The organism is Paenibacillus sp. 22594, from assembly GCF_052044425.1.
Classification (GTDB): domain Bacteria; phylum Bacillota; class Bacilli; order Paenibacillales; family Paenibacillaceae; genus Paenibacillus_AQ.
Genome location: NZ_JBQENA010000002.1, coordinates 688,729 through 804,071 on the forward strand (window position 1 = coordinate 688,729; position 115,343 = coordinate 804,071).

The following is a 115,343-nucleotide window of genomic DNA, read 5'->3' on the forward strand; positions in this document are numbered from 1 at the left end:
CCAAAAGAATGTGTTACGCCGAGGTTTCGTAGTGCCTCAGCCATATAATCTGCGACTGTTTTCAGAAAATCCACCTACCCAATGTTTTTATTTAGCAAAAATAGAAAACCTGCACTCACGAGAGTACAGGTCGGCTGCAATGAATGACCGTAAAGAACAAGGTTTCCCCAGACCTTCGGTTGTTCAGCAACCTGGCTGTCATGGTCCCAAAAAAATGAGACTGTAGATCCATGGCTTTGCGTCATTCCCTTTCGGAGAATTTTGCCGTTATGATGCATTGAAAAAATGCATATTTTTACTTTACAATATATTTCTAACTCCTCTTTTGTCAATATATTTGTGCTGAAAAGCTCAGTTTTTGACGAAATTAACGAACAATGTTGATTGTAAAAAGACGTGCAGTTTAGAGTGGAAAATAGGGCGAACCCCAAAATATTCTAGTACAAAAAAGTCTTAATAATACAAATTGTGGAGTAATATTGAAACGGAAATCGAATAGGTACATGGAACTATATTTTTATCGGAAAAAGGATTATTTGACCGAAACAATAGGACGGAGCCTTTCTCTATCTGGGTTAATAAGGCTAGTGAACGAAACACCCTTCAGATCCAATCGCATACATTTTATTATTTTCAGTAAAAATAGCGGAGAGAAGTGCAAAAGAAATAACAGTTCTTACTGCTGCGAAAAAACCGGATTAATTGAAAATAACATTGATTATTTTGTGAACAAAAAAAGACCGCTTCATATGAAACGGCCTGAGAAAAAAGAGGTTAAAATTTGAAAATGTGGATCGTTTTCTGGAGTTGGAATACAGCTTGGGTCATTTTCTCTGTTTCTACGGCAACAGACTGAAGGGCATTAATTTGTTCGTTCATTGCTGCTGATACCTCTTGGGTTCCTGCCGCAGTTTCTTCAGTAATAGCAGAGATGTTTTCGATAGCTCCAGAAATTTTCAACGCGCTCTCCAGCATGATGTCACTCTCAGAAGAGAAGGAAGCAATTTGCTCAGTTATGTACTGAACGCTTTGCACAATCTGGGCGAAAATATTCGCTGTTTCAATGATCATTTCATTTTGTACTTGAACGACTTCCTCATTGATGGCAATATTCTCAATCGCTTGCTTGATATCGTTCTCAATACTGCGTACCAGACTGAATACTTCTTTGGTGGAGGCTGTAGATTCCTCGGCAAGCTTGCGCACTTCCTGGGCTACAACAGCGAAACCACGACCATGATCACCGGCACGTGCAGCTTCGATCGATGCATTGAGTGAGAGCAGGTTGGTCTGCTCGGCGATTTCTGTAATGGTTTTGGTGATCATCGTGATCCCCCGGGCATTGTGTGATAGTGCTTCAATCGTGTCGGCGACCTTCTGGGTAGCTTGTATATTCTTGCGCATGCCTTCTGCTTGAGTATCCACGGATTGGCGGCCTTTCTCAACTAATTCTAGCGTATGTATGGAACGTCTGTTCATTTCTTTGGTAGAGCTTGTGTAATTTGAAACCTTGGTTTCAATGTCTTTGATGGATTCGGTCATATCGGCGATGTCCACGGAAATTTCATTTGCGCCTAGAGCCAGTTCATTGGAAGAGGAGGAGACCTGGGCCATTACGATCTTCAGATTCTGATTCTTGTCCTCGATCCCGCGGCTGGCATCCATAACCTGTCGGGTAATCTGCGACGCTTCGGTAAGTATTTTCTTCAGCTTGTCGACCATCGTATTGAAGGAACGGCTGACTTCACCCATGGAACCGTTCTCATCTGCCCGGGTTGTAAAGTCACCCTTGGCAATCGTGTGGGTTACGTTGGAGATGTCATCAAAAGAGGATGTAAGCGTTCTCTCAATGAAGCGTGCAAGAGGGAAGGTCAGTGCAGCCAATACCGCTACCAATATAATGCCGATAATCATCTTGCCCATCACTACAAGTGTGATTAGTACAGGGACAGCGAATAGAGCGGCAACCAAGTAACAACCGGCTACAATTCTCTGTTTTAACGGAAGCTTGTTCATCCAGTCCATCATAAAAAGTTCCCCCTAAAATAATGTTGTGTATTGTAATATTATAGGCGTTTTCAGTGGATCTGGTCTATTGTAAGAATTGACATAAATATGCTCAAATAGGTCTTTCGGGTATGAATTTTATGTGAATCTCTTCATATAATGAGGTGGTTTTGTTCAAAGGGGAAATTTCTACCTACTAGTGCTTCAGACTCAGAAGCTGCGCCATCTGATATAAAAAAACGCTCTTGGAACAGCAGGCGGTTGCCGGCTATCCAAAGAGCGTTTGCTCATGGGTTACTTTTTACAAGATAATTTCTTCCGCGGTATTGATTTCCGGCAGTCCTGCCAGTTTCACCAGAACGGCTTTCGGAACCGCCTTATCGACGGTGAGCAGCATGATCGCAGCACCACCAACGATTTTACGTCCTACCTGCATGGAGGCAATATTGACATCGTTCTCCCCGAGCAGTGTACCGACAGCACCGATAATCCCCGGTTTATCGTTATGCGAAATTACAATCTGATGGCCTTCCGGAGCAATATCGACCGGGAACTTGTTGACCTGCACGATCCGTTCACCGTAGCCCTGCAGCAGCGTTCCCGCAACCAGACGCTCTTCTTCAGGATCCGCCTTTAATGTAACTGTGATAAGGTTGGTAAATCCCTTGGTCTTAGACGCTTTAGTCACAATTACATTCACATCACGGGTTTTGGCCAGATGCATCGAATTGACAATGTTCACATCTGCGCCAAAGTGGCGGGAAAGTACGCCCTTGACGATATACCGGGTCAGTGGCTGTGTATCTACATCGGACAGGTCGCCTGCATATTCCACTTGGATTTCGCTGATCGCGCCATCGGTAAGCTGGGTTGCAAAGCTGCCTAGTTTTTCGCCTAGTGTGAAGTAAGGCTGAAGTTTGTTCATCACGCTTGGAGCAACAGGAGGGATGTTCACAGCGTTAATGAACGGCTCGTTGCGCAGAATGTGCAGCACCTGCTCCGATACATCGATAGCAACGTTCTCCTGGGCTTCTACGGTGGAAGCGCCAAGATGAGGCGTTACGATGATTTTGGGATGGGAGAGGAATGGATGATCGGCTTGCGGCGGCTCCTTCTCGAATACGTCAAAGGCTGCTCCGGCCACAATACCGCTGTCGATGGCTTCTACTAACGCCATTTCATCAATCACACCGCCGCGTGCACAGTTGATGATGCGCATGCCTTTTTTCATGACTCCGAACTGCGGACCAGAGATCATGTGGCGGGTTTCCGGGGTGAGTGGAGTATGCACAGTGATGAAATCCGCGCCGCGTACGATATCGTCTACCGAAGCCAGCTTCACTTCCAGTTTTTCCGCACGGTCAGCGGTCAGGAAGGGGTCATAGGCAAGAATGTTCATGCCAAAGGCTTTGGCACGCTTAGCCACTTCGCTTCCAATCCGGCCCATACCGAGCACACCCAGTGTTTTGCCGCGCAGTTCCACTCCAAGGAATGTTTTCTTATCCCATACTCCGGAAATAGTTTTGGCGTAGGCTTGCGGAATATGGCGGGCCAGAGCCATCATCATAGCAAAAGCATGCTCACAGGTCGTGATTGTATTGCCGTCAGGGGCGTTGATAACAACGACACCGCGCTGTGTGGCTGCCTCCAGCTTGATATTGTCAACGCCGACACCAGCGCGGCCAATGACCTTCAAGTTGGTGCCCGCTGCAATAATCTTCTCAGTTACAGTCGTCTGGCTGCGTACGAGCAGGCCATCATATTCGCCAATGATGGCGATAAGCTCGTCTTCGCTGAGTCCAGTCTTTTTGTCTACAGTCACATCACTTGCGTCCATTAATTGCTGAATGCCCAAATCGCTGATCGGATCCGATACTAGTACTTTAAACATGGTTTCTTGTCCTCCTTAAATTTGGAAAGCTATATATGCCCAAGGATGCCCTGAAGAGGCAGTCCACAGTACCAGAAGCCAAATAACTAGTGAGAAATATGTCAGAGGAACGCGCTGTCGCATAAAAGAAAGAGAGTGCAACAGACCGAAAAATCCAGACAGTGGGCCATTGTACACCCTGGAACTGGGAATTAAATAACAAAAAAACTCCCAACCCCATACTACTGCCGTAGTAAGGGACGAGAGTTGTCGTGGTACCACCCTAATTCACTGCAACGTATGAAGAAGCAGCCTCATTGGCCCGCAAAGGCCACACTGGTAACGGAGATGATCCGATTGTGCCTACTGTAAGGTTCGACACAATATCTCAGGAGCGCTAAAGAGTTCTGTCCGTCACCGGTTTACACCATCCACCGGCTCTCTGAAGACTTGCAGAATCTTTGTTCCATCATCGGTTTTGCTTGATTAATTTTTCATAATGTAACATGGTGATGCCAGATGTGTCAATAGTCTTGTTGAAGAAGAGCCGCCTTGAAGTGGCTTTCATTTTTCGTTATGATGCAATAGCTGGTTCTACTCATAGAAAAAAGGGAGCTGCGGCATGGTTTCCTTGCCGTAATATTGTTCACGCCACTTCATGAAATCTTGTTCCTGTACCGCTCCTGTAGAAATTAAAAGGGTGATGGCGGATTGAATATCCTTTAGATTCAGTGAACTAGCCGTACCGGAATAGATCATATCATCAATTTTGGCTGTAATATCCTGTGGATCATAGCCTGCATAGATGGAACGGTTCAACATCATATCAGCTATGGATGCGTTCTTGAGCAGGAGAGGCATTTTCTTCCACTGGATAAAAGAGAGAGTCTTCAGCTCTGCGGCTTCCGAAGGGATTTTACTATTGTCTTTTGAGCCCCATTTGAGCATGGAGTCATAGAAGTTTTTTTGCCCGAGCAGTCCGAATTTCACAGCACTGGCTGTGAATTTATCACTTTTTAGCACCTTGGCTGTTTCAGCTCCTGATGCACCTGCATTAACTTTACTGGCGGCCTGGGAGAACAAAGTCAGGCTCTTCAAAATATTCAATTGGGATTCATAGAGCAAAGGTGAACTCGTGAAGATCGAATCCTGAGTGACCTTGTCATACTGCTTGTCTGCGAGAATACTCAGATTCTTAAGAGTTGCTGCATTCTCACGCGAATCTGTGCTGCGTGCCAGGTTGTCCAATTCGCTGTTCCAATTGCGCTTGAATTCCCGATAGGGCAAAAATACGTTATGATAGAACGTAACAAGATCCTGCTGCTGGTAGGAGCCGGAGTATTCCTCTGCGGTATCTTTATTATCGAGGTGCTCGTATTTGGCTTCTGTTTTGTCAGCCCCGACCTTCACTCCCGTAAAAAAAGCGGCGAATGCGGATATCAGAAAAAACAGAAAACCTAGTGTGTATAACATTTGAGTGCGGGAGGTACGGCTGTTCATAATTAATGCTCCTTCTTCTAGGGAAATTATCTTATGTAAAAACAATATAGAACAGGCAGGTTACGATGAAAAAATTCAAATTTGGTGAAATCAGGATTAAAAAAGCCGATCCTCAGCAGTTAACCGATAAGCTTCTTTTAATTAATTTGTATATCACTCAGGGCCTTACCTTAATTATCGGTTTGATATGGATATTATTACAGAAAAGAAACCCCATTCACACATTAAATTTTCCGGAAAACGCACAATTTGTGTTTTGGGGGCTTGGACTGGCTGCAATTATGCTGGTTGTAGACTTCTTGCTGACCCATATTGTTCCAGAAGACAGCATGGATGATGGCGGAATTAACGAGCTGCTCTTTGGTAAAAGGCCAGTGTGGCATATCTTTGTCATCGCAGCCATTGTATCGGTTTGCGAGGAGCTGTTGTTCCGTGGAGCAGTTCAGCATTCATTTGGACCATATTGGACAAGCATATTATTTGCTGTTATTCATGTCCGTTATTTGCGTCACTGGATTCCAACAGGGTGGGTATTCCTCAGCAGCTACGGGCTGGGATATATCTACATTCACACAGGAACACTTTGGGCGCCCATTCTATGTCATTTTATCATTGATGTGTTCTCGGGTCTTGTGATCCGTTACCGGAGGGAAACATGAGCGAGGAACTTAGCCGGGTGAAGTCCCGCAAGAAACCAAATAAAGCTGAACAATCTGTTGCTATCAGAAAAAGAACTGGATCGCGGACTTCATCTGCACCGTCCATGGTTAACGATTCTCCTACAGCAGTTGCCGGAACTCTGTCAAGAAAAAGCCGCCACTCCTCAGCTCAACCCGGAAAAAAAGTAAAACGGGAAGTAAGACCAGTGGATGAGGAAAGCTCCACACCTTCACGTGCGGAAAGTTATCCTTCGGAGCGGCTGCGTTTTAGCAAAATGTTCATCAATTCATTAATTGTAATATTTTTGCTTCTTCTGGTTTTCCTTTTGTATTGGGGACTTATTGGAGCTCCGGACTTGAATACATTATGGTAACCTCCTGGCTGCTGGGCATTCTGTCAATCATTATGCTGCTACTTGCAGTGTTTGCAGTTATGATGCTGGTGGCAGCATTCAGAAACCGGATTATTGCCGAGGAAATATTTCTTGAAGCTTTACCAGCGGCTTTTGAAGGCTTCCGTATCCTTTTTATATCAGACATTCACCGGAGGCGCCTTCCGTTAAAGCTGCTGAGTCCAATGAAGGGGAAAGTGGATGCCGTTTTTCTTGGAGGGGACCTGACAGAAAAAGGCGGGTCTATGAACCGTCTCTACGATAATATGACATTGGTTGCTGGACTGGCACCGGTCTACGCTGTGCATGGCAATCATGATTACAGAGCGAATATTTCGCTGGTGGACAACATCATACGTGGGAGCGGGGCTGTTTTGTTGCAGGATGAGAGCGTCACTATTGAAAAAAATGGGGACAGACTGCTACTGACAGGTGTGGACTTTCCGCGGAAGGGTGGTAAAAAGGCGTATCAACCATTAGCACAACTATCGGGTCCGGATGCATCACTCTGCAGAATCATCCTTGTACATGATCCGCTATGGCTGTCGCAGCAACCGGAGATTCCTGCGGATTTGGTGTTGGCCGGGCACACGCACGGAGGCCAGGTAGTGTTGCCTTTTGTCGGCCACCGTCATGTTGATTCTTTTTATCAGGTGTACAACGCTGGTCATTTTGTGCTTCCGAGAAAAAACGGTTCTAAAACCGAAACCAAAATGCTGATTAGTCGTGGCTTTGGCACTGCTCATCTCCCCCTACGCTGGGGTAGTCCATCTGAAATGCATGTTCTCACGCTTCGCGGAGACGCAAGCCGGGAGGCAATGGCCGAAGAGCAGATGAAGCCACGGGTGTAAATGAATTCCAGGTATACTAAAAAAGGTATTCCTTGCGTATAGGCAAGGAATACCTTTTTTGTTGCAGCCAAACTCTCATTCACCATTTAGTAAATAGCTTAACGCATCTTGAGCTCAATGCTGCGTGGGTCGACGAAGCTGTAGCCTTTGCCTTCAAGTGTAGTCAATAGAGTGTCCAGTGCTTCTACAGTCCAAGGAAGCTCGTGCATCAGGATGTTGCTGCCGGAGTGAAGCTGGTCTGTGACGTTCTTGATCAGCTTCGCGGTTTTGCCGGTGTCCTTCTCCTTCATTTCCCAATCGAGAGAGCCTACAGACCAGGTCATATAGAGCAGGCCGTTCTCGGCAGCAATCTTCTTGCCGACATCGCCGCCTGCCCCATGAGGGGGACGGAAAAACTGCGGGGTTTCACCAGTAACTTTTTTGACGATATCCTGGACATCCTCAATTTGCTTTTTCACTTCAGTATAGGATTTATCCTTCAGTACGATATGATCCCAGCTGTGATTGCCGATAATGCCACCCCGGGTTTGAATGAGCTCGAGGAGCTCAGGATGTTCCTTTACCCGGTACCCGTTCACGAAGAAGATGGCTTTGGCATGGTGCTTGTCGAGTGTATCCATCAGAGGATTAATCATTTTTGCATCCTTTGGGCCATCATCGAAAGTCAACAATACAACTTTTTTGCTTATACCTTCCTCGTTCGGAATAATGTCATAATTTTTGTTCATGTGATAGAGCAGCGGGATCTTTGCGGCAGCACCGTCAACTGGTTCTTTACTGGTGTTGGTTCCATTCTCTGCTGACGACTGCGGCGATGTGCTTGCTGCTGGGGCCTCCGAAGGTACCGATTCAGGGGTCACGCTTGCTTCAGCACTGGTGCTTGCCTGCGCAGAAGGTTTTGGTGCCACTTGTGTTGCAGCCGTTGTAGGCTGCTCTGTCGTATCTGGCCCTGCATTACCATTGCCGCCATTGCTGCACGCAGACAGCAGTAGGACGGACAGCAGCAGCGCTGATGTTGCTTTACCCACTTTTTTCATCTCGCTTTCTTGTTGTTTGGCTGTATGAGCTGGATTCATTCCGCGAACACTAAGCATGATTTTACCATACAAGGAGGTTAGAGATATGAATACTTCGTCATTTTTGACCGGAGTGCTGATGGGTGCTGCAATTAGTATGATTATGTCCAAAAAACGCGGAGCCATGATATCCGGTCTGCTTCAGCCGAACGGTCAGATGAATGGGGCTGGTGAAAAAGCAAAGGACAAAATCATGGGAATGGCCATGACTGGTTTCGGCAGCACAGCTGCTGGAAACACAACTGCTGGCAGCCATACTGATAACGCCACACATGTTTCCCATAACAATAACGAGCACAAGGGGGAGTCTGAGGTTAAATCCAAAGAAGCCAATCTCAAGATGCTGAAGGATTTCATCCGCAGTAACCCTGAGGTGAAGCATGAAGTAGAGCAGATTCTTAAGGATACACATACAGCCATACCGGGATTGTAAACGCAAAAAGCTGCTGCAGAATCATTTTGGGGACTAGGCGTCCGCAAAATGATTCTTTTTTTCAAATAAGAATGGTTTAAAACTCTTTATATTTGGGAAGAAATAATTTTTTATTTACGTGCATTTGCTGTGCCAAAATGATAACATACATACATAGTAACCATTTTTGGCTCATTACTCGGGACTCATCATACATTATAATAAATGAGCTTGCAAAAGGAGGATCCTGTCATGAGAATAGAGCGATTAAGTCAAGATAAGATACGGATTTTCCTCACTTTTGACGACCTGAGCGAGCGGGGCATCCAGAAGGAAGATATGTGGCAGGAAGTTCCCAAGGTGCATGACTTGTTTACGGAAATGATGGATCAGGCGTACAGTGAACTCGGTTTTGACGCTACCGGTCCGCTTGCCGTGGAAGTATTCGCATTGCCCGCGCAAGGTATGGTCGTTATAGTGACTAGAGGAAAATATGATCACCATCAGTACGGTGCGTCCGGTGAAGAAGATATGCCCGAAGAGATTTACGAAATGGAAGTTACTCTAGAACAAAGCGACTCCATTGTATATGCATTCCGCGATTTTGAGGCTTTGGTTGAAGCGGCTCATGTGCTCCTCGGAAATATTACTTCTCAAGGAAAGCTGTATTCTTATAATGATATATGGTATCTCTACTTCGATCCGAAGGAATTTGAGGAAACTGCGTTGTCTGGGCTTGTAGGGGTTCTCTCCGAGTTCGGCGATTCATCGCCTGTAACTGAAGCCGTTCTGGCCGAGTACGGCAAAACGGTTATGCCAGAGAATGCGATTGAATTGATCTGCACTCATTTCAAACGCCAGCAATGACGGTGGGGAGGGGAACAAAGTCATCTTTGGCCCTTCCTTGCTTTTACTTATGGTATTCTGTTTATGTAGACATAAAGTCATAGAGCGCAGGGAGGGTAATCGGTGCTTTTGTTATCGGTCATTTCGTCAGCAGTGGCACCTGGACTTGCGCTGCTGACTTTTTTCTATCTAAAGGACAAGTATGATCAAGAGCCGCTTTTTATGGTTCTGAAGGTGTTTTTGCTGGGGATTTTAATTGTTTTTCCAATAATGATCATCCAAAGGGGCCTTGTGCTTGGACTGGACGGCGGGCCCTATGCTGATGCCTTTTTGATCTCCTCCGGCGTGGAGGAATGCCTGAAGTGGTTTGTGCTGTACCATATGATCTACAATCATACCGAATTTGACGAGCCATACGATGGAATACTATATGCCGTAGCGATTTCGCTCGGCTTCGCAACTTTGGAGAATGTAATGTATGCCTGGTACAGCCACGCTTCAATCGGTTCCATGTTTATGCGGGCGCTGCTTCCGGTATCGGGGCATGCTATGTTCGGCGTCATTATGGGCTATCACATGGGCAGGGCCAAGTTCTCAGGCGGTGTCAAAACAAGAGGGATATTGATCATGTCCCTGCTGCTGCCTTGGCTGTGGCACGGTATATATGACTTTATCCTCACTACCATGACCAATACCTGGATCTGGTTTATTGTGCCACTGATGGCTGTATTATGGTATGGAGGTATGGGCAAGGTGGCACGGGCCAACAGCCGTTCTCCGTTCCGGTTCCTGAAACGTGAAGAAGAGATTAATCTTTAATAGAGATGGAGACACTTATACCTGAAAGGTAGTTCCGTAAGCAAGGGATTCCAGAAAGGAGCGAGGTGTCTTTTTTTGCGTGTGAAAATTCGGATTGTGTGTAAGCAGTGCGGTGAAAGCTACATCTTAAGAGGAAACAAAGAGCAGGGAGTTATTCAGACCGGATTCAAACAATGTCTGTGCAACTGCAGCAGCGGTTTTGAAATTGAGGAGCGGGCTTAGCCAGCGTTTCGAAAGAATTCTCTTTTTTGATATCAGATTATTTGGGTGCATAAGACTTCTCAGTTATTGTCAAACTAACGGCAATAAGCAACTGAAAGGAGTCTTGCAGGCCTATGTACAAAAGATTAAGTGCCCTAATGTTCCCGATCACCACACTGCTGCTGATTGGTGCGTTAGTGTGGGGGTACCAGGAGAACCAGGAGAAGAACTCGATTCTAATCAAAGCGGAGAACCAATACCAGCGAGCCTTTCATGACCTCTCCTATCACATGGAACAGCTTCACGGTGAGCTTGGAAATACGCTGGCGGTCAACAATACTTCAAGTGGCATGCACCGCAAGGGGCTTGTGAATGTCTGGAGGCTGACCAGTGAAGCGCAGAATGAGATCAATCAGTTGCCCCTTACCCTGCTTCCATTCAGCGAGACAGAAGAGTTTTTATCCAAAATCTCCAACTTCTCTTACAAGGCGGCCGTGCGTGATTTTACCAAGAAACCTCTTTCAGACAATGAAATGGGCAATTTAAAGGCGCTTTATAAGAACTCGGGTGAAATCTCTAAGGATCTACAGGAGGTTCAGAACAAGGTAATCACGAACAGGCTGCGCTGGATGGATGTTGAATCTGCGCTGGCAACAGAGGACAAGGCTGAGGACAACACGATTATTGATGGATTCAAAACAGTAGACAAACGGGTAGCCGCTTATCCTGAGCTCGATTATGGGCCTTCTGTGGCCAGCATCTATAACAAACGTTCTGTGAAGAAGCTTGGCGGCAAACCGGTTACCGTGGATGACGTGAAGCGTAAAGCCGTCACATTTGCGGACATCGGTGGGAATCCGAATGTGGATGTTAGGGAAAACGGCAAGGGAACCGAATGGGCGTCCTATACCGCTGTAGTAACAAGCAAGGATCATAAAGAGCCGATTAGTATGGATTTTACTGTAGAGGGCGGGCTGCTGATCTCCTACAATGACAATCGGAACGTGGGTTCAGCCAAGGTGTCGATGAAACAGGCTGTCGCCAAAGCGGGGGAATTCCTCAAGAAGAAAGGTTATCCGGATATGACTGCAGTCAGTGCGGACCGTTACGAGAATCTGGGCAACTTAACCTTCGTCACCAGCCGAAACGGCATCCTGATCTACCCGGAAAAAATGACAGTTCGCGTTGGATTGGATACCGGAGAACCGACAGGATTTCAGGCAAGTGACTACGTGCGTGAGCGCCTGGAGAAGAGGGTGATCCACAAGCCGGGTCTAACTTTGGCTGAAGCCAGAAAAATGCTCAATCCGGAATATAAGGAACTGTACAACCGGCTGGCCTGGATTGAGAATGAGGATGCCGAAGAGGTGCTGACCTATGAGTTCGGAGGCAAAATCAACGGTTCACAGTACCGGATTTACTTAAACGCTGAAGACGGTCACGAGGAAGCTGTGGAAGAAGTCAGAAAATCCTCAGGCGCACAGGAAAAATAAAATCTTACAGCTGAAAGGCAATAACATGCCTGATAGGTGCAGTTCCCATGCGGAATGCACCTTTTTGTCATTTGAAAATCAGAATAATTTTTCTCACCGGGCAATAAATCTCCATGCTATAATTAATTTTAGAATAAATACTAATCATGTGGCGGTGACAGGCTTGTATCCCAAAATCAACGAATATCTATACATACAGGTTGCTTCAAGCGATGCTGGAGAAGCAGAAGTAGAATATAGATCGAGAATAGCAGAGACGGAAGACGAGGCTTTTTTGATCGAAATTCCCATTCAGGAAAATAACGGGAGGCTGAAAAAGCTTTTTATCGGGGACGAGCTGTCCGTGTATTTCTTGACGGAGGGCGGTATCAAAAATTACTTTAATACACATGTGGTCGGCTTCAAGGAAGAAGTGATCCGCATGGTACGTATACGAAAGCCGGCAGAAGAATCCATCTTTAAGATCCAGCGCCGAAGCTTCTTACGTGTAAACGCCGAGCTTGAGCTTGCGGTGAAAGACTCGCTGGGCAGCCGCTACCTGGTGCGTACTGAAGATATCGGCGGGGGAGGAACCTCTTTTCTGAGTGATGCCAAGGTTTGCCCTGAGGTGGGAGAGAAGCTGTTCTGCTGGCTGCTTGTTCCTTACCGGAACGGGAGCTCAGAGCATGTGAACTTTGAAGGTGAGATCGTTCGGATTAAGACATTGGAAACAGGGCGTAATCTGTTGATGTTGAAGTTTGCGGCGATTACTGATTCAGAGCGGCAAAAAATTATCCGTTATTGCTTTGAGCGCCAGTTCGATTTCCGCAACCGATGAGCAGGGCGGGAAAAGGCATAAACAAACACTTTTTTCTGTACAAATACCTCAGTGTCATTTTGCACTGGGGGTTAAACTGTGGTATAATTTTATAAGTCGCAGGCAATGCCTGCTTTTTTCTTGATAATATCAGCAAGCTTGTTTTGACTGAAAGAGTGTTTGAGGAGGAATGCCCCGTTGGATAGGCAGGGTACACATACTTACGACAGAATTAACGTCGCCATCGACGGACCTGCCGGGGCAGGCAAGAGCACTGTAGCCCGATTGGTAGCCCAAAAGCTGTCCTACATTTATGTCGATACTGGAGCGATGTACCGGGCGATTACCTGGTATATGATCCGTGAAGGCATTCCGGCAGAAGATGATCATCAGGTGGATCGAAGGGTCCGCGATATGGTAATCGAACTGATCCCGGAGCAGGATGTGCAGAAGGTGCTGATTAATGGGGAGGACGTGACTCCGCATATCCGTAGTCTTCAGGTTAGCGGACAAGTGTCGCAGTATTCGAAAATCGAGGGTGTAAGAACCAGGCTGAGTCATTTGCAGCGCCAGATGGCGCTCCGCAAGGGAGTAGTGATGGACGGCCGCGATATCGGTACGACTGTGCTGCCGGACGCCGAAGTGAAGATTTTTATGACGGCGAGTGTGGAAGAACGGGCTCTACGCCGCTACAAGGAACTGAAAGATGCGGAAACAGTGACGCTCCAGCAGCTTGAACGCGATATTGCCGCGCGGGACCGTCTGGATGAAGGACGGGAGATTTCACCGCTGCGCCGTGCAGAGGATGCTATTCTTCTAGACACGACGCATATGGATATCCATCAAGCCGTGGAAGCAATTGTATCCCACTGCAGATCTTATGTGGACGGGGAGAGAAATCATTTATGATTTATGCCATTTGCGTTGGATTGCTTCGCTTGATTTATGCCATTTTGTTTCCACTTAAGATTATAGGGAAAGAGAATGTGCCGAAGGAAGGCGGAGTTCTGCTGTGCGCCAATCATATCAGCTTGCTGGATCCGATGACTATTGGGATCAAGCTGAACCGTCAGGTTAAGTATATGGCCAAAGCAGAGCTATTTAAGGTTCCTGTGCTAGGCTGGCTCATTAACAAACTAGGTGCTTTTCCTGTCAAACGTGGCGGCGTGAGCAAAGAATCCATCAAAACGGCCCTTAATACGCTTCGCAGCGGAAATGTTATGGGCATCTTTCCGGAGGGGACGCGAAACTCTGACTCCGGTGTGGCTAAAAAGGGCGCAGCGAGTTTTGCGCTTCGCAGCGGTGCAGCGGTTGTTCCTGCCGCTATTATCGGTTCTTACAAGCCTTTTCGCCGGATGACCGTTATTTATGGGGCTCCCATAGATCTCAGTTCATTTGCCGGGGCGGGCAGCGAATCTCTTGAAGAAGTCACCGATGTTATTATGGGACGCATCCATGAGATGGCAAGGTCTGGTAAGCCTACATTGAATTAAGTGCAGGCAGGCGTATGGATGTTCCGCTTATTAGAATAACGGCATAACCGCTAATTTTTGGAACATACTAACGTGAAAGTGTAAGTAATATCATGCATTGCTTGTTTTGAACTCTGCTCTACGCGGGTTTAAATAAATGGGGTTTTGAATCGAGGAGGGTAATCACATGTCTGAAGAAACTAGAAATCAGGAAACTGCGGCTAACGTTGACAACAATGAAGCCGTGGAAGCAACGGAAACTGTGGAAGCCGCAGCAGAAGAGAACAACGGTGCTACAGAAGCAGTTGCCAGCAACGAAGAAGAAGTGACGAGCCAAGAAGGTTTGGAAATCATTTCTCTGAAAAAAGGCGATACCGTGAAAGGAACAATCGTCAAAATCGAAGATAACCAAGCTTATGTAAGCATTGGATATAAATACGACGGCGTTATTCCTATTCGCGAATTGTCTTCCGTACAACTGGACAACGCTGCAGCAGCGGTTGAAGTTGGACAAGAAGTGGAATGCAAGGTTGTCAGCATCAACGACAACAAGGAAAGCCTGGTGCTTTCCAAACGTGCAGTTGACAGCGAAAAATCATGGGAAGATCTCGAAAAGTATTTTGCTTCCCAAGAAGCATTCGAAGTTACTGTAGCTGACGTTGTCAAAGGTGGCCTCGTGGCTGATGTTGGCGCGCGCGGATTTATTCCAGCTTCCATGGTTGAACGTCACTTCGTAGAAGATTTCAGCGACTACAAAGGCCGCACATTGCGTGTGAAAGTGAAAGAACTGGACCGTGAGAACAGCAAGGTTATTCTTTCTGCCAAAGAAGTTCTGGAAGAAGAATTCGAAACCAACAAACAGAAGATTATGTCCGAGCTGTCCGAAGGACAAATCATCGAAGGTACCGTTCAACGTCTGACTCAATTCGGCGCATTTGTTGATGTAGGCGGCGTTGATGGTCTGGTTCACGTATCTGAGATTGCCTGGAACCATGTGGAGAAACCTTCCGACGTTGTATCCGAAGGCGAAAAAGTTAAGGTTAAAGTACTTAAGGTTGACCCTGAAAAAGGAAAAATCAGCCTCAGCATCAAAGCAGCTGCTCCAGGTCCTTGGGATTCTGCAGCTGGCAAAATCAACATTGGTGACGTGGTAACAGGCGAAGTTAAACGCCTTGTGAACTTCGGTGCGTTTGTTGAACTTCTTCCAGGTGTAGAAGGCCTAGTGCACATCTCGCAAATTTCCCACAAGCACATCGGTACTCCGCATGAAGTGCTTAAGGAAGGACAAGAAGTACAGGTGAAAGTTCTGGACTTCAACCCATCTGAGAAGCGTGTAAGCCTCAGCATCAAGGAAACAGAAGAAGCTCCGGCTCCTACTGCTAGACCAGAACGCAGCAACAGCAGAGACAGAGCGCCTAAAGAAGTGCTGAACAACCCTAACGTGTCGCTCAGCAATGAAGGCCTCAGCTTTACTTTGGCTGAACGTTTCGGCGACAAGCTGGACAAATTCAAGGGCAATAACTAGTCCCTTTGTATTTACACATATATATGGGTAAAGTAATCGGCGAACCCTCGATACGGGGGTTCGCCGATTATGTTTTAGAGACCGCTGAAATGGAAAGATTAGCAGTAAGTATGTTAGCCAATTGAAGCGTTTTTTGCTATGATGAGTAGCGTAAGGATGACAGGAGGAATGAATATGGCAAGACCCGTTGTGGCCATTGTTGGGAGGCCTAACGTCGGTAAATCGACGATTTTTAACAGGCTGATTGGCGATAGACTGGCCATTGTAGAAGATAAACCGGGAATCACACGTGACCGGATATATGGCGTTTCCGATTGGAACGGCAAATCCTTCAGCGTCATTGATACCGGAGGAATTGAAATTGACGGTGAGGATGCTATTCTGAAGTCCATCCGCGTTCAAGCGGAACTGGCCATTGAAGAAGCAGATGTCATCGTCTTTATGTGCGAGGCAAAAACCGGTCTAACCAATTCGGATGAAGAGGTAGCACAAATTCTCTTCCGTTCCGGAAAGCCGATTGTCTTAGCTATTAATAAAGTTGACAACATGAAGCGTACAGAGGATATTTATGAATTCTACAGCCTTGGAATTGGCGATCCCATCGGGATCTCAGGCAGCCATGGTACAGGTATCGGGGATCTGCTCGATGCGGTAACCGAGCGTCTGCCAGAGCTGACCGAAGAGGAATATGATGAGGATGTTATTCGTGTAGCTCTCATCGGTCGTCCGAATGTAGGCAAATCCTCTCTCGTAAATGCCATTTTGGGTGAAGAACGTGTAATTGTCAGCGACGTTGCCGGTACGACTAGGGATGCCATTGATACACCATTCGAACGCGATGGGCAGAGATATGTGTTGATTGACACTGCGGGGATGCGCAAACGCGGCAAGGTCTATGAAACAACTGAGAAATACAGTGTGATGCGGGCTATGCGTGCGATTGAGAGAGCTGATGTTGTGCTTGTAGTCATCAACGGTGAGGAAGGCATCATCGACCAGGACAAGCATATTGCAGGTTATGCCCATGATGCAGGCAAGGCTTCGATTTTTGTGGTCAACAAATGGGATGCCGTCGAGAAGGACGACAAGACGATGCAGAACTTTGAGACCAACATCCGCGATCACTTCCTGTTTATGAGCTATGCGCCAGTAGTCTTTTTATCTGCGCTCACGAAACAGCGTCTTCAGAAGCTACTTCCGGTAGTTCAACACGTGGCTCAACAGCATGCGCTGCGAATTACTACGCATCTTGTCAATGATGTGGTGTCCGATGCGGTCGCCATCAATCCTCCGCCAACGGATAAAGGTCGTCGCCTGCGCATCAACTATGTAACCCAGGTAGCTGTGAAGCCGCCGACGATAGTGGTGTTTGTAAATGATCCTTCGCTGATGCACTTCTCCTATGAACGGTATCTGGAGAATAAGATCCGCGCAGCATTCAATTTCGAGGGCACACCAATCCGTCTCTTTACACGGCGCAAATCCGAGAACGAAGGTTAGGGGAGAAAACAGTGGCGTTTGAACTTCTGGTTATCGTAGTAAGCTATTTGCTTGGCTCTGTCAGCTTCAGTGTGCTTTTGGTCCGCCTGCTCAAGGGTGTGGATATCCGGCAATATGGCAGTGGAAATGCCGGTGCTACCAATACATTGCGGGTGATGGGGAAAGGGCCGGCGATTCTTGTTCTGGTACTGGACGTATTGAAAGGAATTGCCGCAGTCTGGCTTGGAACCTGGGCTGGTGGCTGGGGGACTTGGGTCGCTGTTGCCTGTGGGATCGCAGCCATTATTGGACACAACTGGCCCCTATACTTTCATTTTCGTGGGGGAAAAGGCATTGCGACTACCATAGGCGTCATGGCTACGCTTTGTTTTTGGCCTGCACTGATCGCCGGCATAGTTGCTATTGTGGCGATTGTGATTACCAAATATGTATCTCTGGGCTCCCTTCTGTTCGTGGCGCTAACCCCGGTGATGCTTATTTTTACCGATTTTACGGCACCTGAACTGTGGGGAAGTCTAATTATTGCCCTCTTCGCTTTTTGGCGGCACCGGAGTAATATCGTGAAGATCAGCCAGGGGCGGGAGAATAAAATTGGTTCGAAAGTCAAGGAGGGGAACCGGGTTGTCTGATAAAGTAACCGTGCTGGTCGCGGGCAGTTGGGGAACTGCGCTGGCATCTGTGCTGGCGGCTAACCACTCGGAAGTTTATCTGTGGACACGGAAACCTGAACAAGCTGACGAGATCAATCATTCACATACGAACCAGCATTATCTTCCCGAAATTACGCTGCCGATGAATATTATTGCCACTACAGATATGGAAACTGCCGTTAAGGATTCCAGGGCGGTTGTTATTGTTGCGCCTTCCTCTGGAATGCGCCAGGTTGCGCGTGCGCTGAAACCCTTCTGGAAGGAAGAAATGCTCTGCATTCATGCCACCAAGGGTTTTGAGACAGAAACGATGAAACGGATGTCCACGGTAATCTCTGAGGAGCTTAGCTGCAATGAAGGTGAGATTGTGGTTCTCTCAGGACCCAGTCACGCGGAAGAGGTTGTCCGTCTATGTCCGACCACGGTCGTTGTGGCTTCGCCAGATGAAGGTCGCGCAGCCGCTGCACAGGAGCTTTTCATCAACAATGATTTCCGGGTATATACGAACCGGGACCAGGTTGGCGTTGAGTTGGCAGGAGCGTTGAAGAATATTATTGCACTCGGTGCAGGCTTGTCTGACGGTCTGGGCTTCGGAGACAATGCCAAGGCCGCACTGCTTACCCGTGGACTGGCTGAAATCTCACGTGTTGGCGTTGAGCTCGGCGCTAACCCCCTTACGTTCTCCGGCCTGGCAGGGCTCGGCGACCTGGTTGTAACAGCTACGAGCAAGCACAGCCGCAACTGGCGGGCGGGCTCAATGTTGGGTCAGGGTAAACCTCTAGCAGAGGTGCTAGAATCCATGGGTATGGTGGTGGAAGGTATTCGCACTACAGAAGCAGCCTATGCGATTTCGCTTAAGCTTAAAGTGCAAATGCCAATTACGGATCAGATTTACCATGTGTTGTTCAAAGGCAGATCCCCGCGTAGGGCGGTAGAAGCCTTGATGGGCAGGGACCGCAAGACGGAAATGGAAGCTATATCCCAGGAAACGTGGGAGCAATGGCATTCCTGAGGAACGTTCACCTTTTGCCGGAAATTCTCATATGTTGTAATGGGGATTGACGGAGGAGGGATGAAGAATGAGCAGAGATTTTTCCAAGGATGCTTTGAACGCCATTAACAAAAAGGCGGGAAAGAACATTACGGAAGGCGCCGTGAAGAAGCTGGCCAGTACGGTCAAGCCGGGAACAACGCAGAATGAAGCCCAGCTCCGCCAGTTAATCAAGCAGGTGTCATCAATGGCCAAGGTGCCAGTTAGTGAAGCTACTGTGCAGGATATTATCAACGCTGTCAAAAAAGGCGGTGCGAATTCAGGCACAATGGAGTCTTTAATGAAAATGATGATGAAAAAATAGGTTGGCGCTTCAAACCAAAGGGCAGAAGTTCCGGAATCCTCCAGATTCCGTGAATCTCTGCTCTTATTTTGGTTGGAATCATAAGGATATAGCTAAGTTAGCTTGTTATTACCGGTCATTTCTTCTTGCAGAAATGGATAGAGTTTCATGCTATAATATTCGCAATCCAAATTAGCCGAATGGGGGAGCGCTGGATATGGACCCGATGACGAAGATGTGGTTGTCCCTTATCGCAATCCTGATCATGGGATTGTCCGTTTTTCTGATTACTTTTGCCCGCAGTAAGACCAAAGGGCTTTTAAGGGGTATTTTGTCTGTAATCGCTTTTGTCATTATGATCATAGGCTTGCTGGGTGGAATCGCTTCAATTATGTAAGCATTTACATTCAGTTCAAGCTGCGCGACTGCTAGGCTTTTTGCATGGATTCAAACATAACATCACGTGAAGGAAGGAAGCTGCATCATGAAACGGCAAAAGGGATGGACTGTCTTGTTTCAGCCGGAAGGCCGCACAGCCGTTGTTACGCATGGAACTTCTCTGCTGGAGGCATCACGCAAAGCAGGAGTCTCCATTACTACCCGTTGCGGTGGAAAAGCCGGATGTCTGATGTGCAAAGTTAAGGTTACCGAAGAATATACTTCTGGGCTAAGGCCTCCCGGAGATGCCGAACGGCGAAAGCTAGGCGGTCTGCTGGATGAAGGTGTCCGTCTGGCCTGTCAGGCGGCTGTATGGAGCGATTTGACCGTACATACTCCCGAGGACCCGCTCAAAGCAGCTGTAAGGCGCAAACTTGAAGCTGCCCGTCGCGGGGAAGAAGATGAACTCTGGTAATACTGTTGACAACAACCGTAAGAAACGGAGGGATACGGGCATGGTGCGTTGCATAAGGCGGGACAAGAAGTTTAGATCCAATATAAGAGAAGCTCTATTGGCGGTAACCATTCTTTTGGTATGCTCGCTTGCCGGCTGTATGTATCCTGAGAAGGAGAAGACGGGAAGCGGCTATCGTGAAAGCGTACTGCGGATACAGGCAGCAGTGGATGATTACCAGCAAAAAGAAGGATTACTGCCCATTCTTAATGCAGATGAGGCCACACCCAGATACGAGAAATTCATAATAGATTTGGAGAAGCTGCACCAAACGGGGTATCTGGATGAAATTCCGGCAGCAGCCTTTGAAAAGGGTGGCAGTGCCTATTTTCTTATATTGGATGAAGAGAGCGATCCAGCGGTAAAAATGATGGACTTGGTTACTGTTCAAAAGGTGAATGATGTCCAGCGGCAGATCAACCGGTATAAGTCTGCGCATGGCGGAAGCCTCCCGTCAGGAGAGGAAATCTATCCGGATTTGTTCGCCGTTGATGCCCGGAAAGCGGGCACGGATTCGATCACACTGAACAGCATCTATTCCGGCCAGCCGCTGCCATTTTTCATGGATAAAAACGGCACTGTATATGTAGATTATGGTGTCGATATTCAGTCGGCGATACACCAAAATTCAGCTTCCCCCAAAGACCATACGGACCTGCGTCTTCAACTGGAGCAGACTTCTTATTACGTGCCTGTCAAATCTTTACCTTATTTCTGGGTGGACGGTCAGCCCGTACCCCAGTCTCCGTTACTCTAAAGACATTAACAGCTCCTCTCTCAAAAAGAGTTCTACCGCTCTACTTTCCCTCATATGCTAGCTGAGAAGGCTTCCGGGCGTCATGACGCTCTGCAGGCGCAGTGGCTGATTGTACGAAATTCCGATTTAAATTGCGCTGGTAGCGGGTCATAAATCCGTTCTGGATACATATGATGATACTAGTCCAAATGCATGTCCGAGCATTCGGAGTTAAGCGTGGGGCAATGCAGGTTCCGCCCTTAAGTCAGCAGCTAGGCTCCATGGCGGACAATGTCAGTCCGGCGGGTGTCCTGCAAAGGTCAGAAAAGCCGGCGGAACGCGAAGTCGATGCTCTTCAGGCATTTTTTCTTCGGAGTAATATGAGGAGGGGATCTCTTTTGGAAAAAGTGGATATTTTCAAGGACATTGCCGAGCGTACCGGCGGAGACATTTATCTTGGCGTCGTCGGTGCGGTTCGCACGGGGAAATCAACATTCATCAAACGCTTTATGGAAACGATCGTCTTGCCGAACATTACGAATGAGGCGGATCGGGTTAGAGCGGTGGATGAGCTTCCGCAAAGCGCAGCAGGTAAAACAATTATGACAACAGAGCCGAAATTTGTGCCGAACAACGCTGTGCAGATTAAGGTGGCGGAAGGGCTGGAGGTCAATGTCCGGCTGGTAGATTGTGTAGGGTATGCGGTTGAAGGTGCTAAAGGCTATGAGGATGAAAACGGTCCTCGGATGATTTCAACTCCTTGGTTTGAGGAGCCGATTCCTTTTCAGGAAGCAGCGGAAATTGGCACCCGCAAAGTTATTCAGGAGCATTCCACACTGGGTGTAGTGGTGACTACAGATGGTACCATAGCTGAAATTCCGCGCCACTCCTATGTGGATTCTGAAGAGCGTGTAATCGCTGAGCTGAAAGAGGTAGGCAAGCCGTTTGTGCTGGTGATCAACTCGACCCGGCCGCGCAGTGAAGAAGCGCAGCAGCTCCGCAGCGAGCTGGCCGCCAAATATGATATTCCGGTCATGACGCTCAGTGCAGCGAATATGACGGAGGATGATGTAACTGGCGTCCTGCGTGAAGTACTTTATGAATTCCCCGTTCACGAGGTAAATGTGAATCTTCCAAGCTGGGTGATGGTACTCGGCGAGAACCACTGGCTACGCACCAGTTACGAGAATTCTGTCCGCGACACGGTGAAGGATATCCGCCGTTTGCGTGATGTCGACCGGCTGGTAGCACAGTTCACGGAATATGACTTCATTGACAGGGCCGGTCTAAGCGGCATGAATATGGGGCAGGGTGTGGCGGAGATCGACTTGTATGCGCCTGAGGAGCTCTATGACCAGGTTCTGATGGAGATTGTGGGTGTTGAAATCCGCGGGAAGGACCACCTTCTGCAGCTGATGCAGGATTTCTCGCATGCCAAACGTGAATATGACCGCTTCTCGGAAGCGCTGGAAATGGTTAAGACCACAGGCTACGGTATAGCTGCTCCATCGCTCGCCGAAATGGCACTGGATGAGCCGGAACTGATCCGCCAAGGTTCGCGTTTTGGAGTCCGGCTGAAGGCTACAGCCCCATCCATTCATATGATTCGGGTGGATGTTGAATCTGAATTCTCGCCGATTATTGGTACGGAGAAGCAGAGTGAAGAGCTGGTGCGGTATCTGATGCAGGATTTTGAGAACGATCCGATCAAGATATGGGAATCCGATATTTTTGGCCGGTCGCTGCACTCCATCGTGCGTGAAGGTATTCAAGGGAAAATCGCCATGATGCCGGATAACGCCCGTTATAAGCTGCAGGAAACACTGGGCCGGATCATCAATGAAGGCTCTGGTGGACTCATTGCTATCATTCTGTAAAAAATCATAGGGCTTTAAAAGAACAGAGCGGAGAAAATCCTGCTCTGTTTTTTGTGCAAAATGATTAAGAGAACCATGCCTTTATAGAATAAATATGCTACTTTCTTCGCCTTTTTTGACTAACGCCTTGAAATTCTGGGTGGGCTGTATTACTATAAGTTTGTTGCGCTTCTAAGAAGAGTAGCGCCGATATCTAGTCATAACGGGATTATCACGTATATTTTGCGTTGAAACGGAAACAGTGTATGATACCGGAAATTTGCCCAGGGAGGTGAGAAGACATGAACAAATCAGATTTGATCAACGTAGTTACAGAAGCAACTGAACTTCCCAAGAAAGATGCTACTAAAGCGGTAGATGCCGTTTTTGAAGCGATCACAGGAGCTCTGCAGAGCGGAGATAAAGTACAGCTGGTTGGATTCGGAAACTTTGAAGTGCGCGAACGTTCCGCACGTAAAGGCCGTAACCCGCAGACTGGTGAAGAAATCGAAATTCCTTCGAGCAAGGTGCCGGCATTCAAACCGGGTAAAGCTCTTAAAGACGGAATCAAATAGAGATTTCTACATATCTATCCCATAGTCTTTCTGAGTAATAACGATGCCGCCCTCCAAGGCGGCATTTGTTGTTGAGAGGGTATATGCTCACAGAAACTTTTAGGAGGGTTCTACATGACCGAGAAGAATAATGGCGAAAATCCTGCCCCGGCAGGCAGCGATTACATTGTAATTAAAGCCAAAGAGAACGGCGTACAGGTTATTGGGCTTACCCGAGGATTGGATACACGCTTTCATCATACGGAAAAGCTGGACAAGGGCGAAGTGCTCATTGCCCAATTCACGGATCATACCTCAGCCATGAAAATCCGTGGCAAGGCAGAAATATGGAGCAAACACGGACAATTGGAAAGTGAAAGCTGAAAAGCAGGCATAGCCTGCTTTTTTTCAAAATATAACTAAAGATAGCCATGTCTCAATTTTCGATATTCGTTCCAGGAGGCGGCAACTATGAATGATAAGGGGGCTTGTCATGAACAGGAGCTGGCTAATTGGAACAGCAGTGATCCTATCTGCGGTTACTGTGCTTCTTCTCCCACAGCTGGCCTCGCTTGAGCCTTCCTTGCAGCGTAAGTACGGAGCAGTGGAGGTGTTTGGTGAAGAGGGTGTGGTTCTGGGGAGTAATAATCTTGTAGATTTACTTGGGGAGCTTCCTCTTACCCTCTCCATTGACCGGGTGGGTTGGAAGGGAAAAGTTCTTTCTCTAGATTTGAAGGTGACTGGCAATGACTTCGAGCCGCAGGAAATTTATCAGAATATGGCTTTGGCTATTTCTTTTGCCTTTCAGGAGACAGTAAATGTGGATCAGCTGCTGCTTCGGATTGTTGCCGAGGACAAATGGCTTGAGAGCCGTCGTCTGCTGCTCGCAGGAGATATCCGGCGCAGTGAATGGTCACCCGGACTACAGGAAGCTCTCCAGACGGCCGCAAGCCGTCCACTGCCGGAATCCCTTAAGAGCGGGCTGCGTATCAGTGAGAGCGAGCTATGGAAGAGGCAGTTCATTTATCCCTGATCTGGGTAAAATAAACTAGGCGGGCCCACAGTGCGTGACCAAAAAACATGTGATATAATAGACAAGATTGTGAACAAAGATTGTCATAACGTCAATGGCTCCGGAGGCTGAAATGAAACCGTACCGCATACCGCAACTGGCTAAACCTTACACAGACTACGACATGATTCAGCGGCATACGGATTTGCCGCCGTTTTCAGACGGGCGTGGTCATTTGTTATATATTTTTTTAAGTCACGGTTCACCTGCCGATCTGAAGGGTGCAGAGCTGTTTACGCTCGTAACTGGACTGGTTCAGCTGGGACTGGATACCCATGAGTCGATCGACCGTACACAGGAGGAGCCACACAGAGATCTCATGCGATCCCGGCAGCTTAAGGTACTGGCCGGTGATTACTTCAGCAGCTGGTTTTATCATCTGCTGGCCAAGCGTGAGCAGATTGAGATGGTAGGCATTTTAAGTACCGCAGTTGCGGATGTTAACGTGATGAAGGCCAATCTGTACAGCAAGATGAAATCTATGATCCTTTCCGCGGAACAATATTTGCGACACACGGTACAGCTCAATATGCGGCTGTTTCTTTCTTTTACACCGATGATTGAGGAACCGTTTAAAGAGTTGTGGGAGAGACTCCTTGCCGAATTCAGCCAATATGAGACCGTCCTTCTGGAGTTGCGCCGTGGGGATGATACGGTAAATGCTGTGGATGGCTATTGCTACTTGAAGGTATTGGAGTCTGCTGCAGAAGATGAACGGCGGCGGCTACTCGAGAAAGATATAGACCTTAAGGATTGGAAGAAGCTCAAGATGAAATACAAATGTGACTCGTTGCTGACGGACAAGCTGCATGGGTCGATCCAGTCCATTCAGGGGCTGCTGCAGGGTGTCAAGGACGAAAGTCTGTTCAGCGAGCTGAGTGCTGCGCTTGACCGTCTTCTTCTGCATATGAAAATTTCCGGTCAAGCTGCCGTGGAGGGTTAGGGAATGACAATAGAGAAAACGACCACACTCAGTGATCAAGGCACCAAACCCAAGGAGCAGTTTGTGCATTCCGTCTTTGAGAGCATCGCTGGTAAATATGATTTGATGAATGACATATTGAGCTTCCGCAGGCACAAGGCTTGGCGTAAGTTCACCATGCGGAAGATGGGGATGAAGCCCGGAGACTCTGCGGTTGATCTATGCTGCGGCACCTGTGACTGGAGTATCGCGCTTGCTGAAGCCAGCGAAACCGGTTCTGTTATGGGGCTGGATTTCAGTGCGGGGATGCTGGAAGTGGGCCGGCGTAAAGTGGAAGCGCGTCATCTTCAGGATCAGATTTCACTGGTACAGGGCAACGCCATGGAGCTTCCTTTCGGCGATAACTCGTTTGACTATGCAACGATAGGCTTTGGACTCCGCAATGTTCCAGATCCGGTTCAAGTATTGAACGAAATGAAACGTGTGGTAAAGCCGGGAGGCATGGTAGTCTGCCTGGAATTGTCCAAACCGATGAAGCAGCCGTTCAAAGGCATTTATTATTTTTATTTCCAACGTGTTCTTCCACTCCTTGGAAAACTCTTCGCGAAGAGATATGAACAATATAAATGGCTTCCTGAGTCACTCGCCTTGTTCCCGGACAGAAAACAACTAGAAGTGATTTTCCGTGATACCGGACTGCAAAAAGTGGAATCCTTCCCCTTGACCGGAGGCATCGCTGCACTACATATTGGGCTCAAGGAGAATTGTAATGCTTAAGAAAATCGGCATTTTTTTACAAATGATTAAATTTGAACATACCGTTTTTGCTTTACCCTTCGCCTTTATGGGCGCGTTACTTGGTTCGGTAGTGATGTTCGGGGCATTGCCTTCCTGGGGGCAGATCGGCTGGATTGTTATCGCAATGTTCGGCGCACGCAGTGCAGCTATGGGACTGAACCGGTTAATTGACCGCATTAGTGACGCTAAAAACCCCCGTACAGCCGGAAGAGCTATTCCTGCCGGGCTGCTCAAGGTTGGCGAGGTGACCCTGTTTATTGCGTTCTCATTCTTTTTGCTGTTCTGGGCCGCGTTTAAGCTGAATCCTTTGTCGGCTAAGCTGCTGCCGATTGCTGTATTCCTTCTTGTTTTTTATTCATTCACCAAGCGTTTCACCTGGGCATGCCATCTGATTCTAGGTTTGACGATCGCTCTGGCTCCTCTTGGCGGCTGGGTTGCCGTCACAGGTACGGTGGATTGGACTGCCATGGTATTCTATTTCACGATTGTATTCTGGACGGCTGGATTTGATATCATTTACTCCTGTCAGGATGTTGAATTCGATAAGAATGAAGGACTGTACTCTATTCCTGTCCGTTTTGGCGTTCCCAGAGCACTGACCATTGCTAAGGTGTTTCATATTCTTACGGGTGCCGGTTTTGTGTCGCTGCTGTTCATTACCGACTTAAGCTGGTGGTATGTAGCAGGGATGCTTATTGCCTACATTATTCTTTTTTATGAGCATCATATTGTGTCTCCGAGCGACCTTAGCCGGTTGCAGACAGCATTCTTCACCATGAATGGTGTGCTGAGCATCGTAGTATTTTCATTTACTCTGATTGACTTGGTGGTGCAGTTTTACAAATGAATGAGCTTAAAGCGAAAAACTTTGTCGTGGGCATTACGGGAGCGAGCGGCGGCATTTATGGCGTCCAGTTGACCAAAGTCCTGCTTTCGCTGGGGCACTCGGTCCATTTGGTGGTAAGCAACGCCGGGTGGCGTGTTTTTAAGGAAGAGCTCGGCTTTGCCGCCTCAGACCGGGAAGGGTTTCTGAACGAACAGTTCGGAGACTGTCCCGGTTCTCTGCATTATCACCCGATTGCCGATATCGGCGCTTCTATTGCCAGTGGCTCCTTCCGAACCGAAGCCATGATTATTATGCCTTGTTCTATGGGAACACTGTCTGCTGTAGCTCAAGGCAGTTCTGATAATTTGATGACCCGGGCTGCGGATGTCATGCTGAAGGAAGGTCGCCCACTTGTACTCGTCCCCCGGGAAACACCTCTGCATGCGATACATCTGGAGAATATGCTGAAGCTGTCCCGCCTCGGGGTGAAAATGATTCCGGCGATGCCCGCATTTTATTTTGGCCCCACAACCGTAGAAGATCTGATTAACTTTATGGTGGGCAAGGTGCTCGACAGCTTGAACATTGAGCATTCATTATTTCGCAGATGGGGGGATGAAGGATGAGCCATCCGAAACCTACCGTTATCGGTAAAATCAGCTATACGAACTCATGGCCGGTATTTCACAATTTTCACCCATCGAGGTTAAGCTTCCCCGCAAAGATGGTGAGTGAGGTACCAGCCATTCTTAATCAGGGGATGGCCAGCGGAGACATCCAAGTAGGAGCACTCTCTTCCTTCGCGTATGCAGCCGCAAGCGAACGTCTGCTGCTGCTGCCGGATCTGTCCGTAAGTTCTGATGGTCCAGTGAAATCCATCCTGCTGTTCTCACGGGTGCCGATTTCGCAGATTGCTTCTGGGACAATTGCTGTAACAAACACCTCCGCTACATCGATCAATTTGCTTAAAATCCTGCTGCAGAAAGCGATGGGCGGCAAGCCGGAATATATTAGTGCTGCACCCGATCTGGACGTGATGATGGCACAGGCAGATGCCTGCCTGCTTATTGGCGATAATGCAATCAGAGCTTCTTGGCAGGATCAGGGTTATATCGTCACGGATCTTGGCGAGCTGTGGAAGGAATGGACCGGACACGGCATGACCTTTGCCGTCTGGGCTGTCAACCGGGAGGCAGCCAGAATGAGACCGGAGGCGATTGCTGAAATAGCCGAAGCCTTTGTGGAGAGCAAAAAACTCGGCCGGCAGAACCCGGCACCCATTATCCGTGAGGCATGCACAGCTATCGGGGGGACAGCAGCCTATTGGGACAGGTACTTCCGTAATTTAAGTTATGACTTTGGGGAAAGGCAACAGGAGGGTCTGAACCTCTATTTCCGCTACGCTTACGAGCTGGGCTTATTGCCGCGGGAAGTAAGAATGGAGATTTGGAGCCATAATCTGCTGACACGGGTGAAAGAATGAAACGAATGCAAATGTTTGGACTGCTGAACAAAGATATGGATCAGATTGAAAAGGAACTATACCGCAGCGTGCAGGGGGATGATGAGCTGCTGACAGAAACGTCCCTGCATCTGCTGAAGGCGGGCGGCAAAAGGCTGCGTCCTGTCTTTGTGCTGATGGGCGGCAAATTCGGGCAATATGATCTGGAGAAGCTGAAGCGGGTTGCCATTCCTCTGGAGCTGATCCACAGCGCTTCGCTCGTACATGATGATGTGATTGATGATGCAGAGCTGCGGCGCGGGGAACTGACAGTCAAAGCAAAATGGGGCGACAAAATTGCCATGTACACCGGGGACTACATTTATGCGAAAGCGCTGGTGATGTCCTCGGAGTTGAGTAATCCGAGAATACACCAAATCCTCTCCAGAGCGATGGTGGAAATGTCTATCGGAGAGATGGAGCAGATCCGTGACTTCTTCAACAGTGAGCAGAGTGTGCGTCATTATCTGCGGCGTATCCGCAGGAAGACTGCCCTGCTGATTGCCATTAGCTGCCAGCTGGGGGCGTTGGCCGCCGATGCAGAGCCGGATACGGCCAAACTGCTCTACGATTACGGATATAACGTCGGCATGGCGTTCCAGATCCGTGACGATCTGCTCGATCTTTCCGGGACGGAAAAGCAAATTGGCAAACCGCCGGGCAGCGATATGCGGCAGGGCAATATCACCCTGCCGGTGATCTACAGTCTGGAGGACCAAAGGATTCGCGGTGCACTGCTTACAGAACTCGCTTCCATCCGTGAAGGACATAGCGGTGTGGGACGCGCCATAGATCTAATTCTGTCGGGCGAAGGCATATCCAGAGCAGAAGAGCTGGCATCCCGCTACATTGCCAAGGCCCTTGCGGCGCTGGATCAACTGCCAAGCAACAGAACAAAGCGCAACTTGAAGGATATCGCTTTTTTTGTGACAGGCAGAGCCTACTAATTGATTACTAAAAATATTAAGCGTTCACAGATGACGTGCTTTCTGATACTATCAAAAAAACAGCTAATTCATTCGGAATAACAGAAAATGGAGAGTGACTCTATGGAGCAAACGTATCTGATGATTAAACCGGATGGGGTACAACGCGGACTGATTGGGCGAATTGTTACCCGACTGGAGGATAAGGGATTTAAGCTGGTTGCCGGGAAGCTGATTACCGTGACGGAAGAGCAGGCGAAGAAGCATTATGCAGAACATGAAGGAAAAGACTTTTTTCCTGAATTGGTACGCTTTATCACCTCTGGGCCAGTCTTCGCCATGGTATGGGAAGGCGATGATGTAGTGGCTTTATCCCGTATGATGATCGGCAAAACCAAGGTTGGGGAAGCTCTGCCGGGTACGATCCGTGGGGATTTTGCCAGTCATACGCCGCTGAACCTGATTCATGGTTCGGATTCACCGGAAAGTGCAAAACGTGAAATTGCTAACTTCTTTGCTCCGGATGAACTGGCAGATTACACTAAAGACATCGCAGCCTGGATGTAGTTTCAGGCGGGAGGCAGGGGAAATGAATGGCTGAACGAGAAGAAACATCAACTGCTGAAGACCGGGATTACACCGGATTTATTCATAATGTCAAGCAGAGCACTGGAATTGATCTGGCCCAGTACAAGGAAGCGCAGATGAAACGTCGTCTGACCACGCTGCGTACGAAGAATGGCTATCCGTCCTTTAGTGATTTCTTTGCAGCAATGATGAAGGATAAAGCACTGTTCTATGAATTTCTGGACCGTATGACCATCAATGTCTCGGAATTCTGGCGCAATCCTAACCGCTGGGAGGTTCTGCGGGATTCCATTCTGCCTGAGTTGCAGCGTTCGGGCCGCAGACTGAAACTATGGAGTGCCGCCTGCTCTACCGGTGAAGAGCCTTACACATTGGCCATGATCCTCTCAGACAAAAATATTCTGGCCCAGACTGGAATTCTGGCGACGGATATTGATGACGGTGCGCTGGCCAAAGCAAAGCAGGGCATTTATCTGGAGCGTTCGTTGAAGGATGTGCCTAAGGATGTCGCCGGCCGCTATTTTACACCGGAAGGACCTGTGTTCAAAGTCAGTGAAGGTCTCAAAAAAAATATAGACTTCCGCAAGCAGAACCTGCTGCTGGACAAGTTTGACGAAGGTTTCGATTTGATTATCTGCCGCAATGTTATGATTTATTTTACAGAAGAGGCCAAAAACAAGCTGTACCACAAGTTCTCGGCAAGCCTGCGCCCGGGTGGATATTTATTCGTGGGCAGTACAGAGCAGATTTTCACACCGGCTCAGTATGGATTTGAGTCGACGGAGACGTTCTTTTACCGTAAGAAATAAACCCGCTGTAACGGTTAGGTTAAACTTTCAATATGAATACGTATACTTTCGCATGGTTTCAGTGATACTGGGTAGTAGAAATGATTACGTGCGCCATGCGAAAGGTCGTTCATTCCAATGGATAAAAGCAAGGTCATTGACGCCTACAGACGCGGCTTCCTGACCGTCCGTGAATGCGGGCAAATTCTTGGTGTCGAAGAGCGGCAGCTGCATAGTTTGCTCATGCTCGAAGAGGGCAAGTCGGCATGTATGCCGTCTGTCCGGAAAATCGGCAGCTGATTGCAGGGGCCCGGCCAGGGAACAATACAGCGTCGTCTTTACTCGCAAGAGTGGGGACGGCGCTGTTCTTTTTCGTGCTGACAGAGGGTATGCCGGGCTTATCCCTTTCTTGTCAAAGCGGATTCCCTATACTATAATGAGCAAAGACATTTAACATTTTAGCGGTTTACAGTTTAAAAGTGTGAAGGGGGAACGCAGCATGAGTTTACGCTATTTAACAGCGGGGGAAACGCACGGCCCCCAGCTAACAGCCATTATTGAAGGACTGCCCAGCAATTTGACACTTAATTTTGAAGAGCTCAATTTTCAACTGCAGCGGCGGCAAAAAGGGTACGGGCGTGGACGCCGGATGCAGATTGAGAAGGATACTGCAGAAATCGTCGGCGGCGTACGCCATGGTAATACAACAGGTGCCCCGGTGGCTCTGGTGGTTGAGAATAAAGATTGGACGCACTGGAAGAATATTATGAACATCGAACCTATCCCTGGCAGCGATGAAGATAAGCGCCGCGTCAACCGTCCGCGTCCTGGACATGCGGACCTGAATGGCGGATTGAAGTATAACCTGACTGATCTGCGTAATGTTCTGGAGCGCTCCAGCGCACGTGAAACGGCAGCTAGAGTGGCCGTTGGGGCAGTGGCCCGGCAACTGCTCGCTGCGTTCGGAGTAAAGATCGCAGGACAGGTCATCCGTATCGGTGAAATTGAGGCGCCCGCCAATGATCTGCCTATTGATGAGTTGATTGAGCAGACCGAAGCTTCTTCGGTGAGAGTGGTAGATAAAGAGACCGAGCAGAAGATGGAAGCCTACATAGACAAGATCAAGGAGGAAGGCGACTCCATTGGCGGTATCGTGGAATGTATCGTCGAGGGCCTGCCTGTCGGTCTGGGCAGCTATGTGCAGTATGACCGTAAGCTGGATAGTGCCATAGCGGGAGCAGTAATGTCCATCAATGCCTTCAAAGGTGTTGAAATCGGCATTGGCTTTGAAGCAGGCAAGCTGCGGGGCTCCCAGGTTCATGATGAGATCATGTATGAAGCTTCCCGGGGATATTACCGGGCAAGCAATCGTCTGGGCGGCTTTGAAGGCGGAATGACTAACGGAATGCCGGTTGTGGTCCGCGGAGTCATGAAGCCCATTCCGACGCTGTATAAGCCGCTGCAAAGTGTAGATATTGACACCAAAGAGCCATTCACTGCCCAAGTGGAACGTTCCGACGCTTGTGCTGTACCGGCTGCTTGTGTAGTTCTTGAGAATGTGGTGGCCTGGGAAATCGCCAAGGCATTTCTGGATAAGTTTGGCGGCGATTCCATCGAGGAGATCAGAGCCAACTATAATAGCTACCAGGCACAGTTGGAGAGCTACTGATGGTGCGCAGTATTACGGTAGAGTTGGGTGAACGTTCCTATCCGATCCATATTGGCAGCGGACTCCTGCGTGACATCGGGCAGCAATGTGTTCAGGCTGGATTCCCGCTCCGCAGTCCACTGCTCGTTGTCAGTGACAGTGAAGTGGCTCCGCGTTACCTTCCGGTGGTGGAGGCCGCCCTGCGGGAACAGGGATATTCTGTAGTTAGCCACGTTATTGAAGCCGGTGAAGCGTCCAAATCATTGTCCGTGTATGAAGAAGTCATTACTACGGCAATTCAGGCGGGTCTGGACCGCAGTTCGGCGGTTCTTGCACTGGGTGGCGGTGTGGTTGGGGACTTGGCGGGCTTTGTAGCCGCATCCTATATGCGGGGAATAGGATTCGTTCAGATTCCTACTACTATTCTGGCCCATGACAGCAGTGTAGGGGGAAAGGTAGCGGTTAATCACCCCCTGGCGAAGAACATGATCGGAGCCTTTTATCAGCCGACGATGGTAGTGTATGATCTGGATACCTTGAGTACACTGCCGCCGCGCCAAGTCTCTTCCGGATTAGCCGAAGTGGTGAAGCATGGTTTGATTCTAGACCGTGAGTTTGCTTACTGGTGCCGTGAGCATGCTTCTGCGCTCCTCGCTCTGAATGCAGAGGCGCTGGGTTACGCTCTGGAACGCGGGTGTGCAATCAAGGCTGAAGTTGTTGGCAATGACGAGCGCGAGCATGGTCAAAGAGCGATTCTGAACCTCGGACATACGATCGGGCACGCTATAGAAGCGGTAGGCGGATATGGAGTATTTCTCCATGGTGAAGCCATCGCTATCGGAATGGCCGGGTCTGCACTTCTAGCTGCCAAACTAGGCCGGGATCAAGCCATTTATGAGGATACTATTTCGATGCTGTCTGCACTTGGGCTGCCTGTAAGACTGCCTGCGGAATACAGCGAGGATGAATTAATGGAAGCGATGATGCATGACAAGAAATTTAAGGAAGGCAAGATGACTTTTATCGTACCGGATTCCATCGGCGCTGTCAGCATCGTAAATGATGTGCAGCAAAGTGCCGTTCGTGAGGTTATCTCGCAGCTTAAGAAGGAGGGAAGCCCATGGTGAACCGGGGTATTCGCGGTGCAACGACCGTAACCTATAATGAGGAAAACGAGATTTTACGTGAAACTGTTGTACTGCTGCGCGAAATTGTAGAGCGTAATGATGTCATTGCTGAAGATATCTGCAGTGTGTGGATTACCGTCACCGGTGATCTGGACGCGACCTTTCCGGCACGGGCTATTCGTGAAATCGAAGGCTGGGATCTGGTGCCTTTGATGTGCTCCGTGGAGATACCCGTCAAAGGCGGCCTTCCTAAGTGCATCCGGCTGATGGTCCAGGTGAACACGGACAAGTCACAACGGGATATCCGCCATGTCTATCTGAATGAAGCCCAGAGGCTCCGTCCGGATCTCTCACAGAAGAAGTAACAAATTATCTGTACGGGGTTGCCATGGACCAAAGCCATCATGTATAGTGTAGTTAGCCGAGTGAAGCAGAGTTTAGTTTAGCTGAGATGAGTATAGTTGAGCAGAGTGCAGGATTTTTGTTGAGTACAGGCATACCGTATGTTTGCAGCTCTCTTTTTGGGGTACCCTTTGGTGTGGTTTTTGCACTATGGCTGTATTCATTAATGGGAGAAGTGCATCCATTCAGATGGTTTTATGCCGGTCCTTTGCGCTTATTCATATACTTACTTACACAAACCTCTACTTCGGTAGAGGTTTTTCTGTATTTCGGACAATATAAACCAATATCCCAAGGAGGTATCCCAATTGACGAATCCAAGAGTAGAAGAAGTGCTGTCTCTGTCGCGGGAATATAATCTGATTCCTGTAGTGAAAAGGCTGCTCGCCGATATGGAAACGCCCATCCGGTTATTCTCGCGTTTTGCCCAGCTGGACCGGGCATTTTTGCTGGAAAGTGTAGAGGGCGGGATCCAGTGGGCGCGGTATTCGTTTATCGGTAGTGACCCCTTCCTGATGATTTCCGGTAAAAAGGGCGTGATTCATGTTGAGGTTGGCGGAGAGAAGAGACAGGTGCTCGGCAAACCCATTGAGGAACTGAAAGCACTGCTTCGCTCCTACCGCAGTCCCAAGCTGGAAGGGATGCCGCCTTTTACCGGCGGGGCCATTGGATTCTTCGGATATGATCTGCTGCAGTATTATGAAAAGCTGTCGTCCCATGCAGTGGACGATTTGAACATGGATGATATCCGGTTCATGTTCTGCGACCGTATTATTGTGTTCGATCATGTGAAGCAGCAGATTCTGCTGGTGGGGAACCTGCACATCAAGGACGGCGATACGGACTCCGATATCCGAGCCGGATATGAGGAGCTGAGCCTCCGCTTAGAGGATATGGCTGAAGAGCTGCAGAAGGAAGGTCCCAAAGAGAACGTTAACCGTCGCAGCATTCCACAGGACATCGAACTTGGTGAGATTCATTCTAACCTCACCAAAGAACAATATATCAGCAATGTGGAACAGGCGAAGGAATACATCCGGGCCGGGGATATTTTTCAGGTAGTCCTGTCCCAGCGGTTGCATATTGAAACTGAAGTATCACCGCTTCATGTCTACCGGATGCTGCGCACGCTGAACCCTTCGCCTTATATGTATTATCTGAAAATGGATGAAGAAATTATCGTCGGCACTTCGCCTGAGGCCTTGGTTAAGGTCGATGGAAACCGTGTAGAGACCCGTCCGATCGCCGGAACGCGGCCCCGCGGAGAGAATGAAGCACAGGACCGGGCTCTGACCGCTGAACTGCTGGAGGATGAGAAGGAGCGGGCTGAACACCTGATGCTGGTGGATCTCGGCCGTAATGACCTCGGCAGGGTTTCCAAATTTGGTACGGTAAAATGCGATTCCTTCATGGAAATAGAGAAATACTCGCATGTGATGCACATGGTCTCCAATGTGTCGGGCACGCTTGACGAGGGTAAAGATTTCTTCGATGCTTTCCTCTCTTGTCTTCCGGCAGGCACGGTTTCTGGTGCGCCGAAGCTGCGGGCGATGGAAATTATCGCCGAGCTGGAACAGGAAGCAAGAGGCGCATACGCCGGAGCCATAGGGTATCTTGGATTTTCCGGAAATATGGACTCCTGTATAACGATCCGTACTATTATTTTCCGTAAAGGACGCGCTTATGTTCAGGCTGGGGCGGGAATTGTCTGGGATTCTGTACCGGAGAACGAATATGAAGAGACGCTCAACAAAGCTAAAGGGATGCTGAAGGCCATCCGGATGGCAGAAGCCATGTTCCCGTCAGAGATCAAAGAAAAGCAGGTAATCAACCAGGATTACATGTATGAATATACCCCTTGATCGGGGATGACCCAATATAGAAAGTGAAGGAAAATGAATAGGAGGAGACGACGATGGATGCAAACCTATTGATACAAGCAGGAATAGCCGCTCTGATCGAGGGCCGGGATCTGAACCGCATGCAGGCACGTGAGATTATGGGTACAATTATGGAAGGATCAGCCTCACAGGCACAGATAGGCTCTCTACTGACCGCGCTGCGGATCAAAGGGGAAACGGTTGAAGAGATCACCGGTTTTGCGGAAGCGATGCGGGGATTCAGCACACATGTGGTTACTGAACGTTCGCAGCTTCTGGATACGTGCGGAACTGGGGGTTCCGGCATTCATAAGTTCAATATATCCACGGCCTCGGCGATTATATCCTCCGCAGCTTCCGTCAGAGTAGCCAAGCACGGCAACCGTTCCGCATCGGGCAGGGCGGGCAGCGCTGATGTGCTGGAGGCACTTGGAGTCAATATTCATCTAAATGCAGAGCAGGCCGTGCAATGTTTGGAAAGTATCGGTATCTGTTTCCTGTTTGCCCAAATCTATCATCCTTCGATGAAGCATGCCGCAGTCCCCCGAAAAGAGCTCGGGTTCCGCACGGTGTTCAATATGTTGGGGCCGCTTACCAATCCGGCAGGGGCTGACCGTCAGCTAATGGGTATCTACGACCGGGACAAAACAGAGATTGTGGCCAATGTCCTGAAAGAGCTGGGTTCCAAACGGGCGTTGATTGTGAGCAGTCTGGATGGTCTGGATGAGATCAGTATTTCAGCACCCACGCAGGTGTCTGAACTGAAGAATGGTGCAGTAACCACTTATGAGATCACTCCACAGGAACTGGGATTAAGCACGCATCCGCTGGAGGATGTGCTTGGCGGTGACGCGGCGGAGAATGCTGCTATAATCACCGGAGTGCTGCAAGGCGGACTGAATCCATACCGTGATATTGTTCTTGCCAATGCAGGTGCCTGCATTTATGTGGCTGGACTTGCAGATACGTTAAAAGAAGGTGTAGATAAGGCTAGGACTGTAGTGGATTCCGGTGCTGCGCTGCTGAAGCTGGAGCAGCTTAAAGCCATGACGAAGGAGCTTGATTATGTATCTTGAACGGATTGTCGCCACCAAAATCAAGGAAGTAGAAGCCTTAAGTAAGATATTCTCTATAGAGGAGGCCAAGCGGCAGATTGCAGTACTGCCACCAACAAGAGGGTTCCGCAACGCGCTTACGAAATCGCGGAACCGATCTATGGGTCTGATTGCCGAGGTGAAGAAGGCTTCGCCTTCCAAAGGATTGATCCGGGCGGATTTCGATCCGGTGTCCATAGCTAAGGGGTATGCAGCGGGAGGGGCGGATTGTTTATCCGTCCTTACGGATAAAGACTATTTTCAGGGCAGTGGTGCTTATCTTCAGCAGATTAGGGAAGCCGTAAATCTTCCACTGCTGCGCAAGGATTTCATCATTGATGAATGTCAGATCTACGAAGCGCGCCTTCTGGGCGCAGATGCCATATTGCTGATTGCGGCGATCCTGACACCTGAACAACTGACTTCCTTCACCGATACAGCAGCGGAGCTGGGACTTGATATTCTGATTGAGGTTCATGACCGGAGTGAGCTGGAAATGGTTCTGGCTACCGGGAAGGTGGAGCATCCAGGGGTTCTGCTCGGTATCAACAACCGGAATTTGCGAACATTCGAAACTGCATTAGCCACAACAACGAAACTTGCTGCGCTTCTTCCCGTCTCAGTTCCTGTAATCAGCGAGAGTGGAATAGCCGGACCTGCTGATATCGATTATCTGAAGACTACAGGAGCAATCGGTGTTCTGGTAGGAGAGTATCTGATGCGCCAGCCGGATGTGGAACAAGCAGTGAATGAACTGCTGGGTGCGCTGCCGGAAGGAAAGGAACGTGCCACACATGGCTGAGGCGGTGGTAAAAATCTGTGGACTTCAGGACGTTGAAGTGCTAAAATCTATGAAGCGATTACCTCTGGATTATGTCGGATTTGTGTTTGCTGAGAGCCGCCGCAAGGTTAGTCCTGAGCATGCGGCAGAGCTCATTGCCGAGCTTGAGGGATGGGAGAACGGGAAGCCTCCGCTTACGGTAGGAGTGTTTGTGAACCCTTCACTTGACGAGCTTGCCGGAGTACTCTCTATAGTGCCACTGGATGTTGTTCAGCTCCATGGTCAGGAGAGTGCGGACTATTGCCAGGCCGTCAAAGAAGCTTTTCCGCAGGTGAAGGTATGGAAGGTTCTTTCAGTAGCTGATACTGAAGCTCAGTCTGCCGGGAATGGTCCTCATGCTTTGAAGCAATATGTTGGTGCGATAGATGCCCTGCTGCTGGATACATATGACCCGGCCGGCAGCGGCGGCTTGGGGCGAACATTTGAGTGGGAGAGGATTCCAGTGTATCAACAGACAGCTTCTGAATATGGTCTGCCCTTATTTGTAGCCGGTGGATTGCATCCGGATAACGTGCGTGACCTGTTGAATGGTTATGCTCCATATGGTGTGGATGTTTCAAGCGGAGTAGAGAGCGATGGAATGAAGGACATCATTAAAATAACAGCTTTTGTGGAAAGGGTGAAGCAATCATGATACAAGTACCGGACAAGAATGGACGTTTTGGTTCTTTTGGAGGCCGCTTCGTTCCTGAAACGTTGATGACTGCACTGATCGAGCTGGAGGAGGCCTACAACAGGTTTTCCGCAGATCCGGCTTTTCAGAAGGAAGTAGATTATCTGCTCAAGCAATACTCCGGACGTGAGACCCCTCTGTATTATGCGGAGCGCCTCAGCAAGCATCTGGGAGCGGCTAAAATATATTTAAAACGTGAAGACCTTAACCATACCGGAGCACACAAAATCAACAATGCAATCGGCCAGGGCATCCTTGCCAAAATGATGGGTAAAACCAAAGTGATCGCCGAGACCGGGGCAGGCCAGCATGGGGTTGCCACGGCTACAGTAGCCGCACTGCTTGGTATGGAATGCAAGGTGTTTATGGGTGAAGAGGACACTCGCCGTCAGGCTTTGAATGTGTTCCGCATGAAGCTGCTAGGGGCTGAAGTCATTCCTGTGACCTCCGGTTCCCGGACACTCAAGGACGCGGGGAATGAAGCGCTTCGCTACTGGGTGAGCAACGTTGAGGACACCTTCTACGTGCTGGGTTCCGCTGTAGGTCCTCATCCATACCCGATGATGGTCCGCAATTTCCAGCGGATTATCGGCGATGAGACGCGGCGGCAGATTCTGGAAGCCGAAGGAAGGCTGCCGGATCTTCTGGTAGCGGCAGTAGGAGGAGGCAGCAACGCGATTGGAATGTTCTACCCGTTCATGGAGGATGAGCAGGTGGGGATGATTGGGGTGGAAGCTGCCGGTAAAGGCGTTGATACTCCGTTCCATGCGGCTACCATGAGTAAAGGGACCCAAGGGGTGTTCCAGGGTTCACTTAGTTATCTGCTTCAGGATGAACATGGACAGGTACAGGAGGCACATTCGATCTCAGCCGGACTGGACTATCCTGGAGTAGGTCCTGAGCATTCTTATCTAAAAGATGTTCATCGGGCGCAATATGTGCCGATTACGGATGATGAAGCTCTGGAAGCCCTGAAGCTGCTTTGCGTAACAGAAGGTATTATTCCGGCTCTTGAATCTGCCCATGCTATCGCGCATGTAACGAAGCTCGGACCGACTCTGACCAAGGACGATATCGTGGTAATCTGTTTGTCGGGACGCGGTGACAAAGACGTTGAGTCGATCATGGCCTACACGGAAGGAGCGGGTAAGTGATGACAACCGAAACAACGAACCGGATGGATTTGACCTTCCGCAAGCTGAAAGAGGAGGGCCGGACGGCGCTAATTCCTTTCTTGACTGTAGGCGATCCGGATCTGGAGACGACGCTTGCGATCATTGCTGAGCTGGAAGCGGCAGGCGCGGATATTCTGGAGCTGGGTGTACCTTATTCTGATCCGCTGGCGGACGGTCCTGTGATCCAGAGGGCCTCTTCCAGAGCGCTGCGCGGCAATATACATCTTCGCACCTGCATGGAAACCGCGTTGAAAGCACGCCAGGCAGGCAGTCAGCTGCCGTTTATCCTTTTTACTTATTACAATCCGGTCATGCAAATGGGGCTGGACAACTTTTTCTCTCTGCTTGATGCCCATGAGATCAGTGGTTTGATTATTCCTGATCTTCCGGTTGAAGAGTCAGAGGACCTGCGTGAGCGGAGCCGGACTGCCGGAGTAAATCTTATTCCGCTTGTAGCACCAACCTCAAGCGAACGTATTGCCCGGATTGTCTCCGGGGCCAGTGGTTTCGTCTATTGCGTTTCCTCGCTTGGAGTCACAGGAGAACGTTCTTCTTTTCATACCGGAGTGGATGAGTTCATAGCATCTGTCCGTCAAGCTACTGATCTTCCAGTGGCGGTAGGTTTTGGCATATCGACTGGCGAGCAGGTGGCGCGGTTTGCCCGCATTTGCGATGGAGTAGTCGTAGGTAGTGCTATTGTCCGCAAGGTCGAGGATGTCATACCGCTTCTGGATAATCCGGCTACCCGAAGTGAAGGCCTGTTGCAAATTCGTGAATTTGTGGCACAATTGAAACCATAACGTCTGCTGGCAGACCTGTACCCGTTGTAATATTTATGGAGAGCGAGGACCTTTCATGAACCCGAAACCGAATATCGTTAACCTCCCTGTGTACAAACCGGGAAAGCCTATTGAGGAAGTAAAGAAGGAGCTTGGTTTAAACGATGTCATTAAGCTGGCTTCGAACGAGAACCCGTATGGTTCTTCACCAAGTGCCAGAGCTGCGATCATGGCGGAGCTCGATAATCTGTATCTCTATCCTGACGGCTCGGCGGCCGAATTGACAGCTGCACTCGCTGATCATCTTGGAGTGCAGAGCGACAATATCATCTTTGGCTGCGGATCCGATGAGATCATCGCCTTGATTGCCCGCGCGTTTTTCTTGCCGGGAGACGAGACGATTATGGCAGATCAGACCTTCTCCGTATATAAAAGCAATGCTGATATTGAAGGCGCGGTCTCCATTGAAGTGCCTCTGGTCAATGGTACACATGATTTGGACGCCATGCTGGCCCGCATTACAGAGCGGACCAAAATCATCTGGATCTGCAATCCCAATAATCCGACCGGAACGATTGTACCGGAGGAAGCGCTTGTCACTTTTCTGAATGCTGTCCCAGCAGGAGTGATGGTTGTTCTGGATGAGGCTTATTTTGAATATGTGACCGATCTTTCGTATTCCAATGGAATCAAGCTGCTTGAATCCTATCCGAACCTGGTTGTACTGCGGACATTCTCCAAGATTTATGGTCTGGCTGCACTGCGTATCGGCTATGGGGTGGCGAGTCCGACGATTATTTCGTTGATTAACAAGGTTCGGGAGCCGTTTAATACTACCCGTCTGGCACAGGTCGGAGCATTGGCTGCACTGGCTGATCAGGAGTACGTACAGGAGTGCCGCCGTCTTAACAGTGCAGGTATCGTGCAGCTTCAGGCTGAATTCAAACGGCTGGACCTTGCATCCTTCCCGGCACATGGGAATTTCATTATGGTGGATGTACGGAAACCGGCTGTTGATGTTTTTGATGCATTGCTGCGGCAGGGGATCATTGTCAGAGCAGGACACAAGCTGTACCCTACCTATATTCGTGTCACCGTCGGTTCGGCGGAACAGAATAAGGCGTTTATTACTGCGCTGGAACAGGCGCTCCAGGAACAGGGAGTACAGGTCTAAGGAGCAACTGACAAGACGAATCTACAGAAGGCGGGTAGTTCAAAGAACATGACGACAAAAATAGCAATTTTCGGTGTCGGTCTGATCGGAGGCTCACTGGCCCTTTGCTTCAAAGGCAAGGAGGGCCTGACCGTTACAGGCCATGCCCACCGTCCTGAATCGGCAAAAAAGTACGTCAGCAGAGGCGTGGTCGATCAAGCCACACTTTCTCTTGAGGAAGCGGCGCTGGACGCTGATTTCATTTTTTTGTGCGTGCCTGTAGGCATGCTGGAAGATTACTTGCAGCGACTTAGTAAGCTTCCTTTGAAGCCCGGTTGTATCATTACGGATGTTGGCAGCACCAAGGCCACAATTGCCGCCTGTGCGGTTTCACTGGACCTGCCCGGGGTGCATTTTATTGGCGGACATCCGATGGCCGGGTCAGAACGCTCCGGTGTGGAGGCAGCATCTTCACTGTTGTTCGAGAATGCCTATTATGTCCTGACACCACCGCCGGGAGTGCCAGAAGAAGCGTATCATGCCCTTGAAGCTTTGCTTCTACATACTAGAGCGCAGATTGTCCGGCTTAATCCGGAGCGCCATGACGAGATTGTCGGGGCCATCAGCCATTTGCCGCATATTATTGCAGTAGCGCTGGTGAATCAGATCCGCGCATATGACGATACGGATTCCCTGTACAGCACTTTGGCGGCAGGGGGCTTCCGTGATATCACAAGAATTGCGTCCAGTGATCCAATCATCTGGCGCGATATTCTGCTGAACAACCGCTCAGTTATGCTTCGTCTGCTGAGGGATTGGAATGATGAGGTTTCGTCGTTCGTTCAATTGCTGGAGAATGCGGATGGGGAAGGCATTGAAGAAGCATTCCTTGAAGCAGGTGGTTTCCGCAGCCAACTGCCGGAACGGCGCAAAGGAATGATTACTCCGCTGTTCGATCTGCATATCGATGTTCCCGATCATCCGGGGATTATCGGACGGATCGCTACGGAGCTGGGTGATCAGGGCATCAACCTTAGCAATGTTCAGATTATCGAGAGCCGGGAGGATGTTCCGGGCATTATGCGCTTGTCCTTCCGCCAGGAGAATGATATGGAGCGGGCGAAGATTCTGCTACAGCACCACGATTATACCGTCTACGTATAAGGCATGTAAGGCTGGATAATATCCCCTTCAAGCATTCACTCCTTCAAACCCATACATCAGTATGGGGAAGAGTGAGCTTGAAGGGGATTTTTGTTGCGGAAGGGTTTACCTCTGCGGGAGCGGAGAATAATTTTCGAGCGTATCCCAATGAGGTGTAGGAATGTTCGCTCTGCTCTTTAAATCATTGAAGGCTTGATATAATGCAGACATCTCGTCAGCGGACACTGCTTTATCACCCAGGAGAATTTTGCCGACAGGGGTGGACAGCATAAGCTTCAGCAGGATATAGAACATTTTCCGTTGTTCCCGGGCCAATTTGATTTGACTCGCAGGTGCAACAGTATATCCGAGCTTCTCCAAGACTTGATGGCCCTCATCTACAGCAGCTATGACATGATGAAGCAGCATGTTGTCTTTTATAGCCTTGCGTAAGTCCCCATTATAAGAAGGGGCAATGAAATTCAGAGGCAGGATCATCACAAAGTGGCTTTTCAGCCATTCATCCATATGGTTATGGTAGACTAATTTATATTTCGTGTTCACAAAAGCTTGGTCAATCACCGCCCGCCAAGAAAGCTCCTCACCTAAACCACCAATGGTCATTTGCACCTTTGGAGCGCGTACGCAGTTCACCCGGCCGTTCTCCCTCCAGCCAGCACTCAACTGAAACCCGAAGGCAACCTGTTTCTTCACCGGACTGTGGGTTTCCAGATAATCGCGCATCTCTGAGGGGCTGGCATTATTCCCTACGAGGACTATATGACTGCTATGGTTCGCTGCAAGAGCAGGCAGTACCGCTTGGAAATCCGGATATTTCATCACTACAAAAACAAGGTCGTAGATATCCTCTGGCTGCAATTCACTGATCACATTTACCTTATCAGCCGTGGTACGGAATTGGAAATAATGCCGGATGACATTCCCGTTCTTTTTCAATTCATCCAGCCGCCCTCCTCTTGCCAGCATGGTCACATTGTTGCCTCCGCGCACCAGCACATGGGCTAAATAACTTCCCAAAACTCCGGCCCCATACACCAATATTCTCATAAAATAGTTCCTCCGTATCATGTAACCTATTCTGCATATAAGTTTTTAAATATTCGTATTCATATTTAAAAATTAATACAGCTCGATTCTAGCCCTAACCCAAACTGTTTGTCAATAAGTTTTTAAATATATCTCTCTATATTTCAAAACTAAGCGAATCATGATATTATTAAATGTATTAAAAAAACGTGGGATGTGAGTGAAGCGGTATGAACAAATTTGAAATCAGAACACAAATCAAGAAAGATGCGATCGTTGCAGCCGCCCTGAAGCTTTTCCAGGAAAAAGGCTTCATAGACGTCAGTATAAAAGACATTGCCGCTGAATCCGGCGTATCCTCTGTGTCACTATATAACTATTTCGGCAACAAAGAAGGGGTAGTCAGGGAATGTGCGAATGTCCTAATGCAGAATACCGTCCGCAAGGCCAAGGAACTTCTGGGCCAAAATATAAATTTTAAAGATAAAATGCTCCAGGCTTTGGAGATTTGTGCCGATCAGGATTATCAATTACTCACTTCCCCGGGCGCTGTAGAGGATCAGGTGTTGTCTAGTCTGTACAATGAAAACACAAACCGGATCAGAGTCGAAATCATTGAGGAGTTCATCGGGGTGGGGAAAAAGGAAGGGGTTATTGATGCTTCTGTTTCTATGGAAACCATATTGGAATTATTAACAGTGTTTGGGGCGATCCAATCGTCCTGGGCGAAAACTGAAAATTACAAGGATAAAATGGTAGAGCTTAACCGGCTGCTCTTGTTTGGATTAATCGGACGGTCTTAAGTACAGGATTTGAACCGGCACGGGGCGGAAATCAGAAAAATATGCTTTTCACCAAGGGCTACTAAAAATAGACAAAAAAAAGACCGCTTACATAATAAGCGGTTACAGTTCACAATTTCTTGGAACCGTGTAGTATTTGGATAGGAGTGGAGAGAAACCATACTGTACTTTTATTATATGTATCCGTTTACATTTTGTCAACCCATTATTCAAAGATAATAAAATAATCTTCAGAGGCAGTCTTCAACACCAGTTAATTACAATGACTGTGTACGCTAATAGGTGATGTTCCTCTATTTTATGGCAAACTCATCTCCTGCGTAATTCGACGCTAAAAGTCTATTAATGTCATCCTTCCAGATTGTATGTTATACTAGGTTAAGTATGTTTATAGATTTCCAGTGTTCAGCAAGCGACCCGGTATTTGGCTGCCCGTAAATTATTGGACGTGCATTTTTGTTTCTGTATCCACTTACAACATGCCTTATTTACTGGGTACATGAATATACATAGGAAGTATTGCGTTTATACAGAGCAAAATTAGAGCAATTACCGCAACTTTTTGAACCTCGACCGGTATAAGAATTATGGACCGGACGGGATTACACGTGCTAGGGCGAGGAGGGCCGAACTCACCATGACGGATTCCCAGTTGATCCAGCTAATCAAGCAAGGAAATACAGAGATATACTCAGAATTAATGCGGCGCTATCAACGTAAAATATTGGCTTTTGTCTACCATATGCTTAAGAATTCCCATATGGAGCTTCTTGCTGAGGATCTGTGCTCGGAAACCTTTTACAAGGCGTTCCGGAGCTTGCATTCCTTCCGTGAAGTTGATGCATCATTCTCGACGTGGCTGTATACCATTGCCCGTAATACCGTGCTCAGTGAGCTTCGCAAGAACCGTGCCGGAAACGTATCTCTTGAGGAAAGCGGATATACTCCGGTCGCCCCGATTGAAGTGGCTCCGGAACAGGCTGCCCTTCGCAAAGAACGAATGAATCTGGTGCGGGAAGCGATTAATAATCTTCCGGAGAAGCAGCGCTCTGCGCTGATACTACGGGAATATGATCAAATGGACTACCAGGAAATAGCTGTGATTCTGGATCAGAGTGTCAGCTCCGTGAAATCATTATTGTTCCGTGCCCGGAGCAGTGTGAAGCTTCAACTCGAATCCTATTTTTATGAGCCTGAACCAGAAGAGCAGGCTGAGAGGGTGTAAGGCCTATGAATTGCAGGGAAGCGCAGGATTCCATTCCGCTGTTGTGGGACGCTCCCCCCACGGATCCCAGGCGGATCATGCTTGAAAGGCATATTGCGAATTGTTCCTACTGTTCCGCTGAATGGGCGTTATGGCAGGAGAGCAGTCAGCTTATGCTAGAAACACAGATTGAAGTCAGCGAAGATCGTGCGGAGGCTGTGAATCTTCGGGTGATGGAGCGGATTTATCTGGAAAGTCCCTGGCTGTTGCCGGGAGATGGTAAATCTGCCGGGAATTCTGCCGTTTTCCGCCGTAGGCTAAGTCTTTGGATCGCCTGTTTCCTGGCTGTTTTTATATCCAGTTTTCTGTATTTCACAATGTTCAGAACACCCGCCAATACTTCAGAGGCGCAGAGCGGGATTGTGGAGACCGGTGTAGCTGGTTTGTCCTTAGATTGGTCCTCCTCTTATCCTGCCTCTGAATCGGGCGGAGGAATCATTGAACCGCTAGTGGTAAGCATGGGGCCAACGCACCCGCAATATTGGATGATGCTCTCCATGCTGGGTATAGGCCTGTCTATTTTTTTACTGATTCGCCTGAACCGTTACCGCCGACAATAAAAAGCTCACTTTACTCCAGGGTAAAGCGGGCTTTTTTTATATTCAGCGATATATTTGATTTTACCTATAAATCATCCTTCTTCAAAAAGAAGACATTTGTTTTCATTCGTGTTACATTATTAAGCAAACATAAATGGAAGGGCAGGGTGATAGGCGATGCTGATCGGCTTAATACGCCACGGGCTGACCGATTGGAATGCAGAAGGCAGAATACAAGGGCAAAGCGATATTCCGCTTAACGACGAAGGCCGGAGGCAGGCTGAGATGCTGGGAGACCGGCTTCTGCAGGAAACGTACCGCTGGGATTTCTGTATCACCAGCAGTCTTTCCCGTGCAGCGGAGACTGGCAGCATTGTGGCAGCCAAGCTGGGAATTCCAATGCTGGAACCGGACGATCGCATCCGTGAACGTGCCTATGGCCAGGTTGAAGGGATGACTGCTGTACAGCGTGAAGAGAAATGGGGCATGGATTGGAATCAGTTGTCTCTTGGACAAGAAACGGATGATCAGCTTCAGGCGCGAGCCCTTGCTTTTATGGAAGAGATTGCAGAACGTTATCCGGAGAAAAATATCCTTGTCATCTCGCATGGAGGTTTTTTAGCGCAACTCTACATTGCCTTATACAAAGATAAATATTCGGAGCGTCTGGGGAATCTCTCGCTAACTATTCTGGAGAAGAAAGGGAAGGAATGGAATCCGCTGCTGTACAATTGTACACGTCATATTCTTCAAAATCAGCATTAACCCGACCCTTCGGGTTATTTTTTTTGTGCAATCAGGAATAAAAAGGGCTGTATTTCCCATAATGGTAGTAAAACGGTGAGGCGATAAATGATGAATCTGGCGGATATGCTTAACTTTGCGGACATTGGTCAGCTTACCGCCATTGCGGGACGCTACCAATGTGATTGCAAACGAAATTCCAAACATGATTTGATTCAGAGTATATTGATCACACTGGGAAGCCGCGAATTCATGGAGTCCCACATTCGGGAGTGTGCTCCAGAGGAACTGCGGTTTCTGAATACCCTGCTGTTCGACGAACGCAGCCAGTTCAGTCTTGAGGATTTGCTCGCTGCAGCAAGGCAGGCTTCCTTCGATACGGACCCTAGCAAAAACGGAGGATACCGCGAGATGGTTGCCAGGTTCAAAAATGCCGGTTGGCTCTTCAGAGGTGCTTCCCAGCAAAGCAGGTATTTGTTCCGGGTTCCACAGGATCTGAAGATGCGTTTCCGCGAACGTATGGGTGAATTTATCAGGGAACAAATTTCACCAATAAGCGAGCCTGCAATCTACCGGAGTGAAGGAGAGATGCTGGCAGAAGATCTGCTGCTCTTTATGCGTTACGTCAGGGAGAACGAGCCGGAGCTAAACCAAGAGGGTGCGATGCACAAGAGATACCAGCAGGGTGTGATGAACGCTATCCAGATTCCCGAGCCTCTCCTGGGTAAAGGTGGCTGGAAATTCGGCTATGGAAGAGCTTGTGAGCATTATCCTCCCAGGCTAGCGCTGATGGTTGATTACGCCCGCCACCGACGCTTTACTTCCGAGGAAGGCTTTCGGCTGAGGCTTACACTGGCGGGGGAAGCACTGCTTGGGCAGGAGAAATCCGAAAAGCTGATGCAGTTATACTCCTTTTGGTTAAAACTGTATAAAGGCGCCATACCAAATCTGCCATCCCTCATATACTGGATAAGTGTAAGTGCGGGGAAATGGGTCACTGTGACTTCACTTGTTGAAGGTCTCGGCTGGTTGGTCAAACCCTTTTATTATGATGATGCCGCTTCAATTCTGGAGCAGCGCATCCTTCGGATGATGCTGCATTTGGGGATGCTTCGGCTGGGTGAGACACCTGAGGGTACGGCAGTGATGATGACCCCATGGGGGCTGGAGGCGGCTGTGCCTAAGCAGCTGCAGTAAGGTAGTACGCCTGCAGCTGCAGACTTGGGGAAGAGACAAAGGCTTTTTTTAGCAGAAGCGTGCGGTTCAAATTTAGAGTAAGTGTTGAACGCGTACTAGGGGGAGAAGAATGCGGATTGCTTATGGGAATTACATACCGCAGCTTGACGAATCTGTATATGTGGCGGAAGGTGCGAAGCTTGTCGGTGACGTTAGGATAGGACGTCAATCAAGTGTCTGGTTCAATGCCGTATTACGCGGGGATTTGGCCCCGGTTATCATTGGGGATCGCTGTAATATCCAGGACGGGACTGTGGGACATGTGGCTGATGGATTACCGCTGGTGTTGGGTGATGACATATCGGTGGGTCACTCAGCGATTATCCATGGATGCAGGATAGGCAAAGGCACATTAATCGGAATGGGTGCAATTGTATTGAACGGTGCAGAGATTGGTGAATATGCTTTAATAGGAGCCGGATCGATTGTAACCGAAAACAAAATCATACCACCCTATACCCTGTCATTAGGTTCACCTGCCAAAGTAGTCCGTGAATTAACGGAACAGGATCTGCAGCGGATGGTCCGCACAAGCGAGAGTTATGTACTAAAAGCAAGAGAATATGGAAGGATCTAAACAGCGGAGGTGTATCGAATGGACAAAATGAAGGCTACCTATGAAGTGATGCTAGGACTTGCGGCAGAAATGGTGTGGGATGAAGCGCTGCGAAAGCGTCGTACCGACATCTTGTACCGGGAGATCGACACGGCGCTGGCTGCCGGAGATAAGACGGCGTTCCGCAATCTGACTGAGGAATTGAAAAGTTTGGCCTGAGAAATAAACGGGAAATGCGCCAGGCGCATTTCTTTTTTTGAAATATGAGGATTTATATGGTTCACGCTATAAATCTTCCTTCTATTTCTCGCTGAAACGGATACTGTTCCCTTAATGGACGGTAAGCCGTTTCTACTTGTTACAATGACATTTATAGCAAAAGTGTAAACCTTAGAAAAGGGGTGAGCAGTAATGAAATTCAGTGACTTCACTGTGGATAGCTGGTCGGAAAACCGCAGGTTTTTTGATACCTGCTTAATTCCGTTTACAGGACTTAGGGGCACGGAGAGCCCGCCTGAAGTGGCAGAGGCTCTGGAGAGACTGCGGGACTTTCTGGACCTGGCCGAAAAACCGTTTCATGGGCGTGTCGTGACTTACCCGGCTTTACAGTATACGGGAACTGAGAGCTTGGGCTATGTAAATGAGATTTGCCGAAAAGTCAAATCCAGTGGTTTCCAGTACGTAATTGTGCTCAGTGCAGATATCCCACTGACTGCCTCTGAAATTTATGAAAGCGATTTAGTTCTCTCTCTGCCTGATATTCGGCTGTCTCAGAGTAAAGCATCTGGAAGCTATGTCAGAGATGAAATCGCCGCATTGTGGCTTAAATGAAACCGGGTTAAATGTGACAAAAAATCAACAATTCATGCGAAAACGATAAAATGACACCGTCACAATTTAGACAATATTCTTGACGGGTTTTAGAGGCTGGGCTATGATTAGATTGAACTTATGTCATGTGATAATTATCATTGAAAACGTATTATTTACAGAAATTTGCTTTAAATCTACACTGCAGGTGCCTTCTCAAATGTGAAAAGGGGGTTACACACCGTATGAGCAGCCATAATGAGGAGCATGAGTCATTCCCGCAAGGACCTCCCACCCGGAAAGAGATGTCCCGGAGGCAGTTTTTAACGTACACGCTTGGAGGGGCAACCGCATTTATGGGTGTAGGTGCGATTCTGCCGATGATCCGTTTCGCGGTAGATCCGGTATTACATAAAAAGGGTGCGGGTGAATTCATTAAGGTTGCGGAAGCGGCCAAGATCACCGATGTTCCTCAGGAGTTTACCTTCGAACTCGCACAGCAGGATGGATGGTATGCCAGTACAGCTACGCTGACAGCGTGGATCCGAAAAGACGAAAACGGAGATATTTATGCGCTTTCACCCGTCTGCAAGCATCTTGGCTGCACAGTGGGCTGGAATAATGACAAGGCGTATCCGGATGAATATCATTGCCCCTGCCATGGAGCGAGATATACGAAGCTTGGCAAAAACCTTGCCGTTGCCCCCAAGCCTCTTGACCAGTACAAGACCAAAATAGATGGGGATTGGGTCTATCTGGGCGAGATCGTTCCCAATACCGAGGTTAAAAAGGAGGCGTAGATCTGATGTTTAAGAATGTCTACAACTGGATTGATGAACGTCTGGATATTACGCCGATCTGGAGAGATGTTGCCGACCATGAGGTTCCAGAACACGTAAATCCGGCGCACCATTTCTCGGCCTTCGTGTATTGCTTTGGAGGACTCACTTTTTTTATTACGGTTATTCAAATTTTATCTGGTATGTTTCTCACCATGTATTATGTGCCCGATATTATCAATGCTTATGCCAGTGTGGAATATTTACAGACCAAAGTAGCTTTTGGTCAAATTGTGCGCGGTATGCACCACTGGGGAGCGAGTCTGGTTATTGTCATGATGTTCCTGCATACGATGCGGGTATTCTTTACCGGCTCCTACAAAGCGCCGCGTGAGATGAACTGGGTAGTGGGGATGCTAATTTTTTTCGTGATGCTGGGCCTTGGTCTTACCGGCTATCTGCTGCCTTGGGACAATAAAGCTTATTTTGCTACCAAGGTTACACTTGAGATTGCCAATTCCGTACCGGTCATGGGGCCGGTGCTGAAGGAGCTGATGCAGGGCGGCACCATCGTCGGTGCGGAAACGCTGACCCGTTTTTTTGCCCTACATGTATTCTTCCTCCCGGCGGTCCTGCTTATTCTGCTCGTCGGACACTTTATTATGATCCGCAGACAGGGTATTTCTGGTCCGCTCTGAGCCCTGACCACAGCTAAAGGAGGAAATGCAATGGCTCACGGAGACAACTCCAAAGAAAAGATTGTTTATGTGGGAGATTCCCGGGTGCGCAGAGGAAACGGCTTCATTACGCCACCGGATTACACGGCTTACCCCGGCAAATCAGAAGCCTTTATCCCTAACTTTCTGCTTAAGGAATGGATGGTAGGCGTAGTCGTGCTAGTAGGCATACTTGTCCTGACGATTTCTGAACCGGCTCCATTAGGGTTTCCGGCAAATGCCAGTGCTACGGTTATTCCGATTCCCGACTGGTATTTCCTGTTTCTGTATCAGTATTTGAAGCTGCCTTATGCCTCTGGTGATTATATCGTTCTGGGAACACTTGGTGTGACAGGGGTAGCCTTTGGCTCGCTGCTGCTGGCTCCTTTTCTGGATACGGGCCGGGAACGCCGCTTCTACCGCCGGCCCATAGCCTCCTCGCTGATGTTCCTTTCCCTGGCTGCGATTATCTATCTGACCAATACGGCCTGGACGGAATACAAGCATGAAATGGCTGAAACCGGCCAAATTCCCGAGGATGTACAGCGTGAGGAAAAAGCAGCTGAGAACAGGGCAAAGGGTTTGCCAACCACCAGCGCTGTCCAGACGAAGGAAATTGCTATCGTGGACAAGGACGATCCCGCGATGGCATTATACAAACAGGCTACCTGTGTCTCCTGTCATGCGGTTGATATGAAGGGGGGCGGAGGGCCACCCTCACTGAGAGGTGTCGGAGACACCCACGATAAGGAAGCCATCCTCGCCATTATTAAAAATGGCCAAGGCCAGATGCCTCCAATGTATGATACTGCGATGTCTGCTGGTCTTAGCGAGCAGGATATTGACAGTCTCGCAGGCTGGCTTGCCAAACAAAAAAGCGAACAGTAAAATAATGATAACGCACAAACCTGATCGTACCTGCGGTCGGGTTTTTGTATGCATTCATATCAAGCTGCCACATTCGGGAGGTTAAGATTGTATATGCCGGTACACTGGTTTGAGAGATTGTTTAGACACCGGGGCGTCATGTGGCTGCTCTTCATTGTGAATTTTCTCGGAACGATCTATGGATACATATGGTATGGTAATCAATTGGAATACACGGCAAAGAATTATCCTTCGTGGCTGCTTCCGTTCGTTCCGGACAGTCCGACGGCAAGCTTGTTCTTTACACTCGCTTTGCTGTTACTGCTTTTTCCACCCAAAGGGATCAAAGGAACGCTCATCCGCGAGCTTATTGAGGCTCTAGCCGTTGTTACCTCGGTCAAATATGGCATATGGGCTGTCAGTATCATTTTTGCCGGGGGTTATCAGGGAGATGCAATAAGCCTGAAGGACTGGATGCTGGTCGTTTCGCATACCGGAATGGCGGTTGAGGCACTGATCTACGCCCGATTCTTCTCCTTCCGCAGAATGCTGCCGCTGGCACTGCTGTGGGCTTTTGCCAACGACATGGTGGATTATTCGGAAGGTGTGTTTCCGTGGCTGCCGAATGTTCTCGAGGATGACGTGATTGGAGTACAGTATTTCACCATCGCGTTAACCTTCCTGAGTACAGCTGCAGCCTGGCTATTCGGAGGCAGATCCAGAAGGTCTGGACGGCTGGACAGGCCTCCGGTCAGAGGCTGAAAGAGTGTTCTAACTCTTGTCCTCCTGCCATACATTTAGGGGTAGGAGGGATGTCTCATGCCGTGCAGGACATATAGGGTGCTGACAGGATTGATGTTATGCTGGCTGCTGGCCGGCATGAATGCAGGGGCCGTTAACGCGGAAGCTTCCAGGCAGGGGCTGGACAGTCTTTCTGTTCAGACAGGAAATGCTGTAGGGAGTTATGCGCCGGCGCTCACCGCCAAGAACGCTGCCCAGCGGCTGGATGAAGCGGCCGAGGCTTTATATGATTATGTGCTGGAAGGTAACGTGGCGAAGGCCAGACAGGAAAGTGAGAAGATATCACAGATTTTTGTGTCGTCTTCGTTTGAGGGCCTGACTTCTGTGGAAGGGATCAATGCGTTGTCGGATGTTATTATTGACTTGAAGGCAGTACTTGCCGCAGCGCAGGTTAATCCAGAGAAATGGGAAGCTGCTGCAGCAAGGCTCCGGCTAGCCGCCAACAGTCTAAACCATCCGCGTCAACCGATGTGGCTGCAATATTATAAGCTGATCCGCGAGGATCTTAACGATATGGAGCGGAGTGCCGCAACAAATGATCTTAAAAGCTGGCAAGCCGCGCTGGAACGCCTCCAGAGCAGGTATGATAATATCCGGCCCGCGATCATCATTTCCCGGCCCCCGGAAACGGTCAATGCGTTTGATTCCTGGCTGTCCTATGCCGCCGGAATTCCTTCTGCCTCACAACCTGTGGGCCGTGCCCGGCTTCTGGAGATTATCTCATACGGGCAGGATGCTGCAAGAGTACTGTTTAGCAAAGAAAGGGATGAACCCGCCCTATCGCTCCCGCTCGCGACGCAGGGATATGGAGCCTGGGGGCTACTGGCCGGGGGATTCATCATTGCCGCTCTTGCCTATGCAGCGTTCCGCAAGTACCGTGGGGAGAATGAGGAATGGAAGCCGGTATAGAGCGGCGGCGTGAATGGAAACAGGTCATTGACAGAATTTTTCGGATGAAGGCGAACAATTTTTGCCATCAAAAAGACTGCCTGGCTTGCAGGTTTCTTTTGCAAGCTAGGCAGTCTTTTTCTCATATATTTGAGTCTCCTGCTCCGGTCAAGTCTGCCGGAAACCCTCACCATGGACGTCGTGGACATCACTGATAATGACAAACGCTTTGGCATCGACGGATTTAACCAATTGGCTGAGTCGCCGGATCTCCTGACGGGAGACTACGCAGTAGACCATGTATTTGGCCTGTTTGGAATAAGCGCCGATGGCCGGGATCAATGTTACGCCACGGTCCATTTCTGCTGTAATCAGATCGGCGATTTGCGGAGCGTCGTCACTGATAATCGTGAAGGCTTTGGCTGCATAGGCACCCTCCTGGATGAAATCAATCACTCGTGAAGAGATGAAGACCGCTACCAGGGTGTATAGAATTTTTTCACGGGGAATATAGAGTAGGGAAGCGCCGATAATGATTACATCCACTGCCAGGATAATCTGCCCCATGCTCCATCCGAATTTGCGTCCCAGAATTCTTGCCACGATATCGACTCCGCCTGTTGTACCTCCAAAACGGAAGACGATGCCGAGTCCCAGCCCGAGTGTAACCCCGGCATATAATGAAGCAAGAATAAAGTCATGCTCGGTGCTGAAGGTGACAATCCAACCTGCGTCAATCATCCGCTCGAACAGCCAGAGGAAAAACGACAATGCGCCGATTCCAACGCCTGTATAAGCGATTTGCCGTCCGCCAAGCACCTTCCAGCCCAATAAAAAGAGCGGGAGGTTAAGCAGCAGGGTAGTTAAAAAGATTGGGATGTTGAAAGCATAGTTAAGCAGGATGGTAATCCCGGTTACACCGCCCTCCATTAATTGGTTGGGTACGATAAAGTAGAGCAGCCCAAATGCATATACAGCCGCTCCCAGCATGATTGGTGCTGCTGTTTTGACAATGGTGGAAGCTACTTTGGAAGATGAATTCATGTAATCCCTCGCCTGGCCCTATTATGGGCATAATGTATTGGTAAGCTTCTTTTATTGGTTGCTTTTCATGTGATTATATCATTCACCGGTTGTCCAGGGGCCTTGAGAAATGTGCAGGCGCCAAAAAAGATTTGTCTTCAAAACGTCTTTACGATAACATAGGGGCAAACAGAAGGCAAGAACATACAGGGGGGCGAAGAAACTATTTATGGATAAAAGTCTTGGTGACATACAACGTGAGGTTGACGCTTATATCTCACAATTTAAAGAAGGTTACTTCAGTCCTCTATCCATGCTGGCCCGGATGTCAGAGGAGGTAGGCGAACTTGCCCGGGAAGTCAACCATCAGTTTGGTGAGAAGCCCAAAAGAGCAGATGAGTCGGATAACTCAATTGAGCTTGAGCTGGGAGATATTCTGTTTATTACCGTTTGCTTCGCCAATTCACTGGGAATTGACCTAACCGAGGCTCACAATAAAGTGATGCACAAGTTCAATACCCGTGATGCCGGACGGTGGACACTAAAAAACACCGATTAGGCTTTTATAACATATGCTGTACCAAACGAACGGGATTTAGCCGTGAGGATGGTGGGCAAATGGATCATAACGATTATGTTAAAGCGGCATACCGATCAATTCTCAGAAGTGATTTTGCAGAGGCAATCACATTGTTCGAAGCGGCAATTGCGGCCAGCCCGGACGATGCCGAGGTCAGGTACCGCTGCTCTATTACGTATGCCCGCAGCGGCATGCTGGAAAAAGCGCTGGAGCATGCACGGGCAGCTGTGAATCTGGATAGAGGCAAACCGGAGTATGGGCTTCACCTTCAACATTTGCAGGCTCTGCAGCTTGTCCGGGAGGCCAAAAGGCTGCTTGAGGATGATATTGCGGGGGCTAATAACCCGTATCGTCCGATTACCTTATTGAAGGAAGCAATCGTTCTTGACCCCCTGTACGGGGATGCATATGTATGGCTTGCCATTGCTCACAGCCGGATGAATGAGCATGTGCAGGCGATTGCCGCACTCAAAGAAGTCATGTCACTTCACCCGGATGATTCCGGGCTGCGACAGCTCATGAAGGACCTTCAGAAATCATTGCAAACGTATATGGGATAAGATCATTAATAACCAGTCATAGCGAGGAGGAATAAGGGTGAGTGACAAGATCAGGGTTATCGTCTCCGGGGCAGGAGGCAGAATGGGCAAAGAGGTTGTTAAGCTGGTGCTGCAGGATGAAGAACTGGAGCTCGCGGCAGCCGTAGACCGTTCGGCAAGCGGCAGCGACGCCGGCCGTTTGGCAGGGCTGGAAGAGTGCGGAGTTAAGGTTGTAGCTGATTTGGAAGCTGCCCTTGCGGAGAGCGGCGGAGAGGTTCTCGTTGACTTCACCACGCCGCAGTCTGCTTATACCCATACTGCACTTGCGATAAAATATGGGGTGCGTCCGGTAATCGGTACTACCGGATTCACTCCGGAGCAGATTTCCGAGCTGGACAAGCAATGCCAGGATCGGGGAATTGGGGGACTTATCGCGCCTAATTTCTCGATTGGAGCGATCCTGTTAATGAAATTTGCCGCTCAGGCGTCCAAATATTTTCCGCATCTGGAAATTATCGAAACCCATGGAGACCAGAAACTGGATGCGCCTTCAGGTACGGCGATCAAAACCGCAGAGATGATTTCTGAAGCAAGGGAGGAACTCCGTCAGGGGAATCCTAAGGAAGAGGAAGTAATCGAAGGCGCACGGGGGGGCTATTACAACGGTTTTCGTATACACAGCTTGCGGCTTCCGGGTGTTTTTGCACAGGAAGAGGTGGTCTTTGGCGGGTATGGGCAATCGCTCAAAATCCGTCATGATTCCTATGAGCGTGCAGGCTATATGCCCGGGGTCAAGATGGGGGTCCAGAAGGTGATGGGCTACACCGGGTTGATTTATGGTTTTGAGCATTTTATTGAATAGACGGGGGATATCATCATGTTAAAAATCGCATTTATCGCGCATGACCGGAAGAAAGATGAAATGGTTAATTTTGTGACTGCTTATGAGCATGTGTTTGTAGGGCATGAGTTGTTTTCTACCGGAACTACCGGTCAACGCATTATGGAAGCAACGAAGCTGTCCATTCACCGCTATATGTCTGGCCCCCTTGGAGGCGATCAGCAGATCGGTTCATTGGTGGCCACCGATGAGTTGGATCTGATCATTTTTCTGCGGGATCCGCTGATGGCGCAGCCGCATGAACCCGATATTACCGCCCTGCTTCGCCTGTGTGATGTATACGGCATTCCGGTGGCAACCAATATCGCGACAGCGGAAATTTTGGTCAAAGCAATTGACCGCGGCGATTTCGCCTGGCGTGAGCTTGTACATAAATATAAGCCGGGTGTGGATGAATGAAGCTGGACATTCTTGTGTTCGGTGCACATGCTGACGATGCAGAAATCGGCATGGCAGGTACTATTGCCAAACATACTGCCGCCGGACTCCAGGTTGGGTTATGTGATTTGACCGCTGCGGAAATGTCATCCAACGGAACCGTGGAACGCCGTAAAACCGAGGCACAACAGGCTGCGGATGTGCTGGGGGTTTCGGTGCGCACGAATTTGGGACTTCCCGACCGGGGGCTGTACCTGACAGAGGAGCATCTCTCGGCAGTGACGCTGGAAATCCGCAGATTTGCACCAGATATTGTGTTTGCACCTTATTGGGAAGACCGGCATCCGGATCATATTGCCTGCAGCAAGCTGGTGGAAGAAGCGGTATTCAATGCCAAGCTCCGGAAGTATATGCCGGACAAGCCTGCAGTCCCTGCACCACAGCTGTATTTTTATTTCATTAATGATTTGGGGCGTACTGATCTTATTGTTGACGTGACTGAACAGTACGGTCTTAAGGAGCAGGCGCTGTCCTGCTACCGGTCTCAGTTTGAGAAAACCCCGGGAGAGGATGTTGTCTCCACTCCTTTAACGGAAGGCTATATTGAACGTGTCCGCTCCAGGGATATGCTGCTCGGGCAGCGGAGGCTGATTCCATATGCAGAGGGATTCGCAAGCAAAGTGCCGTATACTGTAGATTTGTTCAGTTCATCCCTCAGGTAACGGCAGAATCAATAAACTTTCTAAAATGGTCATGATCCACTATAATAAATTCATATCATTACACGAAGTAATGAACTCAAGTCTTACGAAGGGGACGGAGCGATGGACCGGCTAAAAATAGGCATCACCTGTTATCCGTCTCTTGGCGGCTCGGGTGTTGTGGCAACAGAACTGGGCAAGCTTTTGGCCGAAAAAGGTCATGAGGTCCATTTTATAACACATAGTATCCCGTTCCGGCTTGGAACGTTTCAGAAGAATATCTTTTATCATGAGGTAGAGGTTAACGATTATTACGTCTTCCGTTACCCTCCTTATGATCTGGCACTTGCGACCAAGATGGCCCAGGTGGCCAAAATGGTAGGGCTGGACCTGTTCCATGTCCATTATGCGGTGCCGCACGCGGTTTGCGCCTATCTGGCCAAGCAAATGCTGGGTAACGATATCAAGGTAGTGACCACCCTGCACGGGACCGATATTACTGTGCTTGGACAGGATGAATCGCTGAAGGACCTGATCCGTCTGGGTATTAACGAGAGTGACGCGGTGACGGCCGTTTCGCAAGACCTTATCAAGGAGACCCGCAAGGTACTCGATATTACACGTGACATCGATCTCACTTATAATTTTGTCGACAAACGTGTGTATTATCCCCGGGATGTGACCGATCTGCGGGAGGATTTCGCCGCACCTGATGAGAAAATTCTGATGCATATCAGCAACTTCCGGCCGGTCAAACGGGTATCGGATGTGGTGGATATTTTTGCCAAAGTGAATCAGGAGCTTCCGTCACGCCTGCTGCTGGTTGGGGAAGGACCGGAGCTGCCCAAAATCCAGGCTAAAATCTGTGAAATGGGACTGGAAGATAAGGTTCGTTTCCTCGGCAAGCAGGATGAGATCGCACAAGTAATATCCTTGGCTGATCTGCTGCTGCTGCCTTCGGAGAAGGAAAGCTTTGGTCTGGTGGCGCTCGAAGCGATGGCTTGTGGTGTGCCGACTATAGGTTCAGAGGCCGGGGGCATTCCTGAGCTGATCCAGCATGGGAAGACCGGATTTCTGGCACCCATCGGAGATACAGCCTCAATGGCAAAATATGCGGTTAAGCTGTTGTCCGATTCCCGCATGGAGGAACAGTTCAGAAAGGCTTGTCTGGAACGGTCCTGCAATGACTTCAGCAGAGATGTGATTACCAATCAATATGAGGATATCTATTACCGGGTGCTTGGGCGCAAAGTGCGCGGATTGGATACGATCCAGAGTTAGGGAGTGCTTGCATTATGGACTGGACAATGGCGCCTTCCGGAATGGCCCAAGCGGCGAATGTGGTGTTATCGGCCCTGCTTAAGCAGGGCCACGAGGCATACTTCGTTGGCGGCTGCATCCGTGATGAGCTTCTGGGGCGGCCGGTGCATGATATCGATCTGACGACTTCGGCACTGCCCGAAGAAGTCATGAAACTTTTTCCGCGCTGTGTCCCGACCGGACTTGCTCATGGCACCATTACCGTTCTTCAGGATGGCTGGAGCTTTGAAGTGACGACGTACCGGACGGAGAGCGGCTATACCGACCACCGCCGTCCGGAGCACGTCTTATTTGTAAGAGATGTGAAGGAGGATCTCCGCCGGCGTGATTTTACGATCAATGCGATGTGCTGTGGTCTTGACGGAATTATGGTTGATCCTTATGGCGGAGCAGAAGATTCGGTACGACACCTGATCCGCTGTGTAGGTGATGCTGAGGAACGCTTCGATGAAGACGCGCTTCGCATGCTGCGCTGTGTCCGCTTCGCATCGGTGCTTGATTTCCGGGTCGCCAAGAATACTTGGCGGGGACTCCTGCGCCAGCGTGACAAGCTGGCGCACATTGCCGTAGAGCGCGTTCGCGCGGAGCTTGAACGCATCGTCCTTGGCCCGCATCCCGTGCGCGGCCTCGGACTGCTGGCGCGCAGCGGGCTGCTGCCGCGCGGCAAGGCGCCGTTCCCCTGGACCGGCAGCGACATGGCGGCAGCCGCCGCCCTGACGGCCGGGATCGGGGACCTGCAGGACGCCCACCTGCGGTGGGCGCTCCTGCTGCATGCCCTGAAGCGGTCGGCCTCCGAGGCCGACGAGCTGCTGCGGGCATGGACGTTCCCGGGGGCGACGCGCAGCGCCGTCGCCGGGGTGCTGCGCGTCCGCGAAGCGTGGGACGCAGCGCTTGCGGAGGTGCCGCCCGGGGAACCCGGCGGCACGGAGGCCCTGCGGCGGCACTGGATCGCCGCCGTGCTGGCCCACGGCCAGTCAGCCGCCGAAGGGTGGCTGACGCTGCTTGCGGCGCTGCCGGAGGCCGCTGCGCCTGGCTTTGCTCTTGGTGCGCCTGCTCCAGGCGCTCCTGACGCGCAGCGGCCTAACGCGCCTGCTCCAGGCGCTCCTGTCGTGCAGCGGCCTAACGCGCCTGCTCCAGGCGCCCCTGACGCGCAGCGGCCTAACGCGCCTGCTCCAGGCGCTCCTGTCGTGCAGCGGCCTAACGCACCTACTCCAGGCGCTCCTGACGCGCAGCGGCCTAACGCACCTACTCCAGGCGCCCCTGACGCGCAGCGGCCTAACGCGCCTGATATCCCCGCTCTGCGGTCCTGGACCGTGGGGATGCCGCTTTATACCTTGGCGGAGCTGGCAGTGACGGGCAGGGAGCTGGCTACGGTACTTCAGAAGCGGCCGGGTCCGTGGCTGGGAGAGCTGCTGCAGCGGCTGCTCTTGGCTGCAGCGGCAGGTGACATTCCCAATGACAATCGATTATTGCTTTTGGAAGCAAAAAGGATGGATAGTAATGAACAGTAATGAGAGGCTCCGGCTGCCTGGGGCCGGGAGGGACACTTTTACATGCAGCTGGCTGGACCGTGTTCAGCTGCTGGAAGAGGTGGTGTCCACTCAGGAAGAAGCCAAGAGGCTTGCCGAGAACGGTGCTCCCGAAGGTACCTCCGTCCAGGCTGAAGAACAGACCGGCGGCAGGGGGCGGATGGGCCGGAAATGGCATTCCCCCCGCGGTAAAGGCATTTGGATCAGCATCGTGCTGCGTCCAGAGCTGCCATTGTCACTAACTCCTCAGCTTACACTGCTGGCAGGAGTTGCCGTCTGCACAGCTATCCGCGAGGTTACTGGTGTACAGGCAGGGATCAAATGGCCCAATGACCTGCTCGCGGGCGGGCGCAAAATCTGCGGCATTCTGCTGGAATCCTCTCTCCGGGAAGGTGGTCTCCATTACTGCATTGCTGGAATAGGCATTGCCGTTAATTTGACGGAAGAGGATTATCCCCAGGAACTGAAGGGCATCGGTACCTCCCTGTTGATCGAAGGGGGCGGCATCCCTGTTGACCGTACAGTGCTAACTGAGGCAGTTCTGACTGAGCTGGAGTACTTATATATTCTTTACAGTGAACAGGGATTTAAGCCAATCAGAGAGTTGTGGGAGTCCATGTCCGTCACACTGGGACGCCAAGTCTGTTATAATACCCCGGAAGGACGCTGTGAGGCTCTGGCGGTGGGGCTCGATGAGAATGGCGGGCTGCTCCTTAAGGATAGAACGGGTGCTATTATGAGTGTGCTCTCGGGAGAGATTGAAATGATCTGAGATGACGAGGTTCCATACCTTGTCATCTTTTTTTGAAGATAAAAAATGTATTGGTTGTACACCCTAAATTGTCTTTAACTTTTTGGTGAAACAGAATGCGTTTTTTTCAAAGGGCCTGCAAACTGCTTCTTAATAGTTTACTTGCTTGCAGATTTTGTTATAATAAGGACAGAGACGGTATCGATTATCGGGCTGTACTCGGGAAGAAACCTTTTATTTCAGGGAATTTGTTGTTAGATTCACCTTCATAACTGTATTTCACGGTTACGTTGGATTCTGCTCTGAGCCGTAAGGACCGAGACAGAAGGGACGATCGCGAGTGACTCTTTTTTGCCCATCGGACCTTTTTAGCGGACTTATGCTAAAAGGTTTTTTTGTTTGCGCGTTTACGCGTAATTAACTGCGAAAAGGGGAATGGGAGCCAATGGCTGACAAACATGCGCTAAATATTGTGAAAATGAAAAAAATGAAAATGGACGGTGTGCCGCTAAGCATGCTGACCGCTTATGATTATCCTTCGGCCCTGCTCGCTGAGGAAGCGGGCATTGACCTGATACTTGTCGGCGATTCTTTGGGGAATGTAGTTCTTGGATATGACACCACCTTACCGGTGACTATAGAAGATATGGTGTATCACACCCGCTCGGTCACCCGGGGGGCTCAGCATACTTTCATCGTGGCGGATATGCCGTTTATGACCTACCACGGCAGCATCGATGAAACCTTGCGCAGCGTGCGGAGACTGATGCAGGAAGGACGGGCACATGCCGTCAAAATGGAGGGCGGACTGGAAATCTGCGATACGGTATCCGCAGTAGTAGCTGCCGGTGTTCCGGTGCTTGGCCATATCGGCCTCACCCCGCAGTCTGTAAATATGATCGGGGGCTACCGTATTCAAGGTAAGGACGCCAAGGATGCACAGCGGCTGATGGAAGAAGCGAAGGCGCTTGAAGCAGCCGGTGTGTTCGGGATCGTACTGGAGCTGGTGACCGAAGAGGTGGCTGAAGCTATCTCCAAGGCGGTCAGCGTCCCGACCATTGGAATTGGAGCAGGCCGTTATTGCGATGGACAGGTGCTGGTTTTCCATGACCTGTTACGTTACGCCTCTCCATACCGGGAGAAACGATTTGTCAAAACCTATGCGGATGTAGGCACTCTGATCCGTGAAGGGATTAGCAGCTATGTCCAGGAAGTGAAGGACCGCTCCTTCCCGGCAGAGAGTCATGTTTTTAACGCAGAAGAGCATGTGCTGGAATCTTTATACGGCGCGGCCGGAAAAGGAGAGAAATAAGATGAGAGTAGTCAGAACGGTTCAACAGTTGCGCGAAGCGCTGGATTATATGCGGATGGGAGGACATGCGCCAATAGGCTTTGTACCGACAATGGGCTATCTCCATGAAGGACATGCCAGCCTGATCCGTAAAGCTGGTGAAATGAGCAACACGGTAGTGATGAGCATTTTTGTCAATCCGCTGCAATTTGGGCCGAATGAGGATTTCTCTTCCTATCCGCGTGACGAACGCCGTGATTTGGAGCTTGCAGAGCGTGAGGGCGCCGATATCGTGTTCATACCTTCTGTGGAAGAGATGTACCCTCAGCCTATCCGCACCAAAGTTACGGTGGACTCGCTGACGACCCAGCTGTGCGGGGCTTCCCGTCCTGGACATTTTGACGGTGTAACCACAGTGGTAAGCAAGCTGTTCAACATGGTGCAGCCGGATTATGCTTTCTTCGGACTCAAGGATGCCCAGCAGGTTGCTGTATTGCGCCGTATGGTATCTGATCTCAATATGAATGTGGAAATTGTCGCCTGTCCGATCGTCCGGGAAGGGGATGGACTGGCGCTCAGCTCACGGAATGTTTATCTCAGCAGCGAAGAACGAAGCCAAGCCCTGGTTCTGTCCCGCTCGCTCCGTGAAACCCGCAAGGCGCTGGAAGAAGGAACCGTCAGAACAGTAGATGAAGCACGCAAGCTGCTGGTATCGATTATTTCCTCATCGCCTCTCGCCGTCATTGATTATGTGGAAATCCTGTCCTTTCCGGGCCTTGAAGCTCTGGAAGACGGGGCACTTCTCAGCAATGCAGAGGGAGAGGTTATCATGGCGCTCGCTGTGAAGTTCGGCAGAACCAGGCTGATCGACAATAATGTTTTTATTCCCAAGGAGGTACACGCCCTTGTTTAGACATATGATGAAATCCAAAATCCACCGTGCCACCGTAACGGAAGCCAACCTGAATTATGTGGGCAGCATTACCATTGATGAGAACCTGATGGAAGCGGCTGACCTGCTCGAAAATGAAAAAGTGCAGATTGTCGACAATAATAACGGTTCCCGTCTGGAAACGTATGTCATTCCCGGCCCCCGCGGCAGCGGCGTTATCTGTCTAAACGGAGCGGCTGCCCGGCTGGTGCAGCCCGGAGATACAGTGATCATCATCTCCTACGCTATAATGTCCTCTGAAGAGCTCACTGCACATAAACCGACGGTCGTATTTGTGGACGCGGATAATAAGCCGGTTAAAATGACGGATCACGAGCTGCATGCAACGATTGCCTGACCAGAAGCTTAAGTCATGCAATGAATGCCAGGGATGAAGAGGCCCGTACTTGTGAAAAATGAAGGCAGGCAAGCTTAAGCTGATTTCATTTTCAGTAAGGGTGGGATGTCCCGTGTTTCAACATTTATTTGCTGAGATGAACAAGATGCTTCAGGAAATCACCGCCGACTTCCCTACTGCGGAGGGTACCCGCCGGAATGATCTTTTATCCAAATACAATATGCTGCACAGACTTAGTGATGAGGTAATGGATGAATGGCTGTCCTTTGCCGAGAAGCTGAGTGATTTTCGCCAAAATGCTGATTTTTCTCCGCTCTCGGAAGAGGAAATGCCCCAGGCGGAGGCTCCTGAGCTTGTTATGGACTCCTTTGTCCGTGGACAGGGCTACTACAAGCTGCTTATGTACCGGAAATGCATCGAACAGTTCAAGGATGTCATCACCCGTTATCCGGACAGTCTGGCAGCACGCCTGTATTTGGCAATGGCCTACCTGCAGGAGGGGGAATTAGACGTTTCCTGGGGGCATCTGCATCACATGCTGGCCCTGATTCGCGAGAAGAAGCTAAAGGCTATGATCTACAACGCACTGGGCTGCATCAGAGCCTCCCAGGAGCGTTATAGTGAGGCTCAGGAGCTCTTCAACCTCTCCTTGCAGCATGATCCCCTGCTCGCTGAACCCAGCGTCAATTTGGAGGTCTGCCGCAGGCGCGGAGGTAAGCTGCAATTTGGTCACCAGCTGGTGTCGCTTTTATAACCCTTATTCCTCCATTTAAGCGATGCATCCCGCTAACCAAGGGGGTGCATCGCCTTTTTTCGTAACTTCTGTTATGCTGATAAGGAGTCTCAAGTGAAAGGGAATAGAACTTATAATGAAATTTGCCGTGCTTGATTTTGAAACTACGGGAACCCAATCCGTGGGTGAGATCATCCAGGTTGGCCTTGCCATTATAGAAGAAGACCGGTCTATTTCCCGGGTGTACGGTTCCTACGTTAAGCCCGGAACACCGATCCCCCCGTTTATAACAGGATTGACCGGTATTACAGACAGTGATGTGCAAGATGCACCTGAACTGGATGAAATGATGATGGAGCTTGTCCCCATGCTCGATGATGTCGTTCTGGTTGGACACAATGTGGCTTTTGATTTTCATTTTCTGCAGAATGCGCTCGACCGGTGCGGCTATTTGCCGTTCCAGGGCCGGATTCTGGATACGATTGATTTTCTCAAAATATGCTTTCCGTCATTGACCACGTACCAGCTTGGAGCGGTAAGTACCTATTTTAGCCTGACGCATGACCGTCCGCACCAGGCGGACAGCGACGCTCTCGCCACCGCTCTCGTGCTGTTGAAATGCCTGGAGGAACTGTACAGCCTGCCTTTGCTGACCATCCAGCGGCTGAATGAGCTGTTTGCGGACGAGGACAGTGATCTGGCCTGGTATTTCGACGGGCTGCTGCGTGAACGTGAAATGGAAACCTTCCAGCCTGAAGGGGAGCTAACCTTTTACCGTCAGCTTGCGCTGGCTGTCGGGGATTGGTCGGAGCTTTCCCCCCCCCGTGAGGAGGGAACTGGCAATCCTCTGCAGAATATTACCTTTAAGGAATATATGGAAGAGGTGACCCAGCGGCTGAAGGAGACTTTGCCCCAATACGAGAGCCGTGAAGCCCAGGAGATAATGATTCACGAGGTCATGGCGGCACTTGAGGGTGACAAGCATCTCTTGATCGAGGCGGGAACGGGTACCGGCAAGTCGCTGGGTTATCTGCTTCCGGCCATTTACCACAGTGTACGCTCAGACCAGAAGGTAATGGTGAGCACACATACCATCAACCTTCAAGACCAGCTGCGTGAGCGCGACATCCCTCTGTTGACGAGTGTCGTGCCGTTCCCGTTTAAGGCTGCAATCTTCAAGGGGAGAGGGCACTATTTGTGTCTGCGGAAGTTTGAACATAAAATAAACAAAAAGGACTTTACAAGTCCGCGGGAAGAAGCGCTTACTGCGGCACAAATGATTGTATGGCTGACCCAGACCCAGTCAGGTGATGATGAGGAACTGAATCTGAACGGCCGCGGCGGTGATTTCTGGGAGACCGTGGCCAGTGATACGGATTCATGCCTAGGACGTTCCTGCCCCTGGTTCCGCAAATGTTATTATCACCGGGCTAAGCACGAAGCCGGGATAGCGGATGTCGTAGTGACCAATCATTCCAAGTTGTTCGCGGACGTCAAGGCTGGGCATCAGCTACTTCCGGCTTATGAGCACCTCGTCATTGACGAGGCCCATCATTTGGAGGATATTGCAGGCAAGCACCTGGGCATGCAGATGAAATATTTCACCGTTGCCCATACGCTTACGCGTCTCTATAAAGACAGCCGGAGCGGCCAGCTCCCGGCTCTGCGTCAAACGCTGCAGTCATCAGGCAGTGAGCAGGCGGCAGAATGGAGCGGTGTGATCGACAGGATCTACCCGGATCTGCTTACGGTTAAGGAATCGTGGGACACGCTAAGTGACAAGCTGTTTGCCCTGCTGCCGGAACGCAGTGACGCCGCTGCCGGAGAAGCCGGACAACTGGTTACCCGACTTCTGCCGGGCAACAGGCCCAGGGATTGGGAAGAACTAGCTGCGCTTGAGAACACACTTCATCTTAGTCTAAGTGATATTATTCGCAAGGGCGACAAGATGCTCAGTGAAATGCGCGAATCGGAGAGCCAATCGTCTTCGGATAGTCTGGTGACGGATATCGGCGGGTTATTCAAGGATTTGGCCTCCATCCGTGAGCAAGTGCGGTTCTTCATGAACCTGAACGACGAGAATATCGTCTACTGGATGGAAGGCAGCGGCAACTATCGCGGGAAGTCGCTGCAGCTGTATGCCGTTCCGGTCGATGTCAGTGCCCAGCTCAAAGAGCTCTTTTTTGATAAAAAGAAAAGCATAGTCCTTACCTCAGCGACTTTGTCCGTAGATAAGTCCTTTCAATTTATGATTGACAATCTGGGACTAGGCGAGTCCGCAGAACAAGGACGGCTGATGACAGCACTGCTCCCATCTCCGTTTAAGTACCGTGAACAGGCACTTCTGGTCATACCGCGTGATTTTCCCAGTGTCAAAGGCAGTGTGGGCGATGCCCGTTTTGTCGATAAGCTGGTACATTCATTGGCGGAGGCCGCTGTGGCGACTCGGGGCCGGATGCTTGTGCTCTTCACCTCCTATAAAATGCTGCGCCAGGTCTATGATCCTCTGAAGGAGGCACTCGTCTCTGAGGACATTACTGTACTGGGGCAGGGAGTGGAAGGCGGTAGCAGGAGTAAGCTGATCCGGCGTTTTCAGGACAGCGCGGCCTCTGTGCTGCTCGGGACAAGCAGCTTCTGGGAAGGTGTGGATATTCCCGGTGAGGCTTTGACCTGTCTGGCCATTGTCAGACTGCCTTTTCAGCCGCCGAACCATCCGCTTGCGGAGGCCAAGGCCGAGCTGCTTCAGGCACAGAAAAAGAACCCGTTTATGAAGCTGTCGGTGCCCCAGGCGGTTATCCGTTTCAAGCAAGGTTTCGGCCGGCTGGTACGTACTGCTCAAGACCGGGGTATTGTTATAGTATATGATACCAGGGTTATTGAATCTTATTATGGTAAGTACTTCCTGTACTCTCTGCCTGGACCCAAAATGGAGCATATGCTGACGGATCAGATGGTTCCGCGAATTGCGGAATGGCTTGAAGACGGAAGCGTATCTTAACCTGCAATCATTTCAAATATAATCAAGGATCAACGAAGTTCCGTTCTCCTGGTGTCTGGTTCGTGCTGAGGCGCCAGGGAATGGATTGTACTTATGCTCACTAAACTTGGCATATGCTTACGAAGTGAGTTTTGTACGAAGTAATACTATGATGCATTGCTCATAAAACTTTTAGGAGGAGAAAATATGAAATCGGATAAAATATCGGAGGCCGTGGTACGCAGACTTCCAGTGTACCTGCGCTTCCTGAATGATCTCCTGAAGCGTGAAATCTCCACCGTGTCTTCCCAAGAACTGGGACAAAAGCTGGATCTGAATCCGGCGCAAATCCGCAAGGATTTAGCCTATTTCGGGGATTTCGGCAGAAAAGGTATTGGATATGATGTGTCATATCTGATTGAGAAAATCCGTCATATCCTGAAGCTTGACCAGCAGATCAACGTGGCATTGGTGGGTGCAGGTAATCTCGGCCACGCCCTGTCTAATTACAATGCTTACTTGAAGGACACGATGAAAATCACTGCTGTATTTGATTCCTATGCTCCCAAGGTCGGCCAGAAAATCAACTCACTAATTGTACAGCCCATGGAAGAGCTAGGAAGCACGATCCGCGAGCAGGGCATCCGCATCGGTATTATCACTGTACCGGATAGTGAAGCACAGAATGTTGCAGATATTCTGGTGGATTCAGGCATTGAGGCGATCCTTAACTTTGCACCGGTGATTTTGAAGACGCCGTCCAACATCCGGATTCACGCCGCTGATTTTACTACCGATTTGCAGAGTCTGGCCTATTATTTGCATGATGGAAAGGACGAAGTGGTAAATGAGCAGCAATAAGACTGTAATTGTAAATGGGCGATTTCTGGTGCCGGGTACGGAAAATCCGGTTCTAAGCGGCTATATGACTATAGAAAATGATCTCATCACATACATAGGAGAAGTCAAACCTGTCATTGAAGAAGGGACACAGACCGTTGACGGCAGCCGTCTGCTGTTCATGCCGGGACTGGTCAACACCCATGGCCACACAGCCATGTCTCTGCTCCGTGGATATGGGGATGACATGGTCCTTCAGAACTGGCTGCAGGAGAAGATGTGGCCCATGGAAGAAAAATTCACCGGAGATGATGTCTACTGGGGAACCTCTTTGTCTGTGCTGGAAATGCTGAAGGGCGGCACAACCACCTTCCTGGATATGTATGACCATATGGACAGGGTTGCTGAGGTTTCTGAGCAGTCGGGAATGCGTGCCGTGCTTATGCGCGGGGTTATCGGCTTCTGTCCGGAGGATGTGCAGAACCATAAGCTGGCGGAAGCGATAGCCTTTGCCCGGAATTGGAATGGAAAGGCGGATGGAAGAATCACAACGATGATTTCCCCGCATGCCCCTTACACTTGTCCTCCTGAATTTTTCGTGAAATTTGTACAGGCTGCCCATGATCTGAACCTGCCTATGCACACACACATGTCCGAAACCCGGCGGGAGGTCGAACAGAATGCTGCTGATTACGGCCTGCGTCCGGTAGCGCATCTGGAGAAGCTGGGGATGTTCACGCGCCCGGCCCTCGTGGCTCACGGGGTTCATTTGAATGATGAAGAAATAGAGATTCTAGCACGTTACAACGTAGGGGTATCCCATAATCCTGGGAGTAACTTGAAGCTCGCAAGCGGAGTAGCACGGGTACCGGAGCTGCTGCGTGCGGGAGTCAAGGTATCGCTGGGCACTGACGGTGCGGCAAGCAATAACAATCTGGATATGTTCGAGGAGATGCGCCTGGCTGCTCTGATCCACAAAGGTGTGAGCGGAGATCCAACAGCTGTACCGGCACCGGAAGCATTGCTGATGGCGACCGAATACGGCGCACAGTCGATTTTCCTCGAGAACACAGGACGTTTAGCTCCGGGCATGAAGGCTGATTTCATTGCCCTGGATATCGACCAGCCGCACTTCCTGCCGCATACGGATCTGCTCTCCCATGCCGTGTATTCAGCGAGTGCGAAGGATGTTGAGCATGTATGGGTGGATGGCAAGCAGGTTGTGAAGCATGGACAGTGCCTGACTTTAGATGAGGAACGAATCCGCCGCAAGGCGCAGGAAACCTTTGAGGGCCTGCTGAAACGGTAAAAGAACAGGATCTATGAAGCATCCAGAGGAAAGGGAGCTGCACTTTGAAGAAAAGAAGAAAATGGCTTCTGCTGGGGATACTCCTGGTTCTGCTCCTTCTGTTCGGACTAAGCCAGTTCTATGCTTACGTGATGAAAGACCAGTGGAACGAACGCAGTGCAGCCCGAGAGGTTGCTGAAGCAAGGGCAGGACTGACTAAGGTAACCAAAGCACAGAAGTCCGTCTGGGACGAAAATTCGATATACTGGGTGCTTACAGGACGTAATGCAGCTGGAACGGACCTTATGGTGTGGGTACGCTTTACGCTGGACGGCAAGCCTGCCGGAGGAGACAACGATGTGTATGTGGAAGAGGTGTCCAAGGGTATGTCTGAGCAGAAGATCCGGTCTATCATAGCATCGGACCTTCCAGGAAGCAGCATTGAACGGCTTCTGCCCGGGGTGTATAACGGAGAATATGCCTGGCAGCTATTTTACAAGCTGGAAGGCCGGTATTATTACAAGTTTTACCGTTTTTCGGATGGCAGCGCGATTGGAGACGGCTACAGCTTACCCAGCCGTTAAGTGCCGTTAGTAGAGTGGAAAAGATATAGCGGGTGGACAGTATTCTGTCTGCCCGCTTGTTTGTATGTGAAGAATGTTATGCTTGTGTCACCGGAATTTAATCAGTTGACCGTAGAATGAAGAGAATAGATATATCAGTCAGTATATACATATGAGAAAGGTTTGCATGTGGATAGACGTATAATTAGACAATATACATGGACATATAAAAGACCGCAGCGCTAAACGTTGCGGTCTTTGCTGTCGATATAAGGGGAAAAGACCTGTCATTATGCCCAAAAATTAGTACTGAAAATTTTAAATATATTCACATTTTTCTTCGAATTCGTATATACACCTATGATATACTACTACTTGTATTAAGGCATGCTTAAGAGCATGCCAGTCTCGGAAGAGCACTAGACACGCTATTTTAAAATATAAGGATTGATAAGCTTTCACATCATCAGTCATCCTTATATTTCTCGCTGAAACGTATCGTCCCTTCTTAAGGACGGCAAACCGTTTCCACTTGTAAGTTCACTATATTTATTCACTTTGTTTTCTTATCTTTGAGAGGAGGACGTTTCTTGAAACTACGCCTAATGCCTGTACTGCTAACGTCTCTGCTGTCTGCTGCTCTATTATTTGGCGGCTGGTATTCCTATCGTGAGTTCGCCGTGCAGGAGCCGCTGCAGAAGATTGTATCTGCTTATGAGGGAGTGAACGATTCCCATATCTCTATTAAACGCAATGAGGTTACTTTGAAACTTGATTTGAAGCCAGGTACAAAATTACGTGAGCTGGTGCAGTACGTAAATACCGAGGGCAGATCGGTTATTGACGGCCGAACCCTAAAACTGGATGTAGAGCAGCATTCCAGCCAGCTTTTGGATGAATATTGGGATAAAGCGATGTTCTCTGTTGCCGAAGCGATGGAGAGCCGTAAATATACATTAATACCTGCGAAGCTGGATGAACTGAAATCTCAGAATTCCAAATACAGCAGTGTGGTCGCAACGACAGAAATCGATGATAGTAACGTATATGTGAGCCTTAGCGACGGTAAGGAAAGTAAATTCATTATTTTACCTCGTGTAGCGGCAACGATGGGAGTGTGGAATAATGCCTAAGTTCTGGAAAGAGGTATTAATCGGATTTGTTCCTGTACTGTTGATTTTTATGGCTTTTGTCGGTATTAATATTTTTCCGGTTATCATTGCGGCAGGCATGGTTGGCGCACTGCTCCTTATTGCCCATCTGCGCGGTGGACTAACCGTGAATGCCGGCGGAGACAAAAAACGCAAGAAGAACGGCCCGTCGAAGCTGACTTTTGAAGAAATCGGGGGACAGGACAATGCCAAGCAGGAGCTGCGTGAAGCGCTGGACTTCCTGATCCGGCATGAAGAAATCAGTAAATTCGGTATCCGCCCGCTCAAGGGGATTCTGCTGACAGGCCCTCCTGGAACCGGTAAGACGCTTATGGCCAAAGCAGCAGCCCATTATACAAACTCTGTGTTTGTGGCCGCATCGGGCAGTGAGTTCGTTGAGATGTATGTCGGTGTCGGTGCCGGACGTGTACGCGATTTGTTCAAGGATGCACGGACGCGTGCGTTGAAGGAAAATAAACAGAGCGCGATTATTTTCATCGATGAGATTGATGTCATCGGCGGCAAGCGCGAAGGCGGACAGCAGCGTGAGTATGATCAGACGCTCAATCAGCTGCTGACCGAGATGGACGGGATTTACAACAATGATACGCCACGTATTCTGTTGGTAGCCGCAACGAACCGCAAGGAAATGCTGGATTCTGCGCTGCTGCGTCCCGGCCGTTTCGACCGGCATATCCAGGTGGACATGCCGGACAAGAAAGGCCGCAAATCCATTCTAGATCTGCATGCCCAGAACAAACCGCTGCACGAAGGGGTTAATCTGGACAAGATTGCGGAAGAGGCTTATGGCTTCTCCGGCGCCCAGCTTGAGAGCGTGATGAACGAAGCAGCGATCTACATGATGCGTGAGAACCTGACAGAAGTAGAGCAGCGGCATCTGTCGATGGCAATTGACAAGGTGATGATGGGCGAGAAGACAGACCGGGAGACGAACCACGAAGAGAAGAAACGAGTGGCTATCCACGAGCTGGGACATGCGATTATGGCTGAGATGCTGCGTCCGGGAAGTGTCAGCCAGGTTACGCTTACGCCGCGTGGACAAGCACTGGGGTATGTACGGCATAATCCGCAGACCGAACAGTACCTGTACACTAAGGACTACCTGGAGAATCAAATTATGATTGCCTTGGGTGGAGCAGTAGCAGAAGAAATGTATTATGGCGGAAGAAGCACCGGATCACGCGGAGACTTCGATCAGGCACTCAATATTGTTGAGACGATGATGAAGTCGGGACTAACCTCTCTGGGGATTGCCAATCTGCAAATGGTTACCACAGAAGAATTAATGAAGGAAAACAGTAAAATACTGGACGAGCTAATGGTACGTACTCATGAGCTTCTCGGGAAGCAGCGAAATGTATTTGATTACTCTCTTGACATATTAATGAAAGAAGAAGTTCTCTCCGGAGAGCAATTTCGTTGTCAATTTCGTGACAGTGTCCTTTTACCGGCATAATTCTTTATGCCGGTTATTTTTTTTTACTTTTGAGACATGCTAAGATATTATTATATGTCGGGCTACATATTTTCTACGACAGACAAGGTACAATACAAAAGTATAGATACCTGAAAGGATGGAGACTTTTACATGAATTTTAAAAAGATCGGTGTCATCGGTGGTGGCACAATGGGTCAAGGGATTGCTGAAATGCTGGCAGCCAAGGGCCTGGATGTTATGCTGGTGGAGAAAACCGCAGAAAGACTGGACTATTCTTATGCAATGATCGAGACAAGTCTCGACAAACAGCTGGAGAAATGGGCAATTACCCAAGCTGAAAAGAAGCTGATTCTCAGCCGTATCGAAAAAGTATCGCATTTCGCTGAACTGAGCTCCTGTGATATGGTCATTGAGACCATTACTGAGGACCTTGACGCCAAGCAAAAGGTATTCAATCAGCTCGATCAGGTGTGTCCGAGCCACATTATTCTGGCCAGCAACACGTCTACACTCAGCTTGACTGAGCTTGCCAGCTCCACAATGTACCCGGAACGCGTCATCGGCATGCATTTCATACATCCTGTAGCGAAGGTGGATCTCGTTGAGATTGTGCGCGGACTGAAAACCTCTGACAGCACTTTTGAAGATACCAAAGCCTTTGTTGATGAAATTGTTGAGAAAAAAGGCGTCATGATTTACGAATCCCCAGGGTTTGTATCTTCACGCCTCATTTGCCTGTTCATTAACGAAGCTATGCATGTCCTGCAGGAAGGTGTTGCTTCTCCAGAGGATATTGATGATGCCATGCGTATCGGCTATCAGTTCCAGCACGGGCCGCTTGAAATGGCTGACCGTTTCGGTCTGGATTCCGTTCTTGCCGCACTGGAGAATATGTTCCGTGAGTACGGTGAACTGAAATACCGTCCATCCACTATTCTTAAGAAAATGGTGCGTGCAGGACAACTGGGCATGAAATCGGGCGAAGGCTTCTTCAAGTACGACAAGGATGGTGACCGTGTATGAATATTCTAGTTATTAACTCAGGCAGTTCTTCTTTGAAATACCAGTTGTACAATATGACGGATGAATCTGTACTTGCCAAAGGTCTGGTAGAACGCATCGGGATGGACTCCTCCATTCTGAATCACAAGCCAACAGGCAAACAGGAAGTAACGGAAGTCAGTGAAATTCTTGAGCACAATACAGCGATCCGTAAAGTGCTTGCTTGTCTGACGGACAAAGAGCACGGGGTTATTTCTTCGATCGATGAGATTAACGCAGTTGGACACCGTGTAGTTCACGGGGGCGAATTCTTCAAAGCTTCTGCGCTGGTTGATGCCGACGCCAAAACCAAAATCCGTCAATTGTTCGACCTTGCACCACTGCACAATCCGGCAGCAATGATGGGGATTACGGCTACCGAAGTGAATATGCCTGGTGTGCCGCAGGCGGTTGTTTTTGATACTGCTTTCCATCAGACCATGCCTGAGAAAGCTTATATGTATGCCATTCCTAGAGTGCTGTACAACAAATACAAGGTTCGCCGCTACGGCGCACACGGTACCTCCCATGATTTCGTGAGCAAGGCTGCGGCTGAATACCTGGAGCGTCCGCTTGAAGACCTTAAGATCATTACTTGCCACATCGGTAACGGTGCGAGCGTGACTGCCGTTGACGGCGGACTGTCGATTGATACTTCAATGGGGATGACACCGCTTGAAGGTCTGATGATGGGTACCCGCAGCGGTGACCTTGACCCGGCAATCGTTCCTTATGTAATGAACAAGGAAGAGCTGTCCGTGGGCGAAGTGAATTCGATGCTGAACAAGCACAGCGGACTTTTGGCTATTTCTGGCGTCAGTAGCGACATGCGTGATATTATTGATGGTGCGGAAAAAGGCGAGCCGAACTCTACGCTTGCTTTTGATATGTATGAGTACCGTCTGCGGAAGTATATCGGTTCTTACGCGGCAGCGATGAACGGAGTGGATGTAATCGTATTTACTGCCGGTGTTGGCGAGAACGCCGCCGTGCTGCGTGCCAAAGTGCTGAATAACCTTACGTTCCTTGGAATTGAACTGGATGCTGAAGCTAATAAGGTCCGCTCCGGTGATCCGCGCCGTATCTCTACGGTAGAGTCCAAGGTGCAGGTGCTCGTGGTTCCGACAAACGAAGAGCTTGTCATTGCACGCGATACTTATCGTATTGTGCAAGGAATTAACGGCTAAATCAGAGGAGAGATCAGTAGGGATGGCTAACAAGAGTGTAATCAAGAACGTGAATGAGCATGTTGGGGAAAGTGTTGTGATCGGCTGTTGGGTGAACAACAAGCGCTCCAGCGGTAAAATTCAGTTCCTGCAGCTTCGGGATGGTACAGGCTATATCCAGGGCGTTGTGGTGAAATCGGAAGTGCCGGAACAGGTCTGGGACGATGCCAAGAGCCTCACCCAGGAAAGCTCATTGTATGTGACCGGAATCATCCGTGAGGAGCCCCGCAGTCAATCTGGATTTGAGATGACTGTAACGGGTATAGAAGTATTGCATCTTACAGAGAATTATCCAATTACCCCGAAGGAGCATGGCGTCGATTTCCTGATGGATCACCGTCATCTCTGGCTTCGTTCCGCGAAGCAGCGGGCTGTGCTCGTGATTCGTGCGGAAATTATCCGGGCGATTCAGCAATTTTTCAACCAGAACGGGTTCACGAAGGTGGATCCGCCGATCCTGACGCCAACGTCGGCAGAAGGTACAACTAACTTGTTCCACACCAAATATTTTGATGAAGACGCCTATCTTACGCAAAGTGGACAGTTGTACATGGAAGCTGCGGCGATGGCCCTTGGCCGTGTGTATTCCTTCGGTCCGACTTTCCGTGCAGAGAAATCCAAAACCCGCCGTCATTTGATCGAGTTCTGGATGATTGAGCCGGAAATGGCATTCACGGATCACGAAGAAAGCTTGAAGGTTCAAGAAGAATTTATCAGCTTTATTGTACAGTCCGTGCTAACCAACTGTCGTGCGGAGCTGGAAGCGGTTGGCCGCGATGTGTCCAAGCTGGAAAATGTCAAAGCACCGTTCCCGCGTATCACCTATGATGATGCGATCAAGTTCCTGAATGATAATGGACATGAGATTGCCTGGGGCGATGACTTCGGGGCGCCGCACGAAACAGCGATTGCGGAAGCCAATGACAAACCGGTCTTCATTACGCATTATCCGGCTTCTTTCAAGGCATTCTACATGAAGCCAGATCCTGAACGTCCAGAGGTTGTCCTCTGCGCAGATATGATCGCACCTGAAGGCTATGGGGAGATAATCGGTGGATCACAGCGTATCGACGATCCGGCTTTGATGGAGGAGCGCTTCAAGGAACATAATCTTTCAATGGATACTTACAAATGGTACATGGATCTGCGCACATATGGTTCTGTGCCACACTCCGGTTTTGGCCTGGGCCTTGAACGGACGGTAGCTTGGATTTGCGGTCTGGACCATGTACGGGAAACGATTCCGTTCCCACGTACGCTGTACCGTCTATACCCATAGGCATTCAAAGGGGGCTGCGCATGGAAGGCAAAGGATGGAGTACCTGGGGCGAAGGCGTGTCTTTTGGCCTCCAAAACGGGATGGCCGTCATTCCTTACGCACTCTTGAAGTATTACCGGAAGCTGAGCCTGACCGGCAGTGAAGCGATGCTGCTTATTCATTTGCTGTCCTTCCGCCAGGTGGAGGGAATTGAATTCCCTTCACTGGAGGAACTTCAGACAGTAACCGGACGCAGCATATCAGCAATAGCGGGAGAACTGCAGAAGCTTATGAAGGAAGGCTTCATCAGCATTGATGAGGACAACGACGAGCTGAGAGATATCCACTATGAACGCTATAACTTCTCAGGCTTGTATGATAAGCTAGGAGCGTTTCTGGCGGTACTTGCTCAAGAATCCGTTAAGGAGAGAAGCAAACCTGTAAGTAGCGTGCCCAGTCTTCGGACGTCTGCACATCATACAGGGGCTCCTGCTCCGGATGGAGGCTACGGGAGTCCAGCTGCTCCTGCGGGCAGGGTTGCGGAGGAGAGCCGCAGTCTGTTCACAATTTTTGAAAAGGAATTTGGACGTCCGCTTTCCCCGATGGAATGTGAAACCATTTCCGGTTGGGTAGATCAGGATAAGTACCCGGAGGAATTGATTCTTCTCGCTCTGAAAGAGTCTGTATTCGCCGGTAAAGTTCATTTCCGCTATATTGACCGTATACTGCTGGAATGGGCCCGAAACCGGGTAAAGAATGCCCAGGATGTTAAGGCCTACTCTCAGAAGTTCCGCAGCGGCGGCAGATGAAAAGAGAATCAGCTGAAGTTTCTTGCCCTTAATCGGACGGGAAACGTTCAACGTCCTTCCTAATATAGAAACAACCGTACTTCCATTGGCTGGTTAGCCATGTGAAGTACGGTTGTTTTTGGTTTTTAAGATATGAATATTTATGAAAGCTCTTTTTCCAGTGCTACTCCCATTTCGCGGGAGCGCTCGGCGCAGCGGTTCACAGCGGAAATTACGGTCTCGAAGAAATCCCCTTTTTCAAGTACCTCTAGAGCAGCCTGTGTGGACCCATTGGGTGAGGTGACTTTTTTACGCAAGGCGGCTGGTTCTTCACCGGTCTGCTGCACCATCCGGGCAGCACCAAGGACAGTCTGAACGGTCAGCTCTCTGCTCTGATCAGCTGGCAGACCTCCGCGGATCCCTGCTGCAATCATGGCCTCCATCATGTAATAGATGTACGCCGGACCACTACCCGAAATCCCGGTTAGGGTTTCCATGCGTTCTTCATCGATCACAGAAGTTAATCCAACCGCTTCAAAGATGTTGAGCGCGGTCCGGCGGCTCGGCTCATTGACTTCCTTGGAGAAGGCAATGCCGGTTGCTCCGAGTCCGATGGAGCTGGAGGTATTAGGCATGGTACGCACAACCGGCTGTGGTTTCCCAAGCAGGCCCTGCATCGTCCGAATAGTCATACCTGCGATCACGGAGATCACCAGCTGGTCAGGAGAGAGCAGAGGCCCTAGGCCGCGCAAAGCTTCGGCAGCATCCTTGGGCTTCATAGCGAGCACGATAACCGGAGCTGTGCGCAGATATTCATTTTTTTGTTCAGGTTCGTTACTGCCGAGCACCCCATAACGGCTGCGGAGCTCGCTCAGACGCTCACTGCTGCTGCGGTTCAGCATCACGATATTGCCGGAATCCACCACATTACGGGCAATCATGCCGCGCACAATCGCTTCCGCCATCGAGCCAGCGCCGTAAAAAACAATGTTGTGATTAATTAATGGTATTGCAGGTTGCTGACACATGGCTTAAGTCCTCCTAAGATTTGAGGGTATACTTCATTGGAATTTCTTCGAAAAACTGGCTTCGGCAGCATAGGTTTATCCCCGGATTTGTCCAGAGCCGTGAATTTTGTATTTGGTTGAAGTCAATGCTGGCAGTCCCATAGGGCCGCGGGCATGCAGCTTTTGGGTGCTGATGCCAATCTCTGCCCCAAATCCGAACTCGAAGCCATCAGTGAAACGCGTTGAGGCGTTATGATAGACAGCAGCGGCATCCACTTCTTGCAGGAAACGTTCGGCGTTACCCGCATCTGCGGTTACGATGCATTCGGAATGCCGGGTACTGAACTCAGCAATATGCTGCAGTGCTTCATCCAGCCCGCCGACGACTTTGATATTAAGGATATAGTCATTGTACTCTGTAGCGAAATCCTCTTTGGATGCCGGCAATGCCCAAGGAATCCTAGCAACCGTCTCTGGACAGCCGCGCAGCTCTACAGGGATTTCGCGGAATGCTTCTGCTACAGCAAGGAGATGCTCTGCAGCAAAATCCCGGTGGACCAGCAGCGTCTCCATGGAGTTGCACACGGAGGGACGCTGGGCCTTGGCGTTCAGGCTGATCGACAGTGACATTTCCGGATCAGCACTGGCATCGAGATAAGTATGGCATATGCCTGCCCCCGTTTCAATGACGGGCACTGTAGCATTGAGCACTACATTCTGAATCAGCGCGCTTCCACCGCGTGGGATGATTACATCAAGCAGTCCGTTCAGCTTCAGCATCTCATCTACTGAGGAACGGTTCGGATCTTCGATCAATTGCAGCGCTTGGCTTGGAATGGCCGTTTCGGTAAGTGCACGGTGCAGCACCTCAATGATTTTGCGGTTGGAAGACAGAGCAGAGGAGCCGCCGCGCAGGACTACAGCATTCCCTGTTTTCAGACATAAACCCGCAGCATCTACCGTTACATTAGGACGTGCCTCGTAGATAATGCCAATGACACCCAGCGGTACACGGATTTTCTCAATAAACAGTCCATTTGGACGTTCGATGGTTTCCAGGTTGTCACCGATAGGATCAGGCAGTTCGGCTATTTGCCGGAGTCCTTCTGCGATGCTTGTGATCCGTCCGACATCCAGTGCCAGCCGGTCAAGCATTGATTCCGGAGTACCGCCGAGCCGCCCTCGCTCCAAATCTTCGCTATTAGCAGCAATGATCGCGGGAGCTTCACGGATCAAGGCTTCGGCCATAATCAGCAAGGCCTCATTTTTTTGACCGGTGCTCAGACTGGCCAGTACACTGGCAGTTTCTTTGGCTAATGCGGCCTTGTTTACAACCTCACTCATGTTATAACCTCCTAAAAGTTTTTTGAGCTTTACACCTTGGAATCAGGTTCGGAAAACGCTTCGAGCTGTTAACGCAAAGTAATCCATTCATCACGGTGGATGACCTCCAGCCGGTGAACTTCACCCAGCTTCGGCACGATCTGACCGCTTGGCAGTCCCTGAATAGTGCGGAGCTGGGAGTCGTCGTAGTTCACAATTCCCCGCCCAAGCAGCTTGGCGTCAGGTCCAAGGACCTCCACAACATCCCCAGAATGAAAACTCCCTTCAATCCGTTTCACACCTACTGGCAGCAGGCTATGTCCGCCATGGAGAAGTGCTTCCACCGCACCTTCATCCACATACAGAGAGCCGAGAGGAGTGGACATGAACCCGAGCCACTGTTTCTTGACGGGCAAGGAAGACAGGGTAGTGGCAAAATAGGTGCCTTTTCCGTTGCCTTCAGCCGCCAGCTGCAAATCGCCAGGCTCTGTTGCTCTGCCTATGAAGACGGGGACTCCGCCTCGAGTGGCGATTTTGGCAGCATCGATCTTGGAACGCATGCCGCCTGTGCCAACACTGGAGCCAGCGCCTCCGGCAAAGGCATAAATCTCCGGGGTGATCTCCTCCACACGCTCATAGCGTATGGCCGCCGGATTTTTGCGGGGATCTCCACTGTATAATCCGTCCATATCGGTCAGCACGAAGAGATGGGAGGCTTTCAGCAGATTTGCCACCAGGGCCGATAAGGTATCGTTATCGCCGAATTTCAACTCATCTACCGAAACGGTATCATTTTCATTAAATACGGGTACCGCTCCTTGCCGCAGGAGTTCCTCTACTGTCATCACTGCGTTGTTCATTGCCCGCCGGCTGCAAAAATCGGTTCGGGTCAGCAGGATCTGCGCAGTGGGAATGCCGTGCTCCGCAAAGGCTTCCTGGTAGGCCTGCATCAGCATTACCTGGCCGACCGCAGCTGCAGCTTGCTTCTCATGCAGAAGCTTGGGGCGCGATGGGTAGCCGATGCCCCGAAATCCAGCGGCTACGGCACCGGAGGTAACGAGCAGTACTTCACACCCGGCCTTGCGCAGTCCGGCAATTTCGGCAGCAAAGAAAGCTACTGCTTCACGGTTCAATCCACCTTCAGGTCCGGTGAGCGAGCTGCTGCCGATTTTGACCACGATTCGTGTTGTCAATGTGGTTCACTTCCTTCTTAAATTTACATCCATTTCACGCTGAAAACGACAAAAAGCCCCCATCCTTAGACTTAGCAAAGGACGAAAGCTTGGTAAACTTCCGCGGTACCACCTTCATTGATGAGGGTTCATCCGACTTCATTCTCATAACGGGAGTTTCCGTCCTGCTAGGGCAGGCCGCTCGGGGGTAGGATTCGGAATGGACAACCGCGGTAAATTCTCCCAGCCTGCCGGAATTTACTCTCTGATCACGGATAATCGCCTATTCGTACTGGTCCCGTCTGCACGTTTCACTATTTGTCATTTAGAATACCACGCAAATGTCGGGTTTGCAAAGTGTGACGTAAGTAATATTTTTACCAGGAGAGGCATTTAAGAGAAAAGCAAGACCAGCTCAGAACTCCTATTATTTTGTATCCATAAGCTAATTGCTGGTTGGCTATTCATCGGAAAGATCTTTGACGGTTGTTTTGAAGGTTTCTATAAAAGCTTCTGCTGCTTTAGATAAATAGCGTCCGCGCCTGTAGGCAACCACCAATGTACGGCTAGGCACCGGCTCGGCCAGGGGCAAATAGACGGGAACGAACTCACTGCGCGGCGCCCGGGCGATAAAGTGGGGGACCAGTGTTACTCCCATTCCGGTAGCGACGAGCGATTGAACGGTCTCCATATTATTGCTCTCAAATACGATACGCGGCTCAAAGCCGGCTCCCCGGCATAATTCGACGGTCATTTTACGAAAGCCCTGGCCTTCTTTTAGAACAATGAATGGCTCATCCTTAAGCTCCTCTAGAGAGGTGCGAATCCCAGCTGCACTCCTTGAAGCGAGTGGGTGCTCTGGCGGGACGGCCAGGTCGATCCGCTCTTCACCCAGCACTTCGTAAGCGAGTGTCGGGATCTCCAAAGGCAAGGAAAGCAGGCTTAAGTCCGTTTGACCGCTGGCCGTGAGTTTTTCCAGATTCATGGAGGAATCTTCGAGCAGCGTGATTTCAACCTCGGCGAATTTGCTTTTGAACACAGGCAGCACATGCGGCAGCAAATGCGCACCGGTGATGGGCATGCTCCCTACAACCACATGTCCGGTCCGCAACTGGGAGATATCCGACATCTCCTGCCGTAATAGCTCTACTGCATCAATAATCGTCTGCGCCTGCTCCACAAATTTCTCCCCGGCATGAGTAAGTTCCACTGAGCTGGTATTCCGCTGAAAAAGAAGAACGCCAAGCTCCTTCTCCAGCTTCGATAGCTGCTGGCTGAGTGAAGGCTGAGCGATATGCAGCTTGTCTGCAGCACGGGAAAAATTGCGTTCTGCAGCGATCTGTAATGCATATTGAAGCTGTCTAAGTTCCATGAAAAGACTCCTTAATAGTAAATGATATAGTTATAAGTATAACCTATAAGTGATGCTATATATAAATCAACTTGTGCCAGGCCTCTTCGTTCCATATCAGGACTTATAGATCAAACCTATGGCTTTTATAGAATATATCAGGCAAAAACCCTTTGATAAAATTAGTAATGGGGACGAATTATTTTGCTTTCGCTTTAATGAACATCGTTTCAAAGAACCTCAAGCTGATGACCTGCGGCAACGCATGGGAGGGATAATCTTCGGCTTTATTGAAGAGAGTACCGCGGTCTTCATATGCTGGGGAATAACAGCCGTCCAGTTTTGAAGGAAGGTATTGACGTTACCTCAAAAGAAGATGACCCGGAAGAACACTACATTTCGCACGTGGCCTTCTGAAAATAACCTACCATCAAACAAGAGGTCCAGCGTATGACCAAAGAGGAGGGGCTTGCTTGGATTGAGCGGACATATGCCCGCTACGTAAAGGATGACTTCTAATGATAAGGGGGAATTGACGATGAATAGCCAATGGATCGGCAAGCCATCTCCTAATAGTCGCCACGAAATAACTGGCTGGATTAATTTGAGGTGGTGTTAACGGCAACAGCGTCCGGGTGTCCCTGCTACCTTTTATCGTGGGAGGACTCAACTATGCTGAGTAGACTGTCTGCATTACTAAGGGAAGTCTTATGCACTTGTTGCGGCGGTATGGTTGCGGGGGACGAGGGTTTAACAACACTCTCAGCGTGCTCCACCCGGGCGCGTCTTATGGACATTGTGATCATTACAATGCAAGTACGGGTTTTTACTAATTTGGCCTCATGGATCAGAGGGTTCGATTCCCTTCAAGGCTATAACGAATAGTTAGATAACAAGGTAACAAGGTCGCTCATTGATAGGCGGCTTCTTTATTTTATCCGAAGGAGTGAGTGTAATGGAGATAAGGTGTCTCCGAGAGCGCCTGAGAAGGTTGATTTGGGATAAAAATCCAGTTTACATTCATTTCTCAACAAAAGATACCGATATTAAATGATAAATAAAATCTATTGGAAGAGGATGTGGAAGCATGCGTATTAATAATTCTAGTCCTAGCGTTTATTATAGTAACCAACGCAACAATCTATCAAGCAATAAAGATTTGTTTGAATCAACGCTACTCGTACAAATAAATGAAAAGAAAGAAGAAGATGAAAAGAAGGACAAATCGGTAGAAAAAAAAGGGAAACTGGTTACAGCGAAGGAAGGCGCTTATATTAGACAGTACATTGTTTATTCAGACGGATCAAAGGTTCTATTGAGTGAAATTAAACAAGCTGAGAAGGAGTCTACAAGTACAGAAAACAATTCGCAGCTGCTTTTCAATTCTAAAAAGAATCAGAATGTTGACGACGGAATGAGTAATAATTCAAAGGAATTAGTAAGTCTGTTAAATCTACAAGTAGGTAATATTGATCATCCGAAAAATAACTAATTGAAAATTAAGTTGATAAGTTTATTACTAAAATGATGGGCATTCCTTAGTTTTTTCTTGGAGTGTCCTTTTTTGTACCTTATCCAGCCTTATAGGCTCCGCCTATGGCTTTTATAGAAATCATATCTTGGAATTATAAACGTGGCGATGTTATATTTAGAGCATTCAAGAGAGACTCCACTTTCTCTTCCAATGAACGATTCTACTATATGAGGTGAAAACATGGGCAACAAGACAATGTTTGAAAAAATTTGGGACAATCACGTAATCCACCAGGAGGAAGGCAAGCCAAGTATCATTTACATCGATCTGCATCTGGTGCATGAGGTTACTTCCCCGCAGGCTTTTGAAGGGCTTCGTCTCAGCGGCCGCCAGGTTCGCCGTCCGGGTCTTACTTTTGCAACTATGGATCATAACGTGCCTACCAAGGACCGCTACAATATCACGGACCCTATTTCCAAGCAGCAGATTGATACCCTGTCGCAGAACTGTCGTGACTTTGGTGTAAGACTGTTCGATTTGAATGATATTGACCAAGGTGTAGTGCATGTTATGGGTCCGGAAATCGGATTGACTCATCCTGGTAAAACCATCGTCTGCGGCGACAGCCATACCTCCACACACGGGGCATTCGGCGCGTTGGCTTTCGGAATCGGTACCAGTGAAGTAGAGCATGTGCTGGCCACCCAGTGCCTGCAGCAATCGAAGGCCAAAACGATGGAAGTACGCTTCACCGGCAAACGTAATCCCGGTGTTACTGCTAAGGATATGATCCTCGGTGTGATTGCCAAATACGGTACGGATTTTGCTACCGGCTATGTTATCGAATATACAGGCGAAGCGATTCGCGAGCTGTCGATGGAAGAACGCATGACCGTCTGCAACATGTCGATCGAAGGCGGGGCAAGAGCGGGTCTGATTGCTCCGGATGAAACTACCTTCAACTACCTGCGCGGACGCCAATACGTACCGCAGGGTGAAGCTTATGAAGCTGCCGTTGAAACCTGGAAAGGGTTTGTCAGTGACGAAGGTGCAGAGTACGATACGATTGTTGAATTCGATGTAGAGACTTTGATTCCGCAGGTAACCTGGGGAACCAGCCCGGGTATGGGTACGGATATCAGCTCCACTGTGCCGAATCCGGCGGATTTCACAACAGAAAATGAACGCAAAGCAGCTGAAAAAGCGCTTGAATATATGGATTTGGTGCCAGGAACCCCAATTTCCGAAATCGGCATAGATTATGTCTTCATCGGATCTTGCACGAATGGACGCATTGAAGATTTGCGGGCTGCCGCCGAGGTAGCCAAGGGACATAAGGTGTCCAATCAGGTTACCGCAATAGTGGTTCCGGGATCAGGACGCGTGAAGCTTCAGGCCGAGAAGGAAGGGCTTGATAAAGTATTTACTGAAGCAGGATTCGAATGGCGGGAAGCAGGCTGCAGTATGTGCCTGGCTATGAACCCGGATGTTCTGCAGCCTGGACAGCGCTGCGCATCTACCTCGAACCGCAACTTTGAAGGACGTCAGGGACGCGGCGGACGCACGCATCTGGTTTCTCCTGCTATGGCGGCTGCGGCTGCAATCAAGGGTCACTTTACTGATGTCCGTGACTGGAACTATAAAACGGAAGCCGTCAACGCATAGAACTTGAGAGAGCAGGAGGATATAATCATGGAAGAATTCAAGAAATTAACCGGAATCGTTGCCCCGGTGGACCGGGTAAATGTAGATACAGATGCTATTATCCCTAAACAATTTTTGAAACGGATCGAACGTACGGGTTTTGGACAATTTCTGTTCTACGAATGGCGTTTTGATGAAGCTGGAAATGATAATGCGGCATTTGAAATGAACAAACCCCGCTATAAAGGGGCTTCGGTTCTGATCTCCCGGGCCAATTTCGGCTGCGGCTCTTCACGTGAGCACGCACCTTGGGCGATTATGGATTACGGCTTCAGAGTCGTGATTGCACCTTCGTATGCGGATATTTTCTACAACAACTGCTTCAAAAACGGCATTCTGCCGATTAAGCTCTCGGAAGCCCAGGTAGATGAGCTGTTCAAACGTACGGCAGAGCATGAAGGCTATAATTTGACGGTGGATCTGGAAAATAACCAACTCAATGATGATTACGGCCTTAGCATTACGTTTGAGCTGGATGAGCACCGCCGCCAGTTTCTGCTGCAGGGGCTGGATGATATCGGGCTTACTCTTCAGCATGCGGACGAAATCGCTGCTTATGAGGAGCGCCACGCCGCTAAGCTGTTTTCTTAAAAGAAGTCAATACGAAAACTTTACAATATTTACACAAAACTTCTATTTCCGGGTGTCGGAAATAGAAGTTTTTTTGCTATAATCGATATATTCATTGCCTGAGAAGGCAACTTTTGGAGTTTTCTGTCGTCTTAATCTTATCTATGTATCTATCATTTGCCAGAAGGAGAGGAAAGGATGAGAAAAGCCGGACAACGGGTGCTATTTCTATTGCTGCTGCCACTGCTACTGCTATCATTCGCCGGCCATGAAGCCGCTGCTGCCGGGAACAGCGCGGGCAGAATTGTAATGGACAACAAGGAGTTAGAGCTTCCCAAGGGAATCAACCTGGAAAACGTAAATGGAAGCGTTATGATTCCTATCCGTGTGGTAGTTGAGAATTTGGGATTTGAGGTGCTGTGGGAGCAGAAGTCACATAAAGTCACCGTTCAGCAGGATGGGAAAAGTGTCCAACTGGCCGTAGGCAGCAAAACAGCTGAAGCTGACGGAGTGTCTCTGGTACTGAATGCGGCGCCAAAACAGACCGGTGGCACAGTGCTGGTACCTATCCGTTTCGTCAGCGAGCAGTTTGGCCTGAAGGTTGGATGGGATAATAGTGACAAAACGGTCTACTTGAGTGGCGGAATAACGGGTGAACCTATCGGTTCAAATGTTCCACAGCCGACTGCAACACCTATTCCAGCACCAACCTTAACACCAACCCCGACTCCACAAGCAAGCTCCGTCCCTACAGACAGTCAAGGGACAGGGGGAGATATTGTAACCGGAGTGATTGCACCTACACCTACCCCTATTCCGGGAAGTGCGGGTACCGTGGCTACTTCACCTCAAGTAATGGGCGCGGTATTCAGTGAGAACAGACTGATCATCGCTGCAGCTGGGGGAGCCAAGCCTACTGTAACCAAGATCAGCAGTCCGGACCGTATCATCATAGATTTTCCCGGTGCTGCATTTGCATCCGATTTTGTGGGGAGCTTTCCTGGTGTTTCCACCAGCGGAAGTCCACAGGGCAAGCTTGATGTAAGCGGCTATCCGCTGATTACCGATGTGAGATATGCACTATTCAGTGTAAGCCCGCCCACTGTCAGATTTGTTATCCAAACCGTTGGCAGCCAGCCGTATCAAGTCAGTACGGATGACAGCACAGGGCTAGTAACCATTGATTTGAATACTGGGAGTATTGGAGCCCCGACCACAGGTGGAACCGGAATCACCGGGAAGCCGATAGTCGCTCTTGACGCAGGTCATGGCGGCACGCAATCCGGTGCTGTCAGCTTAACGGGCAAACTGGAGAAAAACTTTAACCTCGCTGTGATTCAAAAGGTAGGAGCATTGCTGAATCAGGAGGGACTGGTTACCGTTGTCTACACGCGAACCACGGACAGCACACTTGGACTACAGGATCGTGTAGTGATTGCGGAAGCGGCAAAAGCTAATTTGTTTATTTCCGTGCACGCCAATTCTTTGCCTGCCGATTATCCGAATAAGGACAAGGTCAATGGCAGTGAGACTTATTATTCACGGACGGAAAGCTTGCCTCTCGCCCAGATCATGCATAAGCATCTGGTCGCTGGAACGGGCTTTAAAGATAATGGGGTAAGAAATAAAAGTCTTCATGTCACTAGAGAAACGAGTATGCCTGCTGTACTTCTAGAGGCAGGTTATCTTACCAATCCCGGTAACGAATCAGCGCTGTACAGCGATCTGTTGCAGGATAGTCTGGCCCGGGAAATCGTTGCCGGAATCAAGGAGTATCTCGGATTGTAGAATGGGTCGCTCCGATAAATGCAGGTAAGGAAACATGTTTTTGTATGGCAGATATTCGCAACTTTTAAGGGCAGCTGGAGTCTAATGATTGTCGAAGGTTGTCAGTCGGATTGTCAGCATGAACGCTTTTTTAGGCGGAATACTAGATTCTTAGAGGTGAAGAATGAAGAAATTTGCTTTTATGCTGTTGCTGCTGCTCTTTGTATTTGTTCTGCCGGAGCAAGGACATGCGGCCTCCGGGACCAGTAAGATTTTTTTGGATGACAAGGAGCTCACCGCAGGACAGGACGTTTCTGTTGAAAATGTAAACAACTCTATCATGGTACCTCTTAGGATGATTGCTGAAAACCTTGGATATAAGGTGGACTGGGATCAGAAGAGCAAGACGGTTACGATTGAACAGCAGGGCAAGATTATGAAGCTGATTGTGGATCAGACAGCGGCATCGGTAGATGACAAGACCGTGATTCTAACAACAGCACCACTGCTTAGGAGCGACACGACACTGGTGCCAATCCGGTTCATCGGTGAACAGTTCGGCCTTACGGTCAAGTGGGATAACACAGCCAAGGCTGTAAATCTTATTACGCCAGAAATACCTGAGAGTAACAATGGTACAGGGGAAAGTACTGGGGATGGCGGGAGCGGCGTAGTCGTACCTCCAGCAGATCCAACGGCCGATTTAACCATGGTCAATGGCGTCAGCTTCAGCGAGAACAGGCTAAGTATTGCAATGGATGGGAGTTCGCAGCCGCAGGTATCCAAGGTATCCGGACCTGAGCGGATCGTAATTGATTTGCCGAATGCCACATTCTCGGACGCATTTGGGACAGGCCAAGTACTTGACCCGAATTTGAACGGTAAACTTACTGTAAACGATTATCCGGATGTTTCGGGCGTTCGCTACTCGTTATACAGCACTAATCCCTACACGGTTCGTTTTGTAATTGATCTAAATCAAGCTAAAAACTATAGCGTTGATGTATCAGGAGATACCTCCAAGCTTGTCGTTATTGATCTGAATGCACAAAGCACAGATGACACTGCGACATTGCCCGGCAATAGCGGACGCAAGATTGTAGTGCTGGATGCAGGCCATGGAGCCAAGGATTCTGGCGCAGTTGGGGTAACCGGCAAATATGAGAAAAACTTTAATCTGGCAGTTGTACTGAAGGCTGCAGCGCTGCTGAAGCAGGAAAACAACATCGATGTCGTGCTTACCCGGAGTGATGATACTTTCCTGGAACTCAAGGACCGGGCAGGCATGGCCAATAATCTTAAAGCGGACCTCTTTATTTCTGTTCACGCCAACAGCAGCGGTTCATCAGTATCTAGCGGATCGGAAACCTATTATCAACGGGCTGCCAGCAAGGCGCTGGCGAACGTAATGCATAAGTATCTTGTCCAGGCAACCGGATTAAGTGACCGGGGTGTCCGCTATGGGAACTTTCACGTCATTCGTGAAACGACCATGCCTGCTGTACTGCTGGAAGTCGGTTACCTGAGCAATAAAGGCGATGAATCCCTGTTGTTCTCTGAGGCTTTGCAGAATAAAGTAGCTGCAGGCATTGTCGCCGGTATTAAGGAATATCTCAAATTATAGCAGCAGCCAAGCGGCAGAGCAGGGCCGCAAAGTCAGCTTTCGGCCGTACCATCAGGTCAAAAAGGCTTTGCGGCCCTATCTGCCCATATTCATCCAGAGGGGGTAATTGTTGATGAACAAGAAATGGACCTATGCAGGTATTTCAGCTTTGCTTTTACTTGTGATCGCCGGATGCGGTGACAAACCTGCTGCAGCACCCGCCGATAATGCTGGACAAGATTCCACAACAGTCGTGAACGGCGCTGGTAGTACTGCCGAAAGCACTGACGGGGGTGGGGACGCTGTAGCCACTGCAACCGCTCAGCCGACCGCAGAACCTGCTAGTCCTTCGCCCGCAGCTACAGAACAGCCCACTGCACCCGACAAACAGAGTCAGAACATATCCGTGTATTTCACTGATCCTCAGCAAATGGAGCTGATCCCCGCTAAAGCTGACATAAGTTATACAGATGATGTGGAGAAGTACAGCGAGGCCTACAAAGCCCTTCAGAGCAGCACCAACCCTGACCAGATTCCTTTATGGGGTAAAATCGAGCTTAAATCGCTTAAATTTGCGGACGGCCAGATTACAATGGACATTCATAAACCGGATGAAGCCCAGCTTGGTGCTGGTGGTGAGGCTTTTGCTATCAGCGCACTGGCTAAGACCCTGTTTCAATTTGAAGAAGTGAAGAAGATAGAGGTTCTTGTAGATGGCGAACAAGTGGAAAGTCTCATGGGCCATGTGGATCTCGAACATCCAATGACCAGAGAAAACAGCGGTTTGTAAGGAAAATGCAGGAATAAGCCGGTTAACCGGCGAAATGATTTACTAGCATAATATATGATCCATAGAGAGGGGAATAACCTATTGTCCGGGCAAAAAAGGTCAAAACGTTCTATTCATACTTATTCCAGCAAAGCGGCAACCGCAATTCTGGCCGGCACGATGGTGCTTAGCGGAGCAGCTTCCGCGTTTGCCGACACAACTGCACCGATAACAACCTCAGCAGTGACTAGCGTAACTGCTCCGGCAGCAGCAGCAGGTGTTTTTACTGACGTGAAAAGCGGCTTTTGGGCCGAAAAACATATTTATAAGTTGGCCTCCCAAGGGATTGTTGTAGGCAATAACGGTCTGTTCCGTCCGGGGGATTCCATTACCCAGCAGGAGGCGGTGCTCATGGCACTCCGTTTCATGAAGTTGCAGGGCAATGTGAACACCGGTACCGATGTTGTGCTTCCAACTGATTTCAAAGTTACCAATTACTATAAGCCTTATGTAGTACTTGCTTTCCAGCAGGGGCTGCTGGATAAGACGTTGGAAATGGCTGCCGATAATCTGAAGACCTCCTGGGGGGAACGCCAGGCCAGCCGAGAATGGGTAGCCGAGCTTCTGATCCGGGCGCTGGGCAAAAATGCGGATGCTGCTGCTGTATCCGGTGAACCGACCGGTTTTGCCGATGATGCCAAAGTTACTGCGAACAAACGGGGATACATTAATACTGCAGTGGATCTGGGTTTGGCTAATGGTCTGGACGGCAACCGGTTTGACCCGCAAGGTGCTGTGACCCGTGCGCAGCTGGCTACTTTCTTCAGCCGTGCAGAAGCTCACAATACATTGGATTATGATAATACCGTCAAAGGAAGCATCAGTGCCCTTCAGAACGGCAAGATGACGCTATATAATAACGGGAGAACAACTGTATTCAATTTAACTTATAGTACCGCCTATTTTACCAGTACTTCAGAAACTAGAATCAATTTCAGTGACATCAAGCCCTATACCAAAGTGACTGTTATCGGAGCAACCTACAATGCCGCTTATGTAGAAGTAACAGATCCAGCGCAGCAGGTGCAGACCATTGAAGGCGTATTTGCCAAAATCACACCGGGTACAATCTGGCTGGATTCTCCAACCGGATATGATCAGTACAGCTATGATGGAAACACCTCCTTTGTGGACGTGAACGGTGCAGTAATTACCCCTTCCTCCATTACCGCTGCCAGTAAAGTTTCCCTGCTTCGGGAGACCTACAGTGGTGCAGGCAAGCTGGTTAAGGTACAGGTAACCTCGGGTATTGTGAACAAGACAGCGACAGGAACCATTCAAAGTGTCGATACTACCGCCAAGAGCATTACATTCAAAACAGCTGATGGGGCAACCGAATCCTTCAAATGGGAGGATGGCACTACCCTGTTCAGCTCTCAAAGCTCGGTGCTGCTGCCAGCCGATCTCAAGGTGGGGGCTTCGGTCAAATATACCGTTAAGGATAATATGATCCGGTCCGTAGAGGTGACTTCAGGGGTAGAGCGCACCGTGCAGGGATCGATCACTGAACTGACTAGCTCCACAGTGGTCTACAAAAAGTCTGATGGCACGCGTGAAGTAAAGCTGCTCGGAGCTACGCCGGCCATTGTAATCCCAGGTGTTACTACCCCTGTCATTGGTGATCTGATCGCAGACATTACTGCCGGAGACAATGTGCAGATCACATTGAACAGTAGTGACCAGGTGACGAAAATTGAAGTTCTAAGCCGCCAAATTGATCAATTTACTGGTGCGACAGTGGTTGATTATAGTGTGAAAACCCAGCTGCTGACGGTTATGGACAGCAGTGGCAAAGCCCATCTGGTGAAGCTCGATACCACTACGAAGCTAGCTTCAGAAGGAATGCCGAACGTTTCATTGACCAATATGGGGTATGTACTGACCGAAGGCCGTAAAGTAGATGTTGTGGCTGCTGGTCAGCGTGCCATTTCTGTGGAGACGAGCAGCAAATATGATGGTACATTGACCGCTGTGAATACAACCAATAAAACGATGACGATGAAGCTCGCAAACGGACAACTGCTAACCTTGCCTTATCCGCAGTCAGTGGACATCTTTGGACGCTCTAATTTAGCAGTCAACGATGTGGCTCTTAACAGTGCGGTAACTGCAGTACTTGCCGGTAACCAGAACGTGGTTTCGGTTCTTCGGGTGAATTCTTCTGTCCAGCTCGAGATTATTACCCTGGATGCGGCCGCAAACAAGCTAGGGGTGAAATGGTCGGGGGGAACAACCGAATTGTATACCCTGACATTGCCAATGACCGGCGACACTGGACAGAGCATTAAGATCAGTGATTTGAAGGTTGGTGACTTTGTGAATGTCTCGTATAATGGCAGCACACCGCTCTCCCTCCAAGCGGTTAAGCTTAGTACGGGTCAGCTGACAGCAGTGAACGCTACCGCAGGAACATTAACTGTGAAGGATTACAAAGCAGGTACCCAGACCTTCACTGCGACTGGTGGGGTTAAGATTATCCGTGACGGGTCCACCGCTACTACAATCAGTTCTCTTACTACTTCAGACCGCGTGGAAGTGCGCAAAGACTCCGATGGGTCCACAATTATTCGTGTATTGAGCCAGCAGTCACGTCCCTTCTCGCGTTACGAGAGTGGAACGAATGAGATTTTGGTGAAACGCGCAAGTCTTGACGATAATAATTACCGCTTTGCGCTGGGTGCAAATGTATATATTCATCAAGGCGACACGACTTTATCCGTGCAATCTCTCAAAGAAAATGATAATATTATAATGTATTTCAATAATAATGTTCTTGTTGAGATAGTGAAACAATAAGTGCTTGGTGATTTTCCGTGTGAAACACCGTCTTGATTCAGGCGTTTTGCCTGCATCAAGACGTTTTTTTTGAAATATACAGCTGGTGATGTGTTAGCTATTAATGTATGAACGTGTACGTTACAATACATACTTTGCTTATATTTCTTTACAATTGAGAAGTTACACTCACTGCAGGCAGTGAGAGGTAACACTCCGTGGAGGGGACACTATGAAAGTAGCAGAGGTCCGCCACATCCTGGATACCATCGGAGAGCTGTTCCCTGATGCGCATTGTGAGCTGAACCACAGCAACGCATTTGAGTTGACGATAGCCGTGCTGCTCTCAGCCCAATGTACGGACGCAACAGTGAATAAAGTAACCGAGGACCTGTTCCAAAAGTATAAAGCTCCGCTCGACTATGTTTCAGTACCCATTGAGGAACTGGAGAGCGACATCCGGCGTATAGGTTTGTACCGCAACAAAGCGAAGCATATTCAAAGTCTCTGCTCAATCCTGATTGAACAGTATGGTGGAGAGGTGCCTCAGGCACATGATTTGCTGATCACCTTGCCGGGTGTGGGGCGCAAGACCGCAAATGTGGTAGTATCCAACGCTTTTGGAGTCCCGGCCATTGCGGTGGATACACATGTAGAGCGGGTGTCCAAGAGGCTCGCCCTTGCAGGCTGGAAAGATTCTGTGCTGGAAGTGGAGAAGAAGCTGATGAAGGCGGTGCCGCGTGACGAGTGGACACTCACGCATCACCGGCTGATCTTTTTCGGACGCTATCACTGTAAAGCACAGAATCCCAAATGTCAGGTGTGCCCGCTCTTGGATGTATGCCGGGAAGGTAAGAAACGTATGAAAACTGCTGTAATCAGGAAAGCTAAGAATCATACGGAAACAAGTGATTAAGAGTTAGAGATGAAGAAGAGGATGGGATAGAGATGAAGTGCATTTCTGTATATACCGATAATTTTGAAGCGTTCTCCGATATTTTTGAACGTGTAGTGGAAAGTCCGCTTGAGGAAAACGAAGAACAGGAAGTGGAAGGCATCACGATCAGCCACTCTGGCGATGTACCTGAGCATTACCTGGAACGTATGTCCCAAAAACCTGAAGTTGTAGTGATGAGAGATAAATCCCGTGGCCTGACCATTCTGCAGCACGGCAAGGTATTCGAAATTCTGCTGCCAGTTCTGGAAACTGCTTAAGCTACTCAGCTTGGTTCCATAAGCAGGTGTGACCCAAATAGGATGTGAGAAAGCCGGCCCATGGGCCGGCTTTTTAGTGTGCAAAGATAAACATTTCTGTTGATATTTGCTCTTATTGCGGGTTAGTGTCCTTCTCAACGAATTCTTTTAGCAGTGACAGTCTGTCGTCCCAATAGATCTCGAAGAAGGCAAGCCAGTCCTTTAGTTCTGCAAGAGGCTCCGGGTGAAGTGAATACCTTGTCTCCCTGCCAATCCGTCTGGAGCTGACAAGTCCAGCATCGGATAAAATATGCAGATGTTTGTTAATAGCTGTACGCGAAAGAGGGAAGTTCTCCGATATGGCCACAATCGGCATATCGTTACGGGCAAGCAGCTGCAACACGCTTCTGCGGGTGGGATCGGCGATCGCTTGAAATACATCATGCTTGAGTGCTGGGGCAGCCACTGCTTAAGCCTCTGTATAACGAACGAGACTTTTGTTGACAATACCTTCCCATCCACCGTCCATAATGCCGCGGATAATCGAATGAGGTTGTCCAAACTCGGTGGCCTTTGTTTCATCCCAGCCCGAATGAATCAGGGTGAACTCTGTTTGCTGATTGTCCAGCTCTTTTAATTCAAACTCCAGATGCCAGTCTTTGCCCCAATCAAAACCCAACCGGTGTGGAGGGGTGAGTTCAGTTATTTTGCAAGGAGAATCACCAAATTGGCCGGAACGCAGGATGAACTCCTTACCCAGGACCGGTTCAAATGTATTGTCCATCCACCAGGCCGCGATCCCCTCAGAGGTGGACACAGCTGTCCATACTTTTTCAATGGGAGCTTTAAGAACTACAGTTTTGCGAATTTCGGGCAATGTCTTTTCAGTGTGCATAAGCTACCTCCTGTTATTGTAACACCTTTTGGTTTCGTAATTGATTGTAACACCATAAGGTGTTGTATTTCAATAGCTTTGAGAACATCAACAAGTTTGTAAAGAAATACCTGGATTTGTGAGATTCGTGAGGGATTATAGGGGAATTTGTAAATAGTTCTGATTTGAATTGTGGCAAACTGGTGATAAAATGTAATTATTCTATTCTTGTGAGACAATACGATACACGAAGCAGCGAAGGTGGGAATAAACGTGGGAGCGGAACGGGCCAAAATGGAGAAAGAAATCTTGAAGAAACCGTCCTATTCTGGGCTCAGCAAGCTTATGAACGAATGGGGCGATCCGGCAGCAGAGCAAATTATCTCTGATTTGGAGTTAAAAGCTGCTGCTGGTGAGCTTACCTTAGCCTTTTGCGGGCATTTCTCGGCAGGAAAATCGAGTATGATTAATCTTCTATGCGGCAAGAATGTCCTGCCTTCCGGACCGGTTCCAACCAGTGCGAATATCGTATCCATCCGCAGTGGAACCCCTCGTGTTCTGCTGTATCCGCAAACTAGTGAAACCGGAACCCAACCGGCCCCATGGGAGACAACACCTGAACAATTGCAGGACTTTTGCCGCAGAGGGGGCGAATACTCCGCCATATCTGTATGGGAGAACGTACCGCTGCTTGGGAGCTATGGAGTTCTAATGGATACACCGGGGGTGGATTCCACCGATAACGGACATCAGGCGGCAACGCATTCCGCACTCCATTTGGCGGATGTTGTGTTTTATGTGATGGATTATAATCATGTGCAATCCGAGAATAATCTGGCCTTTGCCAAAGCACTCAGTGAATGGGGCAAACCGCTGTATCTTATCATTAATCAGATTGACAAGCACCGTGAACAGGAAATTACCATTGAAGTGTACCGGAAGCAATTGGTAAGCGCTTTCGGTCAATGGGGGATTCAGCCGGCGGGAATTCTCTTTACTTCACTCAAGGTTCAGGAGCATCCATTGAACCAGTGGAAGGATCTGCTGAATCTGATTGAGAAACTCCTGGAGCAACGGGATGAGCTGCTTCAGTACAGTCTGTCCCGTTCTCTTTACCATACCGCAGATACAGCCCTGACAGTCTATAGAGAAGGGCAGCAGGAGGAACGGGAGCATCTTCTGGAAGAAGCAGGAACAGCGGAAGAGCGGGACTACGTGGAGCGTGAGCTCCTCGAATGTGCGGATGAGCGGGCAAAGGCTCTGGGGCTAGCTGAAGAAGCGCGCCAGCAACTGCGAACCCGTCTGGATGCCCTGCTGGGCAACAGCAGCCTGATGCCGGCAGAGGTCCGGGAAGCTGCCGGGGCCTATGCCGAAAGTGTCAGTCCCGGCTTCCGCAAGGGACTGCTCTTCACGGCAGCGAAACGGGAGAAGGAACAGCAGAAACGGCTGGCCGCCTGGCATACGCTGCAAAGCCGGGAGATTGCCGCCCAGCTGGAATGGCATCTGCTCCAGCTGGTCCGGCAGTGGGGAGAAGGCCTCGGAGTCTGGGACGAGGCGGCGGAGACGGCACTTAAGCAGGCGTTCCCGGCGTTCAGCCCCGGGGTGCTGGCGGCTGCCGTCAAGCCGGGAACCGGCTTCAGCGGCGAGGCGCTGCTGAATTTCTGCCGCACGCTTGCGGCTGAAATGAAGAGCCAGTTCCGCCGCGCTGCGCTAGGCATCGGCGATGAGCTGCTGGCGAAGCTGCCGCCGCTGCTGGACGAGCGGCTCGCGGATGTATCGCGCCGCGAGGCAGCCCTGCAGCGGCAGGCGCGCGCCCTAGCCGCGCTGGCCGCCCTTGACCGCGCGGCGAACGCCCGCGCGGCAGAGCTTGCGGCGCTGCTGCCGCCGCGCCGCACCCTCACCCCCGGCACGCTGCCGGAGGTGAGGGTCACCCCGCAGGCGGGCGCGCCCGGCGCCGCGCCGCGGGAGACCCAGCCGCCGCAGGGCGCAGCGGCTGGAAGCCCCGCCGCAGGACTTGCGGCGGGTACGTCTTCGCCGGCGGGCGGACGCCGCCGGCTCGGGAAGGCCGCAGCGGTGCTGGACGCTGCGGCGGAGCTGCTGCGCAGCGAGCCGGCCATGGCCTCGGCTGCGCGCAGCCTGGCGGAGCGAGCGGCGGATCTCGCCGGCGGCCGCTTCACCCTGGCGCTGTTTGGAGCGTTCAGCGCCGGCAAGTCCTCCTTCGCCAATGCCTTACTGGGCGAAGATGTGCTGCCTGTGTCTCCGCATCCCGCCACAGCGGCAGTGAACCGGATTTTGGCGCCGGAAGGGGACTTCCGTCACGCCAGCGCGGTGGTCACCATGAAGAGCGTGGAGGATTTCTGGGAGGACATCCTCCATTCCTTCAGTGTGCTGCAGCTTGACGCGCCGCAGCTGGAGAGCTGGACTACGAGCGCTGGGAATCTCCAGGTCAGCGGGCTCCATCCCTCTGCACTGCCGCATGCCGGATTTCTGCGGGCGGCGGCGGCGGGCTGGCAGGAAGCTGAACCTTTGCTTGGAACCGTACGCACTGTCGATCTGCAGGAATACCGCCAGCTGGTCGCTGAAGAGACACGGGCCTGTTTCATTCAGGGAATTGATCTCTATTACGATTGTCCCCTGACAGCCGGCGGTATCGTGCTGGTCGATACCCCTGGGGCGGATTCATTGCATGCGCGTCATACCGGAGTAACCTTTGGTTACATGAAGAATGCCGATGCGATATGTTTTGTGACCTATTACAATCATGCGTTCTCCAAGGCGGACAGGGGCCTGCTGGCCCAGTTGGGCCGGATCAAAGACAGCTTTGCGCTGGATAAAATGTTCTTCATCATCAATGCCTCCGATCTGGCCTCGGATGAAGAAGAGCTCCAGGAGGTTCAACAGCATGTTGCGCAGAATCTGCGCGCCGGCGGTCTGAATGCACCACAGATGTATTCCCTCTCCAGCCTGCTTGCACTGGAAGGGAAAAAGGCAAATAACCGGGAGATCTATGATGCTTCCCGGTTCAGCAGCTTCGAGCAGGCACTTGCACATTTCGCGGGCGGGGAACTGCCGAAGCTGTCACTGGCAGGGGCTAGAGACAGCCTCGGCAACATCCGGCGCCGGACTGAAGAGTGGCAGGAGAAGGCGCATCAGGCGGCGGGTCAGCGTGAAGTGCAAATGAGGGTACTGCAGGAGCAGCGGAGTCAGGCAGAGCGGCGGTTGGGTCTGCTGGCCGCCGAGGAGCGGCCGCGCCGGGATTTGCGCAGAGAAGGTGAGGAATTGCTGTATCATGTCCGCCAGCGGATATCCTTCTCCTTTGGCCGTTTCTTTCAGGAATCGTTCCATCCCTCTCTGCTCCGTGAAGACGGCGGTCATCTGAAAGATATCTTTATAGCTTGTGGAAGAGAACTGGAACGGACGATCCAGCGTGAGCTAGAGCAGGAACTGTGGGCCACCACGCTCCGGCTGGAGGCTGCCGGACGCCGTCTGGTGCACTTAGCGGCAGTCTCTGCCGCTGAAGAATTATCCATACCTACGGAAGAGCTTCAGTTCCTTCAAAATGATAAGGAGCTTTGGCCTGCTCCGGCCAAGCTGGAAGTCAGGCTGGAGCCGCTAGATTGGACGGCGCTGTGGAGCCGATTCAAATCCCCGCGCCATTTCTTCGAAGGGACCGGCCGCAATGAGGTTAGAGTAGGGGCCGAGCCTGGGATGAAGGAAGCCGTGGCAGAGGCTGTTGAAGAACAGGAAAGCATATTGCTGGATTTCTATGCAGTAAACATGGATACCGCTTTGTCCCAAGTAGTGAAAGTGCTGAGTGAGAATCTGACTGAGCGGGAAGCAGCGATCACAGAGCTCCTGAAAGGGGGTGATTCTGCAGAGCACTGGAGCCATCTCAGCAGCGAATTGCTGCAACTCGAACAAGCTTTGGGCGATATCGTGGACAAAGATCTGTGAAGTTTGTAGGAAAATGTCGAAGAACACTTGCATTCTGACGGATGATGGATGAAAATAAAGGAGCCTGAAAATTTACAGTTTGTATTGCGTCGTTTACAGAAACATAGAACGCAGCAATCAAATTGCCGAAAGAGGTTGGAATCGACAATGTGGGGAGCTCCTTTTTCAGCCCAGAGCCGTAAGCTGCTGCTCTTGGGCAGCGGGGAATTGGGCAAGGAAGTCATTATCGAAGCTCAGCGCCTTGGCGTAGAGACCGTAGCTGTGGATCGTTATGAAGATGCACCAGCGATGGGGGTGGCCCATCGTTCCCATGTTATTGATATGCTTGACGCGGAAGCACTGAAACAGCTGATTCGTGAAGAAAAGCCGGATCTGATTGTTCCGGAGATCGAAGCCATTGCCACACATGCACTGCAGGAGCTGGAGCAAGAAGGATTCTTTGTAGTTCCTACCGCACGTGCAGCACGGCTGACTATGGACCGGGAAGGCATCCGCCGGCTGGCCGCTGAGGAGCTGGGCCTGCTTACTGCAGCCTACCGTTTCGCGGATAGTTTGGACGAGTTGCGTCAGGCCGTAGAGATCCTGGGCACCCCGTGTGTGATTAAGCCGATCATGAGTTCGTCCGGCAAAGGACAAAGCGTCTGCAAGAAGCCTGAGGATGCTGAGCATTGCTGGAATACGGCGCTGGAAGGTGCACGTGCCAAAGGAACCCGGGTCATCGTAGAAGCTTTTGTGACCTTCGAGAGTGAGATCACACTGCTCACCGTACGTTCAGTCAGCGGTACGGTATTCTGCCCTCCGATCGGCCATATCCAGAAGGACGGCGACTATGTGGAGTCCTGGCAGCCTCATCAGATGAGTGCAGCCGAATGGACTGAGGCTCAAGAAATCGCCCGCGCGGTTACAGACCAGCTTGGCGGGTATGGGATTTTTGGCGTGGAGCTGTTTCTAACGGATCATGGTGTATTGTTCAGCGAAGTCTCACCGAGACCGCATGATACCGGCATGGTTACTATGATTACACAGGATTTATCGGAATTTGCTCTGCATGTCAGAGCCATTCTTGGATTTCCGCTCGACTCGGTGCAATTGCTGTCACCGGGCGCATCAGCAACATTGAAGGCAGAAACAGCCGGACAAGCTTTTAGGGTGACCGGTATTGGCGAAGCGCTGGCGCTTCCCCGTACACAGGTCCGTGTGTTCGGCAAACCGGAGATCCGCCCTGGACGGCGAATGGCCGTAGCGTTAAGTGCAGCGGAAGATGTGGAAATCGCGCGGACGACAGCCAAGCAGGCGGCGTCTATGCTAAAAGTGGAGGTAATTGAGGATGAACAGTAGTACTCAGGAGCAGGTACTGCAAATTCGCAAATGCGGCTTGAATGATCTGGAGAGAGTGACAGCCCTTCTGCGGGAATTCGGCTATCCGACAACGCTTAGCGTGATGAAAGAAAGAATGGAAGACATGGAGACTGATCCGTTCCACTGCACTCTCGTTGCAGAACTGGATAATGAAGTTGTGGGAATGGTTGGACTACGGAAGGTGAGATCCTATTACAAGCATGCAGACTGTATTATGGAGATTACCGCACTGATCGTAGCTGAGGAACTTAGAGGCAACGGACTTGGCAAAAGACTGGTGGCCTCAGCAGAGGATTGGGCACGCCAGCAAGGATGCTGCCAGCTTTTCCTGAGAAGCGGCAATCGGGTGGAACGTTCACCGGCACATGCTTTTTACCGGCATATCGGATTCGAGAAAACCACCGGCTACCGCTTCAACAAATCATTGCTATAGACCATACGCACCAATCATCCCCATCCCGGTTCATGCGGGATGGTTTTTTTTTGCCCTTTTGTTCAAATATAAGCGTAATTCTATGTATTCCCTTCGCAAATCCACCTTCCTTAACTTAACCATAGATTGAGCCGTTCGAATCAGATAGAATGGGTGTAGAATGACCTAAACCTGATCCAAAGAGGGATGAAAATGTATAAATTGATTCTAGCCGAAGACGAAGAAGATGTAAGAGAAGGGATTATTGCGCAAATCGACTGGAAGCAGTACGGGTTTGAAGTTGTGGATCAGGCAGAGAACGGGCGGGAAGCCGCGGATTCCATTGACCGGCTGCTGCCGGATGTAGTCGTAACCGATATACAGATGCCATTTATGAACGGGCTGCAGCTGGCGGAGTGGATTCGCAGCCGGCATCCCAATACGAAGATTATTATCTTGACCGGATATGATGAATTTGAATACGCCCAGAAGGCGATCAAGCTGCAAATAGATGAATATATTTTGAAACCGTTTTCTGCGCAGGAGCTGATTGACGTTCTGCTTAAGGTAAGGGCAACGATAGAGGCGGAGATTGCCGAGAAGGAGAATGTGTTTGTGCTCAGCGAGCATTACCGCAAAAGTCTGCCGGTGCTCCGTGAGCAGTTTCTCTCCTCACTGGTCTCCCGCAGGCTCCCTGCCGCAGAGATTGCCGGAAAAAGCGCAGAATACGGTATAGAATTAAGCGGTGAACTGTTTCAAGCTTCCGTGATCCGTGTGGATTATATCCGCGAGGGCGGAGAAGATGTCGTGTCAACCAAACGGCCTGTATCTCTCAGAGATACGGGTGAACGTAATCTTCAACTCTTCGCCGTACTGAATATTGCCGAAGAAATCTGCCAGAAGCATGACTTCGGCAAAGTATTCATCTACCGCGATGATGTGGTGCTGCTCTCGGTCAGCGAAGACAGGGATGAGGCCGCGATTACCAGCCGCACCTTTGCTATCCTCGAAGAAATTCGCCAGTATGTGCAGCATTTTCTTAAGCTTACCGTGACAGCGGGCTCCGGTACGGCCTGTAATTCGCCTGCTCTATTGTCCCATTCTTTTAACGATGCGCTGCAGGCGCTGGATTATCGTCTGATCCTTGGAAATAATAGAGTGATCTGGATCGAAGACGTGGAGTCCCGGGTTGGACGTATGCTGGCATATGACGAGCTGACCCAGCAGTCGCTGATCCGTACGATCAAGCTGGGTACCCTTCAGGAATTGAAGGAGGTAGTGGACGAGCTGTTTGGCGGATTGGATGCGGGACTGGTGAGCACGCAGGAATATCAGATTTTTCTGCTGGAAATTATCACCACGATTCTTCGGGTGGCCAAGGAATCGGGCAGTGAGATGAGTGATGTTGGCGGCTTGGGATTTTCCTCCCTGACAGAGATTCAGAAATTCAACAATATGGGTGAGGCCAGGGAATGGATTATCGGTGTGTGCAGCCGGCTCATGGATTCCATTGCCTCGGAGCGGCAGTCCAGTTACAAGCAACTGATCGACCAGGCCAAAGACTATATCCGCAGCCATTATGAGGAATCCGATATATCCATCGGCAGAGTCTGCCAGCATTTGCACATCAGTACCGGCTACTTCAGCAGCATTTTCAAGAAAGAAATGAAGATGACCTTTGTCAGCTACCTGCTGCAGATCCGTCTGGAAGCGGCCAAAGAGCTGCTGCGTTCGACAGAGCTTAAGGCATTTGAAATTGCCGAAAGAATCGGCTTTGCCGACCCGAACTATTTCAGCTTTTGCTTCCGCAAGAAATATGGTCAATCGCCTAAAGAGTACAAAAACAGCTCACGGGGAGGATAAGCCATGTACAAGCCGAAGGCGTATTTTTTTTCGCTTCGCCCGCAGCCGCGCAAGGGAGGCAAGCTTCGCTTGCCCTCCAAGCTGCGGAGTATCCAGCTCATTATTACGATAACCTTTACGGCGGTCACTGTGCTTGTTGCAGTGATCGTTAGTTTTATGCTGTACAACAAATTTGCTGCAACCGCCGAAAAGAATGCCAATATGAACATGCAGCAGATTATTGAGCAGGTGAATTACAACCTTGAGCTGTATGTCAAAGGGATGGGGAGTATTTTTGAAACGGCAGAAAAGCAGATTACAACCAGTCCTTCTATTGATTCTTCCCTGCTGGGCGAGCGGATGGATACGCTGATGAGCAGCCGTGAAGATCTCGTCTCGGTGGCGGTGTTCACCCCAAAGGGTAAATATGTGGTCGGCACTCCGGGCCAGAGCATGCGGCTTAACACCCAGCTGCAAAGTCAAAGCTGGTTTACCTCGGCTATCAAAAGCCCTGAAATTTCCTACTCTGCTCCTCATATACAGAATTTGTTCAAGGGACGTTATACCTGGGTGGTCTCCATCAGCAAAATGATTGAATACAAAGAAAACGGGCTTACCAAATCCGGCGTCCTGCTGATCGACTTCAACTTCCGTACAATTGATCAGCTCAGCAGACAGGTTAAGCTGGGTAACAGAGGGTATGCTTACATTCTTGATCCGCAGGGCAACATTGTTTACCATCCTCAGCAGCAGCTAATATATGCCGGGCTGAAGTATGAGAATGTGGAATCTGTGCTGGCATATGAATACCGCAGCTATCTGGATGAATCTACAGGAGAGAAACGCTTTATCACAGTACGCACACTGGCCCGGACAGGCTGGAAGATCGTCGGTGTGGCCTATTACGATGAGATTGTGACGACCAAGCGCGATCTGAACCATTTTTTGATCTGGTTTTTGGGTTTCGTTATCTTAGGTGTAATCGTGTTATCTATCTTCCTGTCCTGGCTGATTGCCAGTCCCATCCGCAAGCTGGAACGGACGGTCAAGCTGGTTGGCGAAGGGGATCTGAACACACCGATTGACGTCAGTGGTGCTTATGAGGTGGAACAGCTGTCCCGGCGCTTTAATCTGATGCTACAGCGGATCAGGCAACTCATGGACCAGATTATCTATGAGCAGGAAACCAAGCGCAAGGGTGAGCTGGAAGTGCTGCAATCGCAGATTAACCCCCATTTTTTATATAACACACTGAATTCGGTCATCCGGCTGGCGGAAAGAGGTAAAACGGATGAAGTGGTGACGATGATCCAATCGCTGTCGAAATTTTTCCGCATCAGTCTCAGCAAAGGGAAAAATATGATCACCATGCAGGAGGAGCTGGATCATATCCGGCATTACTTGGTCATTCAGAGCTTCCGCTTCAAAAATAAATTCCGCTATGAGATTAAGGCACAGGACGAGGTTCTGACGTACCAGACGATCAAGCTGATTTTGCAGCCGATTGTGGAGAATGCCCTCTACCATGGCATCGAAATGATGCCCGATGAAGGACTGATCACGATAACTGCGGAGCTTCAGGAGGGTCTGATTGTCATCCGGATCAGTGACAACGGGCTTGGCATGAATCAGGAGACACTGAAAACGATTCTGAGCGGCGGTAAAAGCAACGGCGGGTCAGGTGTAGGTGTGCGGAACGTGAACGAACGGATCGGACTTGTCTATGGACGTGAATACGGACTTACCTTTGAGAGTGAGATTGAAGAAGGGACTACTGTTACGGTCATCTTTCCTGCGGTCCGGGCCCAGGAGGGGCCAGAAGATGGAAAGGAGGAATCCGTACAATGAGAAGCTTACGCTTAGGGTTTGGTTTGCTGGTGTGCGTGGTGTTGGTGTTTACGGTCACTTCCTGCCTGGGTACTTCTCCGGCATACATCAGCACAACGAAAACACACAACGTTCATATGATTGTAAAAATGAACAAAGGCGATTACTGGAACACTGTGAAGCTAGGTGCGGAGGCCGCTGCAAAGGAGTTCAATGTGAAGCTGACGTTCAAAGCTCCGGATTCCGAGAGCGACATCGACGAGCAAATCACGATGGTAGAGGAGTCCATCAAGCAAAAGGCAGATGTAATCATCCTTGCAGCCAGCAGCTATATGGGGCTCGCACAGGTGGTGGACCAGGCGGAATATTATAAGATTCCTGTAATTTCGGTAGATGCGGAGGTAGGTTCAGCCAAAGTCAAAACCTATGTGGGATCAAACGGCTATGAAGCCGGGCAGAAATCCGCAGAAAGGCTGATTGAGCTTTTGAATGGCTACGGGGAGATCGGTATCATCAATTTCACAAATTCCACCGGACACCAAGGCTCATCCGGATCAATTGATTATGGGGCACGGGATGCGAATGAACGGGAAATGGGCTTTCTGAACTATGCTGCCCGATTTCCCAATATAGAGGTCGTTCAGATTTCCTATACTTCATCCGATACTAGCGACGCTGAACAATTGACCCGCGATATGCTGTTGAACCATCCTGATCTCCGGGGCATTGCTACACTGAATGAAACAGCTTCGCAGGGTGCGGGCAATGTAATTCAGGAGCTGGGCTTCAACCAGTTGAAGATGGTTGCCTTTGACAGCTCTCCGTCCATGATGGAACTGCTGCAGAATGGTACGGTTCAGGCCACAGTCATTCAGAATCCCTTCAGCAACGGATATTTGGCCGTCAAATATGCCGTAGAAGCTGCTGAAGGCATTAAAGTACCCGAGCGTGTGGATACCGGAACGAAGCTGATCGATCTGGAGAACATGCTATGGCCGGAGAACCAGAAATTATTATTTCCATTTGTCCGGTAGAAAGCTCACATCATTAGAATTTTTATAAAAATGAGTAGGATTTTATATTCGCAACCGCTTTCACGTCGGGCATAATAAGGATGTAGCCAGGACATACTGGGCACAACTAAAAAGAAACATATATCAGGAGGTCAAATAATTATGAAAAAAATCACTTCCGTTTTACTCGCCAGTGCTTTACTGGGTGCAGCTCTCGCAGGTTGCGGCGGCAACAATAATGCAAAGACTGAGAATACAGGCAACGCTGCAAAAGCTACTAACAGTGCAAACTCCGGTGCTGCTGGTGAGACTCCAAAAGTCGGCGTGGCTATCTACAAATTTGACGATACGTTCATGACCGGTGTCCGTAATGCCATTGACACAGCTGCCAAAGGCATCGCTACAGTAGACATCGTTGACAGCCAGAACTCACAGCCAACACAGAACGACAAGGTGGACCTTTTCATCACGAAGAAATACGACGGCATGCTGATCAACCCGGTTGACCGCACAGCAGCAGGCGTAATTATCGACAAAGCCAAAACAGCAGATATTCCGGTAGTATTCCTGAACCGCGAACCACTTCCAGAAGATATGAAGAAATGGGACAAAGTATACTACGTAGGCGCTAAGGCTGAAGAGTCTGGCACCATGTCCGGCCAGCTGATTGTAGACTTCTGGAAGGCTCATCCGGAAGCTGACAAGAACAAAGACGGCGTGCTCCAATATGCAATGCTGAAAGGCGAACCTGGACACCAGGATGCTGAGCTGCGTACAACCTACTCCATCCAGGCCATCGAAGATGCCGGCATCAAGGTAGAGAAACTGGCTGAAGACACAGCGATGTGGGATCGTGTAAAAGGACAAGAAAAAATGGCAGCCTTCCTCGGCTCCCACGGTGACAAGATTGAAGCCGTTCTTGCCAACAACGATGATATGGCCCTCGGCGCGATCGAAGCTCTGAAAGCTGCAGGATACTTCACTGGCGATAAGTATATGCCGGTTGTAGGGGTAGATGCTACGGCTCCAGCTGTTCAAGCGCTGCAAGACGGAACTATGCTTGGTACGGTGCTGAATGATGCCAACAACCAAGGTAAAGCTGCAATCACATTGGCTGCATTGCTGGCCAAAGGTGAAACACCTACCAAAGAAAATGTGGGCTTTGACATCACAGACAACCAATATGTATGGATTTCCTACAAAAAAATCACCAAAGATAATGTAGCTGACGCTAAATAAGCTTAATAAAAATAAAGCCGGGGAGTGGAAAACTGCTCCCCGGAATTCCTTACGGGTAGGAAGCAGAAGGGAACCGCTGTGCCTCTCATGGAAAAGACAAATAGCGTAGGGGGCGTAATAACATGGCAAAAACTGAATTTTTGCTGGAAATGAACAATATTACCAAAGAATTTCCCGGTGTGAAGGCGCTGGACGGCGTGAGCCTGAAGGTTAGGCCGGGTTCGGTCCATGCACTGATGGGTGAGAACGGCGCAGGTAAGTCTACACTCATGAAATGTCTGTTTGGGATCTATTCACCGGATGCCGGTGAGATTTTTCTGGATGGTGAAAAGGCTAATATCACGAACTCCAATGATGCTTTGGGTCACGGAATCTCCATGATACACCAGGAGCTGCATCCGGTGCCGTTCCGCAATGTAATGGAGAATATCTGGCTGGGGCGTTTTCCGACGAAAGGGTTCGGACCGATTCAGTTCATTGACCACAAGAAAATGTTTACGGACACTGAGAACCTTTTCAAGGATCTGGATATCGATCTGAATCCCGAGACCCTTGTAGGCAAACTGTCCGTATCCAAAATCCAATCTATCGAAATCGCCAAAGCCGTCTCTTTTCATTCACGCGTTATTGTAATGGATGAACCTACCTCCTCGCTGACCAGTGTGGAAGTGGAGCATTTGTTCCGAATTATCCGGGATCTGCAAAAAAGAGGCGTAGCCATAATTTATATATCTCACAAAATGGAAGAAATCCTGGAAATCTCTGACGAAGTGACGATCATGCGTGATGGTAAAAAAATCGGCACATGGCCTTCGGCAGAGTTGACAACGGATCTGATTATTTCCAGAATGGTCGGCCGTGACCTCACGAACCGGTTCCCTGAACGCTCGAACGTTCCCGGTGAGGTTTTCCTGAAAGTGGAAGGGCTTACTTCGCCAGAACCAAGATCATTCAAGGATGTATCCTTCGAGCTCAGACGTGGTGAGATTCTAGGTGTCGGTGGTCTGGTCGGCGCACAACGTACGGAGGTTATTGAAGCCTTGTTCGGACTTCGTGCGATAAAATCCGGAAGCATCTCCATTGCTGGCAAGAAGGTTAATATTCAGTCACCGCAGGATGCCAAGAAACACGGGTTGGCGCTGCTTACCGAGGAACGCCGGGTAACGGGTATTTTCCCTGTGCTGTCCGTTCATGAGAATGGGGCCATTGCCAATCTGGACCGTTATCAGACGCCATATCTGCTGCTTGACGGCAAGAAGAAAAAGGTTGAAGTCGATAAAATGATTGAAAAGCTGCGCACCAAGACACCAACCACGAAAACACAGATCATGAATTTGTCGGGCGGTAATCAGCAAAAGGTACTACTCGCCAGATGGCTCCTTACCGAGCCTGAGGTTCTGCTGCTGGATGAACCGACCCGCGGGATTGACGTCGGGGCCAAATTCGAGATTTATTCGATTATCGCCGATTTGGCGAAGCAGGGCAAAAGCATCATCATGATCTCTTCGGAAATGCCGGAACTGCTCGGGATGTCCGACCGTGTAATGGTTATGTCTGAAGGCAAGCTGACAGGAATACTAGAAGGCGAGCAGGCTACGGAAACCGAAGTTATGCGTCTCGCTGCACAGCATTAAGGGGGAAACTACTAATGAACGTTAAAAAAGCTCAATCCTTTGTCACTCAAAACGCGATCTATATCGTACTCGTATTGCTGATCATGGGTATTATCATCTATGAGCCAAGCTTTATGTCCATCAATACCTTGCGTGACGTGCTGATTCAATCCTCCACACGTGTAATTATCGCTCTGGGTGTGGCCTTTATTCTGATCACAGCCGGTACGGACTTATCCGCAGGACGGGTTGTAGGGTTCACGGCGGTTATCTCCGCCTCAATGCTGCAAATACCGGATTATTCACGCCGGTTCTTCCCTGATCTTCCGCAGGTGCAGGTATGGCTTCCAATCCTAATCGCCATCTTTGCCGGCCTCCTCTGTGGTCTCATTAACGGGATTATCGTTTCCAAGCTAAATGTTCCGCCATTCATTGCCACACTGGGTACGATGTTGATTGTATACGGTTTGAACTCCCTGTACTTTGATATGGACCCGAACCAATCGCAGCCGATCGGCGGTCTGCGTCCTGACTTCACCAAAATAGGCTCCGGTTTTATTGGCGAGGGACAATATTCCATACCTTACATTGTCATCATAGCCCTTGTTGTCGCCGCCATTGTCTGGGTGCTGTTCAACAAAACCAAGCTGGGCAAAAACATGTACGCTATCGGCGGCAACATGCAGGCTGCCAAGGTATCCGGGATCAACGTATCCAAGAACCTGATCTACATTTACGCTATCGCTGGTGCCCTGTACGGTCTGGCTGGTGTGCTTGAGGCTGCCAGAACAGGCGGCGCAACAAACAACTACGGTAACATGTACGAGCTTGACGCCATCGCAGCTTGCGTAGTCGGCGGCGTATCCACTACAGGCGGTATCGGTACGGTGCCGGGCGTTCTCGTCGGTGTAATTATCTTCACCCTGATCAACTACGGACTGACCTTTATCGGCATCAGCCCTTACTACCAATTGATTATTAAAGGTCTGATTATCATTGCGGCGGTATCGTTTGATATGCGTAAATATTCGTCGAAGAAGTAAGCAAATCAACAACAATAACTACTTGAGGTGATTGGGGCGTGGCTACGGTGAGTGTTTGGGCTTTCGGCCGCTGTTAGGTTTGGATTTCCTGATTTAAACCGCTGGTTGCGGTAGAAATTCAAACCTAAAGGCGGACGCATTCGCTCCTACAGCTCCAAACCTCCCCTCTGCCACTTGCATCGCCTTAGGCAGTTCTCCTCCCTGCTTCGCAAGGGGGAGGGGCAGTATAAAAAGCGGTTGCTGGGTATCCGGCAAACGCTTTTTTGTATAGCATAAATCCTTTCAATATTGAGGGTACTGAGGTGAGGGTGATAGTTGGAACATAATACTTGTGAGGTGATTAAGGCGTGAAAAGCAGCATCAAGTTCCTTTCTTCACCCAATTAGCTCTGATGTAGCCAATTCTCATTCCTGCTCTTTCCATATTGTTCTGGCTTGTCGAAGTATACGCACATTGACCTACAACTAACTCGCATTGTTGTAATGCTGCTTCGTACATGCGCTTACGTAAAAATGCTGATTGCAGACCCTGTCCTCTAAACTCAGGAAGCGTGGCGGCAAAGGTCAAGGATGCAACCCCGCTATGGATATACATTACCGCAACACCGGCAGGGATTTCATTTAAGAATCCAAGGAAAATACGCCATCCAGAGCGATTGAATAATACTTTATTATTTGCTGCAACGTACTTTGAACCACTTTCCGCTAAACCGCTGCCCAAACAATGTAACTTACCATATAGTTCGAATTCGTCTTCATTAATTTCGCGAATGAATATATTGGATGGATCATCCGGATAAACCTCATTTGGAATACCATACATTGCTGTATGGAACGTATTTTGATAAAAGCCTTTACTGGATAAATAATGGAGTAGTTCAGGGCTGGACTTAGAAGGGATTATTTCAAATTGGCAAGGTCTGTCGCGTTCATGATAAAAATTAATAATTTCATCCACTTGGTCTATATCATCAAGTGTTATGCCTTTAACGGTATTAAAAGCCCCCCATGGCATTGTTTTAACATATATCGCCGTGGTATTACCAAATTTCTCTACCTCGGCTCCTTCAGGGTTACCTACTCGTTCACGTATGGCCGCTACTCTGGAAACCATATAATCAATTTCTGATTTTTCGATCCGTTCAGCAAGCTCTCTGGTGACAACAGGGAATGGCAAGTTATATTCACTCCTTCCAAATTAATTCTTAATATCTAAGCAAACATGTCTTACTCTATTACCTCAATCCCGATATGCGAATAAGAGGCAAAGTCGAATAAACCCCTATCTGTCAGCTTGAGCGCAGGAATGACCGGCAGGGCCAGGAAGGATAAGGTCAGGAAAGGATTGAAGTGATCCGGTGCACCGATCTCACGAAGGGCGGCGTAAAGCTGCTTCATCTCGGTGTAGACCTGTTCATACCCCTGCTCGGATAGGAGTCCTGCTACCGGAAGCGGCAGGGAGGCGAGAATTTTGTCGCCGGATACTACAGTCAGTCCGCCGTTCATGGCTTCGATGTGACGGATGGCGGTGAGCAGCTCCAGATCGGAGACACCGGCGGCGATGATGTTATGCGAATCATGAGCTACGCTTGCGGCGATGGCTCCTTTGGAGAACTGAAAGCCTTTTACGATACCCAGACCGATATTCCCGGTACGGTTGTGCCTTTCCACGACAGCTAATTTGAGCTGATCCTGCTGAACGGAAGGGGCGAAGCAGCCATTCTTCACCTGAACCTGCTCCTTGAGGTGGCGGGTTACGATGGAGTTCGGAATAATCCCGATAACATTGCAGTTGCCAGACTCTATAGGGATTGCCAGATCACCGGTCTCCACATTGGCCAGGCGGCAGCTCTCGGCAATTGAACTTTGAACCTCAGCCGCTGTATTTTCTGCGAAAGCTCCTGTAACAAGCCTTCCATTGTCAACAACACATTCGCCTTGTTTAAAGACCTGAGAGATGGAGAGTGAATTCAGATCGTCCAGCAGCACCAGATCCGCCCGATATCCTGGTCCAATGGCTCCCCTGTCTTGGAGCCCGAAGCATTCCGCTGTGTTCAGCGTTGCCATCTGGATGGCTGTGATGGGATCAAGGCCTTTGCTGATGGCGAGCCGGATGTTGTGGTCCACGCTGCCTTCTTCCAGCAGATCATCGATTAATTTATCGTCGGTAACGAAAAGGCAGCGTCTGGCATTCTTTACAGTGACGGCGGGCAGAAGGGCTTCCAGATCTTTGGCGGCGGTTCCTTCACGGATCATTAGATACAGGCCCAGGTCAAGGCGCTGTTTGGCCTCTTCGGCATGGACACATTCATGATCTGTCCGGATGCCCGCCGAACGGAAGATGTTAAGGTCCTCCCGGGCAATCCCGGCAGCATGCCCGTCGATCCGTTTCCCTTGGTCAAGTGCACCGGCCAGTTTATCCAGCATCCCGGTGTCAGGCCCAGCCAGGGCGGGGAAATCCATCACTTCTGCGAGTCCCAGCACCATGGGGTCGGCATACAGAGGGCTCAGGTCAGCGGCCTCCAGCTGGGCTGCACAGCTCTCGAACTTCGTTGCCGGCACACAAGAGGGAAGCATGACGTAAATATCCACCGGCAGGTCTCTGGAGCGCTCCAGCATGTATTTAATACCTTCTACCCCGGCCACGCTGCCGATTTCGTGCGGATCGGTGACTACTGCTGTCACTCCATGCTGCAACACCACTTTGGCAAATTCCTGGGGAGTTAGCATAGAGCTCTCAATGTGTACATGCCCGTCGATCAGGCCGGGAATAACCCATTTTCCGGAGGCGTCTGCCGTCCGTTTGCCTTCATAGGAGCCGATTCCCGCAATATATCCATCCACAATGGCAATATCGCCCTCCATAAGCTCACCGGTGAATACATTGACTATGGTTCCGCCTTTGACTACAAGATCCGCCGGGATTTGTTTGCCTGCCACCTGAATGCGTCTTGTGAGCAGGGACTTTGTGCTGTTGTTCATAGGTTTCACTTCCTTTTCTATTTTTAAGGTATGCCAAAAATCCTGATCGCAAAAAAATGCACACCGGCATTCTTTTGTAATCAGGATTTTACGGTTCCTGGTAGAGACCCTCGGCCCTTATCGCCGAAGTTATACAAAAATGTTATGTCTATAGTATGCGAGGAAGCCATGAATTTCAAGATCACACCACATGTCATATAGAACCGTGCCTGGTTAGGCACATAAATCCGCCCCCGCCCATATCCTGTAGGCATAAGGTTTTGGTAAAGGGGAGCGAATGGATGCTGAGGATCAAATTGAATGAGCTGGGAAAAGGCTGGGACAACGGCCTCGTCCAGACTGAAGTATGGCGGTGGGACGGAATCGGCTGGAACGAGTGCATTCCCCAGCAGGAAGAGGATTTTATCCGGGCAGATGACGAGCAGTTCGTCACGATCCCCGCAGTAGAGGGATTGTACCGGGTGGACTATTTTCCTAAACCTGCCGAACCGCAGTTTGTTCTCCCTGAAGTTGAGGAGAGCGCGCTGAGGGCTGATCTGCTGCACCCTGCGCCTTTCAAGCTGAAAGAGGGCACGCTGTGGGGATATATTAACAATGAAGGCCGGACTGCCATCGAGCCCAGATACGAGTATGCCGAGGATTTTCAGCCGAATGGTCTGGCTATAGTGCAGCGTAAAGACAAAAGCGGGCTGATTGACAGCACCGGCAAGGAGAAAGTAAAGCCCGTCTATTCCTTTATTGCCCCCTTTTCCGAGGGCCGGGCTGTAGTCTCCGATGCGAAAGGATATACCCTGATTGATGAAAAAGGCAAAGAGGTCACTACTGCCCGGGCAGACTATTTGAATTCGCTGCATGAAGGACGGGCGCTTTTTTCCAGACAGAGCACCACAGGCTCTTCCCGCTATGGTTACTGGGATGCACAGGGCAAAGAAGTACTGCCTCCCGTATATGAGGATGCTGGTGATTTTATGGGTGGAGAGGCACTCGTCAAAATCAAAGATGGAGAATACGCACTGATCGATCCCCAGGGAGCGGTATTGCATTCTTATCACTATCCGTTTGTGGGGTATCCGGGGGACGGTCTGCTGGCGTTTCAGGCAGAAGAAAACGGCAAATACGGCTATCTCCGCATGGATGGAACTATAGCCATACAGCCGCAATTTACTGCTGCACTGCCTTTTTCCGGGGGTAGAGCGGTCATCAATACAGCACCTGATTACGGCAATGCCTACGGGCTGATTGATACGAAGGGACAACAGATCATCCCGGCCACCTATTACGAAGTGCAGCAGCTTGGCGAGGATCGCGTTGCACTCGGAACCCCCCTGGATGCTGCCCGGCCTTACATCGGGTCTCGTTATGTCATCGCAGATGCAGTAACTGGAAGGATTCTCAGTAATCACCCCCTGCTCGGGGTGAACAATTACCAGAACGGCCTTGCGTCCGTATATGATGCCAAGGAGACCTATTTTATCGATAAAAGCGGCCAAAAGTCCGCTCAGCCCCCTGTTATTCCTGGTGCTGGTACTCTGTCTTTCAGCGGCAGTCTGATCCGGGCGGATGTAGATCTGCGCACGTCTTATTATGACCGCAGGGGCAAACAGGTATGGAGGCAAAACAGTGTGATTCCGCTCCGGCCGCCATATTCCGTACTGGAAAAAAAATATAAGCCGAATAAAGACTATCTGGTCTATTATCCGGTGGTGGAAGGCATTGCCATTACGGATGTGTCCAGAGTAGTGAACGACAAGCTGCGCAGTCTTTCTCTGGCTGAGGGTGCAGGGACAGGCGGTGCGGCTCAGGATTTCAGCTATACCGGTGATTTTAACGTATCCTTCTTCCGTAAAAATCTCCTGGTCCTGGAGCTGAACGGGTATCGCTTCCCATTCGGAGCGGCACACGGCATGCCAACAAAAATCTATACGCATATCAATCTGCGGAACGGTAAATTTTACAGGCTGGGTGATTTGTTCAAGCCGGGCAGCAAATATGTGCAGAAGCTCAGTGATATTGTCGGCAAACAGATTGCAAATGATCCCCAATATTCCTATGTATTTCCCAATACCTATAAGGGCATTACCGCAGACCAGCCGTTTTATGTGGATGAAGAGGCACTATATCTGTATTTTGCCCCTTATGAGATTGCGCCGTATGCTGCCGGATTTCCTACATTCCGTATTCCTTATGCGGAGATTATGGGACTCATCTCAACCGAGGGGGAGTTCTGGCAGTCTTTTCACTAAGGTGAGTTCTGCCCTGTTCCAGTATATAATGTAAGAAAATTTAATTTAATATATACGGCTGCCGTTCCAGAAGGAGCGGTGTTGCCGTTTTTTTTCGGGGAACACAAGCCTTAGGCAGTCTGCCGCTAGACGGGACAAGCGTCTGTACTCTACTAATCTCCAGAATTTAGAAGCGCACGGCAAATAGATTTATGCTACAATGACTAAGGAACAAATTACAACTTTGTAATATTTGATTCAGCAACTCTTGGCAGCAGACAACATTACAACAAGAATAAGGAGATGGCAGAATGAAAAGCAAGTCTTTAAGAGCAGTGATTGGAGGAAGTGTAGCGGCTGTTATGGCGCTTAGCCTCTCTCTTCCATTACAAGCAAATGCAGCATCGGAAACTCAGACAGTGACCATAAAGACCACTAGCTTTGCACAATTTATGGAATATCTGAAACAATACAGCACAAACGGCTTTTCGTTGGACGGTTCCACGGTAACCTTTACGAATCCTCAGCCTGTTGTTACAAAGCCGGCAGCAGCTGCTCCAACAGCTACAGCGAAGCCTGCCGCTACACCAGCGCCTGCGGTTCGGCCTGTAACACCAGTGGCAACACCAGCACCTGTAGCCAAACCCGTAGCAACAGCCGCACCTGCTGTGGCGAATACAACCGGAACTGCCGCGTTTACCCAGCAGATCGTAACATTGGTCAATAAGGAACGCGCTGCAGC

At 49.7% G+C, this 115,343-nt stretch carries 112 protein-coding genes, 2 riboswitches and 1 other annotated feature (2 of these 115 only partly in view); of the genes, 97 read left to right on the forward strand and 15 right to left on the reverse strand.

What is annotated here, in order from left to right; all coding sequences use genetic code 11:
• From ACTJKB_RS09860 to ACTJKB_RS09875, 4 genes are all read right to left on the reverse strand, one after another.
• On the reverse strand, positions 1-44 hold the beginning of the coding sequence (locus ACTJKB_RS09860) for a thiamine pyrophosphate-binding protein (protein ID WP_440833592.1). It extends 1,570 nt beyond the left edge of the window; 44 of the gene's 1,614 nt are visible here — the first part of the coding sequence; its start codon is at positions 42-44; its stop codon lies beyond the left edge, outside the window.
• A 138-nt stretch (positions 45-182) separates the two neighbouring features.
• Positions 183-276, reverse strand: a riboswitch (cyclic di-GMP riboswitch).
• Between the two features lie 498 nt (positions 277-774).
• The gene (locus ACTJKB_RS09865) at positions 775-2,025 is read right to left on the reverse strand and encodes a methyl-accepting chemotaxis protein (RefSeq protein ID WP_440833890.1); all 1,251 of its coding nucleotides are present in this window, start codon (positions 2,023-2,025) and stop codon (positions 775-777) included.
• 283 nt (positions 2,026-2,308) lie between these two features.
• Positions 2,309-3,898, reverse strand: coding sequence for a phosphoglycerate dehydrogenase (gene serA / locus ACTJKB_RS09870; protein ID WP_440833594.1), 1,590 nt, complete (start codon positions 3,896-3,898; stop codon positions 2,309-2,311).
• A gap of 232 nt (positions 3,899-4,130) precedes the next feature.
• Positions 4,131-4,359, reverse strand: a binding site (T-box leader).
• A 112-nt stretch (positions 4,360-4,471) separates the two neighbouring features.
• Positions 4,472-5,377, reverse strand: coding sequence for a hypothetical protein (locus ACTJKB_RS09875; protein ID WP_440833595.1), 906 nt, complete (start codon positions 5,375-5,377; stop codon positions 4,472-4,474).
• A gap of 65 nt (positions 5,378-5,442) precedes the next feature.
• On the opposite strand from ACTJKB_RS09875, the gene ACTJKB_RS09880 reads away from it, so the two are divergent.
• Genes ACTJKB_RS09880 through ACTJKB_RS09890 form a run of 3 tightly spaced genes read left to right on the forward strand, consistent with a single transcriptional unit; the run spans position 5,443 to position 7,279 of the window.
• On the forward strand, positions 5,443-6,036 hold the full coding sequence (locus ACTJKB_RS09880) for a lysostaphin resistance A-like protein (RefSeq protein WP_440833596.1): 594 nt from the start codon (positions 5,443-5,445) through the stop codon (positions 6,034-6,036).
• The gene (locus tag ACTJKB_RS09885; RefSeq protein ID WP_440833597.1) at positions 6,033-6,410 is read left to right on the forward strand and encodes a hypothetical protein; all 378 of its coding nucleotides are present in this window, start codon (positions 6,033-6,035) and stop codon (positions 6,408-6,410) included. The genes ACTJKB_RS09880 and ACTJKB_RS09885 overlap by 4 nt, the downstream gene beginning before the upstream one ends.
• A complete protein-coding gene (locus ACTJKB_RS09890) occupies positions 6,404-7,279 on the forward strand; it encodes a metallophosphoesterase (RefSeq protein ID WP_440833598.1) in 876 nt (291 codons plus the stop codon). Before ACTJKB_RS09885 ends, ACTJKB_RS09890 begins: the two co-directional genes overlap by 7 nt.
• 98 nt (positions 7,280-7,377) lie before the next feature.
• Here the strand turns inward: ACTJKB_RS09890 and ACTJKB_RS09895 are convergent, their stop codons facing one another.
• Complete coding sequence (locus ACTJKB_RS09895) at positions 7,378-8,316, reverse strand: polysaccharide deacetylase family protein (protein WP_440833600.1); 939 nt, start codon at positions 8,314-8,316, stop codon at positions 7,378-7,380.
• An 85-nt stretch (positions 8,317-8,401) separates the two neighbouring features.
• On the opposite strand from ACTJKB_RS09895, the gene ACTJKB_RS09900 reads away from it, so the two are divergent.
• From ACTJKB_RS09900 to ACTJKB_RS10090, 39 genes are all read left to right on the forward strand, one after another.
• Positions 8,402-8,788 carry a hypothetical protein gene (locus ACTJKB_RS09900; protein ID WP_440833601.1) on the forward strand — a complete coding sequence of 129 codons (387 nt, stop codon included), beginning with the start codon at positions 8,402-8,404 and terminating at the stop codon, positions 8,786-8,788.
• A gap of 231 nt (positions 8,789-9,019) precedes the next feature.
• Positions 9,020-9,634, forward strand: coding sequence for a genetic competence negative regulator (locus ACTJKB_RS09905; RefSeq protein WP_074087598.1), 615 nt, complete (start codon positions 9,020-9,022; stop codon positions 9,632-9,634).
• 102 nt (positions 9,635-9,736) lie between these two features.
• Positions 9,737-10,432, forward strand: coding sequence for a glutamic-type intramembrane protease PrsW (gene prsW / locus ACTJKB_RS09910; protein WP_074087599.1), 696 nt, complete (start codon positions 9,737-9,739; stop codon positions 10,430-10,432).
• A gap of 335 nt (positions 10,433-10,767) precedes the next feature.
• On the forward strand, positions 10,768-12,126 hold the full coding sequence (ypeB, locus tag ACTJKB_RS09915) for a germination protein YpeB (RefSeq protein ID WP_440833602.1): 1,359 nt from the start codon (positions 10,768-10,770) through the stop codon (positions 12,124-12,126).
• Between the two features lie 163 nt (positions 12,127-12,289).
• Positions 12,290-12,943: a flagellar brake protein gene (locus ACTJKB_RS09920; protein ID WP_440833604.1), complete on the forward strand. Its 654-nt coding sequence runs from the start codon at positions 12,290-12,292 to the stop codon at positions 12,941-12,943.
• Between the two features lie 177 nt (positions 12,944-13,120).
• Positions 13,121-13,831, forward strand: a complete 711-nt coding sequence (gene cmk / locus ACTJKB_RS09925; protein ID WP_440833606.1) for a (d)CMP kinase — start codon at positions 13,121-13,123, stop codon at positions 13,829-13,831.
• Positions 13,828-14,415, forward strand: coding sequence for a lysophospholipid acyltransferase family protein (locus ACTJKB_RS09930; RefSeq protein WP_440833608.1), 588 nt, complete (start codon positions 13,828-13,830; stop codon positions 14,413-14,415). Before cmk ends, ACTJKB_RS09930 begins: the two co-directional genes overlap by 4 nt.
• Positions 14,416-14,581: 166 nt before the next feature.
• Complete coding sequence (gene rpsA / locus ACTJKB_RS09935; RefSeq protein WP_256701153.1) at positions 14,582-15,919, forward strand: 30S ribosomal protein S1; 1,338 nt, start codon at positions 14,582-14,584, stop codon at positions 15,917-15,919.
• 174 nt (positions 15,920-16,093) lie between these two features.
• Positions 16,094-17,419 carry a ribosome biogenesis GTPase Der gene (der, locus tag ACTJKB_RS09940; protein WP_074087604.1) on the forward strand — a complete coding sequence of 442 codons (1,326 nt, stop codon included), beginning with the start codon at positions 16,094-16,096 and terminating at the stop codon, positions 17,417-17,419.
• An 11-nt stretch (positions 17,420-17,430) separates the two neighbouring features.
• Positions 17,431-18,048 (forward strand): glycerol-3-phosphate 1-O-acyltransferase PlsY, encoded by a 618-nt coding sequence (gene plsY, locus ACTJKB_RS09945; RefSeq protein WP_440833609.1) that lies wholly within the window; start codon positions 17,431-17,433, stop codon positions 18,046-18,048.
• Complete coding sequence (locus ACTJKB_RS09950; protein WP_440833611.1) at positions 18,041-19,081, forward strand: NAD(P)H-dependent glycerol-3-phosphate dehydrogenase; 1,041 nt, start codon at positions 18,041-18,043, stop codon at positions 19,079-19,081. Before plsY ends, ACTJKB_RS09950 begins: the two co-directional genes overlap by 8 nt.
• Positions 19,082-19,148: 67 nt before the next feature.
• A complete protein-coding gene (locus ACTJKB_RS09955) occupies positions 19,149-19,424 on the forward strand; it encodes a stage VI sporulation protein F (protein WP_440833613.1) in 276 nt (91 codons plus the stop codon).
• 196 nt (positions 19,425-19,620) lie between these two features.
• A complete protein-coding gene (locus ACTJKB_RS09960; protein ID WP_440833614.1) occupies positions 19,621-19,800 on the forward strand; it encodes a DUF2768 family protein in 180 nt (59 codons plus the stop codon).
• 87 nt (positions 19,801-19,887) lie between these two features.
• A complete protein-coding gene (locus ACTJKB_RS09965; RefSeq protein WP_440833616.1) occupies positions 19,888-20,256 on the forward strand; it encodes a 2Fe-2S iron-sulfur cluster-binding protein in 369 nt (122 codons plus the stop codon).
• Between the two features lie 97 nt (positions 20,257-20,353).
• Positions 20,354-21,052 (forward strand): hypothetical protein, encoded by a 699-nt coding sequence (locus tag ACTJKB_RS09970; RefSeq protein WP_440833617.1) that lies wholly within the window; start codon positions 20,354-20,356, stop codon positions 21,050-21,052.
• A 377-nt stretch (positions 21,053-21,429) separates the two neighbouring features.
• Positions 21,430-22,908 carry a stage IV sporulation protein A gene (gene spoIVA / locus ACTJKB_RS09975; protein ID WP_440833618.1) on the forward strand — a complete coding sequence of 493 codons (1,479 nt, stop codon included), beginning with the start codon at positions 21,430-21,432 and terminating at the stop codon, positions 22,906-22,908.
• Positions 22,909-23,189: 281 nt separating this feature from the next.
• A complete protein-coding gene (locus tag ACTJKB_RS09980; protein WP_019909963.1) occupies positions 23,190-23,462 on the forward strand; it encodes an HU family DNA-binding protein in 273 nt (90 codons plus the stop codon).
• Between the two features lie 114 nt (positions 23,463-23,576).
• Positions 23,577-23,825: a trp RNA-binding attenuation protein MtrB gene (gene mtrB / locus ACTJKB_RS09985; protein ID WP_440833620.1), complete on the forward strand. Its 249-nt coding sequence runs from the start codon at positions 23,577-23,579 to the stop codon at positions 23,823-23,825.
• A gap of 109 nt (positions 23,826-23,934) precedes the next feature.
• On the forward strand, positions 23,935-24,474 hold the full coding sequence (locus ACTJKB_RS09990) for a hypothetical protein (protein WP_440833622.1): 540 nt from the start codon (positions 23,935-23,937) through the stop codon (positions 24,472-24,474).
• Between the two features lie 112 nt (positions 24,475-24,586).
• Positions 24,587-25,456: a heptaprenyl diphosphate synthase component 1 gene (locus ACTJKB_RS09995; protein ID WP_440833623.1), complete on the forward strand. Its 870-nt coding sequence runs from the start codon at positions 24,587-24,589 to the stop codon at positions 25,454-25,456.
• A 3-nt stretch (positions 25,457-25,459) separates the two neighbouring features.
• A complete protein-coding gene (locus ACTJKB_RS10000) occupies positions 25,460-26,212 on the forward strand; it encodes a demethylmenaquinone methyltransferase (protein ID WP_440833625.1) in 753 nt (250 codons plus the stop codon).
• Complete coding sequence (locus ACTJKB_RS10005; protein WP_440833626.1) at positions 26,205-27,080, forward strand: UbiA-like polyprenyltransferase; 876 nt, start codon at positions 26,205-26,207, stop codon at positions 27,078-27,080. The genes ACTJKB_RS10000 and ACTJKB_RS10005 overlap by 8 nt, the downstream gene beginning before the upstream one ends.
• Positions 27,077-27,685: a UbiX family flavin prenyltransferase gene (locus tag ACTJKB_RS10010; protein WP_440833627.1), complete on the forward strand. Its 609-nt coding sequence runs from the start codon at positions 27,077-27,079 to the stop codon at positions 27,683-27,685. Before ACTJKB_RS10005 ends, ACTJKB_RS10010 begins: the two co-directional genes overlap by 4 nt.
• Positions 27,682-28,542: a menaquinone biosynthetic enzyme MqnA/MqnD family protein gene (locus ACTJKB_RS10015; RefSeq protein WP_440833629.1), complete on the forward strand. Its 861-nt coding sequence runs from the start codon at positions 27,682-27,684 to the stop codon at positions 28,540-28,542. Before ACTJKB_RS10010 ends, ACTJKB_RS10015 begins: the two co-directional genes overlap by 4 nt.
• The gene (locus tag ACTJKB_RS10020; protein ID WP_440833630.1) at positions 28,539-29,507 is read left to right on the forward strand and encodes a polyprenyl synthetase family protein; all 969 of its coding nucleotides are present in this window, start codon (positions 28,539-28,541) and stop codon (positions 29,505-29,507) included. Before ACTJKB_RS10015 ends, ACTJKB_RS10020 begins: the two co-directional genes overlap by 4 nt.
• A gap of 102 nt (positions 29,508-29,609) precedes the next feature.
• Positions 29,610-30,053, forward strand: a complete 444-nt coding sequence (gene ndk / locus ACTJKB_RS10025; RefSeq protein WP_440833632.1) for a nucleoside-diphosphate kinase — start codon at positions 29,610-29,612, stop codon at positions 30,051-30,053.
• A 26-nt stretch (positions 30,054-30,079) separates the two neighbouring features.
• The gene (locus ACTJKB_RS10030) at positions 30,080-30,883 is read left to right on the forward strand and encodes a CheR family methyltransferase (RefSeq protein WP_440833633.1); all 804 of its coding nucleotides are present in this window, start codon (positions 30,080-30,082) and stop codon (positions 30,881-30,883) included.
• 117 nt (positions 30,884-31,000) lie between these two features.
• Positions 31,001-31,162: a hypothetical protein gene (locus ACTJKB_RS10035; protein ID WP_440833635.1), complete on the forward strand. Its 162-nt coding sequence runs from the start codon at positions 31,001-31,003 to the stop codon at positions 31,160-31,162.
• 199 nt (positions 31,163-31,361) lie between these two features.
• Entirely contained in the window at positions 31,362-32,531 is a 1,170-nt protein-coding gene (aroC, locus tag ACTJKB_RS10040; protein WP_440833637.1) for a chorismate synthase, read from the forward strand.
• A gap of 2 nt (positions 32,532-32,533) precedes the next feature.
• On the forward strand, positions 32,534-33,637 hold the full coding sequence (aroB, locus tag ACTJKB_RS10045; RefSeq protein ID WP_440833891.1) for a 3-dehydroquinate synthase: 1,104 nt from the start codon (positions 32,534-32,536) through the stop codon (positions 33,635-33,637).
• Complete coding sequence (gene aroH / locus ACTJKB_RS10050) at positions 33,631-34,002, forward strand: chorismate mutase (protein WP_440833639.1); 372 nt, start codon at positions 33,631-33,633, stop codon at positions 34,000-34,002. Before aroB ends, aroH begins: the two co-directional genes overlap by 7 nt.
• Before the next feature lie 345 nt (positions 34,003-34,347).
• Positions 34,348-35,901, forward strand: a complete 1,554-nt coding sequence (gene trpE, locus ACTJKB_RS10055) for an anthranilate synthase component I (RefSeq protein WP_440833641.1) — start codon at positions 34,348-34,350, stop codon at positions 35,899-35,901.
• A gap of 53 nt (positions 35,902-35,954) precedes the next feature.
• Positions 35,955-36,995 carry an anthranilate phosphoribosyltransferase gene (gene trpD / locus ACTJKB_RS10060; RefSeq protein ID WP_440833643.1) on the forward strand — a complete coding sequence of 347 codons (1,041 nt, stop codon included), beginning with the start codon at positions 35,955-35,957 and terminating at the stop codon, positions 36,993-36,995.
• Positions 36,985-37,815, forward strand: a complete 831-nt coding sequence (gene trpC / locus ACTJKB_RS10065; protein WP_440833645.1) for an indole-3-glycerol phosphate synthase TrpC — start codon at positions 36,985-36,987, stop codon at positions 37,813-37,815. The genes trpD and trpC overlap by 11 nt, the downstream gene beginning before the upstream one ends.
• Positions 37,808-38,488: a phosphoribosylanthranilate isomerase gene (locus tag ACTJKB_RS10070; RefSeq protein ID WP_440833647.1), complete on the forward strand. Its 681-nt coding sequence runs from the start codon at positions 37,808-37,810 to the stop codon at positions 38,486-38,488. The genes trpC and ACTJKB_RS10070 overlap by 8 nt, the downstream gene beginning before the upstream one ends.
• The gene (trpB, locus tag ACTJKB_RS10075; RefSeq protein WP_440833649.1) at positions 38,485-39,681 is read left to right on the forward strand and encodes a tryptophan synthase subunit beta; all 1,197 of its coding nucleotides are present in this window, start codon (positions 38,485-38,487) and stop codon (positions 39,679-39,681) included. The genes ACTJKB_RS10070 and trpB overlap by 4 nt, the downstream gene beginning before the upstream one ends.
• Complete coding sequence (gene trpA / locus ACTJKB_RS10080) at positions 39,681-40,502, forward strand: tryptophan synthase subunit alpha (RefSeq protein WP_440833651.1); 822 nt, start codon at positions 39,681-39,683, stop codon at positions 40,500-40,502. The genes trpB and trpA overlap by 1 nt, the downstream gene beginning before the upstream one ends.
• 55 nt (positions 40,503-40,557) lie before the next feature.
• Positions 40,558-41,655, forward strand: a complete 1,098-nt coding sequence (gene hisC, locus ACTJKB_RS10085; protein WP_440833653.1) for a histidinol-phosphate transaminase — start codon at positions 40,558-40,560, stop codon at positions 41,653-41,655.
• 48 nt (positions 41,656-41,703) lie between these two features.
• On the forward strand, positions 41,704-42,798 hold the full coding sequence (locus tag ACTJKB_RS10090) for a prephenate dehydrogenase (RefSeq protein ID WP_440833654.1): 1,095 nt from the start codon (positions 41,704-41,706) through the stop codon (positions 42,796-42,798).
• 105 nt (positions 42,799-42,903) lie between these two features.
• Here the strand turns inward: ACTJKB_RS10090 and ACTJKB_RS10095 are convergent, their stop codons facing one another.
• A complete protein-coding gene (locus ACTJKB_RS10095) occupies positions 42,904-43,845 on the reverse strand; it encodes a ketopantoate reductase family protein (RefSeq protein ID WP_440833655.1) in 942 nt (313 codons plus the stop codon).
• A gap of 209 nt (positions 43,846-44,054) precedes the next feature.
• Here ACTJKB_RS10095 and ACTJKB_RS10100 point away from each other — a divergent pair, with 209 nt between their 5' ends.
• The 13 genes from ACTJKB_RS10100 (at position 44,055) to ACTJKB_RS10160 (ending at position 53,848) form a co-directional block, all read left to right on the forward strand.
• Positions 44,055-44,627, forward strand: a complete 573-nt coding sequence (locus ACTJKB_RS10100; RefSeq protein ID WP_440833656.1) for a TetR/AcrR family transcriptional regulator — start codon at positions 44,055-44,057, stop codon at positions 44,625-44,627.
• 637 nt (positions 44,628-45,264) lie between these two features.
• The gene (locus tag ACTJKB_RS10105; RefSeq protein WP_440833657.1) at positions 45,265-45,852 is read left to right on the forward strand and encodes an RNA polymerase sigma factor; all 588 of its coding nucleotides are present in this window, start codon (positions 45,265-45,267) and stop codon (positions 45,850-45,852) included.
• A gap of 152 nt (positions 45,853-46,004) precedes the next feature.
• Positions 46,005-46,451 (forward strand): hypothetical protein, encoded by a 447-nt coding sequence (locus tag ACTJKB_RS10110; protein ID WP_440833658.1) that lies wholly within the window; start codon positions 46,005-46,007, stop codon positions 46,449-46,451.
• A gap of 156 nt (positions 46,452-46,607) precedes the next feature.
• A complete protein-coding gene (locus tag ACTJKB_RS10115) occupies positions 46,608-47,195 on the forward strand; it encodes a histidine phosphatase family protein (protein WP_440833659.1) in 588 nt (195 codons plus the stop codon).
• 90 nt (positions 47,196-47,285) lie between these two features.
• Positions 47,286-48,371 carry a hypothetical protein gene (locus tag ACTJKB_RS10120; RefSeq protein WP_440833660.1) on the forward strand — a complete coding sequence of 362 codons (1,086 nt, stop codon included), beginning with the start codon at positions 47,286-47,288 and terminating at the stop codon, positions 48,369-48,371.
• A 109-nt stretch (positions 48,372-48,480) separates the two neighbouring features.
• Positions 48,481-48,987 (forward strand): gamma carbonic anhydrase family protein, encoded by a 507-nt coding sequence (locus ACTJKB_RS10125; RefSeq protein ID WP_440833662.1) that lies wholly within the window; start codon positions 48,481-48,483, stop codon positions 48,985-48,987.
• An 18-nt stretch (positions 48,988-49,005) separates the two neighbouring features.
• Positions 49,006-49,185: an IDEAL domain-containing protein gene (locus tag ACTJKB_RS10130; protein WP_020427670.1), complete on the forward strand. Its 180-nt coding sequence runs from the start codon at positions 49,006-49,008 to the stop codon at positions 49,183-49,185.
• A gap of 192 nt (positions 49,186-49,377) precedes the next feature.
• Positions 49,378-49,797: a DUF2487 family protein gene (locus ACTJKB_RS10135; protein ID WP_440833663.1), complete on the forward strand. Its 420-nt coding sequence runs from the start codon at positions 49,378-49,380 to the stop codon at positions 49,795-49,797.
• Positions 49,798-50,021: 224 nt separating this feature from the next.
• A complete protein-coding gene (locus ACTJKB_RS10140; RefSeq protein ID WP_440833664.1) occupies positions 50,022-50,576 on the forward strand; it encodes a ubiquinol-cytochrome c reductase iron-sulfur subunit in 555 nt (184 codons plus the stop codon).
• 5 nt (positions 50,577-50,581) lie between these two features.
• Positions 50,582-51,253: a menaquinol-cytochrome c reductase cytochrome b subunit gene (gene qcrB / locus ACTJKB_RS10145; RefSeq protein ID WP_020427667.1), complete on the forward strand. Its 672-nt coding sequence runs from the start codon at positions 50,582-50,584 to the stop codon at positions 51,251-51,253.
• A 30-nt stretch (positions 51,254-51,283) separates the two neighbouring features.
• A complete protein-coding gene (locus ACTJKB_RS10150) occupies positions 51,284-52,159 on the forward strand; it encodes a c-type cytochrome (protein WP_440833665.1) in 876 nt (291 codons plus the stop codon).
• Positions 52,160-52,252: 93 nt separating this feature from the next.
• Positions 52,253-52,900 carry a DUF1405 domain-containing protein gene (locus tag ACTJKB_RS10155; RefSeq protein WP_440833666.1) on the forward strand — a complete coding sequence of 216 codons (648 nt, stop codon included), beginning with the start codon at positions 52,253-52,255 and terminating at the stop codon, positions 52,898-52,900.
• 57 nt (positions 52,901-52,957) lie between these two features.
• Positions 52,958-53,848, forward strand: coding sequence for a sporulation protein YpjB (locus tag ACTJKB_RS10160; RefSeq protein ID WP_440833668.1), 891 nt, complete (start codon positions 52,958-52,960; stop codon positions 53,846-53,848).
• A gap of 147 nt (positions 53,849-53,995) precedes the next feature.
• Here ACTJKB_RS10160 and ACTJKB_RS10165 read toward each other — a convergent pair whose 3' ends face one another.
• A complete protein-coding gene (locus tag ACTJKB_RS10165; RefSeq protein ID WP_440833670.1) occupies positions 53,996-54,871 on the reverse strand; it encodes a YitT family protein in 876 nt (291 codons plus the stop codon).
• Positions 54,872-55,079: 208 nt separating this feature from the next.
• On the opposite strand from ACTJKB_RS10165, the gene ACTJKB_RS10170 reads away from it, so the two are divergent.
• The 22 genes from ACTJKB_RS10170 to ACTJKB_RS10275 all read left to right on the forward strand — a co-directional run bounded on the left by ACTJKB_RS10170 (position 55,080) and on the right by ACTJKB_RS10275 (position 77,474).
• A complete protein-coding gene (locus ACTJKB_RS10170; protein ID WP_440833671.1) occupies positions 55,080-55,409 on the forward strand; it encodes a nucleotide pyrophosphohydrolase in 330 nt (109 codons plus the stop codon).
• Positions 55,410-55,468: 59 nt separating this feature from the next.
• Positions 55,469-55,990 carry a tetratricopeptide repeat protein gene (locus ACTJKB_RS10175; RefSeq protein WP_440833672.1) on the forward strand — a complete coding sequence of 174 codons (522 nt, stop codon included), beginning with the start codon at positions 55,469-55,471 and terminating at the stop codon, positions 55,988-55,990.
• Between the two features lie 37 nt (positions 55,991-56,027).
• Positions 56,028-56,831, forward strand: a complete 804-nt coding sequence (dapB, locus tag ACTJKB_RS10180; RefSeq protein WP_440833673.1) for a 4-hydroxy-tetrahydrodipicolinate reductase — start codon at positions 56,028-56,030, stop codon at positions 56,829-56,831.
• Positions 56,832-56,846: 15 nt separating this feature from the next.
• Positions 56,847-57,269, forward strand: a complete 423-nt coding sequence (mgsA, locus tag ACTJKB_RS10185; protein ID WP_074114992.1) for a methylglyoxal synthase — start codon at positions 56,847-56,849, stop codon at positions 57,267-57,269.
• Entirely contained in the window at positions 57,266-57,970 is a 705-nt protein-coding gene (gene bshB1, locus ACTJKB_RS10190; protein WP_440833674.1) for a bacillithiol biosynthesis deacetylase BshB1, read from the forward strand. Before mgsA ends, bshB1 begins: the two co-directional genes overlap by 4 nt.
• A 102-nt stretch (positions 57,971-58,072) precedes the next feature.
• A complete protein-coding gene (gene bshA, locus ACTJKB_RS10195; protein ID WP_440833675.1) occupies positions 58,073-59,230 on the forward strand; it encodes an N-acetyl-alpha-D-glucosaminyl L-malate synthase BshA in 1,158 nt (385 codons plus the stop codon).
• A gap of 14 nt (positions 59,231-59,244) precedes the next feature.
• Positions 59,245-60,780, forward strand: coding sequence for a CCA tRNA nucleotidyltransferase (locus tag ACTJKB_RS10200; RefSeq protein ID WP_440833677.1), 1,536 nt, complete (start codon positions 59,245-59,247; stop codon positions 60,778-60,780).
• Entirely contained in the window at positions 60,770-61,570 is an 801-nt protein-coding gene (locus tag ACTJKB_RS10205) for a biotin--[acetyl-CoA-carboxylase] ligase (RefSeq protein ID WP_440833678.1), read from the forward strand. The genes ACTJKB_RS10200 and ACTJKB_RS10205 overlap by 11 nt, the downstream gene beginning before the upstream one ends.
• Positions 61,571-61,994: 424 nt before the next feature.
• On the forward strand, positions 61,995-62,861 hold the full coding sequence (panB, locus tag ACTJKB_RS10210; protein ID WP_440833679.1) for a 3-methyl-2-oxobutanoate hydroxymethyltransferase: 867 nt from the start codon (positions 61,995-61,997) through the stop codon (positions 62,859-62,861).
• A gap of 1 nt (position 62,862) precedes the next feature.
• Complete coding sequence (gene panC / locus ACTJKB_RS10215) at positions 62,863-63,753, forward strand: pantoate--beta-alanine ligase (RefSeq protein ID WP_440833681.1); 891 nt, start codon at positions 62,863-62,865, stop codon at positions 63,751-63,753.
• Positions 63,746-64,129, forward strand: a complete 384-nt coding sequence (gene panD / locus ACTJKB_RS10220) for an aspartate 1-decarboxylase (RefSeq protein ID WP_440833683.1) — start codon at positions 63,746-63,748, stop codon at positions 64,127-64,129. Before panC ends, panD begins: the two co-directional genes overlap by 8 nt.
• Before the next feature lie 112 nt (positions 64,130-64,241).
• The gene (locus ACTJKB_RS10225; RefSeq protein WP_440833685.1) at positions 64,242-64,883 is read left to right on the forward strand and encodes a tetratricopeptide repeat protein; all 642 of its coding nucleotides are present in this window, start codon (positions 64,242-64,244) and stop codon (positions 64,881-64,883) included.
• Positions 64,884-64,998: 115 nt separating this feature from the next.
• Positions 64,999-67,860 (forward strand): ATP-dependent DNA helicase DinG, encoded by a 2,862-nt coding sequence (gene dinG, locus ACTJKB_RS10230; RefSeq protein WP_440833686.1) that lies wholly within the window; start codon positions 64,999-65,001, stop codon positions 67,858-67,860.
• Positions 67,861-68,046: 186 nt separating this feature from the next.
• Entirely contained in the window at positions 68,047-68,700 is a 654-nt protein-coding gene (locus ACTJKB_RS10235) for a redox-sensing transcriptional repressor Rex (protein WP_440833688.1), read from the forward strand.
• Positions 68,687-69,988 carry an amidohydrolase gene (locus tag ACTJKB_RS10240; RefSeq protein ID WP_440833689.1) on the forward strand — a complete coding sequence of 434 codons (1,302 nt, stop codon included), beginning with the start codon at positions 68,687-68,689 and terminating at the stop codon, positions 69,986-69,988. The genes ACTJKB_RS10235 and ACTJKB_RS10240 overlap by 14 nt, the downstream gene beginning before the upstream one ends.
• A gap of 44 nt (positions 69,989-70,032) precedes the next feature.
• Positions 70,033-70,551 carry a cell wall elongation regulator TseB-like domain-containing protein gene (locus tag ACTJKB_RS10245; protein WP_440833691.1) on the forward strand — a complete coding sequence of 173 codons (519 nt, stop codon included), beginning with the start codon at positions 70,033-70,035 and terminating at the stop codon, positions 70,549-70,551.
• 569 nt (positions 70,552-71,120) lie between these two features.
• Positions 71,121-71,663 carry a hypothetical protein gene (locus ACTJKB_RS10250; RefSeq protein WP_440833692.1) on the forward strand — a complete coding sequence of 181 codons (543 nt, stop codon included), beginning with the start codon at positions 71,121-71,123 and terminating at the stop codon, positions 71,661-71,663.
• Positions 71,656-73,158: an AAA family ATPase gene (locus ACTJKB_RS10255; protein ID WP_440833693.1), complete on the forward strand. Its 1,503-nt coding sequence runs from the start codon at positions 71,656-71,658 to the stop codon at positions 73,156-73,158. Before ACTJKB_RS10250 ends, ACTJKB_RS10255 begins: the two co-directional genes overlap by 8 nt.
• Before the next feature lie 132 nt (positions 73,159-73,290).
• Positions 73,291-74,163, forward strand: coding sequence for a 3-hydroxyacyl-CoA dehydrogenase family protein (locus tag ACTJKB_RS10260; RefSeq protein ID WP_440833694.1), 873 nt, complete (start codon positions 73,291-73,293; stop codon positions 74,161-74,163).
• On the forward strand, positions 74,160-75,368 hold the full coding sequence (locus ACTJKB_RS10265) for an acetate/propionate family kinase (RefSeq protein ID WP_440833695.1): 1,209 nt from the start codon (positions 74,160-74,162) through the stop codon (positions 75,366-75,368). The genes ACTJKB_RS10260 and ACTJKB_RS10265 overlap by 4 nt, the downstream gene beginning before the upstream one ends.
• 22 nt (positions 75,369-75,390) lie before the next feature.
• Positions 75,391-76,686, forward strand: a complete 1,296-nt coding sequence (asnS, locus tag ACTJKB_RS10270; protein WP_440833696.1) for an asparagine--tRNA ligase — start codon at positions 75,391-75,393, stop codon at positions 76,684-76,686.
• Positions 76,687-76,706: 20 nt separating this feature from the next.
• Entirely contained in the window at positions 76,707-77,474 is a 768-nt protein-coding gene (locus tag ACTJKB_RS10275; RefSeq protein WP_440833698.1) for a DnaD domain protein, read from the forward strand.
• 140 nt (positions 77,475-77,614) lie between these two features.
• Here the strand turns inward: ACTJKB_RS10275 and proC are convergent, their stop codons facing one another.
• The 4 genes from proC to ACTJKB_RS10295 form a co-directional block, all read right to left on the reverse strand.
• Positions 77,615-78,481 (reverse strand): pyrroline-5-carboxylate reductase, encoded by an 867-nt coding sequence (proC, locus tag ACTJKB_RS10280; protein ID WP_440833699.1) that lies wholly within the window; start codon positions 78,479-78,481, stop codon positions 77,615-77,617.
• 75 nt (positions 78,482-78,556) lie between these two features.
• A complete protein-coding gene (locus tag ACTJKB_RS10285; RefSeq protein ID WP_440833700.1) occupies positions 78,557-79,804 on the reverse strand; it encodes a glutamate-5-semialdehyde dehydrogenase in 1,248 nt (415 codons plus the stop codon).
• A gap of 68 nt (positions 79,805-79,872) precedes the next feature.
• Positions 79,873-80,976, reverse strand: a complete 1,104-nt coding sequence (gene proB / locus ACTJKB_RS10290; RefSeq protein WP_440833702.1) for a glutamate 5-kinase — start codon at positions 80,974-80,976, stop codon at positions 79,873-79,875.
• Between the two features lie 439 nt (positions 80,977-81,415).
• Positions 81,416-82,327, reverse strand: coding sequence for a LysR family transcriptional regulator (locus tag ACTJKB_RS10295; protein WP_440833703.1), 912 nt, complete (start codon positions 82,325-82,327; stop codon positions 81,416-81,418).
• Positions 82,328-83,393: 1,066 nt separating this feature from the next.
• On the opposite strand from ACTJKB_RS10295, the gene ACTJKB_RS10300 reads away from it, so the two are divergent.
• From ACTJKB_RS10300 to ACTJKB_RS10340, 9 genes are all read left to right on the forward strand, one after another.
• The gene (locus tag ACTJKB_RS10300; protein ID WP_440833705.1) at positions 83,394-83,798 is read left to right on the forward strand and encodes a hypothetical protein; all 405 of its coding nucleotides are present in this window, start codon (positions 83,394-83,396) and stop codon (positions 83,796-83,798) included.
• 222 nt (positions 83,799-84,020) lie between these two features.
• Positions 84,021-85,445 (forward strand): 3-isopropylmalate dehydratase large subunit, encoded by a 1,425-nt coding sequence (gene leuC / locus ACTJKB_RS10305; protein ID WP_440833706.1) that lies wholly within the window; start codon positions 84,021-84,023, stop codon positions 85,443-85,445.
• 27 nt (positions 85,446-85,472) lie between these two features.
• The gene (leuD, locus tag ACTJKB_RS10310; protein WP_440833707.1) at positions 85,473-86,075 is read left to right on the forward strand and encodes a 3-isopropylmalate dehydratase small subunit; all 603 of its coding nucleotides are present in this window, start codon (positions 85,473-85,475) and stop codon (positions 86,073-86,075) included.
• Positions 86,076-86,252: 177 nt separating this feature from the next.
• A complete protein-coding gene (locus ACTJKB_RS10315; RefSeq protein ID WP_440833709.1) occupies positions 86,253-87,842 on the forward strand; it encodes an N-acetylmuramoyl-L-alanine amidase in 1,590 nt (529 codons plus the stop codon).
• Positions 87,843-88,005: 163 nt separating this feature from the next.
• The gene (locus ACTJKB_RS10320) at positions 88,006-89,445 is read left to right on the forward strand and encodes an N-acetylmuramoyl-L-alanine amidase (protein WP_440833710.1); all 1,440 of its coding nucleotides are present in this window, start codon (positions 88,006-88,008) and stop codon (positions 89,443-89,445) included.
• Between the two features lie 112 nt (positions 89,446-89,557).
• Positions 89,558-90,214: a GerMN domain-containing protein gene (locus ACTJKB_RS10325; protein ID WP_440833711.1), complete on the forward strand. Its 657-nt coding sequence runs from the start codon at positions 89,558-89,560 to the stop codon at positions 90,212-90,214.
• Between the two features lie 81 nt (positions 90,215-90,295).
• Positions 90,296-93,049, forward strand: coding sequence for an S-layer homology domain-containing protein (locus tag ACTJKB_RS10330; protein WP_440833713.1), 2,754 nt, complete (start codon positions 90,296-90,298; stop codon positions 93,047-93,049).
• Positions 93,050-93,260: 211 nt separating this feature from the next.
• A complete protein-coding gene (gene nth, locus ACTJKB_RS10335) occupies positions 93,261-93,944 on the forward strand; it encodes an endonuclease III (protein WP_440833714.1) in 684 nt (227 codons plus the stop codon).
• Positions 93,945-93,976: 32 nt separating this feature from the next.
• The gene (locus ACTJKB_RS10340) at positions 93,977-94,243 is read left to right on the forward strand and encodes a hypothetical protein (protein ID WP_020432793.1); all 267 of its coding nucleotides are present in this window, start codon (positions 93,977-93,979) and stop codon (positions 94,241-94,243) included.
• Between the two features lie 112 nt (positions 94,244-94,355).
• On the opposite strand, the gene ACTJKB_RS10345 is transcribed toward ACTJKB_RS10340, so the two are convergent.
• Both ACTJKB_RS10345 and ACTJKB_RS10350 read right to left on the reverse strand, forming a co-directional pair.
• Positions 94,356-94,688 carry an ArsR/SmtB family transcription factor gene (locus tag ACTJKB_RS10345; RefSeq protein WP_440833715.1) on the reverse strand — a complete coding sequence of 111 codons (333 nt, stop codon included), beginning with the start codon at positions 94,686-94,688 and terminating at the stop codon, positions 94,356-94,358.
• Between the two features lie 3 nt (positions 94,689-94,691).
• Positions 94,692-95,117, reverse strand: a complete 426-nt coding sequence (locus ACTJKB_RS10350) for an SRPBCC family protein (protein WP_440833716.1) — start codon at positions 95,115-95,117, stop codon at positions 94,692-94,694.
• Positions 95,118-95,369: 252 nt separating this feature from the next.
• Between ACTJKB_RS10350 and ACTJKB_RS10355 the strand changes: the two genes are divergently transcribed.
• From ACTJKB_RS10355 to mglC, 9 genes are all read left to right on the forward strand, one after another.
• Positions 95,370-99,050 carry a dynamin family protein gene (locus ACTJKB_RS10355; protein ID WP_440833718.1) on the forward strand — a complete coding sequence of 1,227 codons (3,681 nt, stop codon included), beginning with the start codon at positions 95,370-95,372 and terminating at the stop codon, positions 99,048-99,050.
• A 147-nt stretch (positions 99,051-99,197) separates the two neighbouring features.
• Complete coding sequence (gene purT / locus ACTJKB_RS10360) at positions 99,198-100,388, forward strand: formate-dependent phosphoribosylglycinamide formyltransferase (protein ID WP_440833892.1); 1,191 nt, start codon at positions 99,198-99,200, stop codon at positions 100,386-100,388.
• Positions 100,378-100,842, forward strand: coding sequence for a GNAT family N-acetyltransferase (locus ACTJKB_RS10365; RefSeq protein ID WP_440833719.1), 465 nt, complete (start codon positions 100,378-100,380; stop codon positions 100,840-100,842). Before purT ends, ACTJKB_RS10365 begins: the two co-directional genes overlap by 11 nt.
• Before the next feature lie 192 nt (positions 100,843-101,034).
• Positions 101,035-102,684: a response regulator gene (locus ACTJKB_RS10370; RefSeq protein ID WP_440833720.1), complete on the forward strand. Its 1,650-nt coding sequence runs from the start codon at positions 101,035-101,037 to the stop codon at positions 102,682-102,684.
• A 3-nt stretch (positions 102,685-102,687) separates the two neighbouring features.
• A complete protein-coding gene (locus ACTJKB_RS10375; RefSeq protein ID WP_440833721.1) occupies positions 102,688-104,511 on the forward strand; it encodes a sensor histidine kinase in 1,824 nt (607 codons plus the stop codon).
• Complete coding sequence (locus ACTJKB_RS10380; RefSeq protein ID WP_440833722.1) at positions 104,508-105,524, forward strand: substrate-binding domain-containing protein; 1,017 nt, start codon at positions 104,508-104,510, stop codon at positions 105,522-105,524. The genes ACTJKB_RS10375 and ACTJKB_RS10380 overlap by 4 nt, the downstream gene beginning before the upstream one ends.
• A 141-nt stretch (positions 105,525-105,665) precedes the next feature.
• The gene (locus tag ACTJKB_RS10385) at positions 105,666-106,742 is read left to right on the forward strand and encodes a galactose ABC transporter substrate-binding protein (protein WP_440833723.1); all 1,077 of its coding nucleotides are present in this window, start codon (positions 105,666-105,668) and stop codon (positions 106,740-106,742) included.
• 122 nt (positions 106,743-106,864) lie between these two features.
• On the forward strand, positions 106,865-108,376 hold the full coding sequence (locus ACTJKB_RS10390) for a sugar ABC transporter ATP-binding protein (protein ID WP_440833724.1): 1,512 nt from the start codon (positions 106,865-106,867) through the stop codon (positions 108,374-108,376).
• Positions 108,377-108,390: 14 nt separating this feature from the next.
• The gene (gene mglC, locus ACTJKB_RS10395; protein WP_440833726.1) at positions 108,391-109,398 is read left to right on the forward strand and encodes a galactose/methyl galactoside ABC transporter permease MglC; all 1,008 of its coding nucleotides are present in this window, start codon (positions 108,391-108,393) and stop codon (positions 109,396-109,398) included.
• Between the two features lie 360 nt (positions 109,399-109,758).
• On the opposite strand, the gene ACTJKB_RS10400 is transcribed toward mglC, so the two are convergent.
• Positions 109,759-110,574 carry a GNAT family N-acetyltransferase gene (locus ACTJKB_RS10400; protein WP_440833728.1) on the reverse strand — a complete coding sequence of 272 codons (816 nt, stop codon included), beginning with the start codon at positions 110,572-110,574 and terminating at the stop codon, positions 109,759-109,761.
• 50 nt (positions 110,575-110,624) lie between these two features.
• Positions 110,625-112,379 carry an adenine deaminase gene (ade, locus tag ACTJKB_RS10405; RefSeq protein WP_440833730.1) on the reverse strand — a complete coding sequence of 585 codons (1,755 nt, stop codon included), beginning with the start codon at positions 112,377-112,379 and terminating at the stop codon, positions 110,625-110,627.
• A 57-nt stretch (positions 112,380-112,436) separates the two neighbouring features.
• Positions 112,437-112,536, reverse strand: a riboswitch (purine riboswitch).
• Between the two features lie 124 nt (positions 112,537-112,660).
• On the opposite strand from ade, the gene ACTJKB_RS10410 reads away from it, so the two are divergent.
• Complete coding sequence (locus ACTJKB_RS10410; RefSeq protein ID WP_440833731.1) at positions 112,661-114,622, forward strand: WG repeat-containing protein; 1,962 nt, start codon at positions 112,661-112,663, stop codon at positions 114,620-114,622.
• A 290-nt stretch (positions 114,623-114,912) separates the two neighbouring features.
• Positions 114,913-115,343, forward strand: the 5' portion of a protein-coding gene (locus ACTJKB_RS10415) for a CAP domain-containing protein (RefSeq protein ID WP_440833733.1). The gene runs 316 nt beyond the window's last position; the window shows 431 of its 747 coding nt (coding positions 1-431); the start codon lies at positions 114,913-114,915; the stop codon falls past the right edge of the window.

What these genes read in the sequence shown, in the direction of transcription:
- panC (WP_440833681.1), top strand. Translation starts at nt 62,863, where the DNA reads ATGAGAGTAGTCAGAACGGTTCAACAGTTGCGCGAAGCGCTGGATTAT.
- ACTJKB_RS09875 (WP_440833595.1), bottom strand. Translation starts at nt 5,377, where the DNA reads ATGAACAGCCGTACCTCCCGCACTCAAATGTTATACACACTAGGTTTT.
- ACTJKB_RS10095 (WP_440833655.1), bottom strand. Translation starts at nt 43,845, where the DNA reads ATGAGAATATTGGTGTATGGGGCCGGAGTTTTGGGAAGTTATTTAGCC.
- der (WP_074087604.1), top strand. Translation starts at nt 16,094, where the DNA reads ATGGCAAGACCCGTTGTGGCCATTGTTGGGAGGCCTAACGTCGGTAAA.
- trpC (WP_440833645.1), top strand. Translation starts at nt 36,985, where the DNA reads ATGTATCTTGAACGGATTGTCGCCACCAAAATCAAGGAAGTAGAAGCC.
- ACTJKB_RS10155 (WP_440833666.1), top strand. Translation starts at nt 52,253, where the DNA reads ATGCCGGTACACTGGTTTGAGAGATTGTTTAGACACCGGGGCGTCATG.
- ACTJKB_RS10205 (WP_440833678.1), top strand. Translation starts at nt 60,770, where the DNA reads ATGAACAGTAATGAGAGGCTCCGGCTGCCTGGGGCCGGGAGGGACACT.
- ACTJKB_RS10365 (WP_440833719.1), top strand. Translation starts at nt 100,378, where the DNA reads ATGAACAGTAGTACTCAGGAGCAGGTACTGCAAATTCGCAAATGCGGC.
- purT (WP_440833892.1), top strand. Translation starts at nt 99,198, where the DNA reads ATGTGGGGAGCTCCTTTTTCAGCCCAGAGCCGTAAGCTGCTGCTCTTG.
- ACTJKB_RS09965 (WP_440833616.1), top strand. Translation starts at nt 19,888, where the DNA reads ATGAAACGGCAAAAGGGATGGACTGTCTTGTTTCAGCCGGAAGGCCGC.
- ACTJKB_RS10030 (WP_440833633.1), top strand. Translation starts at nt 30,080, where the DNA reads ATGGCTGAACGAGAAGAAACATCAACTGCTGAAGACCGGGATTACACC.
- ACTJKB_RS10125 (WP_440833662.1), top strand. Translation starts at nt 48,481, where the DNA reads ATGCGGATTGCTTATGGGAATTACATACCGCAGCTTGACGAATCTGTA.
- ACTJKB_RS10255 (WP_440833693.1), top strand. Translation starts at nt 71,656, where the DNA reads ATGCCTAAGTTCTGGAAAGAGGTATTAATCGGATTTGTTCCTGTACTG.
- ACTJKB_RS09900 (WP_440833601.1), top strand. Translation starts at nt 8,402, where the DNA reads ATGAATACTTCGTCATTTTTGACCGGAGTGCTGATGGGTGCTGCAATT.
- ACTJKB_RS10275 (WP_440833698.1), top strand. Translation starts at nt 76,707, where the DNA reads ATGGAAGGCAAAGGATGGAGTACCTGGGGCGAAGGCGTGTCTTTTGGC.
- ACTJKB_RS10035 (WP_440833635.1), top strand. Translation starts at nt 31,001, where the DNA reads ATGGATAAAAGCAAGGTCATTGACGCCTACAGACGCGGCTTCCTGACC.
- leuD (WP_440833707.1), top strand. Translation starts at nt 85,473, where the DNA reads ATGGAAGAATTCAAGAAATTAACCGGAATCGTTGCCCCGGTGGACCGG.
- bshA (WP_440833675.1), top strand. Translation starts at nt 58,073, where the DNA reads ATGGACCGGCTAAAAATAGGCATCACCTGTTATCCGTCTCTTGGCGGC.
- ACTJKB_RS10300 (WP_440833705.1), top strand. Translation starts at nt 83,394, where the DNA reads ATGCGTATTAATAATTCTAGTCCTAGCGTTTATTATAGTAACCAACGC.
- ACTJKB_RS10320 (WP_440833710.1), top strand. Translation starts at nt 88,006, where the DNA reads ATGAAGAAATTTGCTTTTATGCTGTTGCTGCTGCTCTTTGTATTTGTT.
- ACTJKB_RS10160 (WP_440833668.1), top strand. Translation starts at nt 52,958, where the DNA reads ATGCCGTGCAGGACATATAGGGTGCTGACAGGATTGATGTTATGCTGG.
- mgsA (WP_074114992.1), top strand. Translation starts at nt 56,847, where the DNA reads ATGTTAAAAATCGCATTTATCGCGCATGACCGGAAGAAAGATGAAATG.
- ACTJKB_RS10285 (WP_440833700.1), bottom strand. Translation starts at nt 79,804, where the DNA reads ATGAGTGAGGTTGTAAACAAGGCCGCATTAGCCAAAGAAACTGCCAGT.
- ACTJKB_RS09895 (WP_440833600.1), bottom strand. Translation starts at nt 8,316, where the DNA reads ATGAAAAAAGTGGGTAAAGCAACATCAGCGCTGCTGCTGTCCGTCCTA.
- ACTJKB_RS10100 (WP_440833656.1), top strand. Translation starts at nt 44,055, where the DNA reads ATGAACAAATTTGAAATCAGAACACAAATCAAGAAAGATGCGATCGTT.
- ACTJKB_RS09990 (WP_440833622.1), top strand. Translation starts at nt 23,935, where the DNA reads ATGAACAGGAGCTGGCTAATTGGAACAGCAGTGATCCTATCTGCGGTT.
- ACTJKB_RS09930 (WP_440833608.1), top strand. Translation starts at nt 13,828, where the DNA reads ATGATTTATGCCATTTGCGTTGGATTGCTTCGCTTGATTTATGCCATT.
- serA (WP_440833594.1), bottom strand. Translation starts at nt 3,898, where the DNA reads ATGTTTAAAGTACTAGTATCGGATCCGATCAGCGATTTGGGCATTCAG.
- mtrB (WP_440833620.1), top strand. Translation starts at nt 23,577, where the DNA reads ATGACCGAGAAGAATAATGGCGAAAATCCTGCCCCGGCAGGCAGCGAT.
- ACTJKB_RS10005 (WP_440833626.1), top strand. Translation starts at nt 26,205, where the DNA reads ATGCTTAAGAAAATCGGCATTTTTTTACAAATGATTAAATTTGAACAT.
- ACTJKB_RS10385 (WP_440833723.1), top strand. Translation starts at nt 105,666, where the DNA reads ATGAAAAAAATCACTTCCGTTTTACTCGCCAGTGCTTTACTGGGTGCA.
- ACTJKB_RS10090 (WP_440833654.1), top strand. Translation starts at nt 41,704, where the DNA reads ATGACGACAAAAATAGCAATTTTCGGTGTCGGTCTGATCGGAGGCTCA.
- panB (WP_440833679.1), top strand. Translation starts at nt 61,995, where the DNA reads ATGGCTGACAAACATGCGCTAAATATTGTGAAAATGAAAAAAATGAAA.
- rpsA (WP_256701153.1), top strand. Translation starts at nt 14,582, where the DNA reads ATGTCTGAAGAAACTAGAAATCAGGAAACTGCGGCTAACGTTGACAAC.
- asnS (WP_440833696.1), top strand. Translation starts at nt 75,391, where the DNA reads ATGGCTAACAAGAGTGTAATCAAGAACGTGAATGAGCATGTTGGGGAA.
- aroC (WP_440833637.1), top strand. Translation starts at nt 31,362, where the DNA reads ATGAGTTTACGCTATTTAACAGCGGGGGAAACGCACGGCCCCCAGCTA.
- ACTJKB_RS09905 (WP_074087598.1), top strand. Translation starts at nt 9,020, where the DNA reads ATGAGAATAGAGCGATTAAGTCAAGATAAGATACGGATTTTCCTCACT.
- ACTJKB_RS10120 (WP_440833660.1), top strand. Translation starts at nt 47,286, where the DNA reads ATGAATCTGGCGGATATGCTTAACTTTGCGGACATTGGTCAGCTTACC.
- ACTJKB_RS10070 (WP_440833647.1), top strand. Translation starts at nt 37,808, where the DNA reads ATGGCTGAGGCGGTGGTAAAAATCTGTGGACTTCAGGACGTTGAAGTG.
- ACTJKB_RS10340 (WP_020432793.1), top strand. Translation starts at nt 93,977, where the DNA reads ATGAAGTGCATTTCTGTATATACCGATAATTTTGAAGCGTTCTCCGAT.
- ACTJKB_RS10350 (WP_440833716.1), bottom strand. Translation starts at nt 95,117, where the DNA reads ATGCACACTGAAAAGACATTGCCCGAAATTCGCAAAACTGTAGTTCTT.
- ACTJKB_RS09890 (WP_440833598.1), top strand. Translation starts at nt 6,404, where the DNA reads ATGGTAACCTCCTGGCTGCTGGGCATTCTGTCAATCATTATGCTGCTA.
- ACTJKB_RS10020 (WP_440833630.1), top strand. Translation starts at nt 28,539, where the DNA reads ATGAAACGAATGCAAATGTTTGGACTGCTGAACAAAGATATGGATCAG.
- ACTJKB_RS10200 (WP_440833677.1), top strand. Translation starts at nt 59,245, where the DNA reads ATGGACTGGACAATGGCGCCTTCCGGAATGGCCCAAGCGGCGAATGTG.
- ACTJKB_RS10000 (WP_440833625.1), top strand. Translation starts at nt 25,460, where the DNA reads ATGACAATAGAGAAAACGACCACACTCAGTGATCAAGGCACCAAACCC.
- ACTJKB_RS10165 (WP_440833670.1), bottom strand. Translation starts at nt 54,871, where the DNA reads ATGAATTCATCTTCCAAAGTAGCTTCCACCATTGTCAAAACAGCAGCA.
- ACTJKB_RS10295 (WP_440833703.1), bottom strand. Translation starts at nt 82,327, where the DNA reads ATGGAACTTAGACAGCTTCAATATGCATTACAGATCGCTGCAGAACGC.
- ACTJKB_RS10370 (WP_440833720.1), top strand. Translation starts at nt 101,035, where the DNA reads ATGTATAAATTGATTCTAGCCGAAGACGAAGAAGATGTAAGAGAAGGG.
- ACTJKB_RS10390 (WP_440833724.1), top strand. Translation starts at nt 106,865, where the DNA reads ATGGCAAAAACTGAATTTTTGCTGGAAATGAACAATATTACCAAAGAA.
- ACTJKB_RS09880 (WP_440833596.1), top strand. Translation starts at nt 5,443, where the DNA reads ATGAAAAAATTCAAATTTGGTGAAATCAGGATTAAAAAAGCCGATCCT.
- ACTJKB_RS09955 (WP_440833613.1), top strand. Translation starts at nt 19,149, where the DNA reads ATGAGCAGAGATTTTTCCAAGGATGCTTTGAACGCCATTAACAAAAAG.
- nth (WP_440833714.1), top strand. Translation starts at nt 93,261, where the DNA reads ATGAAAGTAGCAGAGGTCCGCCACATCCTGGATACCATCGGAGAGCTG.
- qcrB (WP_020427667.1), top strand. Translation starts at nt 50,582, where the DNA reads ATGTTTAAGAATGTCTACAACTGGATTGATGAACGTCTGGATATTACG.
- dinG (WP_440833686.1), top strand. Translation starts at nt 64,999, where the DNA reads ATGAAATTTGCCGTGCTTGATTTTGAAACTACGGGAACCCAATCCGTG.
- ACTJKB_RS09980 (WP_019909963.1), top strand. Translation starts at nt 23,190, where the DNA reads ATGAACAAATCAGATTTGATCAACGTAGTTACAGAAGCAACTGAACTT.
- bshB1 (WP_440833674.1), top strand. Translation starts at nt 57,266, where the DNA reads ATGAAGCTGGACATTCTTGTGTTCGGTGCACATGCTGACGATGCAGAA.
- ACTJKB_RS10135 (WP_440833663.1), top strand. Translation starts at nt 49,378, where the DNA reads ATGAAATTCAGTGACTTCACTGTGGATAGCTGGTCGGAAAACCGCAGG.
- mglC (WP_440833726.1), top strand. Translation starts at nt 108,391, where the DNA reads ATGAACGTTAAAAAAGCTCAATCCTTTGTCACTCAAAACGCGATCTAT.
- ACTJKB_RS10115 (WP_440833659.1), top strand. Translation starts at nt 46,608, where the DNA reads ATGCTGATCGGCTTAATACGCCACGGGCTGACCGATTGGAATGCAGAA.
- ACTJKB_RS10010 (WP_440833627.1), top strand. Translation starts at nt 27,077, where the DNA reads ATGAATGAGCTTAAAGCGAAAAACTTTGTCGTGGGCATTACGGGAGCG.
- hisC (WP_440833653.1), top strand. Translation starts at nt 40,558, where the DNA reads ATGAACCCGAAACCGAATATCGTTAACCTCCCTGTGTACAAACCGGGA.
- ACTJKB_RS10110 (WP_440833658.1), top strand. Translation starts at nt 46,005, where the DNA reads ATGCTAGAAACACAGATTGAAGTCAGCGAAGATCGTGCGGAGGCTGTG.
- ACTJKB_RS10265 (WP_440833695.1), top strand. Translation starts at nt 74,160, where the DNA reads ATGAATATTCTAGTTATTAACTCAGGCAGTTCTTCTTTGAAATACCAG.
- ACTJKB_RS10150 (WP_440833665.1), top strand. Translation starts at nt 51,284, where the DNA reads ATGGCTCACGGAGACAACTCCAAAGAAAAGATTGTTTATGTGGGAGAT.
- ACTJKB_RS09995 (WP_440833623.1), top strand. Translation starts at nt 24,587, where the DNA reads ATGAAACCGTACCGCATACCGCAACTGGCTAAACCTTACACAGACTAC.
- leuC (WP_440833706.1), top strand. Translation starts at nt 84,021, where the DNA reads ATGGGCAACAAGACAATGTTTGAAAAAATTTGGGACAATCACGTAATC.
- ACTJKB_RS10380 (WP_440833722.1), top strand. Translation starts at nt 104,508, where the DNA reads ATGAGAAGCTTACGCTTAGGGTTTGGTTTGCTGGTGTGCGTGGTGTTG.
- trpA (WP_440833651.1), top strand. Translation starts at nt 39,681, where the DNA reads ATGACAACCGAAACAACGAACCGGATGGATTTGACCTTCCGCAAGCTG.
- aroH (WP_440833639.1), top strand. Translation starts at nt 33,631, where the DNA reads ATGGTGAACCGGGGTATTCGCGGTGCAACGACCGTAACCTATAATGAG.
- ACTJKB_RS09885 (WP_440833597.1), top strand. Translation starts at nt 6,033, where the DNA reads ATGAGCGAGGAACTTAGCCGGGTGAAGTCCCGCAAGAAACCAAATAAA.
- proC (WP_440833699.1), bottom strand. Translation starts at nt 78,481, where the DNA reads ATGTGTCAGCAACCTGCAATACCATTAATTAATCACAACATTGTTTTT.
- ACTJKB_RS10260 (WP_440833694.1), top strand. Translation starts at nt 73,291, where the DNA reads ATGAATTTTAAAAAGATCGGTGTCATCGGTGGTGGCACAATGGGTCAA.
- ade (WP_440833730.1), bottom strand. Translation starts at nt 112,379, where the DNA reads ATGAACAACAGCACAAAGTCCCTGCTCACAAGACGCATTCAGGTGGCA.
- ACTJKB_RS10105 (WP_440833657.1), top strand. Translation starts at nt 45,265, where the DNA reads ATGACGGATTCCCAGTTGATCCAGCTAATCAAGCAAGGAAATACAGAG.
- ACTJKB_RS09865 (WP_440833890.1), bottom strand. Translation starts at nt 2,025, where the DNA reads ATGGACTGGATGAACAAGCTTCCGTTAAAACAGAGAATTGTAGCCGGT.
- ACTJKB_RS10130 (WP_020427670.1), top strand. Translation starts at nt 49,006, where the DNA reads ATGGACAAAATGAAGGCTACCTATGAAGTGATGCTAGGACTTGCGGCA.
- ACTJKB_RS10240 (WP_440833689.1), top strand. Translation starts at nt 68,687, where the DNA reads ATGAGCAGCAATAAGACTGTAATTGTAAATGGGCGATTTCTGGTGCCG.
- ACTJKB_RS10375 (WP_440833721.1), top strand. Translation starts at nt 102,688, where the DNA reads ATGTACAAGCCGAAGGCGTATTTTTTTTCGCTTCGCCCGCAGCCGCGC.
- ACTJKB_RS09960 (WP_440833614.1), top strand. Translation starts at nt 19,621, where the DNA reads ATGGACCCGATGACGAAGATGTGGTTGTCCCTTATCGCAATCCTGATC.
- ypeB (WP_440833602.1), top strand. Translation starts at nt 10,768, where the DNA reads ATGTACAAAAGATTAAGTGCCCTAATGTTCCCGATCACCACACTGCTG.
- ACTJKB_RS10315 (WP_440833709.1), top strand. Translation starts at nt 86,253, where the DNA reads ATGAGAAAAGCCGGACAACGGGTGCTATTTCTATTGCTGCTGCCACTG.
- ACTJKB_RS10325 (WP_440833711.1), top strand. Translation starts at nt 89,558, where the DNA reads ATGAACAAGAAATGGACCTATGCAGGTATTTCAGCTTTGCTTTTACTT.
- ACTJKB_RS10175 (WP_440833672.1), top strand. Translation starts at nt 55,469, where the DNA reads ATGGATCATAACGATTATGTTAAAGCGGCATACCGATCAATTCTCAGA.
- trpB (WP_440833649.1), top strand. Translation starts at nt 38,485, where the DNA reads ATGATACAAGTACCGGACAAGAATGGACGTTTTGGTTCTTTTGGAGGC.
- ACTJKB_RS10140 (WP_440833664.1), top strand. Translation starts at nt 50,022, where the DNA reads ATGAGCAGCCATAATGAGGAGCATGAGTCATTCCCGCAAGGACCTCCC.
- ACTJKB_RS10015 (WP_440833629.1), top strand. Translation starts at nt 27,682, where the DNA reads ATGAGCCATCCGAAACCTACCGTTATCGGTAAAATCAGCTATACGAAC.
- ndk (WP_440833632.1), top strand. Translation starts at nt 29,610, where the DNA reads ATGGAGCAAACGTATCTGATGATTAAACCGGATGGGGTACAACGCGGA.
- trpD (WP_440833643.1), top strand. Translation starts at nt 35,955, where the DNA reads ATGGATGCAAACCTATTGATACAAGCAGGAATAGCCGCTCTGATCGAG.
- ACTJKB_RS10170 (WP_440833671.1), top strand. Translation starts at nt 55,080, where the DNA reads ATGGATAAAAGTCTTGGTGACATACAACGTGAGGTTGACGCTTATATC.
- ACTJKB_RS10410 (WP_440833731.1), top strand. Translation starts at nt 112,661, where the DNA reads ATGCTGAGGATCAAATTGAATGAGCTGGGAAAAGGCTGGGACAACGGC.
- ACTJKB_RS10235 (WP_440833688.1), top strand. Translation starts at nt 68,047, where the DNA reads ATGAAATCGGATAAAATATCGGAGGCCGTGGTACGCAGACTTCCAGTG.